The organism is Staphylococcus casei, from assembly GCF_030294405.1.
GTDB lineage: Bacteria > Bacillota > Bacilli > Staphylococcales > Staphylococcaceae > Staphylococcus > Staphylococcus succinus.
In genome coordinates this window covers 692,057-807,399 of sequence record NZ_CP125718.1, presented here as the reverse complement: position 1 = coordinate 807,399, position 115,343 = coordinate 692,057, and the positions used below count along the sequence as shown (strand labels likewise).

Sequence of the window (115,343 nt, the reverse complement as noted above, 5' to 3'; positions counted from 1 at the left end):
TATAGTACAAATGAATTTCATGAAAAATCATTAATATTAACAGATCAAGCACAAACTGTATTTAATAAAGTCTTTTACTCCAGTATCCAAAATCATTTAGGAGAGCTCATTGTAAATGTTGCTAAATCTAGTAGTGCATTAGATTTAGAACAAACAATTTGGTCGCTAATTAGTGATAATTTAAATCAGAAATTAATCGAAATCGCTCAGACTATGGATAATCCTCAGAGGATATCTCAAATACGCTCAATTCTATTTGCACCCAAGATTGATTATAAATGTGTGACAACAATGCGCCTTGAAGATGAAGCGGATTACTATACTTATATACAAGTTACTAACCCTTTGTACCGTAAACAATAATAAACAACAAAAAAACTACCGATAAAGCATAATGCTTTATCGGTAGTTTTTTAAGTTATGAACAGTTTGCTTATTGTAAGCCTTTTTGTTCGCTACTTGATCCTTCGTTTTTTTCATTCTTTTGATTTTTTTGTGACCATTCTTTTTTAGTCATTACATCTTCAACACGCATGTTAACTTCAACTACTTCTAAACCAGTGATATATTTCACTTGTTCTTTAACTAAGTCTGTAACTTTGCGGAAGATTTTAGGTGCTGATTCACCATATTCTAATACTACTTTTAAGTCAACAGCGGCTTGTTTTTCGCCAACTTCAACGCTAACACCTTGAGTTACGTTATTACTGCTACCAAATGAACTTGAGATATTATCTACAAATCCACCTTTCATTTCTAAAATACCATTTACTTCACGAGCAGCGATGCCAGCGATTTTTTCTATTACTTCATCAGAAAAAGTTAATTTATTTGAGAATTCAGGTTCTTGGTTTTGTTGTTGCTGTTGTTGTTGCTCTTGAACTTCTTGTTCTTTAACCCCAGTTTGGTTGTTATATGCTTGTTTTGCTTTGTTATTATCTACTGCCATAATAAATTCTCCTTTTTGTTATAAAATTTATTTTGCCTAAATTACTATTTTTTATTTTAAACTTCTTAACTCCATCGATTTAAGAAGTTTAAAAAGTCTTGCGTACGGTCTTTAGTATACCCAATTCCAATTCCAATCAAACATAATACAATGATTAAAACTGTGCTCCAGAAACCAAGTGTTAAGAATAATATTGCTATAATTAAAAATGCTAAAAAGCCAATGATTCTCCATTTAAACGTCTTGAAAAAATCAATAAGTTGTTGCGTAGAATCTTGTCCATTTTGGTTATTATTGTTAGCCATGATAACCCTCCCTTACAACACGCGTTTGCCTGAACTTTTTTGATCTCTAACATTAATCTCTAATTTGGATACTGGCAATTCCGTAAAATGCTCTACATTTTGTTTAACTTCATTGCGTATTTCTTCTGTCAGTGATTTTACCTGAACATCTCCAGGAACGAAAAAGTCAGCTTTTAAAACAATGTGTGATTTCTTCTTCTTGTTATACAGTTTTGCAATAACATTTGGTTGACGTACCTCGTCATATTGAACAATCGTATCGTAGGCAGATTTTTCAACTGCTTTTCTTGATACATAAATATGACCATCCTCGAAATCTTTATAAAGTCCAGGTTTTCTATACGTAGGTTTAAACAAGCTAAATACTAGTATTAGGCCTATTAAGATGAGTAAAGCTGATAAAGCAATTAATGTTGGTATGAACCAGTTAAATTGTAATAAGTAATCTTGATACTTACTTATTCGTGAATCTTTGATGAACATAAATAATAAAAAACCAACGATTACTACAATTAATAATCCTAAGATAAAATTCTTAAGTCGTTTCACCTCGTATGACACCTCCTATGCTTCTATATTATGTACTTGTCATATCAGACTCATACCCTCAAAAAAAATCTTAGAAACATTTTTATTCAATTTTCTTTTAATTTTCTTTGATAAAATAAATTCATTCATTTTATTTTGTTGTCTTACCTTTAATGTCTTTCTTGTTTATTTGATTTGCGATATTGTAACAATTTATCATCTGACACAAAAAGTTTATTACTCGGTCTTGGCTTTTCGATTGCCAGTGATTTAAATAACGACCAAATCATTAGAATAATTACGATTGAAAATGGCAGCGCCGCAATAATTAATAAATTCTGAATTGATTGCGTCCCTCCTGTATATATCATAATTACTGCAAATAACGCTAAAATAACACCCCAACTTACTTTTACAATACCGGATGGATGTATATTTCCTTTAGAACTTAACATCCCTAAAACATATGTCGCTGAATCTGCAGAAGTAACAAAAAATATCATAATTACGATTAGGGTCAAAATACTGAGCAAGAAGCCTAATGGAAAATGTTCCAGTGTGGCGAAAGTAGCTGTTTCGGTTGCTTCTTTAGCAATATGAGCGATACCATTTTGCTGCAAATAAATGGCTGAAGCACCAAACACTGCAAAAAACATGAAACAAACTAACGCTGGGACAAACAGTACGCCCAAGATAAATTCTTTAATTGTTCTACCGCGTGATACACGCGCAATAAAAATGCCTACAAATGGCGCCCATGAAATCCACCATGCCCAATAGAATATAGTCCATTGTTGTAACCATTGGTACTTTTCTCCGCCTGATTGTGGTATACGCAAACTCATTTTAAAGAAGTTAGCTACATAATCACCAAGTGAATTGGTAAATGTATTTAATATGCTCAGTGTTGGCCCAACACAAAATAATATTATAAGTACGATAAATGCTAAGATCATATTAATATTACTTAAATGTTTAATCCCTTTATCAATACCCGACCAAGCTGACCAAGTAAACAATAACGTGGCAATAACAATAATAATGACCTGTGTGCCAAAATTTGAAGGAATATCAAATAAAAAGTTTAAGCCCTCATTTATTTGTAGTGCTCCAAATCCTAATGTAGCTGCCACACCAGTGACTGTTGCGATGATCGCCAGTACATCAATTGCACCACCCACAGGCCCTTTCATCATTTTGGTGCCTAATATAGGTGTTAAGGTGGCACTTACCAACCCAGGATAGCCTTTGTGGAAACTAAAGTATGCAAATACCAAACCTACGATACCGTAGACAGCCCAAGCGTGAATACCCCAATGAAAGAATGAAAATTGCATTGCCTCATTTATAGCTGTCTGTGTTCCAGCTTTATGTAATGGTGTTAATGTGAAGGCATGACTAATAGGTTCTGCAGTTGTCCAGAAAACTAATCCGATACCCATACCAGCACTAAATAACATTGCAAACCATGATTTTAGTGAAAACTCAGGGTCTTCTCCCTCCTTACCTAAAACAATAGATGAATATCTAGAAAATAATAAGTAAATACATACAATTAAAATAACTAATACTAGAAGGAGATAATACCAGCCAAAATTAACTGCAATAAAATTTGTGATGCTTTGTGTACCTGCTTCCAATTGTTTCGGTGCAATTGCTCCATAAATAACAAATAAGGTACAGATAGACAATGCAAGCCAAAACACCATAGTCATTTTAGTTAAACGCATATCAAAATTCCACTCTCCCTTTACTTTATGTAAAGTACATACCCTCTCTTTTTCAAAGTATTCGTTTCAAGTAAGTGATAGTATTTGTTTTGATTTATCACGTCACAGCTAATTTTCAAAGTCATTATTCCCTCTTATATATAGCTAACTACTTAAATATCTAGTTGGAGTTTCAGTTTCTATACTAAAATATAAAAACCCTTCAATACTATCTTAATAGAGATAGTATTGAAGGGTTTTGAATTATCTTAACTTATAATTGGATCACTAATTTTCCAATCATACTTTGCTTTTCTATCTTTTGATGTGCTTCAAACAAATGGTCAGCTGTTAAACCTTCTATCACTTCATTTAATGTCGTTTGATAGATGCCCGCTTCTATTTTTTCTGTCATATCCGTAAGGTATTGGCGATGCTTGTGCATATCTTCTGTGTTATATAATGGTCTCGAGTACATATATTCGTGTGTAAAAGTAATGCTTTTTTGCTTCAATAAATTTAAATCTTGCTTATATTTAAAAGCTACTATTGTAGCAATGATCCCTCGCGGTTTTACTAATTCAATCATTTTTTCAAAATAAAGATCTGTGTTAAATGTACAAAATATATAATCCACTTCACTAATTTCATATTTTTTAAATTCATCAGCTAAATCATTTTTATGATTAAGTACGATATCTGCACCCATATTTTTTGACCATTCATGCGTTTCGTCTCTAGACGCTGTCGTAATCACATGTAACCCGTGGTGTTTTGCAATTTGTGTCGCTATACTCCCTACACCACCCGCGCCATTGATTATTAATATAGATTGCCCTCTATTTTCATCCGGATTATGTGAAATTTGAAATACATCAAATAGTGTTTCAGAAGCAGTTAGACCTGTTAATGGTATGCTCGCTGCTTCGACAGCGGTAATATTTTGTGGTTTCTTGGCGACTAGCCTTTCATCCACAAGCTGATACGTCTGATTTGACCCTTGATACGAAGGAGAACCAGAATAATAAACCTCATCTCCAACTTTAAAATGCTTTACTTCTTCACCTACAGCTTCAACCACACCTACTGCATCAAATCCTAACACGCGTGGTGCTTGAGTAACCGGAGATTGTCTTATTTTAGTATCTACTGGGTTGACACTTATTGCTTGTACACGAATGAGTAAGTCATATTGTTTCGGTTGCGGTTGATCAATATCGAACTCATAGAATTTGTTCCCATCTTCTAAAGTAAACCCCTCGTCTGCACCAATCGCTTTCATAATACACAGCTCCTTTATTTAATTAGGTATGATCTGAAACTTTAACCACTTGTTTGCCGAAATTATCACCAGTAAATAAATTTCTAAAAGCATTTGGGATATTTTCAAATCCATCCATTACAGATGTTTTTGTTTTAATTTTATCTTCTTGAACCCATTGTGCTAATTGGTTACTTGCGGCTGAAAAATCATCGGCATAATTAGCTACAACAAATCCTTTCATTAGTGCTTGTGCTTTAATCAGAGTTGGTTGTATTCTAGGGCCATAGTCAACTGTTGTATCATTATATCCAGATATGGCACCACACACAGGAATTCTCGCAAATTGATTTAAGTGTTTCATAACTTCATCTGCAATAGTGCCACCAACATTTTCGAAGTAGACATCTACCCCTTTAGGCACCGCGTTAGCAAGTTGTTCAGCAAAATGCTCGTCTTTATAATCAATGCCAACATCAAATCCTAACTCATCAGTTAAGTAAGCTGTTTTTTCAGGACCTCCGGCTATACCAACGACGTATGCACCTTTTAGCTTGGCAATTTGACCTACGACAGATCCAACTGCACCTGAAGCAGCAGAAACTACTACTGTCTCTCCGGCTTCAGGTTGACCAATTTTTAGTAATCCATGATATGCTGTTTGACCAGTCATTCCCAATACACTTAAATACAAATATAAAGGAATATCTTTATTTGACACTTTAATAACATGTTTAGCTGGTATATTAGTTATTTTTTGCCACGGTAATTGTCCTGTGACAATATCACCTTTTTCAAATTGCTCTACATTGGATGCTAATACTTTACCAACCACATGTCCTGACAGTGGTTGATCTATTTGGAATGGTTGAATATAAGAATCACTATCGTCCATACGACCTCTCATGTATGGATCAACTGAAATGTACAGTGCTTCAACTTGAATTTCATCTTTTTTGAGCTCATTTAGTTCAACAGTTTCATATCTAAATACATCATCTGAAGGAACACCTTCTGGTCTTTTGGCTAACACGATTTGTTCTGTTTTCATTATATTGCCTCCATTCTCTCTTTTCTCTTATTTTATAGTTATAGTCATTTGCATTCAAACAAATCGCTTATTCGATTATTTATGAACGTGTTATGATGGTGTTAAATTGGCGCGATGGCTAATCTTAAAGTGATAAGGAGAATTTTTTGTGAAACTAAGTATTTTAGATTATGTCCCTATTTTCGAAGGCCAGAATGCAACTCAAGCCTTAAATCATACAATAGAATTAGCTCAATTAGCAGAAAGCTTAGGTTTCCATCGTTATTGGGTAGCTGAGCATCACCAAGTATTCTCAGTAGCATCAAGTGCCCCAGAAATGGTCATGATGTCACTGTTAGAAAACACCTCCACAATTCATATTGGTAGTGGTGGTGTTATGTTACCGCATTATAGTGCGTATAAGGTAGCTGAACAATTTAAAATAATGGAAGCTAGGCATCCTGGTAGAGTTAATTTAGGTACTGGACATTCCCCCAGCTTTAAAAATGTAAATCATGCATTAAATGAACATAAATCTAAACCAGTAGATTACGATACACAAATCTCTGATTTAGTTCATTATTTCAATGATGACACTAGCGACCAAACACGTTTTACAGATTTGTATGCAACCCCCATCATAGACTCTAAACCTACATTGTATATTCTAGGTATGAGTATAAAGAGTGCTACGTTAGCAGCGCAACAAGGATTACCTTTTGTCATTGCGTTAATGGGTCAAGATAATGACAATGTCTCTAATGTTATCGAACATTACCGTGATTTATTTAAACAACTTCATTATGATAAACAGCCTTATGTCATCATTTCTACATTTGTCATCACCGCTTCAACAAGCGAACAATTATCTAGTTTAGAACGCGCATTTCATTTATGGCTATTGCGTATAAATTATTTAGATCAACCCAAATCTTATCCATCTATTCAATATGCCAAGACTAGGGCGTTTTCAGATAGAGAACTACTAAAAGTAGAAAAAAACAAACGCCGTGTAATTAGCGGTATGCCTGCTGAAGTCATTAAGCAATTAAAAGCTATACGTTCTTCTTATGCGGTAGATGAGATAATGATACAACCACATATATTTGGAGAAACAAACAGAAAAAATATGTTGCATTTAATCGCTAGAGAAATCAATTTAACGATTTAAAAAAGCACTGTAATGTGTCAATCATTGACCCAATTACAGTGCTTCTTTTTTTATTCATTCCATAAGAATGCATTAACTTCATCTGCTACTACATTATAATCATGCAATGCACTATGTTCCCCATGTTCACCTTCAACTTTAAACGTTCTATATGATTTTACATAACCATCTAATAAATACTTTAATGATAATGAAGATTGCGTGGTTACCTTACCATCTGAATGCGTACCATCTAATAGATCGCCATAGATATTTAATACTTCCACTGATTGTTGAGGATAATTATACTTCATCTGTTGTAACTCTTTATATTCATCAGTCATTTTATCTGGCTTGCTATTTTCATCTAATTTAACACGATTCGGCTTATCATCTCTACCTAATATCCCATTTAATGGGGCACCAGTATCTACTTGCTTGTTAAGTTGTGGTAATGAATCATCATCACCGTAATTAAGCATGTAATAACTTAACGTCAAATTACCCATTGAATGTGCCACCATATTAAACTTATTAAATTCAATATGCTTATTTGTTTCAGTTATAACATTTTTTAACCATACAGCGTTTTGTTCGTAATCCCAATTTTTATTATCTTCTAATATAATTTGAACAATCGGGTGTTTCTCATTCGTATTTATATCGCCTTCAAATGTTACATTTCCATTGGCTGAAACATGCGCTTTAATGACATTCTTCGTAACGCCTTTGTTAACAGCAGATTGAATTAAGTATCGCATAGATTTTTCAGAGCCACTGTGACCATGTAAATAAAATGTCGGCACACTTTGCTGTTCAGGATTTTCAGCAGCTTTAATATCGTTATCTGTATCAACAAAAAGTAATAGTGACATTACAGTTAACGTTGCTATCGTAATGATTGTGACCATTCGCGTTAAAATATTTTTGCTATGTAGTTTCAATTGTACTTCACCTCTTATAAAAATATTAAGTTAGTAAGCATATATATAGATGATGCTACATACTATTCTTTGCTTACCCTCGTATATTATGAGTATGCTTTCAAAAAACGTTATTCATACAAACAACATAAAGTTAATACTGAGTTTATAAAAAATTAAAAAAACTTTATTACTAACTGTTGAAAATCTTAGAAGTAATATTAATGTTCAATTCCTATAAAGGTATTTATCATAAAGTACAATTGTACGCTATTAATGGCAACCATCACATTTTCTTTTTAACGAGTATGTTTGGTGCTTGCCCAAACCTTATCAGTGACATTACCTAGTAAAATTTAAATCACTCCCTATATATATCGCTTGTCACCATTCAAATCTTGTGTTTTATTTCCATTAAGTTTTACGGTTGTTTACTCCTAATTATTTTACCACGCAAAAAAAAAAAAAACACCCCTCGAATAAATTCGAGAAGTGCTTTTAAAGTCTCTTAAGGTTAAGTCATATGCTATGCATACTCGTATACGGAAGTTGCAAACACGTTTGCAACAAAGCCAGTAATTCTTAACGTTTTGAGAATTGTGGTGAACGACGTGCTTTTTTAAGACCTGGTTTTTTACGTTCTTTCATACGTGGGTCACGAGTAAGTAATCCAGCGCGTTTTAAAGAACCTCTGTATTCAGGATCAGCTTCTAATAATGCACGAGAAATACCGTGACGGATAGCTTGAGCTTGTCCAGTGAAACCGCCACCTTTAACGTTAACTAATACATCATAGTTACCTTTAGTTTCTGTTACATCGAATGCTTGGTTTATATCTAAAATTAATGATTCAAATGGTAAGTAGCTACGTACGTCACGGTCATTAACTGTGATGTTACCTTCACCTGGTACTAAACGTACACGTGCTACTGAGTTTTTACGACGGCCTGTACCTCTATATTCAACTTGTGCCAATGTAATTTCCTCCTTCTAATTAACCACGTAACTCGTAGTTTTCTGGTTGTTGTGCAGCGTGTGGATGTTCAGCGCCACCATATACAAATAATTTTTTACCTTGTTTTTCGCCTAAACGAGTACTTGGTAACATACCTTTAATTGAGTTTTCAATTAAACGTTCTGGGTTGTTTGCTTTTAACTCACCAGCAGAAATTGATTTAATTCCACCTGGATGGTTTGAGTGACGGTAATACATTTTATCTTGCTCTTTATTACCTGTGAATTGGATGTTTGAAGCATTAATGATGATTACATAATCACCACTATCAACGTGTGGTGTAAAAGTTACTTTATTTTTACCGCGTAAAATAGATGCTACTTCTGATGATAAACGACCAAGTGTTTGACCGTCAGCATCAATAACATACCATTTGCGCTCAATGTTTGATTCATTTGCCATAAATGTTTGACGCATAATAATTGTCCTCCTAGAGTAAATAAATAAATATTTCTTGTTTAATAGTTATTACTTTTAAATCATAAATTTCATTTATTTTTTAATTGTTGTTCTACGTGCTTCTATATCTTGTAACACAATAAGATTCCGGGGCTTATCGCGGGTGATATAAAACAATACCGTTAGTAATCGTATAATTTTTATGTCGTTTTGTCAATGTAATTTAGATATTTTTCGATGAATTTTTTTGATGTATTTCTATATCATGGCCATAATCATTTTTTAGTGCTTCAGAAGTAAAATAAATTTTTTCTAAATATAATCCTTCTGCCGGCGCTGTGAACGGAATTTGATTACGATCTTTCAATTCTAATAAATATGGCACCTCTTCAGGTTCCCGTTTTCCTTTACCCACTTCTATTAGAAAAGCCATTAACACACGTACCATATTATATAGGAAACCAGAGCCAGTTACAATATAATCAAAGCCATCTGTTGTTTTTTTAATTCTACTATTATATAATGTGCGCACTTTACTTTCTATCTCAGTTTTTTGAGAACAAAATCCCGTAAAATCATGTGTACCTACGAATAATTGCGCTGCACGGTCCATTTTCTCAATATCTAATGTGTCTGCTATATATGTTTTTAACCCACTTTGAAATGGATCCTTATGTGGTGATTGATAAACTTTATAGCGATAGGATTTTCCTACGCAATCATATCTACAATGAAAAGCTTCATCAACAAACGTGACGTCTTTCACATATACATCATCTGGCAAAGCACGATTCATAACATATTTCCATTGTTGCTCAGAAATATTTAATTCTGAATCAAAGTGAAAATATTGTTGTATAGCATGTACGCCTCTATCTGTGCGACTTGTGGCCTGTATACGAACATGATGTTTGTGCATTCTTTTTAATATTCTTTCGAATTGTTGTTGTACTGTTCTACCATTTTGCTGTATTTGAAAACCAAGAAACTGACTTCCTTGATACGAAATATTTACCAAAACGCGCATTAACTTACACTCCTATTAATTTCAAACCAAATAATATAATTGCTATAGGTACTAGCAATACCAATAACAAACTATCCGGCCATTGCCATTTTAGCTTTCGATAACTCGTTCTTTGCTTGTTTGCTTCATAGCCTCTTACTTCCATAGCAATAGCTAAATCTTCTGCCCTCTGAAATGCAGAAATAAATAGTGGAATCAATAATGGAATAAAGGCCTTTATACGATTCGCTAAACCACCAGAACTGATTTCTGAGCCACGTGACTTTTGAGCTAAGATAATCTTATCTAACTCATTCATCAATGTAGGGATAAAACGCAAGGCGATTGACATCATCATACTCAACTGATGTACAGGTATTTTAACCAATTTTAACGGTGATAATAAACGTTCAAACGCATCTGTTAAGTCTATAGGACTTGTAGTCAATGTCATAATAGTTGATATCATAATGATAAACATAAGTCTTAAAACAATATAGATACCTTCTAATATCCCTTGTGTGTCAATTGAAATAAAGCTCAATTCAAATAGCCGAGTGCCACCTTTAGTTAAAAACAAGTGCATAAGCAATGTGAACACTAGGAAAATCCAAATGGGTGTTAAGCCTTTAAATAAGAACCAAAGTTTGATATGAGATAACTTCACAAATAAAAGAATTAAAATAAACAACCATAAATAAGTAACAAATGAATGTGCAAAAAAGATTAAAATGATAAAGAAGAACACAAATATTAATTTTGCGCGCGGATCTAAACGATGTACTAATGTGTCTAAGGGTAAGTAACGTCCAATAATAAACTTATCTTTCATCTTGACGCCACTCCTTATACATCGCGATGAACTCTGCCTCGGTTAACGCAATTTCACTGAAATCATACTGGTATTTATCTTCTATATCTCTCTGTAATTTCACAATATCTGGTACATCTAAGTGAAGTTGATTTACATAATTAGTATCACTAAATAACTTGCGTGGTGAGCATGATTCAATCAGTTTCCCACGTTTCATAATTTTAACTTCATCTACATACTTAGCCACGTCATTCATTTCATGTGTCACAAGTATAATTGTTTTATTTTGTTCTATTTGTAACTTTTTAATTAACTCCATAATTTGTTTTCTACTTTTCGGATCTAAACCAGCTGTCGGTTCATCAAGAATAACAACATCAGGATCCATAGCTAAAATCGATGTAATAGCTATTTTTCTCATTTGTCCCCCTGACATTTGAAAAGGAGATTGCTGTAAGATATCTCTATTGAAACCAAAGTCTAGTAGTAAATGAAAGGCTCTATCTTTCACTTCATCTAAAGGCATGCCAAAATTCTTAGGACCAAACATAATTTCTCGTTCTACAGAATCCTCAAATAATTGAGCCTCAGGAAATTGAAACACAACACCTACACGCTTACGTAACTGCTTTAACTGCTTATCCTTTGTCTTATGAGTGATTGTTACATCATCGACTTGCAGCGCGCCTTTAGATGGCTTTAATAAGCCATTAAAGTGCTGTATCAATGTTGATTTACCTGAACCTGTTTGGCCTATAATAGCGTAGTATTTGCCTTGCTCAAAGGATGTTACCACATCTTTTAATGCAAGGTGCTCAAACGGCGTACCTCTTTGATAAACATAACTGACTTCGTTAAAGTTGACTGTCATAGCTTTTTCAACAACCCTTCATAAGTTATGTATTCAGTAGTACCAGATAGGTGTTGGTTCATACGTATTGAAAACGGCAGGTCTAATCCAATATCCGTTAATCTATCTGCATAATTAAAAATACTTTGAGGTGAACCAGCTTGAAATACTGTACCTTCATTCAAAACTACTAAATGATCTGCTTCTGCTGCCTCACTTAAGTCATGCGTGATAGAAATGATAGTTACATCATTATCAGCCTTAAGTTGGTGAATTAATGTCAATAATTCTTTTCTACCCGCAGGATCTAACATTGATGTCGCTTCATCCAAGATTATAATGTCTGTATTTAATGCAAGTACACCCGCTATAGCTACGCGTTGCTTTTGACCACCAGATAAGGATTGTGGTTCATATTCTGCTCTGTCTAACATATCTACATCTAATAAAGCTTTAGGAACAAGTTCCTGCATTTTCTCATAAGTAACTGCATGATTTTCTAGACCAAAAGCCACATCATACTCTACTGTAGAGCCAACAAATTGATTTTCTGGATTTTGAAAAACGATACCGATATGTTTCCTTAAATAATTCAAGTCTTCTTTATTAATACACTTATCATTAAAGTAAATATGACCTTCAGCAGGCGATTCAATACCGATCATCAATTTTGCTATAGTAGATTTACCAGATCCATTGTGACCAACAATGGATGTCCATTTACCTTTTGGAATTTCAAAGGATACATCACTTAACGCAAGTGGTTCATCACTATTATATTTAAATGAAACATGATTAAATTTAATGATATTTTCTTGCGTCTCCATATCAATTGCCTCCAAAAGTTTTTGATTCTCACTTTATATACCTTTTCTATTTTACATGAAATATTGAGGGAATGCATGTTAAAGAAGTACTAATAAACTTTTTTAGCTTTAGTACTTTTTATGCATTTGCTAGTAAATACATTATTCTACGTCACCAATGCCCCTAAGCGCTTAAGCGTCAAGGCTTCATTGGTTCGCCATTGCTTTGCAATTGCATAAGTCCCCCTAAGCGCTTAAACGTCAAGGCTTCATTGGTTCGCTATTGCTTTGCAATTGCATAAGTCCCCCTAAGCGCTTAAGCGTCAAGGCTTCATTGGTTCGCCATTGCTTTGCAATTGCATAAGTCCCCCTAAGCGCTTAAGCGTCAAGGCTTCATTGGTTCGCCATTGCTTTGCAATTGCATAAGTCCCCCTAAGCGCTTAAGCGTCAAGGGGGACTAAAAATAAAAAAGCGCGCACCCCATCATTGTTTTTGAGTTCACGCTTTAAAGTTTATTTAGTTGATGGGGCACTCTGAGCTAGACAATATTTGTATGTGGCAAACATTATCATTGCACTCATTTGCTTTATATATAGTAGTACGCATATTTAAATTAAACTAATTCGATAATAACTGATTCAGCACCGTCGCCGCGACGAGGACCTACTTTAAGAATACGAGTGTAACCGCCTTGACGTTCTGTATAACGTTCAGCAATTTCACCGAATAATTTTTGTAGTGCAGTTTGAATCGTTTCATCTTCATTTAAGATTTCTACATTACGTAAAGTTTTAGCAGCTTGACGACGTGAAGCTAAATCTCCTTTTTTACCTAAAGTGATTAATTTTTCAACAACACTACGTAATTCTTTTGCACGAGCTTCTGTAGTTTCAACACGCTCACTAACGATAAGTGAAGTAGCTAAATCGCGTAACATAGCTTTACGTTGATCAGAAGTACGACCTAATTTTCTGTAACCCATGAGTTAACCTCCTTTATATTAATCTTCTTTTCTTAAGCCTAAACCTAAGTCTTCAAGTTTATATTTAACTTCTTCTAAAGATTTACGACCTAAATTACGCACTTTCATCATATCTGCTTCTGATTTATCAGCTAATTCTTGAACAGAGTTGATACCTGCGCGTTTTAAACAATTGTAAGAACGGACAGATAAGTCTAATTCTTCAATTGACATTTCAAGTACTTTTTCTTTTTGATCTTCTTCTTTTTCAATCATGATTTCAGCATTTTGAGCTTCATCAGTTAATCCAACGAAGATGTTCAAGTGTTCAGTTAAGATTTTTGCAGCTAATGAAACAGATTCTTGTGGCGTAATAGAACCATTAGTCCAAACATCCAAAGTTAATTTATCAAAATCACTACTTTGACCTACGCGCGTGTTTTCTACTGTATAGTTAACACGTTCAACAGGTGAATAAAGTGAATCCACTGGAATTACACCAATTGGTAAATCACTAGTATTATTTTGTTCTGCTAATGCGTAACCTCTACCCTTATTGGCAACTAGACGGATTTTTAAATGTCCACCTTTTGAAACTGTTGCGATTTTAATCTCAGGATTTAAAATCTCTACATCACTATCATGAGTAATGTCACTCGCAGTTACTTCGCCTTCATCTTTAACATCGATTTCTAAAGTTTTGTCTTCTTCAGAATAGATTTTTAATGCTAATTTTTTGATGTTCATAATAATCGTAGAAACATCTTCAACAACATTATCTATAGCTGAGAATTCGTGTAAAACGCCTTCGATTTCAATGTACTTAACGGCTGCACCTGGTAATGAAGATAGTAGGATACGACGTAAGGAGTTTCCTAGTGTAGTACCGTAGCCACGTTCTAGTGGTTCAACAACGAACTTACCGAATTTAGCATCATCACTAATTTCAATTGTTTCAATTCTAGGTTTTTCGATTTCAATCATTTACAAATATCCTCCTTGATTACGTCGACTTGATTTGTACTGTATTTCTCAGTGACCTGCGACAATAACAATAAAATTATACGCGACGACGTTTTGGTGGACGACAACCATTATGTGGAACTGGAGTAACGTCACGAATAGCAGTTACTTCTAATCCAGCTGATTGTAATGCACGGATAGCTGATTCACGACCAGGACCAGGACCTTTTACAGTTACTTCAACAGTTTTCAAGCCATGTTCCATAGCTGTTTTTGAAGCAGTTTCTGCTGCCATTTGTGCTGCAAATGGTGTTGATTTTTTTGATCCTCTAAATCCAAGTGCACCTGCTGATGACCATGATAAAGCATTACCGAATTCATCAGTGATTGTTACGATTGTATTGTTGAATGTTGAACGGATGTGTGCCACACCATTTTCAATATTCTTTTTCACTCTACGTTTACGAGATACTTGTTTACGTGCCATTTAAATTTTGCCTCCTTTACCTATTATTTTTTCTTGTTAGCTACAGTTTTAACTGGGCCTTTACGAGTACGAGCATTGTTTTTAGTCTTTTGTCCGCGTACTGGTAAGCCACGACGGTGACGGATACCACGGTATGATGAGATTTCCATTAAACGTTTAATGTTTAAGTTTTGCTCACGACGTAAGTCACCTTCTACTTTATAGCTGTCCACTACTTCACGGATACGACCTAATTCATCATCTGTTAAATCTTTAACGCGAGTTTCTGGTGATACATTTGCTTCTTCAGCAATTTTGTTTGCTGTAGTTGTACCGATACCATATACATATGTTAATGAAATAACAATACGTTTTTCACGTGGGATATCTACTCCTGCAATACGTGCCATAATTATTTACACCTCTCTTTTTTAGCCTTGTCTTTGTTTATGCTTAGGATTGCTACAAATTACCATTACTTTACCTTTACGTTTAATGACTTTACATTTTTCGCAAATTGGTTTTACTGATGGTCTTACTTTCATTTTAATACCTCCCTATATTATGGAGTGACAACTATTTATAACGATAAGTAATTCTGCCGCGTGTTAAGTCATACGGAGACATTTCTACTGTTACTTTGTCGCCAGGTAGAATACGAATATAATTCATTCTGATTTTACCACTAACGTGAGCTAAAATCTCATGACCATTTTCTAATTCTACTTTAAACATTGCATTTGGTAAAGTATCTAATACAGTACCTTCTAATTCAATTACATCTTGTTTAGCCATTTATTAACTTCCCCCTTCTTGCAATAGTTGGTTATCGTCGACAATCAACTCTAACCATACGAGTCTATAAGTGTTGTTAATAAGTTTAACAAAATTAAAATGAATTACTTAATCGCATTGTCACTCTTATTCAATTATACTTGTTAGCATTACATAGACCGTACAAAGTTGATTTTATTTTAAGTCTTCTAAGATACTAATAACGTCTTCAGTAACGACTTTAATATCTCTAGAACCATCAATGTTATTTAATACTTGTTTATTATCATAGAATTCCAAGATAGGTTTAGATTGTTTAACATTGACGTTTAAACGATTAGCAACTGTTTCTGGATTGTCGTCTTCACGTTGATATAATTTACCACCGTCAAGATCACAAATACCATCAACTTTTGGAGGATTGAATACAAGATGATAAGTAGTTCCGCATTTTTCACAGATTCTACGACCAGTAAGGCGGTTCATTAATTCTTCTTCAGGTACCTCTATATTGATAACAGCATCAATTTTTCTATCTAATTCTTGCATGATTTCACTTAATGCTTCAGCTTGTTCAATAGTACGAGGAAAACCATCTAATAAGAATCCTTTTTTCGCATCGTCTTCAGAAATTCTTTCTTTAACGATACCCACAGTAACTTCATCAGGGACTAATTCTCCACGATCCATGTATGATTTAGCTTCTTTGCCTAAATCAGTTTCATCTTTAATCGCTTTTCTGAACATGTCGCCAGTAGATATGTGTGGAATTGGGAATTTCTTTACAATTTCACTCGCTTGAGTTCCTTTACCTGCTCCAGGTAAACCCATTAAAATGATATTCATAAGTGCCCTCCTACAATTTATCTACCACCAAAGCCTCTATAGTCTTTTTGACTCACTTGAGCCTCAAGACTCTTCATCGTTTCAATTGCAACACCAATTACGATTAGTAAGCTAGTACCACCTACTTGAATCGATTGAGGCAAGCTCATTACTTTAGTTGCAATAATTGGAAGAATCGCAATTACAGCTAAGAATATTGATCCAACAAATGTTAAACGATAGAGTACTCTAGTAATATATTTTTTTGTTTGCTCGCCAGGTCTAATGCCCGGAACATAACTTCCTTGTTTCTTAAGGTTATCTGCCATCTTTTCAGGATTAACTTGCACAAATGCATAGAAATATGCGAAAGCAATAATCAGTACTACGTATACGATCATACCGATATTATTCGATGGATTTGCAACATCTGAAATCTTTTGCGCCCAACTAGCGTCAGGGAAGAACAATGTTAATGTTCTTGGTAACAAGAAGAACGCCATTGAAAAGATAACTGGGATAACCCCTGCAGAGTTAACTTTCAAAGGTAAATACGTTGCTTGTGAACCTAATCGCTGTGTTGATTGTTTCTTGGCATATTGAATTGGAATTTTACGAACAGCTTGTAATACGTAAATTGCTCCAATAGTTAATAATATCATTCCAACAATTAATCCAAGTACTTTCAACCACGCCATAGTGACATCATCTTGCCCTACAAACGCTTGTTGATAGAATTGAATTAAGGATGAAGGTAATGAAGACAAAATGCCTGCAAAGATAATTATTGAAATACCATTACCAACACCAAACTGAGTGATTTGTTCACCTAACCAAATTAAGAATGCTGTTCCAGCTGTTAAAACAACCGCAATTAATAAATAACTGAAAATCGATTGATCCATGATCAACTGCCCTTTCAGATAATTATTAAATTGGAAAGCCATACCAATTGATTGGATAAATGCAAGAATAATTGCAAAATAACGCGTTACGTTATTAAGTTTTTTTCTACCTGCATCACCTTGTTTTGCCCACTCTGTAAACTTCGGAATAATATCCATTTGTAATAACTGCATAACTATGGATGCAGTTATATAAGGCATTATACCCATGGCAAAGATAGAAAAGTTCTTCAAGGCTCCGCCACCAAATGTGTTTAACAAATCAGTGACACCTTGAGAACCTTGTTGACTGTCAAAGGCAGCTGGGTTCACCCCAGGCGCTGGAATATAAGTACCTATCTTAAAAATAACTAACATTGCGAGAGTAAAAAAGATCTTGTTCCGAACTTCTTTAGTTTTAAAGAAGTTCACAAGCGTTTCTACCATTAGATCACCTCGTGTGCTCCACCTTTAGCATCAATAGCTTCTGCTGCAGATGCAGAGAATTTGTGAGCTTTCACTGATAACTTTTTGTCAAGTGAGCCATTACCTAGTACTTTAATACCAGATTTTTCACTCTTCACTACACCAGATTCTACTAATAAAGCAGGAGTTACTTCAGTACCATCCTCAAATTTATTAAGTTGGTCTAAGTTAACAATAGCATATTCTTTACGGTTGATGTTAGTAAAACCTCGTTTTGGCAAGCGACGGAATAATGGTAATTGACCACCTTCGAAGCCTGGTCTTACACTACCACCTGAACGAGCTTTTTGACCTTTTTGTCCACGACCACTAGTTTTACCGTTACCAGTAGCTGCACCACGTCCAACGCGGTTACGAACTTTACGAGAACCTTCTGCCGGTTTTAACTCATGTAATTTCATTTCGGCACCTCCTTATAATTATTTTTCTTCTACTGTCACTAAGTGACTTACTTTGTTGATTTGCCCGCGAATAGCTGGGTTATCTTCAACAACTACTGAAGAATTTGTTTTTTTCAAACCTAAAGCTTCAACAGTTTTACGTTGTGTTTCTGGACGACCTATAACACTACGACTGAGGGTAATTTGTAATTTAGCCATAACTTATTTTCCCTCCTTAATTGTATAATTCTTCTACTGATTTGCCGCGTAATTTAGCAACTTCTTCAGCATTTTTAAGGTTTTTTAATCCATTAAGTGTTGCACGAACCATGTTGATTGGTGTATTTGAACCTAATGATTTACTTAAGATATCTGTGATACCTGCTAATTCTAATACGGCACGAACAGGGCCACCTGCGATAACACCTGTACCAGGTGCAGCTGGTTTCATAAATACGCTACCTGAACTGAAACGTCCAGTGATTGTGTGAGGAGTAGTACCTTCAACACGTGGAACTACGACTAGATCTTTTTTAGCTGCTTCAACAGCTTTTTTGATTGCTTCAGGTACCTCTTGAGCTTTACCAGTACCGAATCCAACGCGACCATTTCTATCTCCAACTACTACTAAAGCAGTGAAACGGAAACGACGACCACCTTTTACAACTTTTGCGACACGGTTAATTGTAACAACGCGTTCTTCAAATTCTTTCGCTTCTTCTTCTCTACGAGCCATGTAAATGTCCCTCCTTTAAATTAAAATTCTAAACCATTTTCACGAGCTGCATCTGCCAAGGCTTTAACACGGCCATGGTATAAATATCCTCCACGGTCAAATACGATTGCTTTAACGCCTTTTTCGTTAGCTCTTTTAGCTACTGTTTCGCCGACTTTTGCTGACAATTCAACTTTTGAACCTGTTTCACTAGCTAATTCAGTTTCTTGTGTAGAAGCTTGAGCTAATGTTTTGCCATTAATATCATCGATAACTTGTGCATAGATATGCTTGTTTGAACGATAGATGTTTAAGCGTGGTTTTTCAGCTGTGCCAGATAACTTAGTACGGACACGTGCATGTCTTTTTAAACGCACTTTATTTTTATCAATTTTGCTGATCATTTTATTACTCCTTTCTTCTGAAAGTTATTTATTATTTACCAGTTTTACCTTCTTTACGGCGAACGTGTTCACCTTGGTAACGAATTCCTTTACCTTTATAAGGTTCTGGAGGTCTTACTGAACGGATGTTAGAAGCGATTCCTCCAACTTGTTCTTTAGAAATACCAGCTACTGTTACTGTTGTGTTTTTCTCAACTGAGAAAGTGATACCGTCATCAGCTTTAATTTCAACTGGATGAGAGTAACCAACGTTTAAGATTAAGTCATTACCTTGCATTTGAGCACGGTAACCAACACCAACAAGTTCAAGCGTTTTTTGGTATCCTTTTGAAACACCTTGTATCATATTGTTGAGTAAAGCACGAGTTGTACCATGTACTGTTCTATCATCTTTAGAATCAGTTGGTCTTACAACTTCAATAGTACTTTCATCTTGTTTATATGTCATTCTTTCATTAAATGTTCTAGATAATTCACCTTTAGGACCTTTAACAGTTATTGTATGTTTGTCTACACTTACTGTTACGTCACTAGGAATGTCAATAATTTTTTTACCAACACGACTCATGTTATCGCACCTCCTTATTTATTATTACCAAACGTATCCTAAAATTTCTCCACCGACATTACGTTTTCTAGCTTCTTTATCAGTGATAACACCTTCTGAAGTAGATACTAATGCAATTCCTAAACCGTTAAGTACTTTAGGTACTTCGTTAGCTTTTGCATAAACACGTAAACCTGGTTTAGAGATACGTTTTAATCCAGTGATAACACGTTCATTGTTTTGACCATATTTAAGGAATAAACGGATTACCCCTTGTTTATCGTCTTCAACAAATTCTACGTTTTTAATGAAACCTTCACTTTTTAAAATTTCAGCAATTTCTTTTTTAATGTTTGAAGCAGGTAATTCTAATTTATCGTGACGCACCATGTTTGCGTTTCTTACACGAGTTAGCATATCTGCAATTGGATCGTTGATTGTCATTGATTGTTGCCTCCTTTCAGACTTTTTTGTATTACCAGCTAGCTTTACGTACGCCAGGGATTTGGCCTTTATAAGCTAATTCACGGAAACAAATACGGCATAATTTAAATTTACGATATACAGAATGTGGACGACCACAGCGTTCACAACGAGTGTATTCACGTACTTGGAACTTTTGTTTTTTTTGTTGCTTAGCAACCATTGAAGTTTTAGCCACTTAATTAGCCTCCTTTAGAGATTATTTTTGAAATGGCATACCGAATTGTGTTAACAATTCACGAGCTTCCTCGTCAGTGTTAGCAGTTGTTACGATAACGATATCCATTCCTCGTATTTTACTTACTCGGTCATAATCGATTTCTGGGAAAATTAATTGTTCTTTAACACCTAAAGTGTAGTTACCTCTACCGTCGAATGCAGATTTTGATACACCGCGGAAATCACGTACACGTGGTAGTGAAACTGAGATTAATTTATCGATGAAGTCATACATTCTTTCTCCGCGAAGTGTTACTTTCGCACCAATTGGCATACCTTCACGTAAACGGAATGTAGCTACTGATTTTTTAGCTTTTGTTACTAATGGTTTTTGTCCAGTGATAGCTTGTAATTCTTCAACAGCATCATCTAATACTTTAGTGTTTTGAACAGCGTCACCAACACCCATATTCACAACTATTTTTTCTATTTTTGGTACTTCCATTACTGAATTATAGTCAAATTGTTTAACTAAGTTTTGAGTAACTTCAGTGTTGTATTTTTCTTTTAAACGGTTCACAGTGGATCCTCCTTTCAATTAGTTATTAATTATTAGATTTGATTTCTTCGCCTGATTTTTTAGCGATACGAACTTTTTTACCATCTTCGAATTTATATCCAACACGAGTTGGTTCATTCGTTTTAGGGTCTAATAATTGTACGTTAGAAACATGGATTGCTGCCTCTGTTTCTAAGATTCCACCTTCAGGATTAAATTGAGTTGGTTTTTGGTGCTTTTTAATAAAATTGACACCTTCCACAACGACACGGTCTTTTTTAGGTTCAGTTGAAACAACTTTACCTTCTTTACCTTTGTCTTTACCTGCGATAACTTTTACGTTGTCACCTTTTTTGATATGCATGTGTGGCACCTCCTTAAATTTATATATTTATAAATGATTATTAAAGTACTTCTGGAGCTAATGATACAATTTTCATGAAGTTGCCTTCACGTAATTCACGAGCAACTGGTCCAAAGATACGAGTACCGCGTGGGCCTTTGTCGTCACGAATAATGACACATGCATTTTCATCAAATTTGATGTATGAACCATCGTTACGACGTACGCCTGATTTAGTACGTACGACAACAGCTTTAACTACTTCACCTTTTTTGACAACGCCACCTGGTGTAGCATTTTTAACACTTACTACGATAACGTCACCAATATTAGCTGTTTTACGACCAGATCCACCTAATACTTTGATTGTAAGAACTTCACGTGCACCAGAGTTATCTGCTACTTTCAAACGTGTTTCTTGTTGGATCATGAGTTAAACCTCCTTTATCTTCACTATTTATTAAATAATTACTGATTCTTCAACAATTTCTACCAAACGGAAACGTTTAGTTGCTGATAAAGGACGTGTTTCTTGAATCTTAACTGTGTCCCCTAATTTAGCTGAGTTGTTTTCATCATGAGTTTTGTATTTTTTAGAGTATTTTACTCGTTTACCATATAATTTGTGCGTTTTGTATGTTTCAACAAGTACAGTTACAGTTTTGTCCATTTTATCGGAAACGACTCTACCTACATAAACTTTACGATCATTTCTTTCGCTCACTTTTGTAACCTCCTCTTTCAATTAATTATTGATTAGCTTTACCTTGTTCAATTTCTCTTTCACGAGCAACAGTTTTTAGACGTGCAATCGTTTTTCTTACTGTGCGAATACGTGCAGTCTCTTCTAATTGACCTGTAGCTAACTGAAAGCGTAGGTTAAAAAGCTCTTCTTTAGAAGATTTAATTTGTTCTTCTATCTCTGAAGTGGTTAAGTCTCTAATTTCCTTAGCTTTCATTTGTTTCACCACCCAATTCTTCACGTTTTACAAACTTAGTTTTCACTGGAAGTTTGTGGCTTGCTAAACGTAATGCTTCGCGCGCTGTTTCTTCATCAACGCCTGCGATTTCAAATAAAATTCTACCTGGTTTTGCTACAGCAATCCAGCCTTCAACGGCACCTTTACCAGCACCCATACGTACTTCTAGAGGTTTTTTAGTGTAAGGTGTATGTGGGAAGATTTTAATCCAAACTTTCCCGCCACGCTTCATGAAACGTGTCATTGCAATACGAGCTGATTCGATTTGACGAGATGTGATCCAAGATGTTGTAGTAGCTTGTAAACCATACTCACCAAATGTTACATAGTTACCGCCTTTAGAACGACCAGTTGTTTTAGGACGATGTTGACGACGATATTTTACACGTTTTGGTAGTAACATTATTATTTTCCTCCTTCACTAGTGTTCTTAGTAGGAAGAACTTCTCCACGATAGATCCATACTTTGACACCTAATTTACCATAAGTTGTGTCAGCTTCTGCATGTGCATAACTAATGTCAGCACGTAGTGTATGAAGTGGAACAGTTCCTTCTGAATATTGCTCAGCACGAGCGATGTCAGCTCCGCCTAAACGACCTGAAACTTGAGTTTTGATACCTTTAGCACCAATCTTCATAGCTCTTGTAATAGCTTGTTTTTGTACACGACGGAATGATGCACGGTTTTCTAATTGACGTGCAATATTTTCTGCAACAAGTTTAGCATCTAAATCAACTTTTTTGATTTCAATTACATTGATGTGTACTTTTTTACTTGTTAATGTATTTAATTTGTTACGTAATTTTTCAATTTCTGAACCGCCTTTACCAATTACCATACCTGGCTTACCAGTATGAATAGCGATGTTGATACGATTAGCAGCACGTTCAATGTCAACGTGAGAAACTGATGCTTCATTTAATGCGTTATCAATAAACTTACGGATTTTTAAATCTTCGTGTAATAGTGATGCGAAGTCTTTTTCTGCATACCATTTAGCTTCCCAATCACGGATTACACCAACACGAAGTCCGATTGGATTAATTTTTTGACCCACAGTGTTCCCTCCTTAAAAAATGATTAAGCTTCTTTAGCTTCTTCTTTACCGTCACTTACGACGATTGTAATGTGGCTTGTACGTTTGTTTATCGCACTTGCACGACCTTGTGCACGTGGACGGAAACGTTTTAATGTTGGTCCTTCATTTGCATAAGCTTCTTTAACTATTAATTCATCAGTGTTCATGTCATAGTTATGTTCAGCATTTGCTAGAGCGGACATTAGTAATTTTTCAACTACTGGTGATGAAGCTTTGTTTTTTAATTTTAAAATCGCAATCGCTTCACCAGCGCTTTTGCCTCTAATTAGATCTAATACTAATCTAACTTTACGAGGTGCGATTCTTATTGTTTTAGCAACCGCTTTTGCTTCCATTCAGAGTTCCTCCTCTACCTGTTAGAATTATCTTCTAGTTTTTTTGTCATCTGCTACGTGACCTTTAAATGTACGTGTCGGAGCAAATTCTCCTAATTTATGACCAACCATATCTTCAGTAACGAATACTGGAACATGTTTACGACCATCATATACAGCGAATGTATGTCCGATGAAATCAGGGAAAATAGTTGAACGACGTGACCAAGTTTTGATTACTTGTTTTTTCTCGCTTCCGCTTTGCGCTTCAACTTTTTTCTTTAGATGATCGTCAGCGAAAGGTCCTTTTTTAATACTACGAGCCATAGTGGCGCCTCCCTTCTTATTGTGTGCGTGCAGCAATTATGCCGCACACGCAAATAAGTTATTTTTATTTTTTCTTACGACCACGAACGATAAGTTTGTCTGATGATTTTTTACCACGACGTGTTTTCTTACCAAGCGTAGGTTTACCCCAAGGTGACATTGGAGATGGTCTACCGATAGGTGCACGACCTTCACCACCACCGTGTGGGTGATCGTTAGGGTTCATTACAGAACCACGAACTGTAGGGCGAATGCCTTTCCATCTTGAACGTCCTGCTTTACCAACGTTTACAAGTTCATGTTGGATGTTACCAACTTGACCAATAGTAGCACGGCAAGTTGAAAGAATCATGCGTACTTCACCAGATCTTAATCTGATTAATACATATTTTCCTTCTTTACCAAGTACTTGTGCACTAGCACCAGCTGAACGAGCGATTTGTCCACCTTTACCAGGTTTCAACTCGATGTTGTGAACTACTGTACCTACTGGAATGAATTGTAATGGTAATGCATTACCTAATTTGATATCTGCTTCTTCACCACTCTCAAGTACTTGACCTACTTTAAGGTTTTTTGGAGCGATGATATAGCGTTTTTCTCCATCAGCGTAAACTAATAAAGCTATGTTTGCTGAACGGTTTGGATCATATTGAATTGAATCAACTTTAGCGTTGATGCCATCTTTATTACGTTTGAAATCAATAACACGGTATTGACGTTTATGTCCTCCACCATGATGGCGAACTGTCAATTTACCTTGGTTATTTCGTCCCGCTTTTTTCGGTAGCGGTTGTAATAATGACTTTTCTGGCGTAGTTTTCGTAATTTCTGCGAAATCTAACGAAGTCATATTACGACGACCATTAGTAATTGGCTTATATTTTTTTAGAGCCATTGTCGTTTACCTCCTTATTGGTAATATTTTAGTTGAATAGATCGATTGATCCTTCTTTTAATTTAACAATTGCTACGCGTCTTTTGTTTGTATAGCCTTGGTAACGGCCCATACGTTTTTTCTTTGGTTTGTAGTTGATGATGTTTACTTTATCAACTTTTACGTCAAAGATTTCTTCAACAGCGATTTTAACTTGTGTTTTGTTAGCACGAGTATCAACGTCGAATGTATATTTGTCTTCAGCCATAGCGACTGAAGATTTTTCAGTGATTACGGGGCGCTTAAGAACGTCTCTTGCTTCCATTATCCTAGCACCTCCTCAACTTTTTTAGCAGCTGATTCTGTGATTATTACACTGTCAGCGCTTGTGATATCTAGAACATTTAAACCTTGAGCTGTAGTAACTTGTACACCAGGAATGTTACGTGCTGATAAAGCAACGTTCACATCTTCTGATTCTGTAACTACTAATACTTTTTTAGGTTGTTCTAAATTAGAAAGTACAGATTTGAACTCTTTAGTTTTTGGAGCTTCTAAGTTTAATGTATCAACAACAGTTAAACCTTTTTCTTGTACTTTGAATGATAATGCTGAGCGTAATGCTAAACGGCGCATTTTCTTAGGCATTTTGTATGAGTAGCTTCTTGGTGTTGGTCCGAATACGACACCACCACCACGCCATTGTGGAGCACGGATTGTACCTTGACGCGCACGTCCTGTACCTTTTTGTCTCCATGGTTTACGTCCACCACCACGTACTGCTGAGCGATTCTTAACAGCATGTGTACCTTGGCGTAATGAAGCACGTTGTAAAGTGATTGCTTCAAAAAGAACGTTGTTGTTTGGTTCGATTGCAAATACTGCATCGCTTAATTCAACTGAACCTGATTTAGATCCGTCTACTTTAAATACATCATAATTAGCCATTATGCATTTCCTCCTTTCGTTATATATTATTTATTACCTTTGATTGATGATGAGATTTCTAAAAATCCTTTTTTAGGTCCAGGTACATTACCTTTTACTAAAATAACATTGTTTTCTACGTCAGTTTGAACTACTTCTAAGTTTTGAACTGTAACAGTGTTACCACCCATACGTCCAGGCATTTTTTGTCCTTTAAAGACTTTTGAAGCATCTGATGCCATACCGATTGAACCTGGTGCTCTATGGAAATGAGAACCATGTGACATTGGACCACGTGCTTGATTATGACGTTTAATGGCACCTTGGAAACCTTTACCTTTAGATACGCCAGTTACATCAATTACGTCGCCGGCTTCAAATGTATCAACTGAGACTTCTTGACCTACTTCGTATTCATCAACATTAACGTTTCTGAATTCACGAATGAAGCGCTTAGGTGCTGTGCCAGCTTTTTTAGCATGTCCTTCAGCTGGTTTGTTAGCGTATTTGTTTGTTTTGCTATCTTTTTTGTAAGCTTTTTTATCTTCGTAGCCTACTTGAATAGCGTTGTATCCGTCAACTTCTTCAGTTTTCTTTTGTAATACAACGTTTTGGCTTGCTTCTACTACTGTTACTGGAATTAAATCACCGTTTTCTCCGAAAACTTGTGTCATCCCGATTTTTCTTCCTAAGATTCCTTTGGTCATCGAAAGTCCACCTCCTAAATTTTTCTATTATAATTTGATTTCGATGTCTACGCCTGATGGTAAGTTTAAGCCCATAAGAGCATCAACTGTTTTTGGTGTAGGGTTAACAATATCGATTAAGCGTTTATGTGTACGTTGTTCGAATTGTTCACGTGAATCTTTGTACTTATGCACGGCACGGATAATCGTGTAAATTGATTTTTCAGTCGGTAACGGAATTGGTCCAGATACATCTGCACCAGAACGTTTCGCTGTTTCAACAATTTTTTCTGCTGATTGATCAATTACTCTGTGATCATAAGCTTTTAATCTGATTCTGATTTTTTGTTTTGCCATAATTTTCCCTCCTTATTCGTCTACATTTAAGTGATAGACTTCTCCACGAAAACTATCTCACACAGCGCCATGGCAAAGCGGCCGGGTGTGTCAGTAACCTTTCGCTTCATCGCGTGTTCTTAAAGTCCAACATTAGATATGTTACATGAAAAGACGTGATTTATCAAGCTTTTCTTTAAAAGTTTTTTAACTTTTGTCTAACACATACTTTGTTATTGTACTTGAATTCACTTTATAGTTCAACCTATTTTAAGATATTCCTCAAATTTCTTTGTGATATTGCTATTTTTTTATTATAGAATTTCTTTTCGATGTACTATAATAGATAAATAAGGTGGTGATATGGTATGAAAAGTGGTATTCGTACTACACTCATTATATTAAGTATAGTTTTGCTAATCGGTGAATTTGTTTATGGTATTCCTTTCTTAGGTGGAAGTATAATTCTTAGTTTTGGATGGCAACCACTATTAATTAATGCACTACTGTACTTAATTACGATGATTATATTAATAGTAGATAAACAAAATTCCATTAAACCAATGATGATTATTCCTCTATTAGGAATCATTGGATCCTTCATTGCGTTTATTCCTGTTATTGGGATGATAGTCCATTGGGTTTTATTCTTTTTAATGTTGTTCTTTATTCTTATTTTGTTTTCTACGCCTTTATATGTTCCGAACAAACATGCTAAAGTTGTTTATACAGAAGACAGACGTAAAGATCATATATAATATAACAAGTTGATAATGCAGAACTTATTATAGCCTCAGTTTCAATTGTTACATCACAAACTTACTATAGCTCTGTAATTACATTTGAATTAAAAGTATTTAATGAGTTCATTCTAGCCAATTCATTTCAGGTTATATTATATCGCCTTTTAATTTCACTATATAATGAAGAAACTGGTTTTGTTATGTTTTAACTATATTCAACTTTCATGAATTCATGGTTGTTTTTATTTTTCATTATAATATATCTAGACTAATAAAAAAACACTGATCCGAGTCATCGCGACTTCGATCAGTGTTTTTTATTTTTATCCGTGAACAAACACGAAGTAAAGTATAAATAATACCATAAGTCCGTACATGATTGGATGTACTTCTTTATGTCTTTTGGAAATCAGCATCGTAATTGGATAGAATATAAAGCCACATGCGATACCCGTTGCAATAGAGTATGATAAAGGCATCATAATGATTGTAACAAATGCTGGTACTGCTACTTCAAATTTCTTCCAATCAATTTCTGCAAAATTAGCAGCCATTAATACACCGACTACTACTAATGCAGGTGTAGTGACTGCACTCGTTACGATTTCCATCAATGGGCTAAAGAATATTGCTAACAAGAAACAGAACCCAGTGACGACACTGGCAAAACCTGTTCTTGCTCCTACTGCCACACCTGACGTTGATTCAATATATGATGTTGTCGTCGTTGTACCAAAGATTGCACCAACAATTGTTGCTAATGAATCTGAAAATAACGCTCGACCTGCTCTTGGTAATTTGTTGTCTTTCATGATTCCCGCTTGTGATGCAACAGCTACCAGTGTACCTGCAGTATCGAAGAAATCAATAAATAAAAATGTTAGTATTACGATTAAAAATTGTACTGTAAATAGTTGACTAGGGTCTTTAAAAGCATCAAACGCTGCACCAAATGTTGGTTCAATGCTTGGCACCTTCCCTACGATGCCACTAGGCGTATGTATAAGCCCCGTTATCATTCCGAGTATTGATGTTAACACCATACCTATAAATATAGCACCTGGTACTCTTCTAGCATAAAGTATTACAGTAACTAGAATACCGAAAATTGTTAGTAATACAGGACCATCTGTTATATGGCCTAATGTAACAAGTGTTGAGTCATTTTTAACAATAATACCTGAGCTTTGCAACCCTACAAATGTTATAAAGAGTCCTATACCTGCTGAAACTGCCATTTTCATTTGATAGGGAATAGCATTTATAATGGTTTCCCTCAATCCGGTCATTGTTAGTATCGCAAAGACTACCCCTGAAAATAGTACCCCTGTTAATCCAACCTGCCATGGTATACCCATAGTTAATACGACTGTAAATGCAAAGAATGCATTTAAGCCCATTCCAGGCGCCAATGCGATTGGATATCTAGCAATCAGCCCCATAAATAAAGATCCTACAAATGCTGCAAGTGCTGTAGCGACAAATATAGCGCCTTGGTCCATCTTCATGTCGTCAGATACACCATCTACGCCTGCTAAACTGAGTACTTGTGGATTAACAGCTAAAATATATGCCATAGACAAGAAAGTTGTAAGTCCACCAAGTATCTCTTTCTTATAGTTTGTTCCATGTTTATCAAACTTGAAATACTTTTTCACGGTTAGTTCTCCTTTTTTTAAAATACCTTAATATTCTAATACCAATCACACTATTTTACAATAGCAAACACGAACTTTGTGATATTTCAAGAATTCTTTGTTCGATAAAATTAGAATTTAAGGCCTTTTAAAGCATCTTGGAATGGATTGTTTTCTAACCCTTCATCGTTATTCATATATTTCTTCATATCTTTTTTATTCACTTTTCCTGTTTTTTTACTTTGATGACGCTTATCCATTTGTGCTTGTGTTTCTGTGTGGCCACATACACAGCGATATACTGCATCTTTCCCTCTGCCGAAAAGCGTCATTTTTTTATGACAGTTTGGACAACGTGCATTCGTTTTTCGTTGGACATTTTTTTTAGTTTTACATGTAGGATCTTGGCAAACCAACATTTGACCATTTTTAGTTTTCACTTTAATCATAAATTTCCCACATGTTGGGCATTCAGTGGTCGTTAAATTATCATGTTTATAATTTTGTTCACTTTCTTTAATTTCATTAACTACATTGTTTGTAAACTGCTTCATTTCAGCAATAAACTGCTTGGGATTATATTGTCCCTTTTCAATTAACGATAATTTTTCTTCCCATTCTGCTGTCAATAATGGAGAAGTTAGTTTTTGCGGTGCCAATTCTAGTATTTGTTTTCCTTTTGATGTTACTTTGATTTTACCATCACGAGCCTCAATTGCATTCATATTAAATAATTTTTCGATGATATCTGCTCTTGTCGCAACAGTACCGATGCCGCCGGTTTCTTTTAACGTTTCATTATGTTTTTTATCATCTAATTTAAAGAATTTTTGTGGGCTTTCCATCGCTTTCAGTAAAGTTCCTTCATTAAAGTATGCGGGTGGCGTTGTTTCATGTTGTTCAATGTTTACACGACTAACTTTGAGTTTGGTTTCTTTTTCCAAATGTGCAATATGTTCATTTGCTTTATCTTGATGATCAAATATTGCTTTATATCCTAATTTAGTAGTTACTTTATCTTTAAACGCAAATATATTATCCCCCACTTTTAAATCTATTGATATCGCTTCATATTCATGGGGAGGCATAAGATTTTCAAGATATCTTTGTGCAATCATCATATATACTTTTGTTTCACGTTGACTTAGTTGACTCATATCTGGTCGTACTTCTGTTGGAATAATAGCATGATGATCCGAAACTTTACTGTTGTTTATGAATCTTTGCTTCACAGAAAATGATTGGTTTATTTGTGTTTTGGCAATGTCTTTTAATGAAGTAGCCATTATCGCACGCAGTCTATCTTTTAGCGTGTCGACCATATCGTCAGTTAAGTAATTTGAATCTGTACGTGGATAGGTTACAATTTTATGCCTCTCATATAGCGCCTGTAATGTATTTAATGTTTCCTTTGGACCAAGGTGATAACGTTTATATGCTTCTTGCTGTAAATCAGTTAAATTAAACAATTGCTGTGGGTATGATTTCTTGTGACTCTTATTAATAGATTGGATCACACCCTCTTGCCCTTCAATCGCCTTTTTAATATCTTCAAAAACTTTTCTCTCGTGAGTTGATTGCGGCTTGATACTTTGGAATGTTAATCCTCCAGCAGTTAAGTTCATCGTATAATAAGTTTGAGGTTGAAACTGATTTATTTCATTTTGTCTCAATTGTACTAGTTGAATGGTTGGTGTTTGAACACGTCCCAGCGAAAGTTGTGCATCATATTTAGTCGTCAGTGCACGTGTCGCATTAATACCTACAATCCAATCTGCTTCACTACGCGCTAATGCTGCATAATATAAATTATTGAATTGCTTACCATCTTTAAGTTTATTAAAGCCGTCTTTTATTGCTTTATTAGTTACTGAACTAATCCATAAGCGCTGAATAGGTTTCTTATTATGTGCTTTGTCTAAAATTAAGCGTGCAACAAGCTCTCCCTCTCTCCCAGCATCCGTTGCAATAATAATATCCTTTACTTTATTGTTATTTATTAATGCTTGTACTGTTGAAAATTGTTTTTTAGTCTTACTAATAACAACTGTTTTCATTTTGTTTGGTATAATAGGTAAATCATTAAGTTTCCATTCTTTATAATTATTATCATATTGTTCCGGAGTCGCATTCGTAACCAAATGCCCTAACGCCCATGTAACAATGTATTTATTATTTTCAAAATAGCCATTGCGCTTTTCATTGATATTCAACGTATTTGCAATATCACGACCTACTGAAGGTTTTTCTGCTATAATCAGTGATTTCATAATTTCGTCCTTTCAAATTCAATATGGTATTTATTGTAACATGTATATAGCACATCAAAACTTCCATTTATTGCAAAAAGTTCATATAATTAAGTTAATAGTTCATCAGACGGAGGTATGTTATGAAAACTATCAAATTAAATGACTATAATCAAATTGTGGATTTTATAAGTAATGCGGATTATCACTCTGCTTCTTATTTATACAAATTACCACAAGCACATGAAGAGGTTGAAGACAAAATTCGACAAGCCATCGTTGACCCTGGTGTATTCGCACATGTAGATGATCAAGAGCAAATTATCATGTTGATATTAGCCTTTAAATATGAAGAAGAAAAATACAAAGTTGTTGGTCCATTCCTTAGAACAGATGTAGCTCCAAACGTGACAGCATTTCAATCGCTATTCGAATCACTGGCACAAAGTAAACCTAAAACTACTAATTTCAACTTTTCATTTGAAGAAACAGAGCAAACTTTTTTACAATTTATGAAAGCCATCCAATCATCTTATAGTTTCACTGATTATCATCTAATTACTACTCAGGATGTTGGGCAAATTGAACATGCACAAAATATCACCAATTATCATCCAGCCTATTATCGCTCTTTTTGTAAATTACATGAGAATACATTTAAACATGATGTTATGACTGCTGACGAAATTATAGACTCTCTAGATGATAATAACCATTTATTTGTGTTTATGTCAGAAGGTTTACTTAAAGGTTATGTTTATCTCCAAGTATATGAGCATAAAAAAAATGCAGAAATTAAGTATTTTTCTTCTCATTCAGATTATAGATTGATGGGTATAGCCTTTGATTTACTTACTCATGCGTTACATTTCGCGTTTAGCACATATGATATTAACAAAATATATTTTAAGATACGTAGTAAAAACACGACATTAGTAGAACGTTTTAATGAACTTGGATTTAATATCAATTACGAGTACAAAAAATTCAAATATGTAGCAAGTCACATTTAGCAATTAACAAGTTAATTTTAAAAAAGAATGGAAAATCAATGATTTTCTATTCTTTTTTTATTCAATTAAGCAATTTTTATTATACACAAAAACACTGATATAGTAAGAATTCATGCAACATAATTAAAAAAAAATGTCAAATATTAAACAATTATTTTTACTATCTTCTTATTTTGGTTTAAAATGGTTTATTAAAGGCAATCATTAGGATTGTTTTTTAGGAAGTAAGTAAAAATAAATAGAGAAAGAGTGAGTAATTGTATGGATTTATTAATTGCCCTGTTACCTGCACTATTTTGGGGTAGTGTAGTATTAATTAATGTTCTTGTAGGAGGAGGTCCTTATAACCAAATTAGAGGGACTACTTTTGGTGCATTAATTATTGGTGTGATCTTGTTATTAACTGGTAACGCCAAATTCGATGACTTTACCGTTATCATTGTTGGTTTAATCTCAGGTGCTTTCTGGGCGCTTGGTCAAGGATACCAATTGAAATCAGTAAGTTTAATAGGTGTATCTAAGACAATGCCTATTTCTACAGGATTACAATTAGTAGGAACGACATTATTTAGTGCCGTTTTCTTAGGAGAATGGAGTACTGGTACACAAGTTGCATTAGGCTTAACTGCCATGGTCTTACTTGTTATTGGTATCACTATGACTTCAATGAAAGGTAAGAATGAAGCGAGCGAAAGTTCTAAGAACTTTGGTAAAGCGATGCCTATCTTACTTATTTCTACTGTAGGTTATGTTGTATATGTAGTTATCGCACAAATTTTTGGAGTAGATGGTACAAGCGCCTTATTCTTCCAATCTATTGGTATGGCTATTGGTGGTTTAATCTTATCAGCGAAACACGAAACTTCAGCGAAAAGTACATTATGGAACTTAATTCCAGGTGTTGTTTGGGGTATCGGTAACTTATTTATGTTCTACTCACAACCAAAAGTTGGTGTAGCAACAAGCTTTTCATTTTCACAATTACTAGTAATCGTTTCTACACTTGGTGGTATCTTCCTATTGGGTGAACGTAAAGACAAGCGTCAAATGGTTGGCATTTGGGCAGGTATTGTTTTAATTATCGTTGCTGCCTTCCTTTTAGGTAATATTAAAGGATAGATAAGTGCGATTCTTAATTATAGCTTTCAATTAATGAAAGTGATATTGTATTATGGGACAAATTTTAAGTTTAAGAGATGTTTAATGTGTTTTATATTTAAGGAGGAGTCAAACAATGTTTGCAGATTTAGAAGGAAAAGTAGTAGTAATTACAGGTGCCGGAAGTGGTATTGGTAAGTCATTCGCAGAATCATTTGGTCAAGCAAAAGCAAAAGTAGTCATGAACTATCGTTCTGAAGGTCATGTAGCAGATGTAGATAAATCTATCCAACTTATCGAAGAAGCTGGCGGCCAAGCTATTAAAGTTCAAGCTGACGTTTCAGTAGAAGACGACGTAAATAGATTGGTTCAAACAGCTGTAGATCATTTTGGTACACTTGATATCATGATTAACAATGCTGGATTTGAAAAACCAATCCCTACGCATGAAATGCCTTTAGAAGAATGGAAAAGAGTCATTGATATTAATTTAACTGGTGCTTTTATTGGTTCAAAAGCTGCAGTTAACCAATTTTTCAAAGAAGATAAAAAAGGTGTAATCCTTAATACTTCAAGTGTTCATGACACAATTCCATGGCCTAACTATGCAAACTACGCAGCAAGTAAAGGCGGATTAAAATTAATGATGGAAACAATGTCAATGGAGTACGCTCAATACGGTATCCGCATCAATAACATTTCACCAGGGGCAATTGTTACTGAACATACAAGAGAAAAATTCTCTGATCCAGCTACACGCGCAGAAACAATTGAAATGATTCCATCAAAAGAGATTGGCGAAGCTGATCAAGTTTCAAATGTTGCTTTATTCTTAGCATCAGACTTAGCAAGTTATATTCACGGTACAACAATCTATGTTGATGGTGGTATGACGAACTATCCAGCATTTATGGGTGGAAAAGGATAATAACTATAATATTATTGCTTAATATTATAAAAAGCGTTCCTGTTCTTAAACAGGAACGCTTTTTTATGTTTTATTTAACCATCATGGATTTGCGAAAATTACATTTTAACTATACTTTAATCATTAATATTAAGTCATGCTATACAAACAATGCTTGGTAGATATACAAAATAACAATACTTATCACTATCGTTAAATTTGTGACCATGCCGACAAGTGGTAATGTTTTATATTTAAATTGAATAGAATATGGAATAATTGCTACACCTACCGGTAATAACCATGCAACTTGTAAAGTTGTTTTAATCATTTGATTGTCTACAGGTAAAAAGAAATGAACAAGTAAACCTATCGTAATACCTAGCCCATAATGAATAGCTAAATATTTCATTGCAATAGGTAAAAATCTTTTATCAATACTGAAATTCAACATTAATCCTAGTAGTATCATTGATAATGGCATATTTGCACTAGATAACACAGAGAAGAAATCAATCACTGGTGCTGGAAAATGAATATTAAGCATATTTAAAATAAACATTGTAATATATGTCACTAAAGGTACTGATTTTATTAAATTTTTACCTAAATATTTAAAATCAAAACTATCCCCTGCACTACTAAAATAACTTCCCACAAAATAAGTGACACCAAACATAATAATCGCTCCACCAATATCTGCCATACCAAAATATATCATACCAGTTTTTGGCCAAATTGCTTCAACAAGTGGATACGCAAATAAACCTATGTTCAAAGAAGCCATCATCATACCCGTTGTTCCTCTGATTTGGTTATCATATTTTACAAATAACCAAATTACTATCACCTTTGCTAGAACGCCATATAAAATCATCATAATAGGCAATATAGAAAGGGATACATCTAAATCCGCTTTATTTAAATTCACTATCACAAGAGAAGGAAGTGTGACATTGAGAACTAACGTTGAAAAGACTTGACTATCGTTAGCCTTAAAATAATTAATTCTTTTAAGTGCATAACCTAATGCGATGAGTAAAATAATTATGATAAATTGTTGTGTCACAATAATCCTTCTTTCGTTTTCATTCTATTTTCATATATTAACATATTTCTTCGCTATTTTAGAAGCGTTCAATTTCGTGTTATACTTTATTAAAATAACACAGTTTTTACTGTATCGATAAAGGAGTACGCTATAATGGATTTAAATGAAAAATTAGCTGAACTTAAACATGACTACGTAAGATTACAAGGCGACTTAGAAAAAAGAGAGTCCGTCAATCAGCAAGTTGACCCATTATTACGCCAACTTGAAGATATAGAACAAGAAATTGCTAAAGTACGTTCAGAAATTAGTCAAAAAGAACACTAATAACATCCTAGTCAAGCAAAAACTTACATGCTAAGATTAAGAACGAATATAGAAAGGATGTCATTTAATGCAATTGTATCTTATCTTTTTACCCATATTATATTTAATTGTCAGTTACATAAGTATATTTAAATTGAATACGATTATAACTCGCATTTTACGTATAATCATGGCTCTGCTTTTACTATTTGTTGTAGCTATTACAACGTTATCCTTCCCTGCATTAAATTGGTGGGTATTTGTTATACTCATACTCATAGTTGGGAATGTAGAAATAACAGCTTTTAAATACGGTAAAAAAGATCAAAAAGCTGTGAAAATTTTAAATATAATGAGTGCTATATTATTTGTAATATACGTTATTTTATCTTTAGTGTTATATTAAAATTAAACAGTATATGTATCAGTACAGAAATAGCAATTTATTTCTGTACTTTTTATTTACACAAAAAAGCTTGGGTATTTTATGAATACCCAAGCTTTTCATTATACTTTTACTTATACTTTTTTCCTATTTATCAACTTATCTTTCAAAGTAAACAGTATTTCATAAATCACTGGTACCACAATTAATGTTAGTAATGTAGAGGAAATCAGTCCACCTACAACAGTGGCTGCCATTCCTTTTGATATTATGATTGAACTGCTTTCACCAAATAGCATGGGGGATAAGGCACCAATGGTTGCTAGTGCGGTCATTAAAATCGGTCTAATACGTGTAGCACCAGCTTCTAATAATGCTGCTTGCATATTCATACCTTGTTGTTGCTGATTAATTACTCTGTCTATGAGTACAATTGCATTCGTCACGACAATACCTATTAACATTAGCATACCTATCATACTTGGTACCGAAATCGTTTCACCTGTAAGAATAAGTGCTATAACGACACCTATAATTGTATACGGTAATGAGAATAGAATTGTTAATGGCGCCAATGGTCCTTTAAATGTTAATACGAGTACTAAGTAAACAATGATGATTGCTGCTAACATTGCCACTGCTAACTGAGTAATCGCCTTAGTAATATCTTCATTTGCACCACCAATATTTGTTTTTACATTGCTTGGTTTATCCATGTTGTTCACTTTAGTCATGACTTTTTGTGATGTTCCACCAACATCATCATTTGTTACTTTTGCTGAAACAGTCGCTGCGTAATCACCTGCTTGCGTGTCTATTTTGTTTGGTGTAGTCGACATTTCTAAATGCGCAATATCGTTTAATACGATAGTATTACCTGTCGGCGTGTTTAATTCTGTTTGCTCTAATTTGTTTTGAGTCCAATGTGTTTCTTGATCCTTTTTAATTTTTACATTTATTGATTTACCATGCTCTTTCACAGTAGTTATACTATCTTCTGGTGTATTTTGATTTAAAGTCATAGCTAACTGTGAAGCTGATAATCCATAGTTAGAGGCTTTGTTTTGATCTACTTTAATATTATATTGATCATAAGTTTGTGATAAATCAGATTTAACATTTGCCACCCCTTTTATAGCTTTCATATTATCTTCTATTTTATTTACTGTTCCTTTTATCGCATTTAGTGACGGTCCACTAACTGTCACTTTCAATTCGTTATTATTACCACCCGTTCCCATGTCTTGGTTCGACCATTCACCTGGATGGTTGTAGTGTTTTATATGTTTTAATACTTTATCTGGTTCTTCATCAAAGTGTGGTGTGTCAGATTGATATTCCACCATGAGCGCTAGACTCTTAGAATTACCCGTAGGGTCTGTTGGCGTCGCACCACCAACAGAATACTGCACAGTTTCCACTTTACTTTTATCATTTAAGTAGCCTTGAATTTCTTTCGCATGCTTGAGTACGCTTTGTTTTGTTTCCCCTGGTTCTGGCGTATAGGTCAAAGCCATATATTTATCTGAACCTGTGGAAATAAAGCTCGTTCCTAACTTAGCAGCGCCTAATCCAATACTCAATAATAAAATCAAGGTACTCACAATAATCACAAACCACTTATGGTTTAATGACCATTTCAATATACTTTTATAGTTTCTACCTACTCTTCCTAATGATGTTACTTTACGCTGTTTAATACCGCCCTTAAATAATGTCGCACTCAATGCAGGTACAATCGTAATTGAGACAAGTAGTGAAGCTAACAGACTAAACGCAATCGCTAAAGCAAAAGGCCTAAACATTTCACCAACTGAACCTGTTACAAAAGCTAAAGGTAAAAACACAATGATGGTTACAATTGTTGATGACATGATTGGTTTAAACACTTCATTTGTTGCACTTACTATTAACGCGTCTCCTGTTAATCTTTCGTCTTTTTGTGATAATCGTCTATAAATATTTTCTACTACTACAATTGAGTCGTCAATAACTCGACCTATAGCAATGGTTAAGGCGCCAAGTGTTAAAATATTTAATGATACATTGCACAACTTCAATGCAATCATAGCTATAAGTATCGACATTGGTATAGATACGATTGAAATGGCAGTTGTTCTAATATTTCTTAAAAACAATAAAATTACGATGATTGCAAAAATGGTTCCTAAAACCGCTTTTTCTATCATTGTATAAATTGAATCTTCAATAGGTTTGGCCGTATCCATAACTTTAGTGGCCACCATATTAGGATTATCTTTTACAAACTGTGCTATTTCTTTCTTGGTATCTTTAGCAACTTGTACTGTATTGGCATCTTGTGCTTTAATTACTTGTACATTGACTGCATCTTTTCCATTTGTTTTAGATATTGATGCGCGTTCATCTCCTATAGTTACTGTAGCAATATCGCTTAATTTAACAGTTTTACCACTATTATTAGAAGTTGGCCCTTGAACAGAGGGCGTTTGCGCACCTTGTACTTCACTTTCCCCTTGTGACTGAGCACTTGCAGCTGCTTGAATTGGAATATTTAATTGTTTTAAGGCACTTACAGACGTAAATTGCCCATCCACAACAACAGATTTTTCTGTTTTATCGAATTGGAAAAGCCCTAGTGGTGTCTGGCTCGTAGCACTTTTCAAATATTGTTGAACGCCGTCAGCAGTCATTCCCGTTTGTTCAAGTTTATCTTGATCAAAGTGAATTGATGCTTGCCTTGTTGTTTGGCCATTAAGTTGCGCATTTTGCACACCATTTATCATTTGGAGTTTAGGAAGTAAATGGTTTTCAAGATTACTCGTAGTATCTCTTAAATGATCGCCTTTCATCGTAAATGAATATGCAACAATAGGAAACGCATTCATAGAACTTCTAGTTAACTCGGGATCATCTACTTCTTCTTTAAATTTGATTTTATCAATTTCTTTTTTTAATTCATTTTCAACATTATCTAAATCCGTGCCTTCTTCATATTCTACAGAAACAATAGATGCATTTTGAATAGATTGTGCACTAACGCTTTTAACATTAGCCATAGATCTCACTTGATTATCTATCTTATCACTTATTTCTTCTTTTACTGTTTCTGGCGTCGCTCCCGGAAGCGTTGTTTGCACTTTAATCATAGGGGGTTCTACATCTGGTAATAGTTCAAGTTTCATTTTTGCGCTTGAATATACCCCTCCTAAAATGACAAGCAACACCATTAAGAAAATCGCAAATTTATTTCCCAATGAAAATTGCAATAACTTTTTAATCATTCCCTCATTCCTCTCTCCCACTTTCATATCATATAATCAATTTACCATAAGTTGAATTATTAAAATATCTATATTCTAACAATTCTATAAAAAGTAATAATAAAATAAAGAATATATAATATATTAATAATACTTATTTTTTTCATCAAAAAAACCTATTACGCTTTTTTAGTAACTCATTCTATGTACCAATAAATATGAGTAAGTCTGAATCACTTACCGTCTTGATCATAGGCGTTATACTATTAAAAACTTAATAGGAAAAATGTTGTTTTTTATTTATTAATGTATTATTTACGTTTTAACTTGCGCGAAATTTTAACTTTAGCTTTTGTTAACTTAGGCTTAACGTTTTCAATGATTTGATAGAGGGGTTTGTTTAAAACATAATCAAATTCTCCAATTTTTTCACTTAAGTAAGTGCCCCAAACCTTTTTAAACGTCCATAATCCATAATGATCTGAATCTTTATCAGGATTATTATCTGTGCCACCAAAATCATATGTTGTCGCTCCATGTTCTCTAGCAAACTGCATCATAGCAAATTGCATATGGTGATTCGGTAAAAACTCACGATATTCATTGGATGAAGCACCATATAAATAATATGCTTTATTACCTGCAAAGGTCAGTAACGCTCCAGATAAATAGATGCCTTCAGGATGTTTAGCTTCTAATGCTTCCATTTCTTTTATAAGTTCTGCAGTTTTATTCATTTTTTGTTCAGCATCATTAATTTTATTTAACGTCTTTTTATCTTGCTTTTTATCAGCTAATTTAGCTTTTTCAAGTTCTAAATCTGCTAAATCTTGTCTCAAGTCATTTAAAACTGGCTTAGGTTGAAGCTTAACTAAAAATAGTTCTGCATCACCGTCTGGATGAAGCGCATCATATATATTTTGGAAATAGCTAATATCTCGTGTTAAGAAACCATCTCGTTCACCCGTGATTTGCATCAAGTTTGCAAATGTTTTTAAGCCTTCTCTATTAGAACGCTCTATAGTTGTACCACGTTTTAATGCCAATCTAACTTTAGAACGGTTACGTCTTTCAAAGCTTTGAATCAACGCTTCATCGTCTTTTTCGATTGGTGTAATCATCGTCATTCTTGGCTGAATGTAATCTTTTGATAGTCCTTCTTTAAAGCCTTTATGCTTGAAACCTAGCGCTCGTAGATTTGTTAATGCATCCGCGCCTTTGTCTACTTCAACATCAGGGTCAATTTTGATTGCATAAGCTTTTTCTTCTTTAGCAATTTGCATCGCATATTCTAAAAGTGATTCTAATGCAAGTTTGTTACTATAATCAGTAACAAAACCTCTAGATATATAACATAGCGTATAAGGTAGTTTAGGCACTTTTTTAAATAAAAGTTGTGCCACTCCAACGATTTCTCCCGCTTCCCCAACTGCAATACGCTTTGAATACCATCCAGTTAGTTTTTTAGTTTCCGCCCATTTAGTCAATTGTAATAAATCACCTTGAGGATGAGCTTTAACAAATGCATCATGTTCTTGATTTGTGATATTCATCTTTTCCATAAAACTGATATCTCCTTTATCTTACAGTACATTAATATTATACATTGCTTCACTCATTCTTTCACATATAAACCATTGATTTGCTATACTATAATAAAAGTAAAAAAAGAGGTATTTAATATGCGCATTTTTATTCTTAGTCTACTATTAATTATAAACGTTATCTTTGTGATTCATTCTTTAGGCCAAACCCTTACCATTTCATATCTTAGTTTAAGGATTTTGTTTGCGGCATTAACTTTTATTCTAACAATATACCTATTATTATTGCGCACGAATAAATTCTCAACTTATTTAACTATTTTAACATTAATTATTTCTTTGATACACATTTTTATCATTGCACATAGCGCTTATGTTTATATCTATTAATCAGCTTCAAAACGATAACTTACACCTCTTATGATGAGCGTATAAGGTGAGGTTGTTAACGTATCTTTGATTACAATAGATTTATAGCCAGAATACTCTCCATCCAATATACGATATACTATATCATCAGCTTTTAATTTTAATGTTGTCTCTGTTGCTGATTCGCTAATGATTGTCATATCAAACCATTCTTGCCATTTCTTTACAGTATGTGCACGTTCTGTACTATATAATTCAATGCCTTTCACACTAAATTCTTTTTGTTGGAAAGGCGCTATTTTTTTATTCCTCACTTCTTCACGTTCATTCCACTGTATGAAAAAGGGAGGTTTAACTCTATAATCTGGATCAGCAATATACAATAATTTCCAAGATGTTTTATCGCCCTTTTTATTCTCTCTGTGCATGTGTACTGGCCCAATCACTTCTATATTTCGGTTTTCTAAATCCTTCTTCAACTGTTCCATATCTTGAGTACGAAATGCTAACGTCTTTAACCCTTGTTTATAATGATCTTGTACTATTTTTGACGGAAAAGAAACGCGCCCTTCATCAGACTTTATAACTTTTTGTAATATCTCAGGCTTAAACACATCTAATAGTTCAATATAGGCATTGTTTAGGTAAGCTAATCGATTAAAAGTACCTAATCTTACATGTTGTCCCCCTTGGTGTAAAGTGAATAAATGCCCTGGATATTTAAAGTCATTTAATTGATGAACATAATGGATAATATGATCTAATTTTAAGTTTTGCATAGTAAGTGGCCCCTTAACGTTTGTTTACAGTTCCATATTACCAAACTGCACAATGTATTACCTGTTTCAACCGCTTTTAGAAATAAGGATGAGTCCTTGTTAAATAATCTTATTTAAAAATTTTACGTTGTCTATTATTTACCCATCCCCCTTTCTTCGTAATCGCCTATTGCTTTATTACTGAAAAAGGATTACAATAATATTTGTTACAAATTAAGTTAGCAAAGCTAACTATATTCGGAGGTTCACATGTATACAAAAGACTTCTTTAATCACTTAACTGCTGTTTATAGACCCTATATAAAATTATTACAACCTATCTTTGATGAATTCGAAGTATATCCTGCACAATGGTTAGTATTAAAAGACCTCGCATATAATGGCCCAACAACTTTAGTACAAATTTCAAAACGACGTGCAATAGAGAAACCAACTACACGTAAAATTTTAAAAATTCTTTCTGAAAAATCTTTACTCACAATAGAACAAGGTATAGATAAACGAGAAAAAATATTAACGTTATCTGATGATGGAAAAATATTATTTGATAGTATTACCCAACGTATCGAAACCTTACAAGATGAAATTGTTAAACATACGAATCTATCTTCATCACAATTAGATGAAGCAATTACAACCATTCAATCAATTCATGAACAAATATCAAAAATGGAGGAAGCATGACATGAACCAATCACAAACAGTTAAAGCGCCTATATGGACTAAAAGCTTTAACATTAACTTTATTACAAATTTTTTAGTTTATCTATGTATGTATCTACTCATAGTCATTATTGCTAGTTATACTAAATCCGAATACAATGTTTCAGATAGCGTAGCTGGCTTAGTATCCGGACTCTTTATTATTGGCTCCTTAATTGGTCGTTTCGCAACAGGAAAATATGTCAATAAAGTAGGACCTAAGCGTATATTGCTTATCGGTTTAGCTCTATTAGTCATCACCCAACTATTTTACTTTATAGAAGGGTCCTTGGCTTTACTTATGTTTACTCGATTAATCAATGGTATTGCTACTGGTGTTACGACTACTGCTACTGGTACGATTGCCGCTTATGTTACACCACCTGAAAGAAAAAGTGAGGGCATTAGTTTATTCTCATTAAGTCTAGTTATTGGTGCAGCAATTGGTCCTTTCTTTGGCTTATTACTTATTAATACATTTCCAATAAAACTATTATTTTCTATTTGCCTTATTTGTGGGTTAGTAAGTCTAATCATATCGTTCTTTGTTAACCTTCAATTTGATATCATTTCAAATCATGATGCTATTGAAAAAGCACCAAGTAAAAAATTCAATCTAAGCAACTACATTGCAAAAGAAGCGGTGCCTGTAGCTGTGATTATGTTAATATCTGGGTTAACTTATTCATCCATACTTACATTTTTACAATTTTTTGCCCAAGAAATTAATTTGGTAACGCTTTCTAGTTATTTCTTTATATTTTATGCAATTGCATCACTGATTACGCGTCCAATTGCTGGTCGGCTTATGGACCAAAAAAATGAAAATATTGTTGCTTATCCAGCGTTCATATTCTTATTTTTAACATTTATTGCACTCAGTGTCACAAGTAATGGTTGGACCCTCGTTCTCGCCGGTTTGTTATTAGGCGCTGGTTATGGAAACATTTCATCTTGCATGCAAGCTATCGCCATAAAAGTATCTCCACCAGCTAAATATGGTATTGCTACATCAACCTATTTTATTGGTTTAGATTTAGGTTTAGGCTTTGGTCCATATGTACTTGGATTTGCAACTTCATCCGTTTCATATGCTCAACTCTACGCTATAATGGCAATTATTGTAGCGATTACAATGATTATATACTTCTTTGTACATGGTAGAAAGGTGAAACACATCAATGCATAACAAAAAACGTAACATTCCTCAATGATGAATGTTACGTTTTTTTATATCTTCTTAAAATTGATCTTACGCTATTGAGCGATTTTAATATTTTCTATTTCACTTATAATCTCATCTAGCAATTTGATTTGAGCTGTATTGAAATAGTAAAATACTTGACGTTCATCCGTTTCTGAACGCACTTTTGATATCAACTCTTTCTTATATATTTTTCTAATAATCACATCAATTTTACTTGTGTCCCATAACATCTCAAAATGTAAGGTATCTCGTAATTCTTTTCCACTAATTTTTTGAGCATCATAAACTTTATACAAGACTACGAACTCTTCTATAGATAAACTATGTACTGATTTAAGCCAATGTTTCAATTGACTCAAAGCTCTCTCTGATGTAATAAAATATGATACTTTACTTTCCATAATAGTTGCCTCCTTATTGTCTACTCTAGTTGTATTAAATGGCTTTATATAATGAATAAGCTTTTAAAATATTATATAACACTTTCTTCATTAAATCTATTATTTTTAAATAAACAGATAAATGTTTTCTACTATTGAAAATGATTTATATATCCTACCATACATATCATTTTTTATTTATATTATCTAATACCTTTTTTATAATTAGCGTTTACTTCTTTCACTTTCTTACTAAATCATTTGAAATAATATTTTAAACATATTGCTCATTTGATTTATAATTCGATAATACACGACTTTAGTTTATATCTTATTTTTCATAAAAATGTCCATGAGTTGATTGATATCTTTCGCTTTTTAGACAATATAAAGAACTGAAGTACTTCAACACGTGAGATACTTCAGCCCTTTAATTTTTTATATCACAGCACTTATTATTATCACTAGTTAACATATAAAGCACCTCATTAATGTTGCACTAAATTGATAACGATCATCTTCTTACGCTTACCCACCAATATAATTCATATTTATCTTTTTACGTTTTCTATTAGCCACAGTTTGTTCTGTCCGTTCATCAGAATAACGATCATCTCTTATACGCCACAATGCTTTAAATTGCTCTAACAATGCTTTGTCACTAACGCCCGAACGCATAAAAGTTTTAACATTAAAGCCATCAACTTCACTGAACAGACACCCATAAAACTTACCGTCTGATGAAAGACGTGCACGTGTACACGTTGAACAAAAGGATTGCGACACACTGGTAATCAATCCAAACTGTGCCTCATTATCGTTATGTCGATAATACTTCGCTACTTCTCCATAATACTTAGGTGGTACAGGGGAAATATCAAATCCAGACTCTATCATATTAAGCATGTCCGCTTTGGATACCACTTTACTAAAGTCCCAACCATTATCATTGCCAACATCCATAAATTCAATAAACCTAATTTCAATATGCTTCTCTTTAAAGTATTGAACCATTGGAACGATTTGATTGTCATTTACGCCTTTTTGAACCACCATATTCACTTTCACATGAAAGCCAATAGAAACGGCATAATCAATTTGTTCTAAAATAGTTACAGCCTTGATATTTCGATTATTTATTGCTTGAAATACTTCATCATCAATGGCATCTAAGCTCACATTTATTCGTCTTAATCCAGCATTATATAGGTTTTGGCCGTGCTTTTTCAAAAGTAATCCATTGGTTGTCAAACCTATGTCTTCCACACCATCAATTTCATTGAGTTTATATATTAATTTATATAAATCACGTCTAAGCAATGGTTCACCGCCTGTAATCCGAATTTTTTTTACGCCTAATTGCGTATACACTTTCGCTATACGTGCCATTTCATCAAATGTAAGCAATTCATCTTTAGGTAAAAAAACAAAGTCATCGCCAAAAATTTCTTTTGGCATGCAATAATCACAACGAAAATTGCAACGATCGGTAACTGACAATCTTAAATCGCGAATTGGACGTCCGAGTTTATCAGTTATTTGTTCTACCATAGCAATAGGCCTCCTTATCTATTCATCATAACTTGCTTTAAATCGTTCAAATCTTGTTGATAGTTAATGTTTTTGTACCAATATGCTGTTGATTCAATTGTTTGAACATCTAGCCAATCACTTTCAACTCTTGTATAGACATTCTTTAAACTGTAATCGTCTGAAGCCAAGGCTTCGTCTATATATTGCAAAGCATGCGGACTATAAAAAGCTAGTGTCGGAATAGGTCTTCCATTGTCTTTAAAACCTGCGATATCTAATTGGTCCTCTATAAGGTGTTCAATCATAAATTGGTATAATTTACTAATTGCTTTTTGTGTAATCATTGGTGTATCCACAGATATCACAAAAAATAATTCTTCATCCTTATATTGACGCATCACTGAACGAATACCTGCCAATGGCCCTTTATCTTTATTTTGGTCATCATCTATAACTATATTAGGATAATCAAATTGACTAGCTAATCGTTCATTTGTACTTATAACAATTTGATTAAACATGTTTGTGGCTTCTAACACATCAATAATTCTCTTATAAAACATTTGCGACTCAATCTGTGCAAAAGCCTTGGGTTCACCGAATCTTTCAGATTGTCCTCCGGCAAGTATAATAGCTTTCATCTCTCTTTAACCTCCGCTAACTGGTGGAATCAATGCGACAATGTCATTAGGTCGAACAATATCGTCATTTTTTACAAATTCTTCATTTACTGCGACTTGAAATTTTTTATCACTAATACTAGGATAACGTTTAAATAAATCAATTATAAGATCTTCTACAGAAATATCATAGTTTAAATTTATATCTTCTGTGTCTTTCTCTAATGTTTCTTTAATTTCTGCAAAATAAAGTACTTTCATGATTGACCTCCTTCAATTGCATCTTCATAACTTCCATGTTGATGCCCTTGCCATTGCGCACCATCTTCCCATATTTCTTTTTTCCATATAGGGACGATTTCTTTTATGCGTTCAATCGCATACTCATTAGCTTCATACGCATCTTTTCTATGCGGTGAAGAAACACTGATTAAAACTGCGATATCTGAAATTTTTAATGGACCAATTCTGTGAACAATGGCCACGTCGGTACCTGGCCATTTCATTGAAATCTCATCTCCGATTTGCGCTAACATCTTTTCAGCCATTGGGATATAAGCTTCATATTCTAAATATTCTGTTTTAATCCCTTTGGTCCATTCCCTCACATGACCAGTGAAAATGACTACCGCACCTTGGTGCGCATTAAGCACGTATTCTCTATACTGCTCTGTTTGGATAGGTTCACTTACAATTTCGAATTGTTTCATTTAGTTCATTCCTTCTATATTAAAAAAGATAGTAACCATTGCTCATACTTAGGTAATGCATCCGCTTCGTCCAAATTAATACGATATTGTATATTTGTAAGATGCTCTAATGCATTTAACTCACTTTTATCTCTATAAACTAACACCTTATCAAAATTCGCTTCTTTAAAGCCTTCCACTAATATCAAGTTCGTTTCTATTGTAACAGATTCATCAATGATTTCATCTAGAGATTGTCTGTGTTTTCTTGTAACGGATTGTCGATAACTTGTTCCCTGAACAATACTTTGATCTGCGCCAGCTTGAAAGTGTTTCATATGATCGACATTATCGTCTTGTAGCGTTATATCATCCTTATCATGTCCATGGTGTTTAATTGTGGCTATATTAAAACCTTGTGACTTTAAAAATTGAACTGTGTGCATCATTAGTGTTGTTTTGCCTGTGTTTTTATAACCTACGATTTGTAAAATCATAGTTGCCATTCCATTTCATAACTTTGTGATTCAGTCAATAATACATTAACTGTATAACCTTTTTTATAGCCTCTTGTTCCCCCCGGTAACATAATCATTGCATTGCTGTGTGCTATAGCTACCACCGCGGCTGACTTATTAAATCCTGAAGGCACTACAGTCATTTCTTTACCGTTAAAGGTTGCACGTGCGCGAATAAATCGCGTAAAGGGGTTAGGCTTTTTAAAGTCTTCCATTAATGTAGCTTGTACTACTTGTGGATATATCGCCTTAGCCCCCATCATATGTTGCACTGCTGGCTTGACATATAGCTCGAAACCAGTAAAGCATGCTGAGGGGTTTCCAGATAAACCAAATAAGTATTTTCCATCTGCAACTGCTACTGTAGTGACACTCCCAGGTCTCATTGCAATTTTATTAAATAATACTTCAGCTTCTATTGCTGCATATATCTCAGGCAAATAATCAAAATCACCCACAGATACACCGCCTGTTGTAATAACAATATCATGACAGCGCATAGCTTCTTTGACAGCTTGTATACTACTTTTGAGATCGTCTTGTTGTATTTTATAAGATTCTACCTTTAAATCTAACTTTTGAGCTAACGCAACAATCATAGGACCATTTGAATTTCTAATTTTACCTGCCTGTAAATGATCTGTAACATCTAGCAACTCACTACCTGTTGCGATTACTGCAATAGTAGGCTTTTTAAAAACAGGGACTTCTCCATAACCGTATGTCGCTAGCACTGCAATAGCTCCTGGATTTATTTGTTGACCCTTTTGCAATACAATATCGCCTGCCCGCGTTTCTTCACCTTTCAGGGATATATTTTCATTGGGTTCAAATGGTTTGCGCAATGTAAAACTTTGATTACTTTCAACAGTTTGTTCCAACATTACAACTGCATCTGCACCTTCAGGTATAGCTGCTCCTGTCATAATCCTGACCGCTTCAAATTCACCAACAGTTTGTTCTGAAACAGAACCCGCACCAATGTGGTCAATCACATTAAATTTTATTCTGTGATCACCATTTGCACCTGCCGTATCTTGGCTTCTAATCGCAAAGCCATCATATGGAGATTTATTAAATCGAGGAATATCATAAGTAGCTACAATGTCCTCAGCTAATATATGATTTATACTTTCATGTAATGCGACCGTTGTTTGTGTCATAACAATATTCTGACTAACCACACGTTCAATAGCACTACTAACAGAAATTGGATTTCTCTTTTCAACTGTCATATAATCTACTCCTTACATATATTTATTTCGTGATATACTAGAAAACGATTAGGAGGGATATCTTTGTCCGAATTCACACATATTAATGCCCAAGGAAATGCCAAAATGGTCGATGTTTCAGAAAAAAACATTACCAAACGTATAGCAATTGCTCACTCTAGTATTACGGTAAATCCAGAAATTTATAAACAAATTGTTGATCACACAAATAAAAAAGGAAACGTCTTAAATACTGCACAAATTGCCGGTATTATGGCCGCTAAAAAGACTGCTGACATTATCCCTATGTGTCATCCATTACCGCTCACTGGTGTCGATGTTGATTTTACTTGGCAAACAAATAAAACCACTTATACATTAAACATTCAGGTCACTGTGTCAACAACTGGTAAAACTGGCGTGGAAATGGAAGCTCTTACAGCAGCCTCTGCGACAGCCTTAACTGTTTATGACATGGCCAAAGCCTTAGATAAAGGCATGATTATTGGCGAAACCTATTTGTTATCTAAATCTGGTGGTAAAACTGGTGACTTCCAACGTGACACTCATTTATCTTCAAAAGAGCCTGAATAAATAGCACGAGCCCAATTTTGTTTGGGCTCTATTTATTTTTTAATTTCTGTTACCAAATGATTGAGTTCGGGTTTGATTAATTTGTCTAATGCTAATTTAATTGCTCCTGTTGAGCCTGGCAGGCTAAATATCAATTTATCTTCAACTGCACCTGCGACTGCACGTGACAACAATGCGCGTGTCCCTACATCTTCTGTATAACTTAAGTATCTAAACAACTCTCCAAATCCTTCTATCTCTTTCGTCAATAATGAAGAAACTGCTTCTATTGTCACATCTCTTTTGGCTATGCCTGTACCACCAGTAGTAATAATTACGTCAATATCTTGAGACAACCACATTTTTAATTGCTTTAATATTTCAGATATATCATCTTTAACGATGCAGTAATGCCCCTTTTCTACTGAAGCATTTATTTCTGATAATAACGTTATTATTAAATTACCACCTTTATCTGTTTCATAATCTCTTGTATCTGAAACCGTTAACACAGCACATTGAATATCTCTATCTAATTTAATATTTGTATGCATAAAGCATAAACACACTCCTTTATCCAAAAAGTTGGTTTATTAAGGTTATGGCTTGGTTTGGGTGCTTCATTTTATGAATTAATAATCTACCACCTCTAAAACTCACAATAGGATGCCCATTAAATTCAAAACGTAGCATATATGGATTTCGTTGATAAGCAATGGCTTGCTTAATTAAAAATGATTCTATTATTTCCTGGGAAATTTCTGGGTTTTGGTATTGTATTGTATCTCTTCCGCACAAACTTACATACTGTCGCTTTGTTTCATTTATATATGGATAACTTGGATTTTCACCACATGTAGGACACGTCTTTCTTTGTATTTTACTAAATCCAAATGTGTAATGGTTGCCTTCCCATATATCACCATAGGTTAATTTTGTAGGTATGCTGTGTTGCGTTAGTATTTTAAGTGCATCTCGTGATTGTAAACTCGTAGTCATTGTCACCGCTGGCTGTATCACGCCTACAGTATCGCAAGTCATATTTATCACTGGCAATTGAGGCACTAAACAGTTAAAACAAGGTGTCTTACCTGGAATAAATGCGGCTTCTATATATGTACTTTGAACCACGCCACCATAAATCCAAGGTATATTCTGTTGAAAAGCAAAGTCATTAATTAATTGGCGAGTTTCAAAATTATCAGTGGCATCTAAAATTAAGCTTACCTTTGTGCCATAATGCTCTAAAAATTGTCTGTCGACATGTGCAATATGCGCATGAACTTTTAAATCTGATCGAATTTCAGTCAGCTTATTTTCTGCGGCAATCACTTTAGGCAATGCTACTTCGGCATCTATTTCTGTAAATAATGTTTGCCTTTGCAGATTACTGAATTCAATATAATCTCTATCAACAATCGTTATTTCACTCACTCCCGCTCTTACCAAACTTTCTGCAAGATGCGTGCCTAAAGCACCCATACCAATTATGAGTACATGAGAATGCATAATTTTATATTGTCCATTGTCACCAATAGCTTTAAATAATGTTTGTCTAGAATAACGGTCTATAGTCACCACAATAATCCTCTCTTTACGTCATTGCTTCCATTATAAATCTTGCATCAGAATGTCACAATGGTTTGGTATCGATAATGTATAAACGGGTGTATTCCCTAATTCGATCACTTATTATCACTTAAAATTTTTAATACAATAATTTAGATGCGTGCATTTCTTATTTGAAATGCTCTCTTAATCTATAATTGTGGCCTGAATCATGTATATTACTTAAATACAGGTATCCATTTATGAAAATAGTAAAATATTAAATTGCTCACTATAAATAATATCCATTGAATATGCGTTCGTGGTACAATAAATTGAATATAATATGGAGGTGAATGAATGGCACGTTCAAAAGGCTACGAAGAACAGCTTGAACAAGCTAAAGATATAGTCATAAACTCTATCGGAGAAACAATGGACCTTTATGGTGTTAACCGTAGTGTCGGTAACTTATATGGCACGATGGTGTTCGAACAAAAAAGTATGACTTTAGATGAAATGCGTTATGAATTACAAATGAGTAAACCAAGCATGAGTGCAGGTGTTAAAAAACTTCAAGAGTTCGATGGTGTTAAGCAACAATTTATCAGAGGCAGTAGGAAACAACATTTCACTGCTGAAAAAGATTTCTTCACATTCTTTGGCAATTTCTTTTCTTTAAAATGGAAACGTGAAATTAAGTTAAATATAGAGGCGATACATAAAGCGGAAAATATACTTAATCCCATTGTACATTCAAACACAGCAGCTCCAGAAATCATAGAGGAAGCACAAGAAGTATTAACTCAAATTGAACATTCTAAAGTCTACTATGCTTGGCTTTCAACACTAAGCGATGCTTTAGCTAGTGGCAAGATCTTCGACTATTTTCCTATACCAGAAGATAAATAATAAAAGGCATGAAGCACATCACGGTGACTTCACGCCTTTTTATTATGTCGTAGTTTTCAACTCGCACATGTTTTTCAAATCGAGATAATACCAGATTTCCACACCTCTATTGTAGTCAACCGATTTCAACTACCTCTTGTGCTAATAATTCAGCTTCATAATTAGAATGCGTTACAAAAATCAACGGAATTTGCCATTCGTCAAATATACGCTGAACTAAACGAATACTTTCTTCTTTCGTCGCATCATCAAGACTAGAGAATGGCTCATCTAATAGTATTAAGTCCGGTTTAGTACTTAAAGTTCTAGCAAGTGCTACGCGTTGTGCTTCCCCACCTGATAACCGTGCTGGAAACTGTTGCTTTAAATGTCCTATATTTAATTGGTGCATTACTTTTTCAATATGTTCAGACGGTTCAGCCATAAATGTGATATTTTGATACACGTTCTTATTAGGAAATAATTGATAGTCTTGGAATAAGTATCCTATATTTCTATGCTGAATTTTAACTTCAATATGCTGCGTTGTATCTGTTAGAACATGATCTTTTAATTCAATATATGCCTGATCTGCAGGTTTTAAACCAGAGATAATATTTAATAATGTTGTTTTACCAATACCAGACGGTCCTTTAATTGCACATATTTTAGGTTTTTTATGATGTAGATGAATATCTAAGTGTGTATGTTCTAGCCTATGATTAATTTTTATATTTAACAATTAATCTACCTCCCAAAAACGGTCTTTGTTTAACACATTAATTGTCCCAATCACTGTGATCGCAAATGCAACAAGCACAATCACCCAAAGCCAAGCTTGATTTTCTTTACCTTGTTCTACTAAAAAATAAATTTCTAAAGGTAACGTATTCGTTTTATTTGGAATATATCCGGCAACCATTAGCGTTGCTCCAAACTCTCCAATGGCACGTGCAAAACTCATCATAACTCCAGATAATATGGATCGTTTTGACAAAGGTAAAATTAATTCAAAAAATATTTTACTCTCGCTTGCCCCCATTGTTCTTGCAGTATTGAGCATCTTATTATCAATACTACGAAACCCTTGGACTGTATGTTGGTACATCAAAGGTAAACTTACAATTACCGATGCTATAACGGCCCCTGTCATTGTAAATACGACAGGTAAATGTAATACATTATCGAAAAATGAACCGATTATATTTCGCGGTGAAAATACAATTAGCAAAATAAACCCCATTACTGTTGGAGGTAATACAATAGGTAAAACAATGATACTCTCTAAAACTCTAGCAAAAAAGCCATGCCTTTTATACAACCATCTCGAGATAAAAATACCGACAAAAGTAACGATAATCGTACTGATCATTGCTACTTTAAGCGATATCCAAAACGGTGTAATATCTGGCATTATCAGGACCTCCTAAATTTCAAATTGGTATTTTTTCAATATATTTTTAGCTTTATCAGTTTTAAGGAAATCTATCCAAGCTTTAGCTGCTTTTTTATCTGACGTTGCAGCCGCCTTATAAATAATTGAGTTATTCAAATTTGCAGTATTTAGCGCTTTAACTTTACTATTTCCATTTTCCTGATTTTGATACAAGTCTGTTTTATAAACATAGCCTAATTGGGCATTACCTTTTTCTACGTAATTAAGAACTTGACGCACATCTTTAGCAAAAACCAAATTACTTTTTACTTGGTCATACAGATGATGCGCTTTCAAATATTGTTCAGCATATTTACCCGCAGGCACAGATTTAGCTTCTCCAATCGCTAATTTATCATTTGCTTTTAAATCTTTTACCGATGTATATGTACTATCTTTTGTTCCAATAAGCACTAGCTTATTTTTAGCATATTTATATGTATAGCTTGCTTTCTTTTGTTCTTTCAATGCATCAACGTCTTTCGTATTAGCTGACATGAGCACATCTACAGGTGCTCCTTTTTCAATTTGTTGTCTTAAGGCACCAGAACCACCATAATTAAAAGTAACATTAATTGATTTATGTTTTGTTTCAAATGCTTGTTCTAAATCTTTTGTAACATCCGTTAAACTTGCTGCTGCTGATACTTGCAATTCTTGCTTTTCATTATCTTTATGCTTAGCATTGTGGTCGGTCGAACTTGAACAGCCTGCTAAGACAAGACAACATGCAACTATCACTAATATGATGTGTCTATATTTAACTTTCATTTTAGCAACTCCTTTTGGTCATTATTATATGCTTAATTATAAAAAAACAAAAGAGCTGGCCAAAATGAAATATATTTTGGCCCATCTCTTTTGTAAATTAAATTGATATTATAAGCTATTAATAAAACGACGAAAAGCTTGCTGTCCTTGGTCTGTATTTTTAAATACGCCTGCATCTTCCAATACACGTTTGAACTTGTAACCCACTTCATTATCCACGATTTGGTCGACATTTGAACTACTAATATCATAGTTCTGCAACATCTTTTCTGCCCATTGTTGGTGAACGCCTATATCTAATTGCGACTCACCTAACAAGTATCTTTTCACTTGTCTTAATTCTTGCTTCAAGCGACCAGGTAATATGGCAGTGCCCATTACTTCTATAAGACCAATGTTTTCTTTTTTTATATGTTGTACGTCTTCATGTGGATGGAAGATACCATCAGGATATTGCTCTGAGGTTTGATTGTCACGCAAGACAATGTCTAACTCATATCGTTGGTGTCTGTATCTTGCAATAGGTGTAACTGTGTGATGACGTTCTCCATTGTTGCTATATGCTCTAATTGTAACTGCTTCGTCTGTATATTGATTCCACTGATTCATGACGTATGTTGCTGCTTCAATCAGTTCATTTTTCTTTGTACTTTTTAAACGAATAACACTCATCGGCCACTTTAGTGTACTCGCTTGGATTGAAGGGTATTCAGCTATATGAAAATTTTCAACTTCGGCAGCGTTATCCATAGGAAAGACATATTTCCCAGCTTGATAATGATTATGAGATAAAATAGACCCCCCCACAACTGGTATATCTGCATTTGAACCTATAAAATAATGTGGAAATTGATCAATAAAATCCAACAAATTAATGAAAGTTTGTTGGTTGATTTTCATAGGTACATGGCTTTCTGATAATACAATACTGTGTTCATTAAAATAGGCATATGGAGAATATTGAAATGCCCATCGCTGATCGCCTAGCATTAAATGAACGATTCGATGATTTGATCGAGCAGCTTGTAATACTGAACCTACGTATCCTTCATTTTCAACACATAATGCACATTGAGGATAATCTGAACTTGGTGCTTCTTTTGCTTGTGCAATTTGTTGCGCATCTTTTTCTGGTTTTGAAAGGTTGATCGTAATTTCAATATCACCATACTCTGTCTCTACATCATAATTAATATTATGAGCAATCGCATCTTCTTTCACATAATGATTACGTTTTGATAATGTATAAAAATAATCTGTGGCCGCTTCAGGTGATACCTTGTAAGCTTTATTAAATTCACGATTAATAACAGAAGGGCGCGGCGTAATTAAATCTAAAATTTGTGCTTCAACAATTTCTCTTTGATACAATACATCATCAATACAATGTTGATCAACTGCCTTCTGTATCCAATATTGTGTTATCTCGTTTGCTGTCGCATTTTCATTTAGTGTTGCTATTGAGGTATTATCTATACCACTTGCATTTAAAATACGTATCAATTGATTTTGAATATATATGGCATCTTCTACTTCATAATCTCCATACATGACGGCTTGAGATACAAATTGTTGAACTAATTGTTGATTTAATAACATGCCTTACCCCTCCATATCTTCTTGATAACCATTTGGATGTTGGTAATGCCATTGCCAAGCTGATCCAATGATGTCATTGATATTATCATGTTTTGGTTGCCAACCTAATAATTGTCGTGCTTTATCACTTGATGCCACTAATTTACTTGGATCACCTGCTCTTCGTTCACCTACACTAGCTTTAATCTCTTTTTGAGTCACAATGCGAGCGGCTTCTAATATTTCAAATACAGAATATCCTTGACTACTACCCAAGTTAAATGCGCCTGACTCCCCATCATTTTGTAAGTATTCATATGCTAAAATATGAGCCTCTATTAAATCTTCAACATGTAAGTAATCGCGTATACAAGAACCATCTTCCGTATCATAATCATCTCCAAATACAGTTATTTGATCTCTTTGACCTAGTGCAGTTTGTAATACAATGGGAATAAGATGCGTTTCTGGACGGTGATCCTCACCAATTGTGCCGCCTTCTTTGGCACCAGCTACATTGAAATAGCGTAATGCAGCATATTTTACCCCGTAGGCTTCGTGACTCCAACGCATCATTTTTTCCATCATTAACTTACTTTCACCATACGGACTTGTCGGTGTTTTAGAATCTTCTTCTGTAATTGGTACTGAATCTGGTTCTCCATATACTGCTGCGGTTGATGAAAAAATAATGTACTCAACTTGATGTGCATACATGACTTCAAGTAGAACTTGCAAACCGTGTACATTATTATTAAAATACGCTAACGGCTTTTGTACAGATTCTCCTACTAAAGAATACGCGCAAAAATGAAAGACACCTTCTATAGATTCATTAGTAAATATGTGCGTTAAAAACGCTTGGTCTCGGATATCTCCTTCATAAAATTTCGCGTCTTTATGAACGGATGGTCTATGACCTGTACCTAAATTATCTACGACTATGACGTCATATCCTCTAGAAATAAGTTGATCTACCGCGTGACTACCTATATATCCTGCGCCACCTAAAACTAAAACAGCCATATTAAAAATCCTCTCGATTTATAGTATCGTTTTTACAATATTTTCACGCCATCACTAATCCCTACATGATAAAATGATGGTAAATACCCAATTTTTTCTTTATATGCTTGAGATACCTCGTCTTCCAACTGTTTGATGCTATCTTTATGTACTAATGCAATCGCACACCCTGCAAATCCGGCGCCTGTCATCCTCGCGCCTAGTACACCTTCAACGCGTTGTGCTGTTTCAGCTAGCGTATCTAATTCAATTCCAGTAACTTCATAATCATCTTTCAGGGAAGCATGTGATGCATTTAATAACTGGCCAAAACTACTAAAATCATTTGCTTTTAAATATTGATGTGCTTTTAGTGTACGTTCATTTTCAGTTACAGCATGTCTCGCACGACGTAATTTAACCTCATCTTTAATTAACTTTTGATGTTGCTCAAATTGCTCAAAAGATAACTCCCCTAAAGCATCAATATCAAGTTGTTGTTGTAATGCAGCTAATGCATCCTCACACTCAGCACGACGTTCATTATATTTACTCTCTGTTAATGACCGACGCTTATTTGTATTCATAATTGAAATGACATAATCACCGAACTTCGCAGGCACATATTCATATGCTAAGGTTGCTGTATCAAGTAATATTGCATGTTCAGATTTACCCATGCCAATTATGAATTGATCCATGATACCTGAATTAACACCCATAAAGTTATTTTCTACAGCTTGACCTACCTTAATCAGTTGCAATCGCTCTAAATCTAATCCAAATAATGCTTTCATTAACCAACCTGTTAATAACTCAATTGAAGCTGACGAAGAAAGACTGGCACCATTAGGAATATTACCTTCTATTAACACATCAAATCCTGAATCAATATGCTCAAATTCTTGAGCTAAATATTTAATTACGCCTTTAGGATAATTTGCCCAATCATGCTTAGAATCAAAACGCAATTCCTCCAAAGTAAATGTAATGATGCCGATATCTTCAAAATTATTTGAATAAAGTTGTATAATTTGATCATCTCTTTTGCTTGCTAGACCATAAGTCCCTAGCTCTATGGCCGCTGGAAAAACATAGCCACCATTATAATCTGTATGTTCCCCAATCAGGTTGATTCGTCCAGGTGAAAAAGCACTCACTTCTGCCTTTACTCCATATAACGACTCAAACTTTTGATGCATTGCTTGTAACATAACAATCCCACTCCTTTAATCTTTCAATAATTCAATTAAGTTAACAGACCCCTCAAACAAGTAAACACAAATAAAGTTTACTTGTTTACTAATTGTTTTGTCAATCAAGATTATGTGTTTGATTTAAATGTATTTCGTTCAATAAGTTGTGCTTCTACCACAACATGTATTGCAATACGTCGTGTCTTATTGATACGTTCTTCAGCCATTCTAACTGCTATCCTACCAAATTCATCAACTGGTATATGCACACTACTAATGGAAGGTACAGTATACTTAATAACTTCCAAATCATTAAAGCTAATCAATTTAATTTCTTCTGGAATTGTAACTTTTTCATATTGCAGCTGTTGTAAAATGCCAATAGCCACCATGTCATTACCTGCTATAAACACTTCTGGCAATGATTGTTGCTTTGCTAATACTTTTACCGCTCGTTCACCATCTTCTTTTTCCCAACCATCAAGCATTGAAATCTCTTCAATTTGTTGTTGTTTGCACCATTTTTTATATGCTTCATATCTGACATCTGTATTATTATAAAATGGCTCACCTGACAAATTTCGTATAGTATGATAGCCGCCGACATAGGCAATTTTAGATAACTCCAATTGACCTAACTGGTTAAGTAAATGCGTCATTGAATGATTAAGATCAGAATACACTGCATCTATTGATTTAGGTGTGTTCGGATTATTAATAACAATAATATTTTTATTGCATTTTTTAAGGATTTCTATTGCATCTTGAGAAAAATTCCCGACAACAATAATTGCACCAGCCTTATCAATTTTTGCTAGATCTACTTCTGATTGATTACCATCTATCCTAATAGTACGCTTAAGTGACAAGTTTAATCTTTTAACTTCTGCTTCAATTGCTAAACGAATCTCCCGATAGTATGGATCCGACATTTCTTTAGCCCTTGAAGCATATGTAATGATTTGTATGCTTTTATTCTTTCTAGATGATTTTTGATATTGTAATTTATCAGCGATGTCATGTATTCTCTGCCTTGTAGTTTTAGATACTGAAAGTGTTGGATCATTATTTAATACGCGCGAAACTGTACCCGGACTCACCTCTGCCGCTCGTGCGATATCTCTAATACTTGCCATTCGACTCACCTCTAACTATTGTTTACCTTAAGTTTACCTTTATATAATTTTTATAGCAACAATGACAGTTAATTCCATTTACCAAGCTTTTCTGTTCATACTTATAATTTCAGTTCATCATTAACTATAAAATCAAATCTGATTCTTTTTTTTACGGATAAAAATGCGCTAAAATGAATAGTGAATTATAAAGTGAGGTGGCTATATGAACGAGGATATATTAACAAATCAATCGATTGTGAGATACGAGCAAGGAAAGCTATTTAATACTACAGATCATTATGTAACTGAATTTCCACTAACTATAATGGTCAATGGAGAAGAATTTGCAACAGTTATTTGTAGTCCAAATCATCTAGAAGAATTAGTGCTAGGTTTTCTAGCTTCTGAAGGTGTCATTCTGAAAAACGCTGATTTAAAATCTATTCAAATTGATGATAGTAAAGGCTTTGCACATGTGGAGTTAACACACACATTAGACGATCGATTCACATACTCTACAAAACGTATGATTGCTTCATGTTGTGGCAAAAGTAGAGAATTTTATTTTCACAATGATGCTGCGATTGCCAAAACCTCTATGTCTAAAGTAACTTTAAATCCACTTCAAGTCGTAAACATGATGACAAGATTACAAAGTGCTAGTACGATATTCAAACAAACTGGTGGTCTCCATAATGCGGCAATCAGTGATGGAGATACTTTCTTTGAACATCGACAAGATATCGGACGCCATAACGCTTTAGATAAATTATATGGTTTTTGCATTCAAAGACATATCCCAATACGTGATAAAGTACTCATTTTTAGTGGCCGAATATCGTCAGAAATATTAATTAAAGCTGCAAAAATCGGCGTCGGTATCATCCTTTCAAAATCTGCGCCAACAACATTAGCTATTACCCTCGCAGAAGACTTAAATATAACTGCAATTGGTTTCATTAGAGATGGTAATTTCAATATCTATAGCCACGCAGAACGTATTAAAGCTGTGGAAGCAACAGAAGATTAACTATCCTTCGGTGGCCTTCACAGCTTTAAATTATTTTAAGTCTATGTGTTATTTAATCTACATTTTCTTTTAAAATTTGATAACAGAAACTAATAAAAATATAACCTTGCTTTATGTACATCTGCTTAGCGCTATCTTCACCATCTGCAATAAGTATGACAGGTCTAGTACCAGCAACATTTGCAACAAAAGATTGCATAATGCTACCGATACCTTTATTTTGATAAGGTTCTAACACGCCAAAACCATCTATTTCTACTGTTTTATCGGTAAGAATCAAGTCTAAAATACCTACTGGTATCCCTCTATCATATGCTATCAAGCGTGACTTTTGATCATCATTAAATTGACTTCGTATCATCTTAATACTTTCTTCCGCATATGCTTTCCCATAAGGTTCTGCAAATTGCTTATAAATTTCAATATAATCTTCTAATATATCTGAATGCACAAATGTCACTTCTATGTGTTGATGATGCCTTTGTTTGATATTCGTACTTTCAATTGCATATAGCTCCATTATGCCTAATTCAAAATGTTCCGACTTTAATTCATCCATCCATTTCTGTTCTAAACTTTCATTTTCTGGAAAAGTAAATGCCAAATGATTTGAACCTTGTTGTTTATGTAATTGAAATTGTTGAAGCATATCCTTTTTCCAAGTTTTAATCGTAGGCATCTGTTTATAAGCCCATTTATTCACATCAAATACAAGCGGTTCTTCCGGTGTTAAATAGATTGTTTTTTGAGCATCGTAACTATAAACAGTACCTTGTTGATATATGTCTTCCATTGATATCACCATTAGCAAATCACCTACGCTTATACTTATGAATTTTATTTTAATAATTGTTGAAAACGACTATGATTAAGTAAAACATTCCCAACTAAGCTTGCTATAATTGCCTTTACAATATCTCCTGGTATAAAAACCAGTGACAAAGTGATTGACTTAGATATTGGTAAATTAGTAATAAGCCCCATGATTATTGTACCCACAACATCAAGCAAGATTGCCCCAATCACAATTGTTGTAATTAATAATACAATAAAGTTAATCTTTTTAAAATACAAATCTCTAACTAAACCAATGAGATATGCAACAACTGGATACATGAATAAAAAACCAGCTGAAGGTCCTGCAAATACACCGATACCACCACGTCCACCAGATAATAATGGCAATCCAGTAGCAACAAGCATTAATAAGATAATCACACTTAATGTCCCATATTTACGTCCTAGCAAAATAGCTGCCAAGAAAATACCTATATTTTGTAAGACAATAGGTACTGGCATAATTGGTAATGGAATCGCAGGTACAAAACCTAATACAGCTATAATCGCTGTCATTAAACCTGTATATACTAAATATTTTGTAGTCATGTTCACTCCTCCTCAATGTAAAAATTATACCATTAATGTAAACATTTAAAAATAAAAAGTTTACATACAGATACATATTTTTAACATTAAAAAAGCTATCAACATTCAAGTTGATAGCTTTTTTCCCTAATAAGTCACTGATAAATCATTTTAAATTCATTTAATTATTCGTTTAAAAATTTCTCTTTTAAATCTTTTCTCATATATTCTAAAGTATAAGGATCATTGTACCAATATGTTTCGGCTTGAACTTGTATAACATTGTCTTTCTGGACGGCAGGTAAGTTGTTCCATAAGTTAGTTTTTTCATAAGCAGGTTTAGATTTTCCTTCACTAGTAGAAACAATATAATCACCTGCATAATCAGCAATCTTCTCTTGTTTCACTTCTGCCCAGCCTTCTTTTTTAACTAACTTATCTAGTTTATCTGGCATATTCAGACCAAATGCTTGATATAAAACTTCGCCACCGCGTCCCCAGTTTGGTCCATAGCTATATAGTTTTTTATCGAATTCATCAAAGATTGACACTGTTGCATCTGCACCAATTTTCTCTTTAATTTTTTTCCCATCTTTTTTAGTTTGGGATTTCCATTTATCTTCCCAAGCTTTTGCTTTTTCTTCTTTGCCTAATAACTTAGCTAATTCTTTTTGTTGATCTAAGTATTTATGTTTTCCATAATCAAAGACAACAGTTGGCGCTATTTTCTTATACTTTTTAATATTTTTATCTGTAGAGTAAACGATAATTAAATCTGGTTTTGTTTTCGCTACTTTTTCTACATCATTTTCCCCAATCTTTTCAACGCCTTTGAATTTATCTTTCAGAAGTTTACTACTATCGACTTGTTTATTGACAGCAACAATTTTTCCATCAAGATATTTAATCCCACCTGCATATGTTGGCGCTACAACAGCTATGCGTTTTGGATTTTTCGGTACATCTATACTTTTCCCACTGTCTTGTTTGTATGATTTTGTCTCTTCCTTACTAGAATCACTATCAGATTTATTACCGCATGCTGCTAGAATTAAGACTAAAGCAATTAACGGAAACAATAATTTTTTCATCATTCTTCCTCCATTGAAAATCATTATCAGTTAAATTTGATTATATAATCTTTCAAGTAAATTTACAACACTTAGTTTATTAAATATATCTCATTTGAGATTACAAAAATATAATTACTGTATTAATGAAGAAACTATAATCAATGGTTTACTTTATATATTGAAATAGTCTAGATAATTAATGATTAATACACTAGCTATCATGATCTACAAGGCACAACTCTCTCTACATAGTTACCAAAAGATAAATAAAATAATTAAATTAAAAATCTAAACATAAAATGTTGTAAAAAGTGGTATGAGTATCCAAAGAGGATGATTTACTTATTATTAAAGCATGTCATAACGACCAAATAAATTAACATAATCCTATTTACATTTAATATACCGCTTATCTACTCATCAGAAGGAGGATATGATGAAAAAGTTCATGTTACTTTCAACATTCATAGTCGCATTCATTTGTAGTCTGTTATTGATTATGAATTTATCCATTTTACTATTATCTGTTACTAACAATAGTAAAAAAACAGATTTTGTCGCTGTCGGTGATAACCTCATACATCCTGTTGTCTATAATAATGCCAAAACTGCTGCTCATAGCTATGACTTTAAACCTATGTATGCACCTATTAAATCATACATAAAAGACAAGGATGTAGCCTTTGTAAACCAAGAATCTCCTATGGGTGGCGATGACATACCATATTCTGGTTTCAAAAGGTTTAATACACCCAGCTCTGTCGCTAAAGATTTAGTCAATACAGGCTTTAATTTAATCAATGGATCAAATAATCATTCTTTAGATCAAGGCACTCATGGAGTTGAACAAAGAATTCAAACTTGGAATAAATATAAAAAAGAAGCCCTTTTCACTGGAACATTTAACTCAAAAGAATCACGCGATAAAATTCATGTATTCAAATCTAAAGGCATTAAAATTTCATTATTAAGTTATACCTTTGGTACAAATGGGTTAAAAACAGATAAGCCGTATCAAATTAATTATTTTAATAAAACACAAATGAAAAAAGATATCCATAAGGCAAAAAAACAAAGTGACCTTGTCATGGTCTCAGCTCACTGGGGAAATGAAGGTAAGCATAAGCCCAATAAAATGCAAACACGTTATGCTCAATTTTTAGCTAATCAAAATGTTGATGTTGTATTAGGCACACATCCTCATGTCATTCAACCAGTAAAATGGGTCCAAGGTAAAAATAATCATAAAACATTAGTTGCCTATTCACTTGGTAACTTCTTGAATGGTCAAGAAACAGGGACAGAGCGTAATCATTTAGGAGGTAGTATTCAATTTGACATCAAAAAACAACTTGGTCAAACTTACATAGACAATGTAAAATGGCGTTCTATCGTTAACCATTATGAAACACAGAATCAGCGTCTCGGTAGTCTTAAAAAAAATTTCGAATTGTATATGTTAGACGATTACACAAATGATTTAGCTAAAAAACACGGCGTAAAATATCAAGAGGATAGTCACATGTCTAAAGCGCATTTAAATGAAATCACTAAGAATGTAATAGATGACGAATTTTTGGATAAAGCGAGTTATTAATCTAAGACCACATCTAACAGTTTGGTATAAGTTAGTAGTAGCCAAAGCAATCATTTATTAATACTACCATTAAAAGAGCAAAATAGTAGGCTTTAACGACATAATACGTATCTAGCATATTTCAATCACCAGATAACGCTTCAGATACAAAGTCGTTAAAGCCTTATTTTTACATGCACATTAACTATACATCAATAAAAAAGTTGCCTAGTAAACTTAATGATAAACCTTATTTTTTATCAAAAAGACCTAATACCGATGCAGCTATGTTGCTGTATGCCATATCTTCCATTGGAGGATTATGTAATCCTGCACGCATATCTCTGTAATAACGTTGCAGCGGTCTGTCCATTTCAAGACTCTTAGCCCCTACGATTCGCATTGCAATATCAATCACTTCGAGTCCTTGATTCATCACTAAGATTTTGCTTGCCGCTGTTTCATTCCATAATTGCGCGTCCCCATGATTGGTTGTATACAAAGCAGCTGTGCTCCATAAAAAGTGACGCGCCGATAGTAAAAGTGATTCCATCTTTCCTATATTTTGTTGAACAGTAGATAAATCACCAATCGTCCCTTCTATACTACTTGGACTATGTACTTTAGCAAAATCAATAGCATAATCTCTTGCTGCTTGTGCGATACCTAAGTACACACTCGGAATATGTAAAATCCATCCGTTTGGTTTCTTTCCAGCAGCACTTCTGAGTTCAACAAAATTTTCCTTAGAGACATGTACATCATTTAACACTAAGTCATGACTTTCTGTAGCACGCATGCCCATCATATTCCAATTATCAGCTATTTCTACACCCTCGGTCTCTTTGGGAATTAGAAAATAGCCTACTTGCTCTCTTGCATTATCATATGCGCTTACAATGAAATGCGTTAATCCTTTACTCATAGACGTAAAGGTCTTCACACCATTAATTACAAACCCATCATCTACTTCAACCGCATTTGTAGATGGTCTAGCACCACGGGTTGGACTACCCGTTTCTGCTTCACTGATAGCTCTATTAACTAGTGCCCCGTTTTTCATTTCATCTGAAAACATCTTGAGCATAGATGGCTCCCACATTTGTTGTTCGTACAGTTGACCAACCACGCTTAAATGCCATCCTATAGAAAGCGCCGTTGGGCCATCAATCATTCCTAAATAACTTTGTATGATTACCATATCTTCTATGGTTGCCCCTTCTCCACCATAAACCTTAGGTAACGTTAATAAGGTATAACCTTCATTGACTAACCATTCAATATTTTCATAAGGAAATCGCGAATGTATGTCATTATAATCTGACTTCTCTTTAAATTGTTCTTTTACTTTATCTAATTTTTTAATCCATTTTTTTTGGATATCCGAATGTATTAACGCGGAATAATTCACTTTCATCACCTCATAGTTAGCTTCTACCCTAGATATTCCTAGTTTAACACTCGACTTTATTGAAAGAAAGTTTTTCAGTGTCAAACAAACCTTACTACAGCTATTAGATATCATACAGTTTCTTTTTAACGTTTATCTAATTTATAATAATGAAAAATTAACAACTCAATAGAATCCTACTATGTTTAACAGAATTGATTATGCTCTAGACAAGGAACTATTATGGCGATAATTAAACTAAACAGTTTGTGGAAAAATTACACATTATCTACTCGTAATTTTTAATATAAAAAACAAACTATTATTAAAACAATAATAGTTTGTTTTTTTGTTTATTGATTAGCTTGTCGTTTTTATTCGCCACTACATTTATCTAACTTGCTCATTTAGTTTTTTGTCTTATCTTAAAGCTGTTTTTGTAAATTTTCTATAGTATGCTTTATTTTTTCACGTTGTTGCGCATCTACGTATACAACAACTGTACGTTCATCAATATCGCTTCTTTTTTTATTCAGATATTCCATTTTTATTAATTTTTGAAGTGCTTTTGTTAGGTAATACGGCTTCAACTGTGAATATTGTGCGATGTCCTTAGCGGTAATTTCGTTATCATTACTATTGTATATATAGTTTAAAATAAACACTTCTTCATAATTTAATTGGTATTGGTGCTTTGATCGTTTAAAGAAATTTTTACCTTGTTGGTATTTCTCGATAAGTTCATTTAATGATTTAAAATGTTGTAGTTTCATATAACCACTCCTTATGTTATTTCTAGTTGTTAATATAATAATTTTATCCTATTTAACACTTTTGATTCAATATGACTAACTATGAAAAATATTAAGATTTCCTACTCTTTTTTTAATATTTTGTTTTAATTTTCAAATTTTAGTGGTCTATAGATACTTTTTATTACTAAAAATTGAATAGCTAAATAATTCACTTTGCAATACTATAGCCTCATTTTTTCCAAGAACTTCCTATTGTAATGTTAAACAAAAAAGAACTGACGCACACAATGATGATGTGTGCGTCAGTTCTTTTTTTAATATTTAAACCCTTTATTATTTTTTCTTACAATCGATTGTATCTAATAAACTGAGTGCTGCTAAACCAGTTAAGTCTAATGCGTGTTTAGCACCAGCTTTACCGTGTCCAGCTTCAAAATGTTTATAAGCTGCAACGCCTAAGACAGAAATTGATAAAAGTGAACCTAGACGTGATAATTTTTTACTTGCAAAACTTAATACGAAAAATACTGCACTTAAAGCTTCAACTGCTCCAGCTAAAGGCACCGCACTTGAAGGTAAGTTAAATACCTCTACAAAAGTATCTTTCATTGATTGATCACCTTTTAATTTAGGTTTTGCTGCATCGTACAATTCTTTAGCTAATTTTAAATTTGTTAAATAACGTAATATCATTACAAACGCTCCTTCTATTTGTTTTCAAAATATTTATCTACAATAGGTTTCACACGTTCAGCTAACAATTTGATAGTAGTCAGTGTTCTAGTATGAGGTATAGAACCCACTGGGGTGTGTAGCATAAAACGTGTAAGACCTAGTGTTTCAACCGTTTCGATTATCTTTTGTGCGACAGTCTCTGGACTCCCTACGTACATTGCACCATTTGGACCAGCCTCTCGTTCAAAACTATTTTCATCATAAGGTACCCAACCTCTTTCTTTGGCTAGCACATCGTGACTGAATTTGACAGAGGGGAAGAACTCGCGCTTAGCTTGTTCATCTGTTTCCGCAATATATCCCCATGAATGTGTCGCAATAGATAATTCATTTACATTGTGTCCATAAGATTCTGCTATAGATTTGTACATATCTATATTGCGTTTAAATCTTTTTGGGTCTCCACCGATTATAGCATAAGTTATAGGTAATCCTAATGCTCCTGCTTTTAACGAAGATTCTGGAGTCCCTCCTGTTGCTATCGCAATCGGTAATGGGCCATTTTCAGGTCTTGGATACACACCTAAATTTTGTATAGATGGTCTTAGTTCACCTTCCCAATTTACGATGGGATTATGATTAATGTTCATCAATAAATCAATTTTTTCATTAAAAAGTTGTTCATAATCATTTAAATTGTATCCAAATAATGGAAATGATTCAATAAACGACCCCCGACCAACCATAATTTCAGCACGCCCATTTGAAACAGCATCTAATGTAGAAAAGCGCTCAAACACACGCACAGGATCATCTGACGAAAGCACTGTTACTGCACTACTCAATTTAATGTGCGAGGTATTTCTCGCTGCTGCCGCTAAGACAGTAACGGGATCAGAAACTGCATAATCTGGTCGGTGATGCTCTCCTAAACCATAAACATCTAATCCATAGTAATCTGCCGTTTCAATCTCTTCAATAATATTTCGTATTCTTTGTGCATTACTCACCGCACTTTGTTGTCCATCCTCTACATAGATATCAGTATTATCAGCAAAAGATGTTAAGCCGAGTTCAACTTTCATTGCTTCACCTCACTTAACTAGTATATTTTTTATACCATTATATTAAGCCTTCAGTAAGTAAGTGTCAATATCTATGCTTATAATTTAGTTTCTTTTATTCAACCTCTTATTCAGACCATTATATTAATTATTGAATATATATTTTTTATATAATATCTTCAATTAGTAAATTTTAGTTCATTTTAATAACTATTTTCTCTCATTTATTATTGTTTGAAATTTTCTGTTATTTTACAGCGTTGTAATAAAGCATAGTGCAATTATACACCAAACATTCAAGAAACATTGATATAACAGCCTTTCCCAACTATTTTAACGACACTAATTTATTACATACCTGAATAAATTATTAGAACTAAATTACAAAACGATAACATTGCCCACAAAGGTATGTTTTTCTGATAAAGTAATTCTTGTCGTTGAAACAGCGAATAAAAATTATAAATTTGTCGTTAGAGACTGGGATAGCATTACGAAACAATTTTTAGGAGGATATTTTACAATGAAGAAAATCGCTACAGCTACAATCGCAACTGCAGGAATCGCTACTTTTGCTTTTGCACAACATGATGCAGACGCAGCAGAAAATAACAATGGTGGGTATAATCCTAATGATCCTACATCATTCGAATATTCATATACAATAGATCAACAAGGTAACTACAATTATGACTGGAAAGGTAATTGGAGCCCTAAACAAACACAACAAGAAAACAATAACAGTGGTTATAGCTACAATACACAAGCTAGCTCTACTCAATCATATACAGCAAGTAATCATACAACTGGTGGAAGAGGCGCAGTTTCACACTCTACTTCAACAAGCAACGTTAAAGTAAGTACAACTAGTGCACCATCAAGTTCATCAAATTCATCAAGCTCATTTGCAAGTAATTCAGGTTCTTCAAGTAACCTTTATACTGCTGGTCAATGTACATATTATGTATTCGACAGAGTTGGTGGAAAAATCAGTTCAACTTGGGGTAACGCTAATAACTGGGCAAGCGCAGCAGCTGGTTCAGGATATACAGTAAATAACTCACCTTCACAAGGTTCTATTTTACAATCTTCAGCTGGTGCTTACGGTCACGTTGCATACGTTGAAAATGTAAACAGTGACGGTTCAATCGAAGTTTCAGAAATGAACTACGGCGCTGGTCCTGGTGTGGTTACTTCACGTACAATTTCAGCTGGTGAAGCTTCAAGCTACAACTATATCCACTAATAAGTGAATATAAATGACAAAGCAAACGCTATTTTTAGCGTTTGCTTTGTTTTTTTATATTCACTTAACTTTAAATTTCTAATTATCCTCACCATTTTTAGGTTCATCATGTGAGTCTTTCAGACCATGCATGTAGTATGCACTAGTCTAAAATCAAAACTGATACGCTACATGAGAAAATGCGAAAAACTGTCGATTAAACAGTACTCATAGATTATCTTTCTTATATAAACGAACTAACAGTAGCAGTCTAGTATTAAGTGATTAATTAAGCATGTTGGCTTATAACCTTTAACCATCGCCTATTAAATAATTATAGTATTATAAAAATGACGCTTATCTAAATACTAAATTCATAATTAACCGGTTCTATATTGCACCATCGCTACAATATACAATACAAAACCGATTACAAAATAGATAAAAGAAGGATATCTTAAACTTTATCTTCATTAGAAGTATCGATGAATACCATGACTCATAGCAATATCGCTACAATTATCACTATAAGTGAGATGGAATCACCTCATCTATACTTATGTTTATCCGAATTATATATTTTTAAACTTATCAGTGAAAATTCATCTCTAAAAATCAAATTATGTCTAACGCTTTATCTCCATTTTTATTGCTAATACTTACAATCATGCTTTTGCTTTCTTTATAGTAATACCTGTAAATCCATAAAATAATGCAAAACAAATACATAAATAACATGGAACCGTCCAAATAAAGAATTGATCTACAGTTACGCCTAATTGTTGTGTATAGTAAATACCTGAGGTTCCCCAAGGTATAAGCGGAATAATCATTGTCCCTGAATCTTCTAGCGTTCTAGATAAATTTGTCCGATCCAAATCCATCTTATTATACATATCCATCATTAATACACCCACCATAATGATAACTACAGAAGCTACACCTGCCGCTAATACCATTATTAAACTACCTATGATTGTAGTTAATATCAATTGACCTACTGTATTTATATTTTTCGATATTTTGTGTAATATAACATCTAAACATCCTGCTTTTTCTACGATCCCCGCAAACGCATAACCACAAAAGATAGTCACAACGATTTCAGTCATGCTCATCATACCACCTTGTTCAATCAAGGTTATTGATCTTTCTGACAGTGATCCACTACTAGCAGGAACCATACTCTTGGTGAATCCATCAAACGTTGCTTTGAAACCGTCTATAATATTAAAACCATTATTTAATGCACCCACACATATGGCGCTTAAGCTTGATAATAACATCGCTGGTACTGTAGCAGTCTTACATGCTAAACAAACTACAATAACGATAACAGGTATCCAAACAAACATATTAATGTGATAAATTTGAGATAGCTCTGTTAACATTTGATTAACTTGTCTTGTATTTGTATTTCCACTATATTGTCTTCCAGCAATATACCACACAATCAAACCAATGATTGAGGCTGGTACAGTTGTCCATATCATCGCCCTAATATGCGCAAAAATATTCACTTTAGTAACCAGTGCAGCTAGATTTGTCGTATCAGATAGTGGAGACATTTTATCACCGAATACTGCGCCCGCGATAATTGCACCTGCTGCCATACCCGAACTGATATTTAACTCACTCCCAACCGCCATCAGTGCAATGCCCGCTGTAGATGCAGAACCCCAAGCAGTACCTGTTGCAACAGAAGTAATTGCACAAATAATAAAAGCAGATACTAAAAATAAATGAGGATTAAGAAATTCTAAACCATAGTAAATCAAAGATGGGACAGTCCCTGAGTACATCCAAGTACCCACGATGATGCCTACTGCTAAAATAATAAATAGAGCTGGCATTGCTGTCGCTAAACGATGCGTTATCCCTTCTTCTAAATCTCTCCATTTCAACCCCACTCGTCTTGCAATCCAAGCTGCATATGCTGAAGCCAAAATTAATAACGGCTGAATAGGAATTTCAAAAACGACAAAACCTGTAATCACGATGATAATCATGATTATGATTGTTGAAATAGATTCTAAAAATGTGGGTTGCCTTGTCATACACATGCCTCCCTTTTATAATTTTATTCAAATAATCTTTCGTATCTATTCCAATCCTAATTTAGCTTTTCCTAATTCATCTATTGTAAGGCCTTCTTCAAACAAATCACGCTCTAAGATTGTAGATGCTATTGTAATAATTGCATCTATATTTGGCGTTGCAACACCAATATGATGTCCAAGACTGGACCATAAGACCAAACCATATGTAATGTCTTCAGTTAAATATCGATTTTTCACATGGTTTGGTCCTTTGATTTGTGAAAAAACTGGACTAGTATTAAATAATCTATTGAGTGGTTCATCCTCATCCTTTTTATCTAAATATCCCCGTTCAATACGCGCTTCTTTTGCAGTTGACAGTTCAAAACCTAATTTACGTCCCAATGTTAAGCGCTCCAATTCCACGGCATGTAACAACCGCACAGTATGCTTTGTGATTCCTTCACCATATAGAGCAAAGTCATTTGCATAATCGATACGCCCTACATTTAACAATGTTGGTCCTGGATGTACTTCAGGGTTCCCATTTTCAAGATTGGTCTTCCATAAACTTTCTTCTTTAATCATGTAGGGATATAGCATTGCTATTTTATCAAAACTCTCACTCAAATATGTTTTATCATAAGTTGAAAAGTAAACTTTTCTTACATTTAAAGATAAATCAACGCGCGCTAACTCAAAATTGACCCTTGTGCCATAAGTTAATGTATTTACTTCTGCGAATTGTGGTAATACATCTATATGCATTTCTTCTAAAACGTTTATAAAACGTATGGATGCCATCGCAGCTGCCATATTAAATAGAATGATTTGATCATTTTTCAAAAAAGGCGCCATTGTATGGGCATACTGTTCAATAAAAGAAGATGGCATAATCACTTGAATAACTTCTGCATCATCAAGCACATATTCCATATCATCACTAATATCGCTAAATGCAACGAAACTTTCTTTACCTTCATTATTAAAAGTAAAACCGTTTTGCTCTATAGCTTTATCAAATTTATCAATAGATTGATTTCTACAGTATAATTTAACCTCGTGCCCTTTCTCCACCATATCTAATGCTGCAGTTACAGCTCCATTACCTGAACCAACAATTGCAATTTTCATTATTTCCCTTCTTTCTTTAATAAATAATATTATTTTAACTTTAAGCTTTACTACATTGTATAACCTATTAATAATTTCAATAAACCCAGATTGCTCCCCTTTCATTTATGATTAAATTTTTTGAATATTACGTCATTAAGTAACTTTTTATTCAAATTTCTTTAAAAATAACATTTACTTAATTGAAATATCAATAATCAAAAAACTTTGTTATAGTTATTACATCCAGAGGAGGCACATATGATGAATGAACAATATAATGCACACACATCTGAAGCAAGACAACAATTAGCTCCTACTCGTGATGAACGCGTGATGGCTACATTGATTTATGTATTAAGCTTCTTTACTTCACTTATTGCACCACTTATTATTTGGCTAATTAACCGAGAAGATTCACCTTTTGTGGACAAAGTAAGTAAAAATTACTTCAACTTTTTACTTTCATATTTTATTTGGTCTGTACTAGCGTTAATTTCTCTCTTTATTTTAATAGGCATTATTTTAGTTCCTGTTATTGCACTTTTAAATTTTATATTTACTATCGTAGCTGCTGTAAAATCATATAATGGAGAAGATTATTTACCTCCGTTAACTATCAAATTTTTTAAATGATACTAATCACAATATTGAGATTATTTACAAGTAGTGTAATATTAAAAAGTGATTTTTACTGATAATTTTCCGTAAAAACTGTTGAATAGCTCTTGAGGTCCTGACTTCATCCTGTAACCTCACATATCGTTTATTACAATGATATGTGAGGTCTTTTTAATTGGTTTACAAAAACGTAACAAACCACACAAACCTTGATTCATCTGTTAAAGTATTGTTTGTCGTGAAAAGCAAAGAAGAAATCAAACATTCAATTAACAAATAAACGATTGAATTATTATATAAGCTTTAAAAATTTGGGAGGATTTATTAATTATGAAAAAATTATTAACAGCAACAACTTTAACAGCAGGTATTGGCGCAGCAATGGTAGGATTAGATCATGGACATGATGCAAATGCAGCAGAACAAACACAAACAACTAACGAATCTACTACACAATCAACTTCAGGTTCAAGTGCTAACTTATATACTTCAGGTCAATGTACTTGGTACGTATTTGATAAAGTAAATGGCAGCATCGGTTCTACTTGGGGAAATGCAAATAACTGGGCATCAGCTGCATCATCTGCGGGTTATACAGTTAACAACTCTCCAGAAGAAGGATCAATTTTACAATCAACTTCAGGACCTTATGGCCACGTGGCATATGTTGAAGATGTCAATAGTGATGGTTCAGTACATGTTTCTGAAATGAACTATAATGGTGGACCATACTCTGTAAGTGAACGTACTATTCCTGCTGGTGAAGCTGGATCATATAACTATATCCACGTTGACTAATCAATGAAAATACCCCTTTATAACCAGTAAAGTCATATACTTTACTGGTTTTTTTATGTCTTAAAAGACACTATTGCAGTTGCTTAGGATATTTGAGAAAATAGATACGTTTCGTAAAAAAGGAGGCACAAACCATGCAATGGTTGAAAGTTATATTAGCTGGACTCATCGAAATATTATGGGTAACCGGTTTAAACGTTGCCGATTCTTTTCTAAGTTGGATTGGCGTCTTAATTATTATTATTATCAGTTTCTTCCTAGTCATATCAGCATGTAAATCCTTACCTGTTGGTACAGTATATGCCGTATTTGTTGGTATTGGTGCGGTTGGTACAGTACTCGTAGATATGATTATTTTTGGAGATCCTTTTAGTTTTATTAAAATAGCACTAATCGCATTATTAATTATCGGTATTATTGGATTAAAACTTACTACTGAGGAGGCTGAAGCATAATGACTTGGTTTATATTACTCATTGCAGGACTACTAGAAGTACTAGGCGTAGTCATCTTAAATGAGATTTCGCGCACTAAAAAGAAATGGCTAGTTGCGCTATTAGCTGTTGCATTTATTTGTAGCTTTAGTACGCTTAAAGTAGCAATGAACGATATACCTATGGGCACAGCCTATGCGATATGGAGCGGTATTGGTACAGGTGGTGGCACACTCGCTGGCATGATTGTTTATAAAGAATCTAAAAATGCTAAACGTATCTTCTTTATTACGCTAATCATCTTATCAATTGTAGGATTAAGACTAGTAAGTTAACTAACAATCATCTACAATACCATCTCACATGACCAACTTATAGCACTGCTAATTCAAAATCACCAAATCCAATATACAGACTCTAAAGATGGTACTGCAAATAATTTAATTAGGCGCAGTGCCATCTTTATGTATAGATATATCATCATACTATTAATGTCTTTTAAACCAATGAAGATGATTATGAACAATCAATTTCAAATACTATTCATCTCTTTTACTTTATAGTAATGAAATAATCTTTCACTGAATTTCCTTCTGTTTTTGTAAGCGCTTAAATTTTATGGTCAATTACTATTCAAAAATTTGTTTCGCACTTTATTATTTACTATACTTTAAGTAAAGGAAGTGATTACATATGGTAAAAGTTTTTATCGCTGGTCCAATACCTGAAGTAGGACTTAATTTGTTAAAAGAACAAGGTTTTGATGTAGATGTTTATGAAGGTCAAGGTATTATAGATCAAGATAGTCTAAAGAAAGGTGTGAAAGATGCAGATGCGTTAATCAGTCTACTGTCTACAAATGTCGATCAAGCAATCATTGACGCAGGTAAACATTTAAAAATTATTGCTAATTATGGTGCTGGTTTTAATAATATAGACATTACTTATGCACGCCAAAAACAAATCGACGTTACAAATACACCTAAAGCTTCTACTAACTCTACCGCAGAGTTAACGTTTGGCCTTGTACTTGCCGTTGCAAGACGTATCCCAGAAGGTGATACATTGTGTCGTACTACTGGCTTTGATGGCTGGGCCCCACTGTTCTTTCGAGGAAGAGAAGTATCAGGGAAAACCATTGGTATTATCGGTTTAGGTGAAATTGGTGGCGCGGTCGCTAAAAGAGCCAAAGCATTTGATATGACTGTATTATATACAGGTCCACATCAAAAGAAAGATAAAGAACGTGAAATTGGTGAAAAGTACGTAGACTTAGATACGTTATTGAAACATTCTGATTTTGTAACAATTAACGCTGCTTATACACCTGATTTACATCACCAAATTGACACTGAGAAATTCAAATTGATGAAAGCAACAAGTTATCTTATCAATGCCTCACGAGGGCCTATTGTGCATGAACAAGCCTTAGTACAAGCGTTGAAGGATAAAGAAATTGAAGGTGCAGCTTTAGATGTTTTTGAATACGAACCTGAAATTACTGATGCATTAAAATCTTTAGATAATGTGGTACTTACACCACACATTGGTAATGCCACATATGAATCTCGCGATATGATGTCTAAAATCGTGGCTCATGATACCATAAGTAAATTGAATCATAAACAGCCAAAATTCTTAGTGAATTAACTCGCCAAATGATTATTGAGTACTTATTTTAATTATATCCGCATACAATAAAAAACCTAGCTGCACATATATTGAATATGATGTGTGGCTAGGTTTTGCTTTATATTTATTCATTATTTTTGTTTAGATTTATATAAAAATTTCGTCTGATTACTTATTAATTTGTTGGGTATCATTTTCGCAATAGCATTTCTAACTGCAACCACAAAACCATTGCGTCGTTGCGCAATTTTTCCTATTTTTCTAGAACGTAGCGTTACTTTTTTAGTATGTTTTACTCTTAGTTTATCATAACGTTGAAGTGCTTCGTCAAAGTCATAATTGGCAATACAATTTGCTAAAACAATCGCATCTTCCATCGCCTGTCCCGCGCCTTGTCCCATATTTGGTGTCGTTGCATGCGCTGCATCACCTAATAAAACAATGCGTTGATAAATAAATGTCTTCAAAGGATTAAGATCATAAATATCGTGTAATAATATATCTGTTTCACTTTGTTTATCCAGTATTTTTCTCACTTCATTAGGAAAATGATTAAATCTAGCCTGCAAGTGCGGTTTACCATATGATTGCATCTTTGTATCTTTTTCTTTTGCATTGATAGAAATAAACCAATAAGCTTGATTATTGAGTAGTGATACAATACCTACTCTGCCTTTTTTAGACCAATATTCTTTGGCTATGTTTGTATGTTTAATATCTACATCTTCCACTAAGCCTCTAAATACTGTATAGCCTTGATATATAGGTTTACTATTGGGTACTGTAACCTCACGTGTTTTTGCATGAACACCATCTGCGCCAATACATAGATCAAATGACTCCTGTTCCTGCGTTTCAAAATGTAATGTCACTTTTAATGCGCCATTATCGATATCTGTAACGTAATGATTGGTAAATATAATTTGATTAGGTACATATGACTTAATAATATCTATCAATGACTGACGTGTCATTGTTAAATTAACTGTGTTTTTTTTCAATTTCATTCTAGATAACATATTATTTTTGTCGTCTAACACTTCCATCGTGTCAATCACTTGGCCAACATTTTTAATGCCTTTTGCTAAATCATGTTTCCCTAATTTTTCAATGACATTACCACCAATCCCGATACCTGCACCTACTTCAGAGACTTGACTGTTTTTTTCAAAAATTTTAACCTCATGACCTTGTTCATTTAATAAAGCTGCTGCCGTTAAACCACCGATGCCTGCGCCTACTATTGCTATTTTCATTTTTCATTCACTCCACATTTCCCTAGTCTTTTCCATGTTACTCATAAATATTAACGCTAATTTTAAATTCCTTATCTTCACATATGGACGTTATGCCTTATACAGATAAAAAAGATAACATTAAAACCTTATGTTATCTTTGCCATAATACTAGTATAACTCAATCGTTATAAATAATAGTCATCATGAATATGATCTTTTCTAATACCTAATTGTTTATAATAATGCTTCATAAAACTAGCTATGTTTTCATCCCACTCTACGTCACTAGCATATTGATGATTACCAGGATTTTCAGGATTCCAACGCATTTGGTACAACGTTAATTGCTCCTTATTAAGATAATTTTTACGTACAAACTTTGCTCCGCCCATAATTGCTTTTTCTGGAGATGTCCATGATTGTTCTTTAGCAAAACTACTGCCCGTGTGAACAGCATTTACATCAAACGCACCAATACCATAAAAATTATAATATTTTTTCCCATCATCTTCGATACCATTTGCAAGCTCTGATTTACCGTGACCAGTTTCTACAAGTGCATGACTCACTAAATATAATACATTCACTTCATATTTATCTTGTGCTTTTAAAAATGCCGCACCTTGATTTTTTAATATGCCTTTATCTTTTAAAATGTGATTTAATTCATCTTCTGACATCGGTACTGCCTCAGAAATATCCATATGATTCAAATTTGCTTTATCACTGTTTACGTCCATAGCTTTTTTTACATCTGCCTTCGAAGCATTTATAAATTGTCCGTTTTTTTCTTTCATATTCAAAGTGCCTTCACCAAGTTGTCTATCAACCGCTTCGTCAAATGTATATGACTTTTGGTTATCAAATAAATGTGTTTCATTAATGATAAGCAGAATTGCGAAAATAGCGCCTATGATTATCAATAATATTAACGGTAACCTCTGCTTTATATTTTCATTCATTTTGAGAAAAACTCCCTAACTTACATTTATTTAGTCAATGTAACATAAGCAAAAATAATAGCAATTAAGACAATTATAAAAGAAATATTAATTGTTATCCTCATGCCTTTTCGATCTCTAAATAAAGTATTAAATATCGTTAAACTAATCACTAGTGACAACACAAACATTGTAATCGCCATAACCATATTTAAAGTAATTAAAAAAATTATCCCAATGACTAATAAAATATTTGAAAATATAGCCATTACTTTTATCATTTTCGGATTGATAAGCTTCCACTCCTCATCATAAAACATATGTAATATTTAAATTCTAATAATAGAAATTGTATCATATTTATTACTGTTGCAAATATGTCATTTTAGAGACAACAAAAGATAACACTCGATTTGTGCCGTAGCTTAAATCGAGTGCTAACTTTATAATTATGTGATTATATCGATATTATCTTGACATTCCTCTTAACATATTAAGCATATACGTTAAGCTACGATTCATTTCGTCATCTTTTAATATGCCCATCAATCCTGTTATTGATGTTTTTTGATTTGGATTAGCTTGATTAGCCACATGCAAACCTTTATTTACTTTGTTTAGCATCTCAGATAAATCATTTACGTTTAAATCACCTAGTAAAAATACAAGTGAGGCCATATTAGAAATCAAACCAGAATAAGTGTCCTTATTTAATTCAACTGCAAATTTGTTAGCAATAACCCCTCTACTTTTAACTGCACCAGATAAAGCATCTAGTATTTTCGCATCGTCTAAAGTACTAATAATGTTGATTGCTTTCAAAATACTATCCTTATTCTCAACAATTGCATCTGTCACTTCTTCTAAACTTTCTTGTTTGATCTGCGCTTCTGACTTTTCCATACGTTTAATTTTAGATATTCTTTCAGCCATTATCTATCCACCTGATTTCCTGGGAAAGTATAGTCTTCACGTTTCCACTTATCTTCAACTCGTACACTATATTGCGGTTGACGTTGTTTATTCACACGGAAGTTTGTTGGGTTTAACGGTGACTTACCTCTACGTGTCTTCACTTCCATACGACAACTTGTACGTTTATACGATGGCGTATCTGTATCTTTATCTACATCACTATTTGTCAATAAGTTAATCGCACCATGATCACCATTAACCATTGCATTGTTATTCAGTGGTATATAGATTTCTTTACCTTTCACTCTATCGGTAACATGAGCGATTAACTCAGCTTCCCCCGTATCAGAAATCAATTTAATTTCTGCACCTTCGTGAATACCGCGCTCTTTTGCTAATTCCGGTGAAACTTCGACAAACGTGTTCGGCATTTTATATTCAAGGCCAGGTACTTTATAAGTCATATTGCCCTCATGAAAATGCTCTAATAATCGTCCATTGTTCACATGTAAATCATATTCTTCATTTACTTTAAAGAAATTATCAAATGTTAATGGATAGAATTGGGCTTTGCCATCCTCAAAGTTAAATCCTTCTAGATAAAGTGTTGGTTCGTCTGTGCCATCTTCAGCTACAGGCCATTGTAAACTACTATATCCTTCTAGTCGATCATAATTCACACCTGAATATAATGGCGTTACTCTAGCGATTTCATCCATGATTTCACTCGGGTGTTGATAATTCCAATCATAGCCTAAAGACTGTGCAACTGATTGTATGATTTGCCAATCTGGCTTAGAATCTCCTTTGGGTTCCAATGCTTGATATAAGCGTTGGATACGACGTTCAGTATTTGTAAATGTTCCTGTTTTTTCTAATGAAGGACTTGCTGGTAATACTACATCTGCATACGATGCAGTAAATGTGAAGAACTCATCTTGTACAACTAAGAAACCTACTTTTTCAAGCGCAGCTTGTACAAAATTAATATTAGAATCTACTATCCCTGTATCTTCACCATATAGATAAAGTGCATCTATTTCACCTTCATGAATACCTTCCATCATTTGGTGATTATCTCGACCGACTTTATCAGGTAACGCTTCACCGTATTCACGTTCAAATTTCGCTCTAATTTCATCATCCACTACTTTTTGATAGCCAGGAAATTGATCAGGCATACTTCCCATATCACTACAGCCTTGAACATTATTATGTCCTCGTAAAGGATATGCGCCTGTGCCTGGTTTTCTATAGTTTCCAGTAGCTAATAATAGATTTGAAATTGCAGTTGATGTATCACTACCGATATCCTGTTGTGTGACTCCCATAGCCCAACAAATAGATACTGATTCAGCGTTAACAACTTGTTTTGCGAAATCAATTAACGCTTCTTGAGAAATACCAGTCGTTTCTTCTGCAAATTCCATTGTGAATGGTGCTAAAGATTTATAGTATTCTTCAAAATGATTTACCCATGTGGTAACAAATGATTCATCGTGAAGCCCATGATCAATAATGTATTTTGTAACAGCTGACAACCACACTAAATCAGTACCTGGTTTAGGCTGATAAAAATTGTCGGCACGTTCTGCCATTTCATGCTTACGTATATCAAAAACATTTAAAGTATTATTATATAGTTTATGACCACGTTTAATACGTGAGGCAATAACCGGGTGTGCTTCAGCTGTGTTCGTACCTATGAGTACAACCATATCTGCGATTTCAAGATCATCGATAGAACCCGAATCTCCACCGTGTCCTACTGTTCTAAATAAACCTTTAGTTGCAGGTGCTTGGCAGTAACGCGAACAATTATCAACGTTATTTGTACCAATTACTTGGCGTGCTAACTTTTGCATTAAATATGATTCTTCATTCGTTGCTTTAGAAGAAGAAATGAATGCTAAACCGTCTGGTCCGTGCGTAGCTTTTACTTTCAAAAAGTTTTCAGATACGACTTTCAACGCTTCTTCCCATTCTACTTCTTCAAACTGCCCGTTTTTACGTACTAACGGTTTAGTTAATCGTTCTTCAGAATCGACATAATCCCAACCAAATTTTCCTTTAACGCAAGATGAAATTTTATTTGCTGGAGATTCATGTTGTGGTTGTACTTTTATTACTTCTCTATCTTTTGTCCACACATCGAACGAACATCCGACACCGCAATAGGTACATACTGTCTTTGTTTTTTCGATACGTTCTTCTCGCATAGCTGCTTCTGAGTCTGAAACTGCAAATAATGGTCCGTATCCAGGTTCAGCTTTTTTAGTTAAATCAATCATGGCTGCTAATGAACCTGGTTCTAAATCTGTCATATAACCAGCATTACCTTCCATATTGACTTCCATCATGGCATTACATGGACAAACTGTTGCGCATTGTCCACACCCAACACATGAAGAATCATTAATAGTAGTATCATTGTCCCAAATTACACGTGGTTGCTGGCGTTCCCAATCAATTGTAAGTGTTTCATTGACTTGAACGTCTTGACATACTTCTACACAACGCCCGCATAAAATACATTGATTTGGGTCATAACGATAAAATGGGCCGTAATCTTTTTCGTAGGGTTTTTCTTTATATTCATATGTTTGATGTTCTAGCCCCCACTGATCCATTGTATTATGGATCTCGCAGTCACCATTGTTATAATCACAAACTGTACAATAAAGCATATGCTTTTCTAATATTCTATCTAAAGCTTCTTTTTGACTTGTCTGTACGTTATTATTTTGTGTATGAACGACCATAGGCTTATCAATTGTTGTGCTACAGGCACGTGCCATTTGACCATCTATCTCAACAGTACACGTATCACACGTTTGAATCGGTCCTAGCGATTCATTGTAACAAATTGACGGAACAAAAGTATCTTGAGATTTAATAAACTCAAGTAAATTTGTCCCCGGTTCAACAAGATAATCTTTACCATCCAACGAGACAATTAAATGTTCTTGCATAATCTTCACCCCTATTAGTTTCATGTACTATACCCGTAAGTGCATTACAAATTCACAACTAACATTTAATCTAAAAAGCCCCACACTTTTTAATTTAATGTTAGTTATATTGTATACGTATTTCTTCAGAATGTTAAGGCTTTCCCTTTCTATTTTAATTTTCATCAATAACAAAGTTAGGTCCATATAATAGAAAAGCAACATTTACTTTAGAATTTTATTTTGCCTAAAAAAATATGAGTTTTAAGCAATTGCTTAAAACTCATAGAATTTATAATTATTAAATCCCTAAATTATCTTTAATACTGGACTCTATTTCACTTAGCGAACTATCACTCGGTACAAAATAGTACAAGCCATCGTCTTGAATGCCACCTTGGCCCTGTAATTGATGTCTATTCACATTATCATTAGCATCATTATATTTACTTCTAATTTTGTTTAATTCACCAATCGATAAATCTGTCTTCACATTATCTTTAATGTGATTCATTATTGCATTAAAATGTGGAATAGAGCTTACACTTGTAAGTTTGTTTGCTAGTCCTTCTATAACAATCTGTTGGCGTTCTTGACGTCCAAAATCTCCGCCTGCGCCTTCCTCTTTACGACTTCTTATAAAAGCCATCGCTTGTTGGCCATCCATATGTGTTTTTTCGCCTTCATTAAATTGTTGGCCATCATATGAGAATGTAGCATTACTTGTTACGTCAATACCACCCACTGTATCAATCATATCTTGCATGCCATCCATATCAATTGTGGCATAATGATCGATTGGCACATTTAATAATTTCTCTACCGATTTCACTGCCATGTCTGGCCCGCCATAGGCATAAGCATGGTTAATTTTTTCTGTTGTCCCTTGACCAACAATTTCTGCTTGCGTGTCTCTCGGAATACTTACAATTTCAGTTGTTTTTTTCTGAGGATTAATAGATAACACCATGATTGTATCACTACGTTGACCACCACCATCAGCAGCTCTTTTGGCATCAGAATCTACACCAAATAATGCAATGGTAAACGGATCACCATGATTTAAATTTACATCTTTATCTCGTAGTGAGGATTTATTTCTATCTAAAGGATTGTGTATCGAACCACCAACAGAAAATATTTTAAATCCTAAATATATGACTGCTATTAGCGCTAATAAAACTAATATGCCAAAAAACCATAATACGATTTTTTTGGATAATCCCATTTTCTTTTGTTTGTAATAATTAGAGCGACTCACTCTTATCATTCCCCATTCTGTATTCAATTTTCATTTAATACATTCATTATATAGTAATTAGCTTGATTTGACATAGTGCTTGAGACCTATAGTCCGCCTCAACTTGAATAACTTCGTTATGCCATTTTATTTTTCGTAACCTTGTCCAGAATTTAATATTTGTAAAATTTGTTCATGACATCCACGATTACTAATTATAAAATTGCCACCTTTGGAAAAATCTACTGGTTGGTTATTTAAAGAAGTCATCTTCAGTCCTAATTCACGCGCAAATAAGAATTGTGCTGCTATATCCCAAGGTTTTGGATTTGTATTTATATGTGCACCAAATTGTCCATTAATTACTCGAATTGAGTCTAGGCCACATGAGCCAATGAAACGATAGCTAAATGATGCATCATGCAAGTCATGCATCGTTTCATCATTCATTACTAAAGAATTAAATGAAATGACCGCATCTTTTAATTCAATATTTTCTGGTTGTGTTAATGGCTCTCCATTTACATATGCACCAAATCCTTTTACAGCTTTATAAAGCTTACCATGAGGATAATCATATATGTATGACAATACCGGTTCTCCATCAACAAAATATCCTAATATAATACAATAATCTTCTTGTTGTTTAACTAAATTTGTCGTTCCATCAATTGGATCCATAACCCACACATGACCTTGTTTGGCATGTACTTCATCGTTCGATTTTTCTTCTGCTAACAACTGATGCTCTGGAAAATGCTTATTTAAAAATAATTCGAATTTGTCTTGAATTGATTTATCCACGTTAGTCACTAAATCAAACCTATTTTGTTTTGTGCTTGTAACCATATCTTGTATGAGTTGTGGAATAATATCATCTAGTGTAGCGAGCCACTCTCTGACAGCATCATCGATAAAAGTTAATTGTTCTTTCTCCATTTCTACACCTCTTTTGAATAATTGAATGTAAGCATTACTATCAATAGCTTACTATGTATAATTTGTTATATCTTATCATAATATTATTAGTGAAATATATGATAAACATAATTAGATTCAAGAAAATTTTTCCTTTTTATTCAACGTCTCACCTTTATGACATAAAAATAAAACCGACTAGATACTCTAGCCGGTTAAATAGAAAGGAAAGTAAGTAATAAATATTGAAGATGTTTGCTTTAGTAACTCGTACGAATAGGTGTAACCAAAACTATATGTAATAGCCTACCCCTTTGTCATCTATTCGATACCCCCTTGTTACTAACTACATATTATCACAACTCTCTAAATAATGTAAGCGTTTTCTCAAAAGTTTTTAAAAAAAGTTTTATAAATGTCGTCATTGTCACTTTTATGATATAATAAATGTAATATGTAATCATTTGGGAGGTGACTTTCTTAGTGAATAAACGCGAGCGACAAAACAAACTTGTTCAAGCTATTCAAGAGAATAGACAAATTACAGCATCAGAATTAGCAACAACGTTAAATGTATCGAAAAGAACAATATTAAGAGATATTCAAGATTTAGAAGACCAAGGTGTAAAAATTCTAGCAAAGCATGGGAAACTTGGGGGCTATCAACTACAGGAAACACCAAATAGTTATGAAATTGAATTAACTGAGAACCAACTATCCGCTTTATTCTTAGTCCTTAATGAAAGTCAATCTATCTCAACGCTTCCTTATAAAGAGGAAATCAATGCAATTATTAAAAAGTGTTTAAACTTACCCTATACTAAAATGCGACGTACACTCAAAAAGTTAGATCGCTATATTAAATTTGACGATCAACAATATACTAACTTACCGGCAATTTTCTCTAATGTTCTTATTTATTGTACCGAAAGAAACGTTATGGCAATGGAGTATGATAATCATAGTCGTGTCATTACAGAAAATGTTATATTCATTGGCTTATTATGTGAAGGTGGCTTGTGGAAAGCAGTCGTTTTTGAAATTGGTCTTGGTAAAACCAATGAAATTCCAATCGTAGATATACAAGATATTTCTTATTCTTTTGAGAAAACGATTAAAACACAAGATATTACTATAAATAATTACCAACAATTTTTAAACCCAACTGAGCCATAACCAATCAGTTGGGTTTTTATATTATATGCTTAATTTAGTGTGTAAATTGTTAATATAAAAGAGATCAAATTATTTAACATATGTAAACTTAAACTTGAAATCAATTTCCTTCCTGATTTCAAATATGCATACACTAAGCCTATCGCTAAAATAAAGTAACTTCCAAATTCTAAAGGTGACTCAGCACCAGTCACATGCATCAGTGAGAATAATACCGCTGAAATGACTCCCATCACTTTAAAATTAAATTTCTTCCCTAACTCACCGATAAGTAAGTGTCTAAAGACCATTTCTTCTACAAATGCTGCTGCAACCACGACAAGTAAGAAAGTAAATGGTAAAAATTCTGGATTTTGAAATAAAATGTTTAATTCTCTTTCATTTTGAGTTTCATCAAATCCTAAATCTCCAGGTAAATATTGAACACCTACATTATATCCATATGAGCAGACAAACATAGTAATAAATATCATTAATAAAAGAAGACATGACGCTTTAAATAATAGACATTCGCTTTAAATCGCGTCTCAAAATCATGCCAATGTAGAAAATAAAAACAAAATATAGTAACAACGTATGCTAATAATTGAGCAAGTGAACTTAATAACATGTCACTACTTTCACTTCGTTCTTCTAAATAAAAAGTACTATAGACGATACTAGCATTAGAAAATATAAACATACTCACTATAAGTATCACAATAAGAGAAAAATCTTTCCATACAATATCTTTAAATTGAAACTTTTCTTGTTTCATTTGATGTCTACCTCTTTCAACTTTATAATCCTTCACTTTTCATTTTAGCTAAAATGCCTATTATGCCATTAATTATTTTTAGTATGTCAAAAAATAATTAGCCACAGTATACCACTTTTATTACATCATAATAAATTAAAGCCCTAGTAAACCATGAAGAAAGGAAATCTATATGTATAATCAAGCATTTCACCAATTAGAACAACGTATTTCTAAATTACTCAATCTTATAGAAATCTATAAATATAGCATAGTTACGAATAATAAAAAGAAAGAACAATATAAACAAGATATACATGATTTTATTGATAAAGAATATCTCTCTATGAAACAAGATTCACTTCTCCATCATTCTTTGATCCATTATAATTATTTCAAATTCCTCACTGATCAACAGAACCAACCTATCGATGAACTTACTATGGGTCATACAATCAAGTATATCAACTGTGTTCAACAGCGCTTATATCAAATTCATCAATTGCTATCATTATTTTTGTAACAAAATTTCAAATTAAAAGATATTATAACCAAAAATTGTAATACTATTTCATTTATCGTATAATGAAAGCGATTACTTATATGTGAGGAGTGTTTTAAATGCATGGATTTTCTGTTTATCTAAGCCATCCTATAGACAAGTCGTATATAGACAGCATGATTGATTTAGGTTATACAACTATTTTTACATCAGTACAAATTCCAGAAGAAGATGATGACAAGAAATATCGCTATTTAATTGAACTGCTAGATTATTTATCAACAAAACAAGTTACGTATATGATTGATATTAACCCTTCATTACTCAACCATTCTTTTTACCAATTTTTACAACAGTATGAGCAAGCTCATTTTATTATCCGTATTGATCATAGCACCTCTATTGATATTGTCACCGAAATCATCAACCACGGTTTTCATTGTTGTCTCAATGCTAGTATTATCTCAGAACTTTTACTACAACAGCTTTCCTATCAATTAGAAGATTTCTCTCATCTATGCTATTGCCATAATTATTATCCGCGTCCAGACACTGGCTTAGAATCACAATTTGTAAAAGCACAAAATGAAATGATTCTTAAATATAATGCACATGCAAATATTTATGGGTTTATCGCTGGTTCAACACTTCGTGGTCCAATATATAAAGGTTTACCAACGATTGAAGATACTAGATACAAACACCCCATTGAGAGTGCTCAGATATTAAGAGATCATCTCGTTGCACATATTATGATAGGAGATACACAGCTCCATCTAGAATATGCCAAACGACTTATGAATTTCTTACGTCACAGACATTTCACACTAACGATTGAAGTTTTAGATCAACAAGCACAATATATTTTAGAAAAATCACATACTGTACGTCCAGATAATCCAGGTAAAGTCATCAGATCACAAGAGGCTCGACACTACTGTACAACAGAAATCCAACCCTTCTTAACAAATGAGCGCTACTACGGCGCCATTACTATAGACAATATACGTAACGGGCGCTACCAAGGCGAATTACAACTTATCAAACAACATTTACCATCACATGAACATATCAATATAGTAGGAAAAGTCTTGGCAGAAGATCAGTCATTATTACATTGTATGCGTCCAAACGACAAGTTTAATTTTATAAATCAATCTACGGAGTTGAGATAATGAATAATTTAATTACAGAATCTAGAAATGAAAATACGATGCAACTAGATGAAATGACGATTTATCAAGCATTAGAAACTATGAATAATGAAGATCAAAAAGTTCCACAACAAATAAAACAAGTCCTCCCTGAGTTAACTAGAGTAATCGAAATCACCACACATCAGTTTAAAAATGGTGGCCGTGTCATCTATATGGGCGCAGGTACAAGCGGTAGATTAGGGGTACTTGATGCTGCAGAGTGTGTGCCAACTTTCAATACGACACCGAATGATTTTATCGGTTTAATCGCAGGTGGACAACGTGCTATGACCGTTGCAGTTGAAGGTGCTGAAGATAGTCAAACACTTGCAGAAACAGACTTATCACATATCAATCTCACAGATAAAGATGTCGTCATAGGGTTAGCAGCAAGCGGCAGTACACCTTACGTTAAAGCAGGATTAACATATGCAAATGAGCTAGGCGCACATACCGTTGCTATTTCCTGCAATGTAGACAGTGAAATAGGTAAGATTGCACAAATTCCCATAGAGGTCAATGTTGGTCCTGAAGTCTTAACTGGTTCGACTAGACTTAAATCTGGTACAGCACAAAAACTTATTCTCAATATGATTTCAACAATTACTATGGTAGGCGCTGGTAAAGTATATGGCAATCTCATGGTTGATGTAAAAGCGTCGAATGACAAGTTAATTGATCGATCTATAAGAATCGTTCAAGACATTTGCGATATGTCTTATGAAGCAGCTCAAGAACTCTATACTGATGCAGACAAAAATATCAAAACCGCTGTCGTTATGTATTTATGTGATATTTCAAAAATAGAAGCAGAAACGAAGTTACGTCAAAATGACTATATTATTAAGCAAGCTATTAAAGAGTAGTACTCAATAACGCTTTCGATTTAGACATTAAACTGATGAAGCTTTGCCATATAAGGAGGTAAACAGATTATGACCAAAGAACAAATATTAGCAGAACGTATTATAGATGCTGTCGGGGGCATGAATAATATAGATAATGTTATTAATTGTATGACCCGTGTAAGAATTAAAGTCATAGATGAAACTAAAATTGACTATGACACACTAAAAGCCATTGACGGTGTCATGGGCGTAGTCAAGGATGATCGCATACAAGTAGTAGTTGGACCTGGTATAGTAAATAAAGTAGCCGACCATATATCAGAACTAAGTGGTGTAAAATTAGGTGAAACTATCCCCCACGACACTAAAAATTATAAAGCTGAAGCACAAGCTAAAGCACAAGAAAATAAGACTGCATTTCAAAGTAATCAAAAAAGAGGCAAGTTTAATAAATTATTAAAGACAATAGCTAATATCTTCATCCCCTTGATTCCAGCTTTCATTGGAGCTGGATTAATCGGTGGTATCGCAGCTGTCTTAAGTAACTTATTAGCTGCTGGTCAGATTTCTGGAGATTGGGTCACACAACTTGTAACAGTATTTAATGTTATTAAAGATGGAATGTTAGCTTATTTAGCGATATTCACTGGTATCAACGCAGCTAAAGAATTTGGAGCAACACCAGGACTAGGTGGTGTCATTGGAGGTACAACACTATTAACTGGCTTAACAGATAAAAATATGATTACTAACATATTTACAGGTGAGCCACTTCAACCAGGCCAAGGTGGTATTATAGGCGTTATCTTCGCAGTATGGCTTTTAAGCATTGTAGAGAAAAGATTGCACAAAATCGTTCCAAATGCCATAGATATTATCGTTACTCCAACTATCACTTTATTTATTATTGGCTTATTAACAATATTTATCTTTATGCCGTTAGCTGGCTTTGTATCTGATGGTCTCGTATCAGTAATTAACGCTATTATTAGTATTGGCGGCATTTTCAGTGGTTTTATTATTGGTGCGTTTTTCTTACCATTAGTCATGTTAGGGCTGCACCATATTTTTACACCTATTCATATTGAAATGATTAATCAAACAGGTGCAACCTATTTATTACCTATTGCAGCAATGGCAGGTGCTGGACAAGTAGGCGCTGCGTTGGCATTATGGGTAAGATGCAAAAGAAATACTACATTGAGAAACACTTTAAAAGGTGCGTTACCTGTTGGTTTCTTAGGTATAGGTGAACCATTAATATATGGTGTCACATTACCACTTGGAAAACCATTCTTTACAGCTTGTATTGGTGGCGGCATTGGTGGCGCTGTTATTGGCGGTATTGGCCATATTGGGTCAACTGCTATAGGCCCTAGTGGTATTTCTTTACTCCCACTTATTTCAGACCATATGTATATAGGCTATATTGCAGGGCTACTCTCAGCATATGCAGGCGGCTTCATTTTCACATATTTCTTTGGTACTACTAAGTCCATGAGAGAAACAGATAGTTTAGGTGGCTAATAATGACCAATATACTTTATAAAATTAATAAACAATATGATCAATTAACTAAAAGCGAGAGAAAAATTGCAGATTTTATTTTGTCTTCACCTCACGAAATCATAAATATGTCAGTTCAAGACTTATCTGAAACAATCGATACAAGTACAGCCTCTATCGTTAGGTTTAGTAAAAAAATTACCGAAAAGGGATTTCAAGAACTAAAAATTTCGATATCCCGTTACTTACCTGAAGATACCAAGCAACTTACTCACTTTGAACTAGCTGATAATGAAAGTGTAACTACACTTAAATCAAATATGTTAGCGCGTGTGACAGACACCATGAATTGCGCATCCGTACAAATCAATGATCATGATGTAGATGCTATTTGTAAAACAATTAAACATGCACGTACAGTATTTCTATTTGGTTATGGTGCATCAATGATCATTGTTACTGATCTTTTCCAAAAATTTTCACGCATCGGTATCAATGTGCGTTTACTGCAAGAGACGCACTTATTAATGTCAACATTAGCTTCACATGATGAACATGATTGTATCATCTTTGTAACTAATAAAGGTATTCATAGTGAAATGCTATCGATGGCTAAAATCGCATCTAATCGTCATGTAAATATTATTACTATCTCTAGTAATAATATTAATCCTATCGCTAAAATTGCTGATTACACTTTAATCTATGGAGAAACTGATGAGAATGAATTGCGCATGGCTGCGACAACTTCTCTTTTCGCGCAATTATTCACAGTAGATATACTTTACTATCGTTATATTGCATTAAATTATCAAAGTTCACTCAATTTGATTACACAATCTAAAATAGCTCTAGATGAGTATCATAGGTACTTAACCACTATCCCATCCAAACATTGATACCAAAATATATTTAAATAATCATCTGTCTTACACGTTCTGAGAAGATAGATATTCATATTTACAGTAAAAAGAGACAAGCAGCAAGGGTTTGCACTGCTTGTCTCTATCTATTAATATTCAATATATAGTCTAATTACTGTTGCACATCATTTTTGAAAAAATCAAATATATTTTTAGCACTGTCTGTATTATCAATGTTACCTTCAAACTTATCACTGCCTGGTCCATACGCATATGTGTTTACATCTTCACCCGTATGACCATTTGTAGTCCAACCTGTATGTGATGCATCATTAATTGGTTTTTGAACTGCATCTTGTAATTTTTGGAATTGATCTTCATACTTCTTGTCTGCTTCATCTAATTTTTTCAGCTTTTTAGCTTCATTGTCTATTTTTTTGATTTGATTAGCTGATACTTCAAAACCATAACCTTCTTTTATAACTTTTTCAGAATCTTTACCATCTGCAATGGCTTTTGTCATATATGAACCTGAATGTTTCATTTCTCGTATAGCTTTAGGATTCCATAAGTAGTCTTTGCCTTTAGCAATTGTCATACCACCTGTTGAATGATCGGCAGTAGCGACAACTAAAGTATCTGGATTTTGTTTTGCGTAATCCATAGCGTAATCAAATGATTTCTCAAAACCTGCCATTTCTGACATAACTCCAGTAACATCATTTGGATGGCCCGATTTATCAATGGACGCGCCTTCTACCATTAAAAAGAAACCTTTATCATTTTGTTGCAAGCGTTTAACTGCACTATCAGTCATGTCTACAAGTTTTGGATTTTTATCAGGTGCATCTACTTGTAAAGGCATATCGTTATCTGCGAATAAACCTAACACTTTTTTATTTGTTGAATTTTGTAAATCTGTTTTATTGTCTACTACATCATAACCATCTGCCTTGAATTTATCAGCAATATTTCCATTCTTTTCACCAAAATATTCAGCACCTCCACCAAGTAAAACATCTACTTTGTGTTCGCCGTTGATTTTGTCATTATAAAATTGCTTTGCAATTGTTTCCTTTTTATCTCGACTATCTACGTGTGAAGCATAAGCAGCTGGCGTCGCATCAGTAAGTTCAGCAGTTGAAACTAATCCTGTAGATTTACCATTCTCTTTTGCTTGTTCTAAAACAGTTTTAACACTTTGTTTGTTTTCATCTACACCAATAGCACCATTATATGTTTTATGTCCAGAACTAAAGGCAGTTGCCCCGGCTGCTGAATCAGTTACATTCTCTTTAGGATCATTAGGATTTGTACGCTGCGTACCTGTTAAATGCTTATCAAATGCTGTTTTTTCCATTTCTTTTGTTTCTGGTTTATCAGCAAAATAACGATAAGCAGAATTGTATGAAGGTCCCATACCGTCTCCAACTAAGAAAATAACATTTTTGGGATTTTTAGTATTTCCCATATATGATACATCCTCTTTATTTGTCGGCGCTTGTCCTCCACTTGAAGCATATGTAGTTGGTGTATTTCCCCATGCACTACCAACAAAAATTGCACTAGCTATAGAAACAGTTGCTAACTTATTATGAAATTTCATAAATTAATAACTCCTTTAATATGTATTATCTTACCTTTACATTTAGTCTACTGGAAGTTTTTTGAGTGATCATTTTCATTTTGTTAAGTTTATGTAAACTAAATATTGTTTAAATGTGAAAATGCTAACTATAATTTCAAAATATTATACTCTAAAAGAAGATACTTAAACTAAATGTCACCCACTTCTCAAAAAAAATAGTTACACATCGATTGTTTTACTATCGACATGCAACTATGGATTTATGTTTTATATTTAAAATGATTAATGTTCTATAATATCAAACTGCTCAAATATGCTTAAATTTAAATTTGTTCATCTTTACTTAATTTGTGATAACCCTTAATGAAATAGAACACAGTCATAAATGCCAGGAAGATAATACCTATAACAATAGATACTACTGTTTCTTTATTAAACAACATTCCGATTAATACCATAATAAAGAATGCCATTGTTATATAATTAGTAAATGCGCCGCCAGGCATCTTAAATGGATGACCTTCAACCTTTTCAGGGTATTGCTTTCTAAATCTCAAGTGACTAATTAAAATCATAAACCAAGGCACCATACCCGGTAAAATAGAAGCACTATATACATAAACAAAGATACTATCTGCCCCTTTAATAAATAAAGGTAAAATGACATTTAATAAAGCACCCACTAAAATGCCAAGTGAAATTGCACTCACAGTCCATACTGGAACACCATTTTTCATTACTTTTGTAAAGAATTTAGGCATTTGCCCATTTTTAGCTAATGTAAGTGTCATACGACTAGCACTGAATATACCTGAATTACATCCGGACATAGCAGCAGTCAATACAACAAAGTTAATTAAACCAGCTGCAAACGTGATACCAACTTTAGAGAATGTAGCAACAAATGGGCTACCTATGTTGCCTAATTCATCCCAAGGATAAACTGTTACGATAACAAAGATTGCACCTAGATAGAAGATTAATATACGCCAAATTACGCCATTAACTGCGCTTTTAATATTTTTTTGTGGGTCTTTTGTTTCACCGGCTGTAATACCAATCAATTCAACACCTTGATAAGATCCAATAACGATTGAAAGGGCAAAGAAGAATCCAAGCCAGCCGTTAGGCATAAAGCCACCATGTGACCATAAGTTTGAAATACCAATAGCTTCTCCACCGTTACCTAAACCAAAGAATATAAGTCCAAAGCCAGCAACAATCATTAATACAATCGTCACTACTTTTATCATTGCAAACCAGAATTCAAATTCACCAAACGCTTTTACTGATACGAGATTAGCACTTGCTAATAAAGCAACTACGATGACCCCAGGTATCCATTGTGGTAAATCCGGGAACCAATAGTTCATATATTCACCGACCGCAATAACTTCACTCATCCCTACGACAATCCACTGGAATATATTGCTCCATGCAGTTAGATAGCCTGCCACAGGATGTATGTAATCACTCGCAAAGTTAGCAAAAGAGCCTGATGTTGGATCTAAGTACACCATTTCTCCCATTGCTCTCATAACTAAAAATAAAAATATACCTGCAATCAAATATGCAAATATAACAGAAGGACCCGTCCACTTTATAGTGCTTGTTGCACCCATAAATAGTCCTACCCCAATTGTTCCGCCAAGTGCAATCATACGCATTTGACGTGCACCTAATCCCCTTTGCAGTTCATTATTCTCTTTCATTATTCAAACCCCATCTCTTTCAAATATAAGTATAAAAAATCACTTATCATGTCGCTATTATACTATAAATTCTAAAAATTAAAACAATTATCTTTAAAAATGTAAGCCCTTACATTTACCGTTATCCATTGTAGGCGATTTTACAATAAAAAGCAAAGTATATTAGAATTTTCTATTATTATCTCGCTGCTTTCAACATATAGTTTTGCTACTCAATGCCTTTATACCAATATAATGTGTATTTATTGTGAAAATATTCACAATAAATACTTTCCATTGTATACTTAATCTGTAGAAAGTGAGGAGAAATAAATTGAACGAAAAAAATGTTAAATGGGATAAAATATTTTATGGTAAAGTCTGGGTTACCCATGTAGTTGAAACAATTAGAACGAAAGATATACTTCAAAGTTTTTATTTCAAGCGCTATCTATTACGCGCTATTATGGCTGGCTTTATATTGGGTACAATAACGATATTTGTATTGTTGCTAAAAGCATCACTCCATCATGATATACCTCCGAGTGTTGTTAATATTATTGCTTCTATAGCGTTTAGCTTTGCTTTAGTTTTAATCTTATTTACTAACTCTGAACTATTAACTAGTAATTTTATGTATTTTACAGTTGGTCTGTATTATCGTGTAATTAAGCCTTTACGTGTATTAAATATTTTTATTTTATGTTTTATAGGTAATGCACTTGGCGGTCTTATATTTTTCTTATTATTAAGATGTTCAGATGTGATGTCTCCGGAAATGTTTAATCAATTAGAATCAACTATCACACATAAAACATTAACAGCAAGTTTTATCGCAATCATTACAAAAGGCATCTTTGCTAATTTTTTTATAAATATATCTCTAGTCATCGCTATGCAAATAGAAGATATTTTAGCTAAAATGTTTGTCATGATGTTTGGAGTTTCAATATTTGCTTTTATGGGTTATGAGCATGTCGTATATAATTCCGTATTATTTGCTGGCGGCATTGTCTATCAAAGTCATGTTCTATCATTTATACCTGCTGCAATAAATTTAATTGGCGCTGCAATAGGTAACTATATTGGCGGCGGGCTTATCATTGGCTTGTTCTATGCCTATTTAAATGACCATCATCAATATGATGCGAACCACAAATCGTGATTTCTAAAACTCTATATTACATTCTTAATATGTTATAATTTTGTTTAGATTTGATCACAAAGGAGTTCGCTATGAATAAACACTTAATCAAACGAACGATTACCATTTCAATTGTATTTGGCGTGTTATTTTTCTTATTAAATTATTTTAGTAGCTCACACCATAATGCAGTGGGCCAATTAATTTTAAAATCTTTACTTGCTATGATCGTCTTAGGCATTTTATATTATGTTTTATTTTCTATAGTCAATTCTCCAGAACGCAAATATAAATTCGGTATCACTATCCCTATTGCTCTATTAGTTGCAATTATAATCTGCTCGATAGTAGCCACTATCAAAATAGGTATTATTGTTGGTTTAATTATCGGTGTGATTGCAGGATATATGTGGGAATTTATAGAGAAAAATAAAAACGGTGGTGATCACAGATGAGTATAATTCTAGGTGTTATTATCATTATTTTATTGGTTGTTAGCTTAATTCCTAACTTTAAAGCAGTTAAAAATTCTAAAGCAAACGGCGAAAAGAATCCTCGTTTTGCTATTATGGTTGGTATCGATGCGATACTCCTTGTATTAGTTGTAGTCACACTGCTTTTTCAATTTTTAAAATAAACAACAGCCTGATTACTTCTTTTAAGAAAGAGGCTAAATCAGGCTGTTTTATTTGTTTATTCCTTTTAAAATCGGTCTTGTAACACTAAGTAATATAAAACAACAGCACACAATAAATAAATTACTGTTCCAACCATAAATGACCTAAATTGTATGGTAAATGGTATTTTTTTATTAAATATAGGTCCCAAGACTAGATTACTGAGCGCCAAAACTACAGGGCCAGCTAAAAAAAATAAAATTAAGTATCCATTCATGTATCTAAACTCCTACTTTTTCTCAAAATAACTCACAATCATTTCATTTACTGTTAAATCTCTACCTGAATATGCAACTTTACTAAAATCTTGTTGCTTCGTCATTTCATTAGTATTAACAATAACATCTAATCCTGCAGTAACAGCTGCTGTGGCTCCATTCACTGAATCTTCTATCGCTAAACAATTACCCGGAGCGTAGTTAAGTTGCTGTACTGCAGTTAAATATAACTCCGGATCAGGTTTTACAGATTCAACATCTTCTCTAGCCACGATAACCTCAATGTATGCATCTAGTCCTAAGTTCTTAAAAGTTGGTAGAATATCTTTTCTATAACTACTTGTAGCTATCGCCATAGGTATATGGCGTTTTTTACAATAATCCATCAACTGTTTAACATCTGCAATAATAGGTAGTTCAACGCTAGTAAGATTATGTTCTTCATAAATTTTTTGCTTGTTATCTATACCTAGTTGATTTTCTAAATAGTTGTGTAATTCTGTTGCAGCACCACCAATAGATTGTCGATAATAATCTAGCGAGATTTCCGTTAAACCATTTTGCTTTAAATGTTTATTAATAATTTGAAATAAGTGCTTTTCCGTATCAATAATAGTGCCATCAAAATCAAATATTACTGCTCTATACATAATGATTCTCCCTTTTAAATTTATCGTTTGGTTTTAAACAAATTATAAATACTTGTATATCAATCATACTTAAGTATCTATTTATCTTTTCTATTCAATGAGTTCCATATCATTTTAATGAATTTACTAAAAGCTTATCACAATATGACTGATAATTATGTATTCCCCCCTTATTTTTAGTTCTTACTTCATAAAAAAACTCACTCAATTAGAGTGAGTTGACTTATAACGATAATTCTTAGATAAAGTAATAAATACAATTATTTTTTATGCCAGTATTTTGCTAATATAGGTCCAGTTATATTATGAACCAAACTAAAGACTGCCCCAGGTACTGCCGCCAATGGGCTAAAATGCACAGTCGCTAACGAAACTGCTAAACCAGAGTTTTGCATACCTACTTCAATTGAGACAGCTTTTTTATCCGCTCTTTCAAGTTTAAATATTTTTGCTAATGTATAGCCTAATGTATAACCTATGACATTGTGTAATATGACTACTGCAAAAATCAATAACCCTGTTTGTAATATTTGCGATTTACTGCCCCCCACAACTGAAGCCAATATTAATGAAATTGCGACAACAGATACGATAGGTAAAGCAGTGGCTGATTTTTCAGCAAATTTCTTAAACACTTTCTGTAAAATAAATCCTATAATGATGGGGATAAGTATAACTTGAATGACTGACCAAAACATACTCATAAACGAAACTTGCAACCATTGATGTGCAAATAAGTAAATAAGCGCTGGTGTTAATATTGGGGCTAACAATGTAGAAACACTTGTAATAGCCACAGATAATGCAACATTTGCATTCGCTAAATAACTCATTACATTACTCGATGTACCACCTGGGCAACAACCTACTAAGATTACTCCAATCGCAACTTCTGGTGGTAAATGAAATAACTTAGCAATTAAATATGCTGTAACTGGCATAATTGTATATTGTAATATCACACCAATAACAACTGATTTAGGTGATTGAAATACGATCTTAAAATCTTTAGGATCAATTGTTAAACCCATACCAAGCATGACAATACCTAATAAATACGGGACCCATCCACTCAATGTAGCGAGTTGATTTGGGAAAAAGAATCCAATTACTGCTGCGATTAACATCCATATCAAGAATGTGTTTGTTGCAAATCTACTTACTTTGGATAACATCTTTAAACACTTCCTCTATGTATTAATAAAGAAAAATGTATCACATTTTATACAAGTTAACAATATAATTTTCTAAATATTCAAAATATTTTAGAGTGATGCAAACACTGTATTGTCGTATAATTTCAACTTCGTTCTAAAGACCTAGTGCTAAGGTTAAAAAAGAGTGGTACAATTTAATAGAAATTAAAACAGGTAAAATTTAAGTACAAAAGAATATTATGCATAATATCCTAAATGTGACTTTATATAGAGGTGGAGGTATAATATGTTTTTAGATAGAACAGAAACATTTGTATTAAATATAGGCGGACTCAACCAACGCGCCACACGGAAACAATTAACTAAACTATGTAATCAAATTAATTTTTGTGATACATTCAAATTTACAATTTTCAAAGAAAAAAACTTGTATGCTTTAAAGATTAATTTACCTAAGCAGCAACTGCCATATATAATTAGTTTCCTTAGCTTCCATAATTATACGATTTATCAAATTTTAGAAAATCATCAGCTTGAGGAATTATTAGATTCAACTCATTTACTATCATCATCCAAACGTTTTGAACTATCTATTGACGGATTACGTGATGCTTTTATTAAAGATAAAATGATAGATATCATGAATTTGATTAATAATACAGAACAAGTCATGTATACCTTCAACCGAGATAAGATTAATGTCTCATGTTCGCCTGCAACATTTGCTAAACTAATCTATCAAATTGCTACACACAACATAGATATACACGGTGCGATTTATCAACCTCGTTTAATCACTAAAGCTAGAATTTCTTAGAATTTATATATCATTTTAATGAAAAGCACAAACTCTCAGTAGTTTCTTTACTGTAGTCTGTGCTTTTTTTAGTATATTTTATTTAAGTCAATAACGTCTATCGTCAACTAATTTTCTTCATTTTCAACAAGATGTTCAAATGCTTCTCTAACTTGAGGTACAGACATACCAACAATGACTTGAACATTTTTTCCACTTTTAACTAATCCATGGGCCATTTGATTATGGATAAAGTAATCATTATGTTCTACTTGTTCCATGTCATTGACTGTCAATCTTAAGCGTGTTGCACAATTGGTGACATCTTTGATATTCTCTTTGCCACCTAATCCTTCTAAATAATATATTGCTTTATCTTCAAACTCATTATCAACATTTCCTTGAGGTGACTGGTTAGAATTTTTCCCTTTATAGTCTTGCTTACTATAAAGCTTAACACCTTCTTCGTCTTTTTTACGCCCTGGAAGTGGTATATTAAATTTTAAAATTAAGAAGCGGAACACAACGAAATATATACCTATAAATGCGAGACCTATAATCAGTTGTATTACATAAGTTAACCAATGATTCTGTGCAAGCGGTATCCAATTTGTTGCAAAGAAATCGATTAATCCACCACCAAAATTACCTACAAGACCAAATCCATACATTAATGTATCCATTGTCGCTGAAAGTATTGCATGTAGTACGAATAGATATGGAGCAATAAATAAGAACGTAAATTCTAAAGGCTCTGTAATCCCTACCACTACAGCAGTTAATGTTGCAGGTATAAGTAATGCTGCAATTTTCTTTCTATTTTCTTTAGGCGTCGTCGAATACATTGCTAGTGCAATACCTATTGCACCAAAAACTTTACCATTACCTTGTAACATAAAGCCGTATGGAAATTGCTCTTTTAATGGTTTGGTACTCTTCGCAAAGTCATTAACATGTTCAAACCATTCAGCTTTTAATCCTTGGTTTACAACGACTGGACCTACTTCAATAGGCGCATAAATAAAGTGATGTAGTCCTGTTGGAATAAGTACTCTTTCTAAAAAATGGAATAGCCACACACCAATATAACCCGAAGCAATAATAAAGCCTTGTAATGATGAAATACCATCTTGAATTGTAGGCCATACAATACAAGTGATGACCGCTAATGGTAACATAATAAAAAATGAAATTGTAACAACAAATGTTAGTCCTTGGAAAACACCTAACATTTCTGGTAATTTTTTACTGTAAAATCTATTATGTACCCATGTCACAATACTAGAAATAACAATACCGCCTAAAATATTTGTGTCTAACGTTTCAATACCTGCAATAGCTTTAAGACCAGTAACGTTTTCAACGCCTTTTTCTAAGTTAGCTCCAAACGTGTGTGGCCATTGTGTAAGTATTGCATTGATAAATGTATTGAACATTAAATATCCCATTAAAGCTGCGAGTGCCGCATGGCCTGGCGCTTTTTTCGCTAGTGACAGCGGCAGTCCTACGACAAATACCATTTCCATATGATCAAATATTGTCCAACCGCCCGCTTCGATGACGGACCAAATCTTAAACCACGTGGTGCCATCATTGGCGATACTTCCCATTATTGAAGGGTTTTTAAATAAAGTAGCAAACCCTAATACAATACCAAAGAATGCAAACATAAGTACTGGTACAATCATTGCACTACCAAATCTCTTAATTGTGTTCATAGAACTACCCCCATTTATGACAAATTAAATCACTTACATTGTAATTTATTGATACAGGTACGGTATTTCAAAAATAATATTTAACTCTGCAATCAATGTTTTTAATTCTTATTTTAATCATAAAGGTAACGCTTACATTTAAACAATAGTTTGACGCCATTCCGAATAATTTTGTATAATCAGATTATATTTTCAATACGTGAAAATATTTTCAGGAAGCGCGGGGTGATCTAATGTTTTTAGACAGTCGTATTAATAATAATTTTAATAAATTAAACGAAAATGACTTACATATTGCTCATTTTATCAACACACATATAAAGGCTTGTAAGACAATGAAAATACAAGACTTGGCTGAGCATACGCATGCTTCCAATGCTACAATTCATCGTTTCACACGCAAATTAGGCTTTGATGGATATAGTGATTTTAAATCTTATTTAAAATTCGAAACTGAACAATCTCATCAACTTCCTTCTGATTCTATTGAAGGATTCAAACAAGAAATTGAAAATACATTTTCATATTTAGATCGTATCGACTTTGAACTGGTCACTAATAAAATTAATCAATCAGAAACCATTTATCTATATGGTACAGGTTTGGCACAAATGAATGTCGCACAAGAAGCACAAAGAATCTTACTCACTATACATAAAAACATTATCGTATTACATGACATACATGAATTTAAAATGATTTTAAATAAAGCAACATCTAAAGATATTTTTTTCATCATCTCACTGTCAGGAGAATCCCATCAACTGTCAGATATTACGAATTTATTGCAACTACGCCAAAATTACTTTATTTCAGTGACTACTTTAAAAGATAATATGCTTGCTCAACGAGCGAATTATAATATTTATGTTTCTAGTAATACATTTTATTTAGAAGATGGAACGGACTATTCTAGTTTTATAAGCTATCATATATTTTTTGAAACCCTACTTCGTAAATTTAATGAACGTAAAGAAAACGGGGATATCATTTAACATTACCTCATAGATTTATTTGCTATATTTGAATAAAAAAGGCTTATCGCATCCACTAAAAGTATGCAATAAGCCTTTTATGTATCATAATTAATCTTCAGCGCCATATATACAGTTATATATTTCAACCTAGGTATTATAGTCCCGCTTCAAACTCTTCTAACGTAAGTTGTAACTTATCAAACATAGTTTCAAAGCCATGAGCCGTAGAATCATGATATTCTTTTTTCTTTTGTTTATATTCTAAAGTTGTATATCGTCTTTCTCTTGGTACTAAAGCAATATAATTAAAAATCATTTGAGTAATACCTGGTTCTCTTTCAAATATTTCCACTTCAATCGTATCTTCCGAATCACTTAATTCTGGCATACCAATTGTCATAACAATATATTCATACGGTGTTAATGTCATAAAAGCACCTTTTATAACATTTTCTTTTCCATTACGAGCATCAATAATTTCATAACTGCCATTTTGCTCTGTATTCACTTGTATAGATTTATTCGTTCTTGCAGTTGTCATAAACCATTGCTTAAGAAATCGTTGATCTGTCCATGCTTGATACAATAATTCAGGTTCGACTTTAAATAATCGCTCAAGTCTTATTTCAACGTTTTCATTTTCTACATTATATTTAGCCACGCTTGTTCACCTACTTTCACTCTTAAGACTATTCTAACTTATTACACGAGACTTCTAAACTATAATCATGATATTTACAAAATGTTCATTGTATTTATACTAAAACAGGCGATTTACATATTTTGTTTTCTAGAAAAGTGAATGAACTTATTAAAAACAATGCTATTTTATATCTATATATTACACTATAATCACTCTAATTTTTTAAAATTAAGCTTATATATAAAGTAGGAAGGCGTGTTTAACAAAATTTTGTTTAGATAGGCCTTCCCACAATGCATTCATATTTATTTTTTATCTAATCTAGGCAATCCAAATACTATTGCAATTAATCCACATACACCCAAAATCATTGGATAAATAGAATACGGGACTAACTCAAACGGTGATATAGACGCAACGCCCGCAGCCGCTATAAGTTGAGGGCTATAAGGTAATAACCCTTGGAAACAGCTTGCAAACATATCTAAAATACTCGCCGATTTTCTCGGGTCTACATCATACGCTTCTGATATATTTTTAGCTAAAGGTCCTGCCATCAATATTGAAATCGTATTATTCGCTGTTGCTATATCAGCAGTACTCACTAGCCCTGCAATACCTAACTCTGCGCCACGTTTAGATTTAACTCTTCTACGAACGAAATTGAGCAGCCATGTGATGCCACCGTTATGCTGAATCAGAGCTACGAGGCCACCAATAAGTAACGCTATAATAGCAATGTCCTCCATACCAATGATACCTTTAGAAATAGAGGTTAATAACCCTGACCATCCAAATGATCCATCAATTAAACCAATTATTGATGATAATACAATCCCGCCAATCAGCACAATAATTACGTTGATTCCAATGAGTGCTAATATTAATACTAATAAATAAGGTACAACTTTAATAAAATTGTAGTCGTAATCTTTAGTTGCATCGATGTGTGCACCCTTTGTTAAAAACCACAAAACAATAATCGTAAAGATTGCCCCTGGTAATACAATTTTAATGTTCACTTTAAATTTGTCGCCCATCTTAGTTTTTTGTGTACGTACGGCTGCAATCGTTGTATCTGAAATCATTGATAAGTTATCCCCAAACATCGCTCCACCAACAACTGTTGCCATTGTTATTGCTGCTGAAACATCTGTCGCTTGACTTAATCCAAATCCTACAGGAGCAATAGCAGCAACTGTACCTACAGAAGTACCCATCGAAACAGAAACAAACATACATATAATAAATAATCCTACAATAATTAGGTTTTCAGGTATTAATGATAAGCCTAAATTAACAGTCGATTTCACGCCTCCCATGTCCTCTGTAGTTTGTGAAAAAGCACCTGCTAATAAGAAGATAAGCATCATCAATATAATATTAGAGTGCCCTGCACCTTTCGTGAAAATTTCTACTTTTTGAGCGAATGTTTCTTTACGATTTAATACTAAACCTACAATTGATGCTACTATAATAGCAACATTTAGTGGCATTGTTGAAAAGTCGCCTGTGCCAATACCAACACCTAAAAACAAACCTACAAATACAATTAAAGGAATTAATGCCCATACATTGCCTTTCTTTGTTTCCTCCATACCTAACCAACTTTCTCCAAAGATAATATCACAATACTTTCATCGCACTAACATGTATACATATAAAAATTAAAAACTCTTTCCTACTACATCGAAGAAAAGAGTATACGTTTATAATTGATCCCTATCTTCTAGCATTTATCCAAACTACTGGAATTAGCACATGCATCACCATGTTGTCGAAGTATCGACAGACCTGCCTACACTTCTCTTGATAAGTATTTCCAATGATTTTCTTACAGTACTTAATAGCTCATCATACGTCAAATACTGCTAAATGTTAATATGGTATATACTTTTTGTCAATATGATATTAGAAGTGAAAATGACAAATACAAGAATTTATAGTAAAGCATTACCTTTACTTTGACATAATAAAAAGCCAGAAAACCCGTGGTATGATTTTCTAGCTTCTAAATTCAATCTATAAATTTAGTCTAACTGCGTGCCTCCAGTTACACCGTATACTTGACCTGTAGTATAACTTGATTCTTCAGCAGCTAAATGTACATAAACACCTGAAAGTTCTACAGGTTGCCCTGCTCGACCAAGCACTTCTTTCTGCCCAAAGGTTGGTATTTTTGATTGTGGTTGACCACCCGATATTTGTAGCGGAGACCAAAATGGTCCTGGTGCTACACAGTTTACTCGGATACCCTCAGCTCCCAATTCTTCTGATAAACTCTTTGTTAATGAGATGATAGCAGCTTTTGTAGCGGCATAATCATGTAAAATCGGACTAGGATTATAGCCCTGTACTGATGAAGTTAACGTAATTGTTGCTCCTGCCTGTAAATAATCTAATGCTTTTTGAACTGTCCAAAATATTGGATAGACATTGGTTTCAAAAGTTTCTGAAAATGATGCGGTATCAAAATCTTTTATACTATTTTTATATTGTTGATGACCTGCAACAAGCGTGACATTATCTAAACCCCCCAGTTTATGATAAGCTTCTTCGACCAAATCATAATTGAATTGTTCATTACGTAGGTCACCTGGTATTAAAATAGCACGTCGGCCTTCATTCTCTATGATTTCTTTTACCTCTATTGCATCTTCTTCTTCTGCTGGTAAATAGTTGATTGCTACGTCTGCCCCTTCTCTTGCATAAGCAATTGCGGCAGCACGACCAATAGCTGAATCGCCACCTGTGACTAACATCTTATAGTCTTTCAAGCGCCCATACCCCTTATAAGAGGTTTCACCACAATCAGGTTTAGGATCTAATTGTTGTTGTAGTCCTGGCGCCTATTGCTCTTGTTGAGGAAAATCTGCATTTGAAAATTTTGTTCTAGGATCTTGAGATGCCATTATTAACACTCCTTCAATTCATGTCGTCTTTCATCCTTACCCCATTTTCATTTCATTTAATACATAGATACATCTATTTTCTAATTAGTTTTCATTCAAAAGCTTTAGTACAAATGTAATAAAGTAGTCTGGCACTTTTTCTAAAATACGTTCATCTGGATCATACTTAGGGTGATGTAAATCATATTCACTATTTGAACCTATAAAAACAAACACACTAGGATATTTTTGTGAAAAACCAGAAAAATCCTCTCCTATTGTTAATGGTTTGTCCATAACCTCAACGTTATAACCTACTTGTTTTGCAACTTCAATCGCATCATTCGTTAGCTTTTCATCATTTTCAACAGCTCCAGGTAAGCGATGATAAATCGTTTCAATATCAACACCAAAAGCCTCTGCTAACCCTTTACCTATCGATTTCAAACGTGCTTCTATATAATCTCGTTTTTCTGCATCAAACGTTCTTACAGTCCCTTGAACATAGGCTTGATCCGCAATCACATTCCATGTATTACCACTTGAAACTTCGCCGATTGTGACCACTGCACTATCGAAAGCTGATAAATTTCTGCTAACTATAGATTGAATGCTATTTATTAATTGACCTAGTACGATTGTGGGATCATTTCCTTGTTCAGGTTTAGCTGCATGAGCACCTTTGCCTTTGATTTTAAATTCGAAACGATCTACGGATGATGTGATAACACCAGATTTTACTGCAAATTGTCCAATGTCTAATGTTGGATAGTTATGATAACCTAAAACAGCTTTAGCGCCATCAATAGCACCAGTATCTGTAATGTGAAACGCTCCATAGCCTAGTTCTTCGGCTGGTTGAAAAATAAGACGCACACGTCCATTGAGTTGATCTTCAATCGCTTTTAACCTCGTGGCTACAGCTAACACACTAGCCATATGTATGTCATGACCACATGCATGCATCACACCTTCATTTGTTGAAGTAAATTCATGAATCACCTGTTCGTCAATAGGTAAGGCATCGATATCAGTCCTTACAGCTACAAATTGCTCCCCTTGTCCAACTTCGGCGACTAATCCAGTGTCTAAAGGTAAATCTAATACTTTTATGTCATATGATTCTAAAATACGTTTTAATCTTTTTGTTGTTTCATATTCAGCATCCGACAATTCTGGAAATTGATGAAATGTTCTTCTCCAATTAACGTAATCTTCATATTGCGGCATTATGCGTCACTACCTTTCTTTTTTAAATTATTAACTATATAATAACCAATTGTTACCAAAACGACACCAACTGCAAGGTTATTCGTAATTAATATAATAACGAATGTTAGTAATACGGTACTACCATTAAGTATTGGAGCGTGTTTTATAAATGGTATGGTACGACGATCAAAAGTATTCAGTGAAATGGTTATTAATACCGTAGATAAAACAGCCATTGGTATTTGCCCAATGATTGCTCCAAAAATAAATATACTCACTAGTAAGAAACTACCTGTTATAAGTGTAGACAATCTAGAACTTGCACCCATTGACACATTGAATCGGGATTGTCCTACAAGTGCACTGCCACCATAACCGCCAAAGATACCAACAATAAAATTTGCTATACCTTGTCCAATAGTCTCTTTGTTTTTATCACTTTTTGAAGCTGTCACATCATCCATCATACGCGCTGTTAATGTTGTCTGTACGATAGCTACGATAGCCATTGTCACGCCATATACAAATGCAATCACTAAAAAATGCCAATCCCATATATCTTTTGGAATAGATGGCTGAGGTATTTTTACATGAATGGGTGACATATCACTAACAACTTTAATATTCGGTTTGAAGACCCAGGCAAACACAGTTAATATAACGATTGCTATTAAAGGTGCTGGTATTATTTTTATAAACTTAGGCACAATCCAAATAAAGCAAAATGAAACAATCGTAATCATATAAGTTTCTTTTGAAATATTGAAGATATTTTTCAACTGAGATGTAAATAATAGTATACCTAAAGCATTCATAAATCCAATTACAACACCTAAAGGGATCAAATCTAACAATTTGTTTATATTGCAATATCCTAAGATGATTTGTATCGTCCCCATAAAAATTGTTGCCATAATTAATGCCTGCAAACCATGACTCGCTGCAAGTGGTGCAACTACAAGTGACACCCCACTGCTTGGTGCAGATACCATCAATGTCCTATTGCCTGTCACACTAATCACAAGCATCATCAGCCCTGTACTTATCAATCCAATCGTCGGGCTAACACCCGCAATGAGGGAAAAAGCTATCGCTCCAGGAAGTAAAGCCAATGCAAGTAATATACCGGATAATATATTGTTACTTATATTTCCTTGCCACTGTTTAACATAAGTGGTCTCGCTCACATCAAACGTCACCTCCCCATCCCTTTAGTACTTATGTTATCATAATTGTCGGAATATTTAATCAATTCTCGTTTATTCTCACTTTAACAAAAAAATGCAGTTAAGCTTTATATTGCTTAACTGCACTTATCTTTTATAAACTCAATTGATTATCAACAATAACTGCACCATCTTTAATCACTTTTTCAGCGTGATTGATGCCATAATGATATGGAATATATTCATGATTAGGCGCATCCCAAATAACGATATTTGCCTTATCACCTTCGTTAATTGTACCTGCATCTACATCTATTGCTTTGGCAGCATTAACTGTAACTGCATTCCAAATTTCATTAGGTGATAATTTTAATTTTAATGCTGCAATTGACATAATCAGTTGCAGATTATTCGTTACACAACTTCCTGGATTGAAGTCTGTCGCAATTGCTATTGCACCGTTATTAGCTATCATACCTCTTGCATCGGCATATTGCTCTTTGCCTAAATAAAATGTCGTACCTGGTAATAATACAGCTACGGTATCACTATCTTTCAATTTCATTTTACCTTCTGTACTTGAAGCCACTAAATGATCTGCAGAAATAGCCGCTTCATCAATAGCAAGTTCTAAGCCACCAAGAGGATCAATCTCATCTGCATGTATTTTAACTTTGAAGCCTAATGCTTTCGCAGCTTCCATATATTGTTTAGACTCTTCAACTGTAAACACTCCAGTTTCACAGAAAATATCTGCAAAATCCGCATATGCTTTAACTTCTGGTAATAAATCTATCATTTCTTGCAAGAACGCTTGATTTGATTTTGCATCTTTCGGCACAGCATGCGGACCTAAGAAGGTGTGTCTCATATCTAAGTTATATTTTTCAGCTAAGCGATTAGATACACGTAATTGTTTTAATTCGTTATCCTTATCTAATCCGTAACCACTTTTACTTTCGACAGCCAGCACACCATGTTGAATCATCGTTAATAAATTTTTCTCTGCTTTGTTAAACAGTTCCTCCTCTGTCGCATTGCGTGTAGCTTCAACAGTAGATAAAATACCTCCACCTTGCTCAAGTATTTCTAAATAAGAAACACCTTGTCTTTTAAGCGACATTTCGTGTTCTCGAGAACCACCATGCACTAAATGCGTGTGTGCTTCTACAAGTGCTGGTGACACCACTTTACCTGTTGCATCTATTGTTGCTTTGGCTTCATAGTTATCAGTATGTGCCCCCGAATATAAAACTTTGCCTTCATGAATGACTACTGTTCCATTCTCAACAATCTCTAATTCGTCTAATTCCTTACCTTTTAAAGGACGATTGGTAGATTTAGGTAAAATTAATTGTTTAATATTTTGAATAATTAAATCGTTCATTTTTTATCTCCTTTGCCTGTAATCATTGGAATTTTAATACCTTTTTCTTTTGCTACATCGATAGATGATTGATAACCTGCATCAGCATGTCTTACTACACCCATACCCGGATCTGTGGTCAATACACGCCCTAAGCGACGATCAGCGCGTTCTGTCCCATCTGCTACTACAACCATACCAGCATGTAATGAATAACCCATGCCAACGCCGCCACCGTGATGGAATGAAATCCAAGAGCCACCTGCTGCTGTATTAATCAAAGCGTTTAAGATCGCCCAGTCTCCTACAGCATCAGAACCATCTTTCATACCTTCTGTTTCTCGATTTGGACTCGCAACTGAACCAGAATCTAAGTGATCACGACCTATAACAATCGGTGCCGAAATTTCCCCGTCTCTCACTAATTTATTTAATGCCAATCCCATTTGGGCACGTTCTTCATAACCTAACCAAGCAATACGAGAAGGCAAACCTTGGAAGGCAATTTTTTCTTCTGCTAAATCTAACCAACGTATTAATTTTTCATTATCAGGGAATAATTTCCTCATTTCTTTATCAGCACGTGCTATATCTTTCGGGTCTCCACTTAATGCTGCAAAGCGAAATGGTCCTTTACCTTCACAGAATAATGGTCGAATATAAGCTGGAACAAAACCTGGAAAGTCAAAAGCATTCTCTAATCCATTATTAAATGCAACTTGGCGAATATTGTTTCCATAATCAAATGTAACTGCACCTTTTTCTTGAAATTCGAGCATCAATTGGACATGCGCTTTCATTGAATCTTCTGATTTTTTAACATATTCTTTCGGATCTTTATTGCGCAATGCTTTTGCTTCTTCTAAAGTATAGCCTTGTGGAATATAGCCATTTAAAGGATCATGTGCACTTGTTTGGTCAGTAACTATATCAATTTTAAAATTTTTATCCAAAATTGCTCTATGTGTATCTACAGCATTACCAACTAAACCAATAGAAAGTGGCTTACCTTGTTGACGCGCCTCTTCAGCTAAGCGCAAAGCTTCATCTAAATCACGTGTTTTTACATCGCAATAACGTGTTTCAATACGTTTATCTATTCTTGTTTCATCTACGTCAACACCAATGACTACACCGCCATTCATTGTAACCGCAAGTGGTTGTGCACCACCCATGCCTCCTAATCCCGCAGTTAAAGTCACCGTACCATTGAGTTTTCCATCGTAGTGTTGGTTTGCTAGCTCACCAAATGTTTCATATGTGCCTTGAACAATACCTTGTGAGCCAATGTAAATCCAACTTCCAGCGGTCATTTGTCCATACATCATAAGCCCTTTTTTATCTAACTCATTAAAATGATCCCAGTTTGCCCATTCTGGTACAAGGACTGAATTTGATAGCAATACGCGTGGCGCCTCTTCATGTGTTTTAAATACTGCAACAGGTTTACCCGATTGGACTAACATTGTTTCATCAGCTTCTAAAGAACGTAATGTTTCTTCGATTGCTTCAAATGCTTCCCAATTTCGAGCTGCTTTCCCTATACCTCCATAAACGACTAAATCTTCTGGACGTTCAGCAACTTCAGGATCTAAATTGTTATACAACATTCTCAGTACTGCTTCTTGTTCCCAACCTTTACATTCAATATCTAAACCTTTTTTCGCTACTATTTTTCTCATGAATCATCACTCCTTGTGTTTAATAAAATACCTTATTCCGGTAAAAATTATTTTTAAATACGTACGCATGTTAACTAAGGACGTCATTTTAATGATTACGAATGTGATGGTACAAAGTATGTACTTAATATTTGTAAGTCGTTCAATGAATCATTGCTTTATTTCTTGATTTAATACTTTCAACAAACAAGCACTTAACTATTTCATATCAGCTCATACATCTCATTCGAAAGCATGTTTCCTTCTATATTTCTTAGTATAATATGTTAATATATAGACTACCAATATAAATAAACTAAATATTTATAACTTAAAACTATAACTCAACTAATCATTATTAGGAGGATGCACATGAAGATTATTCAATTAGAATATTTTGTCGCTGTGGTAAAATATAATAATTTCACAAAAGCAGCTAACTTTTTGCACATTAGCCAACCATCATTAACCGCTACTATTAAAAAACTAGAGAACGAACTCGGTTATGAACTTTTCATACGCACGACCAAAGATATTAAGATTACTGAAAAAGGAATACAATTTTACAATTATGCAGAGGAACTCATACAAACGTATCATCAAACTGTTGAAAAAATGCATGATCTCAATACTAGCCAAGAACCTAAAATCAAGTTATCCATATTAGAATCGTCTAACCAATGGGTGTCACAAGTTATTGCTGCCCACCATAAGCACCACATGAACCAAACCTATCTCATTTCAGAGATTCATGATCAAACTAAAATTCTTGAGCAGTTAATAAACTTCGAAAATCATATTGCTTTTACTAACGAACAGATTACACATGAAGCTATTGAATCTATACCATTATATGAAGAATCCTATGTCTTGATTGCACCTAAAGATACATTTCCAAAAACGAAAGCACTATCTATCCAATCATTACCACTCATATTACCAACTCAAGGTTCTCAAGTACGTAAACATCTGGATGATTACTTTAAACGGATGAATATACATCCTGAAATCATCATGGAAGTTGATCGTTTTGAAGCGGCTACAAATTTTGTCCATAGAAGATTAGGCTATGCTGTAATTCCTCGCGTATACTATCAATCATTTAATGCCCGTGATTTAGATGCCATAGATATACGCCCACAAATTGGCCGTACCATCTATATTAATTATTTAAAAAAAAGAAAGCACTCTGAGCGAGTACTTTCGTTAATTGAACATTGCATTTCTTATTGGAATATTAAAGAATAAAATGATGGAAAAAATGAGCTGTCAATTTTGCAGTACGATTATCAACATCATACTTAGGATTGGTTTCAGCAATACTAATTGTTGAAACTTTTTCATTTGGAATAATACGTTTAGCTAGTTCTAATACAACATGAGGGAATAAACCCAAAACCGCATTGGCACTCACACCAGGCGCAAATGCACTATCAATTACATCCATACAAATTGTAAACATAATAACATCATGATCATGTATAAAACGTTCAATTTTATCTTTTATCGGCGGAGATATTTGATGTAAGAGTTCATCAGAATATACATAGCCAATATTTTTGTCTTCTGCATAATCAAAAAGCCCTTGTGTATTGCCGCCTTGCTGGATACCTAATACTAGATAGTCAGCGTTATCATCTTCTTCTAAAATTTGTCTAAAGCTAGTACCAGATGTAGATTTTTCTTCTTCTCTTGTATCAAAGTGGGCATCAATATTGATTACGCCAATCGATGCATCTGGATATGCTTCTCGTGTCCCGAGATATTGCGCATATGCAATATCATGTCCTCCGCCAAGTAAAAAAGTTTGGTTATGCCTTTGAATTGAAGTTGCTACATAATGTCCAAATTCTTGTTGTGTTTCTTCTAATGTTTCATGATCATGTTCAACATTTCCATAATCATACACGGCACATTTACGCACAACAGGAAGATTAGCAAAGTTTTTTTTAATGGCATTGGGCCCTTCATTAGCCCCTAACCTTCCTTTATTCAATTCAACACCTTTATCAACTGCATAACCTAATATCCCTACACCATGTCGCGATTCATTGGATTCTTCCTTTATATTTTGGAATTGGATTGTTTGAAAATGTCTAAACTGTTTTTCATCTGTTTCACTGTCAATTCTACCTGTCCATAATTCACGTTGTGCTAACTTATACATAGTCTTCCTCCTTTGAAATGCTACAACACATTTAAGTATACGCTTACATTTTTGTCAATTCAATTTATACTTACCTTTACCCGATAGTCCCAAAAATAATATTTAAAATACACTTTAAATATTTCATTTACATGTTAGTTTACGTAAAACTATTACATTTCAATGATAAATACTTTAATTTAATTTATTTCTGTTTAATAAGTATGTATAATTAAAAACAAATGATTTTTCTGAAACCCAAATGGAGGTTACATAATGAATAAAAAGCGTATACCCGGTTTTCAATGGGCAATGATGATATTTATTTTCTTTATCATCTCTTATGCATTGCCAATTATACTAAAAGATTTTCAAAATACAGTGCCGTTTAAAACTTTTGTTTTTGACATGAGTTTCTTAGCACCGTTCATCGCTACAATTCTATGTATTATCGTTTTCAAACATAGAACGACTCAATTAGGTAGTTTGAAATTCACAATCAGCTTAAAGGTGATTGAGCGCATCTTATTAGCACTTATTTTGCCATTAGTTATTTTTATTATAGCAATGGCAAGTTTTAATGTTTTTGCTGATAGTTATGTTTTATTACAGTCTGAAGATTTATCAGTATCTATTTTCTCAATTATACTCGGACAGTTAATAATGGCTTTCTTAGTAGAGTTAGGTTTCCGTTCTTACTTACAACATATCGTTGAAACTAAGATGAACACCTTATTCGCTTCTATTTTAGTGGGTATCATGTATGCAATATGGAGTATCAATATATCATTCAGTTTTGAATATACGTTATATAATTTCTTATACTATTTCGCATTTTCTATGATTATCGGTGAGCTAATTAGAGCTACCAAAGGTCGTACAATTTATATTGCTACAATATTTCATGCAGCAATGTCATTTGGCCTTGTATTCTTGTTCAATGAAGAATTAGGTTATGTATTTTCTATGAAAGTCATCGCACTTTCTACAACAGTAGTAGCAGTTATCTATATTGTATTAAGTTTCATTATTCGCGGAATTTTTTACTTCTTTACTAAACGTAACTTAGATGAAGTAGATGAAAATAATTACTTAGACCACGTTAACGAAGACTCTGAAAATGATAATACAGCGGCACAACCTTATACAAAAGCTGATGATAAATCACAAAAAAGTGAGCCTGCTACAACCCAACATGATAAACAAGATGATGACGCGCCAGTAGACCATGACAGTCCGCAGCAACATGATTCACAACATACAAAGGAGTCACATGTGAATCAACAATCTGATCACAACAACACGTCATCTGTTGATGAACAAGACCTTGAACATCGTCATGATGAAACAAAAGCTCATGCCAATGATCATCAAGACATACAGGATGATTCAATCAATGATGATAGTCGTGCAAATATTACTTCACAGCCTACATCTGACGATACAGAAGATTCAAACCAAACAGCGGAAGTAGACAGCAAACCAAAACGCTATAGTCCTGTTGAAGCTTCAACGGAAAAAGCACACACTGATGCTTCAAAAGATACACAAGATGAAACGATTACGAAAAAAAAACGCTACGGTTCAAACCGTAAATCTTCTGCGGTGAAAAACGCTAAAGCATCTATCACGGAAGATCATGAACAAGGTTCAACTGAATCACAGCAACCAACTCAAAATGAAAAATCAAATGATGATAAAAATGAATCGGCATCGCGTTCTCCTTTTAAACTAAAAAGTAAACGTGGCCATCGTCGATAGAGCAGCGATACTTCACTCATAGTTAAAATATCAAAAAAAGACAAAGCAAGTGCTAAAAAGTAGCATTTGCTTTGTCTTTTTATTTATCAACTATAATGTTGCATAATGATCTTAGACTCTCAGTCACTTTTACAAGCCAAGTTATCATTTTAAGCTTCATAGCAAGGGTTTCAGGCTCATTCTTGAAGGAAAAGTCATAGCCGAACACTACAACATAAAACAGTACTCAGAGAAAGTATCCACCAAAAAACTGCCACAAAGTCAGAGCGCTTGTCGCAGTTTTAAACTTACATTGTTTTAATATGTAGATCTTTATATCATTAAATGAGTAACATATTGCTAAAGATAATTTATTTTTGAACCACTTTCACGCCTGCTGGTGTACCAATAATCACTTGGTCAGTTACATCTAAGAAATATCCTGTTTCTAATACGCCTACAAGATGAATAAGATATTCATGCATAGCGTATGGATCTATATTTTTATGCAATACAATATCAAGTATGTAATTCCCATT

At 33.8% G+C, this 115,343-nt stretch carries 126 protein-coding genes, 3 pseudogenes and 1 riboswitch (2 of these 130 running past the window's edge); of the genes and pseudogenes, 33 read left to right on the top strand and 96 right to left on the bottom strand.

All coding sequences use genetic code 11. The features are described from left to right. On the top strand, window positions 1-363 hold the 3' end of the coding sequence (locus tag QMO72_RS03695) for an IucA/IucC family protein (protein ID WP_103266475.1). Its footprint begins 1,590 nt before the window's first position; only the last 363 of its 1,953 coding nucleotides appear in the window; the start codon falls outside the window, past its left edge; its stop codon occupies window positions 361-363. A gap of 70 nt (window positions 364-433) precedes the next feature. Here the strand turns inward: QMO72_RS03695 and QMO72_RS03690 are convergent, their stop codons facing one another. The 6 genes from QMO72_RS03690 to QMO72_RS03665 form a co-directional block, all read right to left on the bottom strand. After that, entirely contained in the window at window positions 434-949 is a 516-nt protein-coding gene (locus QMO72_RS03690) for an Asp23/Gls24 family envelope stress response protein (RefSeq protein ID WP_046835639.1), read from the bottom strand. A 65-nt stretch (window positions 950-1,014) separates the two neighbouring features. Beyond that, the gene (locus QMO72_RS03685) at window positions 1,015-1,254 is read right to left on the bottom strand and encodes a DUF2273 domain-containing protein (protein WP_069822776.1); all 240 of its coding nucleotides are present in this window, start codon (window positions 1,252-1,254) and stop codon (window positions 1,015-1,017) included. Window positions 1,255-1,266: 12 nt separating this feature from the next. Then, window positions 1,267-1,803 carry an alkaline shock response membrane anchor protein AmaP gene (gene amaP / locus QMO72_RS03680; protein ID WP_103266474.1) on the bottom strand — a complete coding sequence of 179 codons (537 nt, stop codon included), beginning with the start codon at window positions 1,801-1,803 and terminating at the stop codon, window positions 1,267-1,269. A gap of 149 nt (window positions 1,804-1,952) precedes the next feature. Beyond that, window positions 1,953-3,512 carry a BCCT family transporter gene (locus tag QMO72_RS03675; protein WP_103266473.1) on the bottom strand — a complete coding sequence of 520 codons (1,560 nt, stop codon included), beginning with the start codon at window positions 3,510-3,512 and terminating at the stop codon, window positions 1,953-1,955. 253 nt (window positions 3,513-3,765) lie between these two features. Next, a complete protein-coding gene (locus QMO72_RS03670; RefSeq protein WP_103266472.1) occupies window positions 3,766-4,773 on the bottom strand; it encodes a zinc-binding alcohol dehydrogenase family protein in 1,008 nt (335 codons plus the stop codon). A gap of 22 nt (window positions 4,774-4,795) precedes the next feature. Continuing rightward, window positions 4,796-5,803 (bottom strand): NADP-dependent oxidoreductase, encoded by a 1,008-nt coding sequence (locus QMO72_RS03665; RefSeq protein ID WP_103266471.1) that lies wholly within the window; start codon window positions 5,801-5,803, stop codon window positions 4,796-4,798. A 148-nt stretch (window positions 5,804-5,951) separates the two neighbouring features. Here QMO72_RS03665 and QMO72_RS03660 point away from each other — a divergent pair, with 148 nt between their 5' ends. Then, entirely contained in the window at window positions 5,952-6,953 is a 1,002-nt protein-coding gene (locus tag QMO72_RS03660) for an LLM class flavin-dependent oxidoreductase (protein WP_103266470.1), read from the top strand. Between the two features lie 50 nt (window positions 6,954-7,003). Here the strand turns inward: QMO72_RS03660 and QMO72_RS03655 are convergent, their stop codons facing one another. The 36 genes from QMO72_RS03655 to rpsJ all read right to left on the bottom strand — a co-directional run bounded on the left by QMO72_RS03655 (window position 7,004) and on the right by rpsJ (window position 27,263). Then, window positions 7,004-7,876, bottom strand: a complete 873-nt coding sequence (locus tag QMO72_RS03655; protein ID WP_103266469.1) for an alpha/beta hydrolase — start codon at window positions 7,874-7,876, stop codon at window positions 7,004-7,006. 561 nt (window positions 7,877-8,437) lie between these two features. Beyond that, window positions 8,438-8,830, bottom strand: a complete 393-nt coding sequence (rpsI, locus tag QMO72_RS03650) for a 30S ribosomal protein S9 (RefSeq protein ID WP_046835646.1) — start codon at window positions 8,828-8,830, stop codon at window positions 8,438-8,440. Window positions 8,831-8,849: 19 nt separating this feature from the next. Further along, on the bottom strand, window positions 8,850-9,287 hold the full coding sequence (gene rplM, locus QMO72_RS03645) for a 50S ribosomal protein L13 (RefSeq protein ID WP_069822781.1): 438 nt from the start codon (window positions 9,285-9,287) through the stop codon (window positions 8,850-8,852). A gap of 205 nt (window positions 9,288-9,492) precedes the next feature. After that, window positions 9,493-10,296: a tRNA pseudouridine(38-40) synthase TruA gene (truA, locus tag QMO72_RS03640; protein WP_103266468.1), complete on the bottom strand. Its 804-nt coding sequence runs from the start codon at window positions 10,294-10,296 to the stop codon at window positions 9,493-9,495. Window positions 10,297-10,300: 4 nt separating this feature from the next. Then, complete coding sequence (locus QMO72_RS03635) at window positions 10,301-11,107, bottom strand: energy-coupling factor transporter transmembrane component T family protein (RefSeq protein WP_103266467.1); 807 nt, start codon at window positions 11,105-11,107, stop codon at window positions 10,301-10,303. Further along, the gene (locus tag QMO72_RS03630; RefSeq protein ID WP_103266466.1) at window positions 11,097-11,960 is read right to left on the bottom strand and encodes an energy-coupling factor transporter ATPase; all 864 of its coding nucleotides are present in this window, start codon (window positions 11,958-11,960) and stop codon (window positions 11,097-11,099) included. The genes QMO72_RS03635 and QMO72_RS03630 overlap by 11 nt, the downstream gene beginning before the upstream one ends. Continuing rightward, window positions 11,957-12,766, bottom strand: a complete 810-nt coding sequence (locus tag QMO72_RS03625) for an energy-coupling factor transporter ATPase (protein ID WP_103266465.1) — start codon at window positions 12,764-12,766, stop codon at window positions 11,957-11,959. The genes QMO72_RS03630 and QMO72_RS03625 overlap by 4 nt, the downstream gene beginning before the upstream one ends. A 592-nt stretch (window positions 12,767-13,358) precedes the next feature. Further along, window positions 13,359-13,727: a 50S ribosomal protein L17 gene (gene rplQ / locus QMO72_RS03620; protein ID WP_046835652.1), complete on the bottom strand. Its 369-nt coding sequence runs from the start codon at window positions 13,725-13,727 to the stop codon at window positions 13,359-13,361. Between the two features lie 18 nt (window positions 13,728-13,745). After that, the gene (locus QMO72_RS03615; RefSeq protein ID WP_046835653.1) at window positions 13,746-14,690 is read right to left on the bottom strand and encodes a DNA-directed RNA polymerase subunit alpha; all 945 of its coding nucleotides are present in this window, start codon (window positions 14,688-14,690) and stop codon (window positions 13,746-13,748) included. A 76-nt stretch (window positions 14,691-14,766) separates the two neighbouring features. Further along, window positions 14,767-15,156, bottom strand: coding sequence for a 30S ribosomal protein S11 (gene rpsK, locus QMO72_RS03610; protein WP_046835654.1), 390 nt, complete (start codon window positions 15,154-15,156; stop codon window positions 14,767-14,769). 23 nt (window positions 15,157-15,179) lie between these two features. Next, a complete protein-coding gene (gene rpsM, locus QMO72_RS03605) occupies window positions 15,180-15,545 on the bottom strand; it encodes a 30S ribosomal protein S13 (RefSeq protein ID WP_029378523.1) in 366 nt (121 codons plus the stop codon). A 21-nt stretch (window positions 15,546-15,566) separates the two neighbouring features. Beyond that, complete coding sequence (rpmJ, locus tag QMO72_RS03600; RefSeq protein WP_002482634.1) at window positions 15,567-15,680, bottom strand: 50S ribosomal protein L36; 114 nt, start codon at window positions 15,678-15,680, stop codon at window positions 15,567-15,569. Window positions 15,681-15,711: 31 nt separating this feature from the next. Then, entirely contained in the window at window positions 15,712-15,930 is a 219-nt protein-coding gene (gene infA, locus QMO72_RS03595; protein WP_001118443.1) for a translation initiation factor IF-1, read from the bottom strand. Window positions 15,931-16,104: 174 nt separating this feature from the next. Next, the gene (locus tag QMO72_RS03590; RefSeq protein WP_046835655.1) at window positions 16,105-16,755 is read right to left on the bottom strand and encodes an adenylate kinase; all 651 of its coding nucleotides are present in this window, start codon (window positions 16,753-16,755) and stop codon (window positions 16,105-16,107) included. Between the two features lie 17 nt (window positions 16,756-16,772). After that, a complete protein-coding gene (gene secY, locus QMO72_RS03585) occupies window positions 16,773-18,065 on the bottom strand; it encodes a preprotein translocase subunit SecY (protein ID WP_103266464.1) in 1,293 nt (430 codons plus the stop codon). Further along, entirely contained in the window at window positions 18,065-18,505 is a 441-nt protein-coding gene (rplO, locus tag QMO72_RS03580; RefSeq protein ID WP_046835657.1) for a 50S ribosomal protein L15, read from the bottom strand. Before rplO ends, secY begins: the two co-directional genes overlap by 1 nt. Window positions 18,506-18,523: 18 nt before the next feature. Beyond that, entirely contained in the window at window positions 18,524-18,703 is a 180-nt protein-coding gene (gene rpmD, locus QMO72_RS03575) for a 50S ribosomal protein L30 (RefSeq protein WP_046835658.1), read from the bottom strand. A 16-nt stretch (window positions 18,704-18,719) separates the two neighbouring features. Then, window positions 18,720-19,220 carry a 30S ribosomal protein S5 gene (rpsE, locus tag QMO72_RS03570; RefSeq protein WP_069822788.1) on the bottom strand — a complete coding sequence of 167 codons (501 nt, stop codon included), beginning with the start codon at window positions 19,218-19,220 and terminating at the stop codon, window positions 18,720-18,722. A gap of 20 nt (window positions 19,221-19,240) precedes the next feature. Then, on the bottom strand, window positions 19,241-19,603 hold the full coding sequence (gene rplR, locus QMO72_RS03565) for a 50S ribosomal protein L18 (protein ID WP_103266463.1): 363 nt from the start codon (window positions 19,601-19,603) through the stop codon (window positions 19,241-19,243). Between the two features lie 31 nt (window positions 19,604-19,634). Beyond that, window positions 19,635-20,171 carry a 50S ribosomal protein L6 gene (gene rplF / locus QMO72_RS03560; protein WP_069822790.1) on the bottom strand — a complete coding sequence of 179 codons (537 nt, stop codon included), beginning with the start codon at window positions 20,169-20,171 and terminating at the stop codon, window positions 19,635-19,637. Between the two features lie 24 nt (window positions 20,172-20,195). Then, on the bottom strand, window positions 20,196-20,594 hold the full coding sequence (gene rpsH / locus QMO72_RS03555) for a 30S ribosomal protein S8 (protein WP_046835662.1): 399 nt from the start codon (window positions 20,592-20,594) through the stop codon (window positions 20,196-20,198). Between the two features lie 31 nt (window positions 20,595-20,625). Continuing rightward, window positions 20,626-20,811, bottom strand: coding sequence for a type Z 30S ribosomal protein S14 (locus QMO72_RS03550; protein WP_002482625.1), 186 nt, complete (start codon window positions 20,809-20,811; stop codon window positions 20,626-20,628). A gap of 21 nt (window positions 20,812-20,832) precedes the next feature. Beyond that, a complete protein-coding gene (gene rplE, locus QMO72_RS03545; protein WP_069822791.1) occupies window positions 20,833-21,372 on the bottom strand; it encodes a 50S ribosomal protein L5 in 540 nt (179 codons plus the stop codon). 25 nt (window positions 21,373-21,397) lie between these two features. Continuing rightward, entirely contained in the window at window positions 21,398-21,715 is a 318-nt protein-coding gene (gene rplX, locus QMO72_RS03540) for a 50S ribosomal protein L24 (protein ID WP_046835664.1), read from the bottom strand. A gap of 40 nt (window positions 21,716-21,755) precedes the next feature. Further along, window positions 21,756-22,124 (bottom strand): 50S ribosomal protein L14, encoded by a 369-nt coding sequence (rplN, locus tag QMO72_RS03535; RefSeq protein ID WP_002482622.1) that lies wholly within the window; start codon window positions 22,122-22,124, stop codon window positions 21,756-21,758. 30 nt (window positions 22,125-22,154) lie between these two features. Further along, entirely contained in the window at window positions 22,155-22,418 is a 264-nt protein-coding gene (gene rpsQ / locus QMO72_RS03530; protein ID WP_046835665.1) for a 30S ribosomal protein S17, read from the bottom strand. Window positions 22,419-22,443: 25 nt separating this feature from the next. Further along, on the bottom strand, window positions 22,444-22,653 hold the full coding sequence (rpmC, locus tag QMO72_RS03525; protein ID WP_002482620.1) for a 50S ribosomal protein L29: 210 nt from the start codon (window positions 22,651-22,653) through the stop codon (window positions 22,444-22,446). Then, the gene (rplP, locus tag QMO72_RS03520) at window positions 22,643-23,077 is read right to left on the bottom strand and encodes a 50S ribosomal protein L16 (RefSeq protein ID WP_046835666.1); all 435 of its coding nucleotides are present in this window, start codon (window positions 23,075-23,077) and stop codon (window positions 22,643-22,645) included. The genes rpmC and rplP overlap by 11 nt, the downstream gene beginning before the upstream one ends. 2 nt (window positions 23,078-23,079) lie before the next feature. Beyond that, on the bottom strand, window positions 23,080-23,733 hold the full coding sequence (gene rpsC / locus QMO72_RS03515; RefSeq protein ID WP_046835667.1) for a 30S ribosomal protein S3: 654 nt from the start codon (window positions 23,731-23,733) through the stop codon (window positions 23,080-23,082). 23 nt (window positions 23,734-23,756) lie between these two features. Further along, the gene (gene rplV / locus QMO72_RS03510; RefSeq protein WP_002482617.1) at window positions 23,757-24,110 is read right to left on the bottom strand and encodes a 50S ribosomal protein L22; all 354 of its coding nucleotides are present in this window, start codon (window positions 24,108-24,110) and stop codon (window positions 23,757-23,759) included. Between the two features lie 27 nt (window positions 24,111-24,137). Next, on the bottom strand, window positions 24,138-24,416 hold the full coding sequence (rpsS, locus tag QMO72_RS03505; RefSeq protein WP_046835668.1) for a 30S ribosomal protein S19: 279 nt from the start codon (window positions 24,414-24,416) through the stop codon (window positions 24,138-24,140). Between the two features lie 64 nt (window positions 24,417-24,480). Next, the gene (gene rplB, locus QMO72_RS03500) at window positions 24,481-25,314 is read right to left on the bottom strand and encodes a 50S ribosomal protein L2 (protein WP_046835669.1); all 834 of its coding nucleotides are present in this window, start codon (window positions 25,312-25,314) and stop codon (window positions 24,481-24,483) included. Between the two features lie 28 nt (window positions 25,315-25,342). Then, complete coding sequence (gene rplW, locus QMO72_RS03495; protein ID WP_042739083.1) at window positions 25,343-25,618, bottom strand: 50S ribosomal protein L23; 276 nt, start codon at window positions 25,616-25,618, stop codon at window positions 25,343-25,345. Then, complete coding sequence (gene rplD, locus QMO72_RS03490; protein WP_046835670.1) at window positions 25,618-26,241, bottom strand: 50S ribosomal protein L4; 624 nt, start codon at window positions 26,239-26,241, stop codon at window positions 25,618-25,620. Before rplD ends, rplW begins: the two co-directional genes overlap by 1 nt. Window positions 26,242-26,267: 26 nt before the next feature. Beyond that, complete coding sequence (gene rplC, locus QMO72_RS03485) at window positions 26,268-26,927, bottom strand: 50S ribosomal protein L3 (protein ID WP_069822792.1); 660 nt, start codon at window positions 26,925-26,927, stop codon at window positions 26,268-26,270. Window positions 26,928-26,954: 27 nt separating this feature from the next. After that, window positions 26,955-27,263, bottom strand: a complete 309-nt coding sequence (gene rpsJ, locus QMO72_RS03480) for a 30S ribosomal protein S10 (protein ID WP_069822793.1) — start codon at window positions 27,261-27,263, stop codon at window positions 26,955-26,957. Window positions 27,264-27,610: 347 nt separating this feature from the next. Here rpsJ and QMO72_RS03475 point away from each other — a divergent pair, with 347 nt between their 5' ends. Beyond that, a complete protein-coding gene (locus QMO72_RS03475; RefSeq protein WP_103266462.1) occupies window positions 27,611-28,000 on the top strand; it encodes a hypothetical protein in 390 nt (129 codons plus the stop codon). 308 nt (window positions 28,001-28,308) lie between these two features. Here the strand turns inward: QMO72_RS03475 and QMO72_RS03470 are convergent, their stop codons facing one another. Then, window positions 28,309-29,643, bottom strand: a complete 1,335-nt coding sequence (locus QMO72_RS03470) for an NCS2 family permease (protein ID WP_103266461.1) — start codon at window positions 29,641-29,643, stop codon at window positions 28,309-28,311. A gap of 110 nt (window positions 29,644-29,753) precedes the next feature. Then, complete coding sequence (locus QMO72_RS03465; protein WP_103266460.1) at window positions 29,754-31,892, bottom strand: DNA topoisomerase III; 2,139 nt, start codon at window positions 31,890-31,892, stop codon at window positions 29,754-29,756. A 122-nt stretch (window positions 31,893-32,014) separates the two neighbouring features. Between QMO72_RS03465 and QMO72_RS03460 the strand changes: the two genes are divergently transcribed. The 3 genes from QMO72_RS03460 (at window position 32,015) to QMO72_RS03450 (ending at window position 34,910) form a co-directional block, all read left to right on the top strand. Beyond that, entirely contained in the window at window positions 32,015-32,884 is an 870-nt protein-coding gene (locus tag QMO72_RS03460; protein ID WP_103266459.1) for a GNAT family N-acetyltransferase, read from the top strand. Window positions 32,885-33,145: 261 nt separating this feature from the next. Beyond that, entirely contained in the window at window positions 33,146-34,003 is an 858-nt protein-coding gene (locus QMO72_RS03455) for a RhaT/GlcU family sugar-proton symporter (protein WP_069822798.1), read from the top strand. A gap of 115 nt (window positions 34,004-34,118) precedes the next feature. Next, window positions 34,119-34,910, top strand: a complete 792-nt coding sequence (locus QMO72_RS03450; protein WP_069822799.1) for a glucose 1-dehydrogenase — start codon at window positions 34,119-34,121, stop codon at window positions 34,908-34,910. Between the two features lie 139 nt (window positions 34,911-35,049). Here QMO72_RS03450 and QMO72_RS03445 read toward each other — a convergent pair whose 3' ends face one another. Continuing rightward, window positions 35,050-35,958: an AEC family transporter gene (locus QMO72_RS03445; RefSeq protein ID WP_103266458.1), complete on the bottom strand. Its 909-nt coding sequence runs from the start codon at window positions 35,956-35,958 to the stop codon at window positions 35,050-35,052. A gap of 135 nt (window positions 35,959-36,093) precedes the next feature. Between QMO72_RS03445 and QMO72_RS03440 the strand changes: the two genes are divergently transcribed. Together QMO72_RS03440 and mspA are read left to right on the top strand one after the other, a co-directional pair. Next, a complete protein-coding gene (locus tag QMO72_RS03440; protein WP_167693337.1) occupies window positions 36,094-36,267 on the top strand; it encodes an SE1832 family protein in 174 nt (57 codons plus the stop codon). A 67-nt stretch (window positions 36,268-36,334) separates the two neighbouring features. Continuing rightward, the gene (gene mspA / locus QMO72_RS03435; RefSeq protein ID WP_103266457.1) at window positions 36,335-36,652 is read left to right on the top strand and encodes a membrane stabilizing protein MspA; all 318 of its coding nucleotides are present in this window, start codon (window positions 36,335-36,337) and stop codon (window positions 36,650-36,652) included. Window positions 36,653-36,765: 113 nt separating this feature from the next. Here mspA and QMO72_RS03430 read toward each other — a convergent pair whose 3' ends face one another. The 3 genes from QMO72_RS03430 to QMO72_RS03420 form a co-directional block, all read right to left on the bottom strand. Further along, a complete protein-coding gene (locus QMO72_RS03430; RefSeq protein WP_103266456.1) occupies window positions 36,766-39,894 on the bottom strand; it encodes an efflux RND transporter permease subunit in 3,129 nt (1,042 codons plus the stop codon). Between the two features lie 290 nt (window positions 39,895-40,184). Continuing rightward, window positions 40,185-41,435, bottom strand: coding sequence for a lipid II:glycine glycyltransferase FemX (locus QMO72_RS03425; protein ID WP_103266455.1), 1,251 nt, complete (start codon window positions 41,433-41,435; stop codon window positions 40,185-40,187). Window positions 41,436-41,803: 368 nt separating this feature from the next. Further along, window positions 41,804-42,565 carry a VOC family protein gene (locus QMO72_RS03420; RefSeq protein WP_103266454.1) on the bottom strand — a complete coding sequence of 254 codons (762 nt, stop codon included), beginning with the start codon at window positions 42,563-42,565 and terminating at the stop codon, window positions 41,804-41,806. 249 nt (window positions 42,566-42,814) lie between these two features. Between QMO72_RS03420 and QMO72_RS03415 the strand changes: the two genes are divergently transcribed. Further along, window positions 42,815-43,249: a MarR family winged helix-turn-helix transcriptional regulator gene (locus QMO72_RS03415; protein ID WP_103266453.1), complete on the top strand. Its 435-nt coding sequence runs from the start codon at window positions 42,815-42,817 to the stop codon at window positions 43,247-43,249. A 1-nt stretch (window position 43,250) separates the two neighbouring features. Further along, window positions 43,251-44,456, top strand: a complete 1,206-nt coding sequence (locus QMO72_RS03410) for an MFS transporter (protein ID WP_286093239.1) — start codon at window positions 43,251-43,253, stop codon at window positions 44,454-44,456. A gap of 68 nt (window positions 44,457-44,524) precedes the next feature. On the opposite strand, the gene QMO72_RS03405 is transcribed toward QMO72_RS03410, so the two are convergent. The 7 genes from QMO72_RS03405 to QMO72_RS03375 all read right to left on the bottom strand — a co-directional run bounded on the left by QMO72_RS03405 (window position 44,525) and on the right by QMO72_RS03375 (window position 49,449). Then, complete coding sequence (locus QMO72_RS03405) at window positions 44,525-44,875, bottom strand: SarA family transcriptional regulator (RefSeq protein ID WP_069822807.1); 351 nt, start codon at window positions 44,873-44,875, stop codon at window positions 44,525-44,527. Window positions 44,876-45,382: 507 nt separating this feature from the next. After that, a complete protein-coding gene (moaA, locus tag QMO72_RS03400) occupies window positions 45,383-46,405 on the bottom strand; it encodes a GTP 3',8-cyclase MoaA (RefSeq protein ID WP_103266451.1) in 1,023 nt (340 codons plus the stop codon). A 14-nt stretch (window positions 46,406-46,419) separates the two neighbouring features. Next, the gene (gene mobA, locus QMO72_RS03395; protein WP_103266450.1) at window positions 46,420-47,028 is read right to left on the bottom strand and encodes a molybdenum cofactor guanylyltransferase MobA; all 609 of its coding nucleotides are present in this window, start codon (window positions 47,026-47,028) and stop codon (window positions 46,420-46,422) included. Window positions 47,029-47,034: 6 nt separating this feature from the next. Next, window positions 47,035-47,268 (bottom strand): molybdopterin converting factor subunit 1, encoded by a 234-nt coding sequence (gene moaD, locus QMO72_RS03390; RefSeq protein ID WP_103266449.1) that lies wholly within the window; start codon window positions 47,266-47,268, stop codon window positions 47,035-47,037. After that, entirely contained in the window at window positions 47,265-47,717 is a 453-nt protein-coding gene (locus QMO72_RS03385) for a molybdenum cofactor biosynthesis protein MoaE (RefSeq protein WP_103266448.1), read from the bottom strand. Before QMO72_RS03385 ends, moaD begins: the two co-directional genes overlap by 4 nt. A gap of 14 nt (window positions 47,718-47,731) precedes the next feature. After that, window positions 47,732-48,193 (bottom strand): molybdopterin-guanine dinucleotide biosynthesis protein B, encoded by a 462-nt coding sequence (gene mobB, locus QMO72_RS03380; protein ID WP_103266447.1) that lies wholly within the window; start codon window positions 48,191-48,193, stop codon window positions 47,732-47,734. Beyond that, a complete protein-coding gene (locus tag QMO72_RS03375) occupies window positions 48,190-49,449 on the bottom strand; it encodes a molybdopterin molybdotransferase MoeA (RefSeq protein ID WP_103266446.1) in 1,260 nt (419 codons plus the stop codon). Before QMO72_RS03375 ends, mobB begins: the two co-directional genes overlap by 4 nt. 63 nt (window positions 49,450-49,512) lie before the next feature. Here QMO72_RS03375 and moaC point away from each other — a divergent pair, with 63 nt between their 5' ends. Then, entirely contained in the window at window positions 49,513-50,022 is a 510-nt protein-coding gene (moaC, locus tag QMO72_RS03370) for a cyclic pyranopterin monophosphate synthase MoaC (protein WP_103266445.1), read from the top strand. A gap of 32 nt (window positions 50,023-50,054) precedes the next feature. Here the strand turns inward: moaC and QMO72_RS03365 are convergent, their stop codons facing one another. Together QMO72_RS03365 and QMO72_RS03360 are read right to left on the bottom strand one after the other, a co-directional pair. Then, window positions 50,055-50,555: a MogA/MoaB family molybdenum cofactor biosynthesis protein gene (locus QMO72_RS03365; protein ID WP_103266444.1), complete on the bottom strand. Its 501-nt coding sequence runs from the start codon at window positions 50,553-50,555 to the stop codon at window positions 50,055-50,057. A gap of 19 nt (window positions 50,556-50,574) precedes the next feature. After that, the gene (locus QMO72_RS03360) at window positions 50,575-51,579 is read right to left on the bottom strand and encodes a ThiF family adenylyltransferase (RefSeq protein WP_103266485.1); all 1,005 of its coding nucleotides are present in this window, start codon (window positions 51,577-51,579) and stop codon (window positions 50,575-50,577) included. Window positions 51,580-51,909: 330 nt separating this feature from the next. Here QMO72_RS03360 and cudC point away from each other — a divergent pair, with 330 nt between their 5' ends. Further along, window positions 51,910-52,461, top strand: coding sequence for a choline uptake/conversion transcriptional regulator CudC (gene cudC / locus QMO72_RS03355; protein ID WP_069822816.1), 552 nt, complete (start codon window positions 51,910-51,912; stop codon window positions 52,459-52,461). 115 nt (window positions 52,462-52,576) lie between these two features. Here the strand turns inward: cudC and QMO72_RS03350 are convergent, their stop codons facing one another. The 7 genes from QMO72_RS03350 to QMO72_RS03320 form a co-directional block, all read right to left on the bottom strand. Beyond that, complete coding sequence (locus tag QMO72_RS03350; protein WP_103266443.1) at window positions 52,577-53,182, bottom strand: ATP-binding cassette domain-containing protein; 606 nt, start codon at window positions 53,180-53,182, stop codon at window positions 52,577-52,579. Beyond that, a complete protein-coding gene (gene modB / locus QMO72_RS03345; protein WP_103266442.1) occupies window positions 53,183-53,854 on the bottom strand; it encodes a molybdate ABC transporter permease subunit in 672 nt (223 codons plus the stop codon). A gap of 12 nt (window positions 53,855-53,866) precedes the next feature. Continuing rightward, window positions 53,867-54,646 carry a molybdate ABC transporter substrate-binding protein gene (gene modA / locus QMO72_RS03340; protein ID WP_103266441.1) on the bottom strand — a complete coding sequence of 260 codons (780 nt, stop codon included), beginning with the start codon at window positions 54,644-54,646 and terminating at the stop codon, window positions 53,867-53,869. Window positions 54,647-54,754: 108 nt separating this feature from the next. Continuing rightward, window positions 54,755-56,245, bottom strand: a complete 1,491-nt coding sequence (gene galT, locus QMO72_RS03335; protein WP_103266440.1) for a UDP-glucose--hexose-1-phosphate uridylyltransferase — start codon at window positions 56,243-56,245, stop codon at window positions 54,755-54,757. A gap of 3 nt (window positions 56,246-56,248) precedes the next feature. Continuing rightward, window positions 56,249-57,250, bottom strand: a complete 1,002-nt coding sequence (galE, locus tag QMO72_RS03330; protein ID WP_103266439.1) for a UDP-glucose 4-epimerase GalE — start codon at window positions 57,248-57,250, stop codon at window positions 56,249-56,251. A gap of 32 nt (window positions 57,251-57,282) precedes the next feature. Next, window positions 57,283-58,443, bottom strand: a complete 1,161-nt coding sequence (locus tag QMO72_RS03325) for a galactokinase (protein ID WP_103266438.1) — start codon at window positions 58,441-58,443, stop codon at window positions 57,283-57,285. A gap of 110 nt (window positions 58,444-58,553) precedes the next feature. Beyond that, window positions 58,554-59,561, bottom strand: coding sequence for a LacI family DNA-binding transcriptional regulator (locus QMO72_RS03320; RefSeq protein WP_103266437.1), 1,008 nt, complete (start codon window positions 59,559-59,561; stop codon window positions 58,554-58,556). Between the two features lie 205 nt (window positions 59,562-59,766). On the opposite strand from QMO72_RS03320, the gene fdhD reads away from it, so the two are divergent. Continuing rightward, window positions 59,767-60,573 (top strand): formate dehydrogenase accessory sulfurtransferase FdhD, encoded by an 807-nt coding sequence (gene fdhD / locus QMO72_RS03315; RefSeq protein ID WP_103266436.1) that lies wholly within the window; start codon window positions 59,767-59,769, stop codon window positions 60,571-60,573. Window positions 60,574-60,625: 52 nt separating this feature from the next. Here fdhD and QMO72_RS03310 read toward each other — a convergent pair whose 3' ends face one another. From QMO72_RS03310 to QMO72_RS03300, 3 genes are all read right to left on the bottom strand, one after another. Beyond that, window positions 60,626-61,378: a GNAT family N-acetyltransferase gene (locus QMO72_RS03310; RefSeq protein ID WP_286093238.1), complete on the bottom strand. Its 753-nt coding sequence runs from the start codon at window positions 61,376-61,378 to the stop codon at window positions 60,626-60,628. Window positions 61,379-61,410: 32 nt separating this feature from the next. Beyond that, window positions 61,411-61,959 (bottom strand): biotin transporter BioY, encoded by a 549-nt coding sequence (locus QMO72_RS03305; RefSeq protein ID WP_073505723.1) that lies wholly within the window; start codon window positions 61,957-61,959, stop codon window positions 61,411-61,413. Window positions 61,960-62,123: 164 nt separating this feature from the next. Further along, on the bottom strand, window positions 62,124-63,029 hold the full coding sequence (locus tag QMO72_RS03300; RefSeq protein ID WP_103266435.1) for an ABC transporter substrate-binding protein: 906 nt from the start codon (window positions 63,027-63,029) through the stop codon (window positions 62,124-62,126). Between the two features lie 415 nt (window positions 63,030-63,444). Here QMO72_RS03300 and QMO72_RS03295 point away from each other — a divergent pair, with 415 nt between their 5' ends. Continuing rightward, the gene (locus tag QMO72_RS03295) at window positions 63,445-64,608 is read left to right on the top strand and encodes a CapA family protein (protein ID WP_103266434.1); all 1,164 of its coding nucleotides are present in this window, start codon (window positions 63,445-63,447) and stop codon (window positions 64,606-64,608) included. Window positions 64,609-64,837: 229 nt separating this feature from the next. On the opposite strand, the gene QMO72_RS03290 is transcribed toward QMO72_RS03295, so the two are convergent. The 4 genes from QMO72_RS03290 to QMO72_RS03275 all read right to left on the bottom strand — a co-directional run bounded on the left by QMO72_RS03290 (window position 64,838) and on the right by QMO72_RS03275 (window position 68,492). Continuing rightward, on the bottom strand, window positions 64,838-65,998 hold the full coding sequence (locus tag QMO72_RS03290) for an acyl-CoA dehydrogenase family protein (RefSeq protein ID WP_103266433.1): 1,161 nt from the start codon (window positions 65,996-65,998) through the stop codon (window positions 64,838-64,840). 404 nt (window positions 65,999-66,402) lie between these two features. Then, window positions 66,403-66,750, bottom strand: a complete 348-nt coding sequence (locus QMO72_RS03285) for a transcriptional regulator, SarA/Rot family (RefSeq protein ID WP_103266432.1) — start codon at window positions 66,748-66,750, stop codon at window positions 66,403-66,405. Window positions 66,751-67,065: 315 nt separating this feature from the next. Continuing rightward, complete coding sequence (locus tag QMO72_RS03280) at window positions 67,066-67,425, bottom strand: hypothetical protein (RefSeq protein WP_069822830.1); 360 nt, start codon at window positions 67,423-67,425, stop codon at window positions 67,066-67,068. A gap of 14 nt (window positions 67,426-67,439) precedes the next feature. Beyond that, complete coding sequence (locus QMO72_RS03275; RefSeq protein ID WP_103266431.1) at window positions 67,440-68,492, bottom strand: LLM class flavin-dependent oxidoreductase; 1,053 nt, start codon at window positions 68,490-68,492, stop codon at window positions 67,440-67,442. Between the two features lie 502 nt (window positions 68,493-68,994). Between QMO72_RS03275 and QMO72_RS03270 the strand changes: the two genes are divergently transcribed. Next, window positions 68,995-69,717 (top strand): CHAP domain-containing protein, encoded by a 723-nt coding sequence (locus QMO72_RS03270; protein ID WP_103267463.1) that lies wholly within the window; start codon window positions 68,995-68,997, stop codon window positions 69,715-69,717. Window positions 69,718-70,361: 644 nt separating this feature from the next. Here QMO72_RS03270 and nhaC read toward each other — a convergent pair. Beyond that, a complete protein-coding gene (gene nhaC, locus QMO72_RS03265; protein WP_103267462.1) occupies window positions 70,362-71,753 on the bottom strand; it encodes a Na+/H+ antiporter NhaC in 1,392 nt (463 codons plus the stop codon). Between the two features lie 45 nt (window positions 71,754-71,798). Next, entirely contained in the window at window positions 71,799-72,869 is a 1,071-nt protein-coding gene (locus QMO72_RS03260; RefSeq protein ID WP_103267461.1) for an NAD/NADP-dependent octopine/nopaline dehydrogenase family protein, read from the bottom strand. 243 nt (window positions 72,870-73,112) lie between these two features. Between QMO72_RS03260 and QMO72_RS03255 the strand changes: the two genes are divergently transcribed. The 5 genes from QMO72_RS03255 to QMO72_RS03235 all read left to right on the top strand — a co-directional run bounded on the left by QMO72_RS03255 (window position 73,113) and on the right by QMO72_RS03235 (window position 76,351). Continuing rightward, window positions 73,113-73,484, top strand: coding sequence for a DUF4870 domain-containing protein (locus QMO72_RS03255; RefSeq protein ID WP_103267460.1), 372 nt, complete (start codon window positions 73,113-73,115; stop codon window positions 73,482-73,484). Between the two features lie 315 nt (window positions 73,485-73,799). Next, window positions 73,800-74,267 carry a CHAP domain-containing protein gene (locus QMO72_RS03250; protein WP_069822836.1) on the top strand — a complete coding sequence of 156 codons (468 nt, stop codon included), beginning with the start codon at window positions 73,800-73,802 and terminating at the stop codon, window positions 74,265-74,267. 134 nt (window positions 74,268-74,401) lie between these two features. Next, complete coding sequence (locus tag QMO72_RS03245; RefSeq protein WP_069822837.1) at window positions 74,402-74,722, top strand: DMT family transporter; 321 nt, start codon at window positions 74,402-74,404, stop codon at window positions 74,720-74,722. Beyond that, the gene (locus tag QMO72_RS03240; protein ID WP_103267459.1) at window positions 74,722-75,036 is read left to right on the top strand and encodes a DMT family transporter; all 315 of its coding nucleotides are present in this window, start codon (window positions 74,722-74,724) and stop codon (window positions 75,034-75,036) included. Before QMO72_RS03245 ends, QMO72_RS03240 begins: the two co-directional genes overlap by 1 nt. Window positions 75,037-75,394: 358 nt before the next feature. Further along, the gene (locus QMO72_RS03235; RefSeq protein WP_103267458.1) at window positions 75,395-76,351 is read left to right on the top strand and encodes a 2-hydroxyacid dehydrogenase family protein; all 957 of its coding nucleotides are present in this window, start codon (window positions 75,395-75,397) and stop codon (window positions 76,349-76,351) included. Between the two features lie 113 nt (window positions 76,352-76,464). On the opposite strand, the gene QMO72_RS03230 is transcribed toward QMO72_RS03235, so the two are convergent. From QMO72_RS03230 to QMO72_RS03200, 7 genes are all read right to left on the bottom strand, one after another. Continuing rightward, the gene (locus QMO72_RS03230) at window positions 76,465-77,589 is read right to left on the bottom strand and encodes an FAD-dependent monooxygenase (protein ID WP_103267457.1); all 1,125 of its coding nucleotides are present in this window, start codon (window positions 77,587-77,589) and stop codon (window positions 76,465-76,467) included. A gap of 167 nt (window positions 77,590-77,756) precedes the next feature. Continuing rightward, window positions 77,757-78,533: an N-acetylglucosaminidase gene (locus QMO72_RS03225; protein WP_103267456.1), complete on the bottom strand. Its 777-nt coding sequence runs from the start codon at window positions 78,531-78,533 to the stop codon at window positions 77,757-77,759. A gap of 26 nt (window positions 78,534-78,559) precedes the next feature. Then, on the bottom strand, window positions 78,560-78,832 hold the full coding sequence (locus tag QMO72_RS03220) for a hypothetical protein (protein ID WP_046835719.1): 273 nt from the start codon (window positions 78,830-78,832) through the stop codon (window positions 78,560-78,562). Between the two features lie 148 nt (window positions 78,833-78,980). After that, a complete protein-coding gene (locus QMO72_RS03215) occupies window positions 78,981-79,445 on the bottom strand; it encodes a helical membrane plugin domain-containing protein (protein WP_046835720.1) in 465 nt (154 codons plus the stop codon). Further along, window positions 79,445-82,399: a formate dehydrogenase subunit alpha gene (gene fdhF, locus QMO72_RS03210; protein WP_103267455.1), complete on the bottom strand. Its 2,955-nt coding sequence runs from the start codon at window positions 82,397-82,399 to the stop codon at window positions 79,445-79,447. Before fdhF ends, QMO72_RS03215 begins: the two co-directional genes overlap by 1 nt. A gap of 280 nt (window positions 82,400-82,679) precedes the next feature. Further along, window positions 82,680-83,639 (bottom strand): LCP family glycopolymer transferase, encoded by a 960-nt coding sequence (locus tag QMO72_RS03205; protein ID WP_103267454.1) that lies wholly within the window; start codon window positions 83,637-83,639, stop codon window positions 82,680-82,682. 126 nt (window positions 83,640-83,765) lie between these two features. Further along, window positions 83,766-84,557, bottom strand: a complete 792-nt coding sequence (locus QMO72_RS03200) for an inositol monophosphatase family protein (RefSeq protein ID WP_103267453.1) — start codon at window positions 84,555-84,557, stop codon at window positions 83,766-83,768. A 462-nt stretch (window positions 84,558-85,019) separates the two neighbouring features. Here QMO72_RS03200 and QMO72_RS03195 point away from each other — a divergent pair, with 462 nt between their 5' ends. Further along, window positions 85,020-85,712 (top strand): helix-turn-helix transcriptional regulator, encoded by a 693-nt coding sequence (locus tag QMO72_RS03195; protein WP_069822845.1) that lies wholly within the window; start codon window positions 85,020-85,022, stop codon window positions 85,710-85,712. A gap of 29 nt (window positions 85,713-85,741) precedes the next feature. On the opposite strand, the pseudogene QMO72_RS14150 reads toward QMO72_RS03195, so the two are convergent. After that, window positions 85,742-86,469 (bottom strand): annotated as a pseudogene (locus QMO72_RS14150) (CPBP family intramembrane glutamic endopeptidase). 172 nt (window positions 86,470-86,641) lie between these two features. Here QMO72_RS14150 and QMO72_RS03180 point away from each other — a divergent pair. From QMO72_RS03180 to QMO72_RS03160, 5 genes are all read left to right on the top strand, one after another. Beyond that, the gene (locus QMO72_RS03180) at window positions 86,642-86,971 is read left to right on the top strand and encodes a hypothetical protein (protein WP_103267452.1); all 330 of its coding nucleotides are present in this window, start codon (window positions 86,642-86,644) and stop codon (window positions 86,969-86,971) included. 98 nt (window positions 86,972-87,069) lie between these two features. Beyond that, window positions 87,070-88,125: a MupG family TIM beta-alpha barrel fold protein gene (locus QMO72_RS03175; protein ID WP_103267451.1), complete on the top strand. Its 1,056-nt coding sequence runs from the start codon at window positions 87,070-87,072 to the stop codon at window positions 88,123-88,125. Further along, the gene (gene murQ, locus QMO72_RS03170; protein ID WP_103267450.1) at window positions 88,125-89,012 is read left to right on the top strand and encodes an N-acetylmuramic acid 6-phosphate etherase; all 888 of its coding nucleotides are present in this window, start codon (window positions 88,125-88,127) and stop codon (window positions 89,010-89,012) included. Before QMO72_RS03175 ends, murQ begins: the two co-directional genes overlap by 1 nt. Before the next feature lie 69 nt (window positions 89,013-89,081). Continuing rightward, on the top strand, window positions 89,082-90,521 hold the full coding sequence (locus QMO72_RS03165) for a PTS transporter subunit EIIC (protein ID WP_103267449.1): 1,440 nt from the start codon (window positions 89,082-89,084) through the stop codon (window positions 90,519-90,521). Window positions 90,522-90,523: 2 nt separating this feature from the next. Further along, window positions 90,524-91,399 (top strand): MurR/RpiR family transcriptional regulator, encoded by an 876-nt coding sequence (locus QMO72_RS03160; protein WP_103267448.1) that lies wholly within the window; start codon window positions 90,524-90,526, stop codon window positions 91,397-91,399. Between the two features lie 136 nt (window positions 91,400-91,535). Here QMO72_RS03160 and QMO72_RS03155 read toward each other — a convergent pair whose 3' ends face one another. After that, complete coding sequence (locus tag QMO72_RS03155; protein ID WP_103267447.1) at window positions 91,536-92,969, bottom strand: alkaline phosphatase; 1,434 nt, start codon at window positions 92,967-92,969, stop codon at window positions 91,536-91,538. Window positions 92,970-93,274: 305 nt separating this feature from the next. Then, a complete protein-coding gene (locus tag QMO72_RS03150; protein ID WP_103267446.1) occupies window positions 93,275-94,663 on the bottom strand; it encodes an amino acid permease in 1,389 nt (462 codons plus the stop codon). Between the two features lie 313 nt (window positions 94,664-94,976). Between QMO72_RS03150 and QMO72_RS03145 the strand changes: the two genes are divergently transcribed. The 3 genes from QMO72_RS03145 (at window position 94,977) to QMO72_RS03135 (ending at window position 96,423) form a co-directional block, all read left to right on the top strand. Then, complete coding sequence (locus QMO72_RS03145; protein WP_103267445.1) at window positions 94,977-95,807, top strand: formate/nitrite transporter family protein; 831 nt, start codon at window positions 94,977-94,979, stop codon at window positions 95,805-95,807. Between the two features lie 71 nt (window positions 95,808-95,878). Next, on the top strand, window positions 95,879-96,241 hold the full coding sequence (locus QMO72_RS03140; protein ID WP_103267444.1) for a hypothetical protein: 363 nt from the start codon (window positions 95,879-95,881) through the stop codon (window positions 96,239-96,241). Further along, window positions 96,238-96,423, top strand: a complete 186-nt coding sequence (locus QMO72_RS03135; RefSeq protein ID WP_103267443.1) for a hypothetical protein — start codon at window positions 96,238-96,240, stop codon at window positions 96,421-96,423. Before QMO72_RS03140 ends, QMO72_RS03135 begins: the two co-directional genes overlap by 4 nt. A gap of 65 nt (window positions 96,424-96,488) precedes the next feature. Here the strand turns inward: QMO72_RS03135 and QMO72_RS03130 are convergent, their stop codons facing one another. From QMO72_RS03130 to QMO72_RS03120, 3 genes are all read right to left on the bottom strand, one after another. Then, window positions 96,489-96,680 (bottom strand): hypothetical protein, encoded by a 192-nt coding sequence (locus QMO72_RS03130; protein ID WP_046835736.1) that lies wholly within the window; start codon window positions 96,678-96,680, stop codon window positions 96,489-96,491. Window positions 96,681-96,692: 12 nt separating this feature from the next. Beyond that, window positions 96,693-97,331, bottom strand: a complete 639-nt coding sequence (locus tag QMO72_RS03125) for an HAD family hydrolase (RefSeq protein ID WP_103267442.1) — start codon at window positions 97,329-97,331, stop codon at window positions 96,693-96,695. 260 nt (window positions 97,332-97,591) lie between these two features. After that, complete coding sequence (locus QMO72_RS03120) at window positions 97,592-98,506, bottom strand: bile acid:sodium symporter family protein (RefSeq protein ID WP_103267441.1); 915 nt, start codon at window positions 98,504-98,506, stop codon at window positions 97,592-97,594. A gap of 268 nt (window positions 98,507-98,774) precedes the next feature. Between QMO72_RS03120 and QMO72_RS03115 the strand changes: the two genes are divergently transcribed. Further along, window positions 98,775-99,305: a hypothetical protein gene (locus QMO72_RS03115; protein ID WP_069822860.1), complete on the top strand. Its 531-nt coding sequence runs from the start codon at window positions 98,775-98,777 to the stop codon at window positions 99,303-99,305. Between the two features lie 107 nt (window positions 99,306-99,412). Here the strand turns inward: QMO72_RS03115 and QMO72_RS03110 are convergent, their stop codons facing one another. Further along, a complete protein-coding gene (locus QMO72_RS03110; protein ID WP_103267440.1) occupies window positions 99,413-101,002 on the bottom strand; it encodes an alpha-glucoside-specific PTS transporter subunit IIBC in 1,590 nt (529 codons plus the stop codon). A gap of 233 nt (window positions 101,003-101,235) precedes the next feature. Here QMO72_RS03110 and QMO72_RS03105 point away from each other — a divergent pair, with 233 nt between their 5' ends. Continuing rightward, window positions 101,236-101,997, top strand: a complete 762-nt coding sequence (locus tag QMO72_RS03105) for a MurR/RpiR family transcriptional regulator (protein ID WP_073505694.1) — start codon at window positions 101,236-101,238, stop codon at window positions 101,995-101,997. A 136-nt stretch (window positions 101,998-102,133) separates the two neighbouring features. Here the strand turns inward: QMO72_RS03105 and QMO72_RS03100 are convergent, their stop codons facing one another. The 7 genes and pseudogenes from QMO72_RS03100 to hutU form a co-directional block, all read right to left on the bottom strand. Next, window positions 102,134-102,640, bottom strand: a complete 507-nt coding sequence (locus tag QMO72_RS03100; RefSeq protein WP_103267439.1) for an SRPBCC family protein — start codon at window positions 102,638-102,640, stop codon at window positions 102,134-102,136. Between the two features lie 287 nt (window positions 102,641-102,927). After that, complete coding sequence (locus QMO72_RS03095) at window positions 102,928-104,220, bottom strand: Na+/H+ antiporter NhaC family protein (protein WP_103266133.1); 1,293 nt, start codon at window positions 104,218-104,220, stop codon at window positions 102,928-102,930. Window positions 104,221-104,341: 121 nt separating this feature from the next. Further along, a riboswitch (SAM riboswitch) is annotated at window positions 104,342-104,441 on the bottom strand. 211 nt (window positions 104,442-104,652) lie between these two features. Then, window positions 104,653-105,534: pseudogene (locus QMO72_RS03090) on the bottom strand (SDR family oxidoreductase). 84 nt (window positions 105,535-105,618) lie between these two features. Further along, window positions 105,619-106,743: an amidohydrolase gene (locus tag QMO72_RS03085; RefSeq protein ID WP_069822866.1), complete on the bottom strand. Its 1,125-nt coding sequence runs from the start codon at window positions 106,741-106,743 to the stop codon at window positions 105,619-105,621. Beyond that, on the bottom strand, window positions 106,743-107,912 hold the full coding sequence (locus QMO72_RS03080) for a SulP family inorganic anion transporter (RefSeq protein ID WP_103266134.1): 1,170 nt from the start codon (window positions 107,910-107,912) through the stop codon (window positions 106,743-106,745). Before QMO72_RS03080 ends, QMO72_RS03085 begins: the two co-directional genes overlap by 1 nt. A gap of 133 nt (window positions 107,913-108,045) precedes the next feature. After that, the gene (gene hutI, locus QMO72_RS03075; protein WP_103266135.1) at window positions 108,046-109,278 is read right to left on the bottom strand and encodes an imidazolonepropionase; all 1,233 of its coding nucleotides are present in this window, start codon (window positions 109,276-109,278) and stop codon (window positions 108,046-108,048) included. Beyond that, the gene (hutU, locus tag QMO72_RS03070) at window positions 109,275-110,939 is read right to left on the bottom strand and encodes a urocanate hydratase (RefSeq protein ID WP_103266136.1); all 1,665 of its coding nucleotides are present in this window, start codon (window positions 110,937-110,939) and stop codon (window positions 109,275-109,277) included. Before hutU ends, hutI begins: the two co-directional genes overlap by 4 nt. Before the next feature lie 351 nt (window positions 110,940-111,290). Between hutU and QMO72_RS03065 the strand changes: the two genes are divergently transcribed. Beyond that, window positions 111,291-112,166, top strand: coding sequence for a LysR family transcriptional regulator (locus QMO72_RS03065; protein WP_069822870.1), 876 nt, complete (start codon window positions 111,291-111,293; stop codon window positions 112,164-112,166). Here the strand turns inward: QMO72_RS03065 and hutG are convergent. Further along, window positions 112,156-113,085, bottom strand: coding sequence for a formimidoylglutamase (gene hutG, locus QMO72_RS03060; protein WP_103266137.1), 930 nt, complete (start codon window positions 113,083-113,085; stop codon window positions 112,156-112,158). The genes QMO72_RS03065 and hutG overlap by 11 nt on opposite strands. 255 nt (window positions 113,086-113,340) lie before the next feature. On the opposite strand from hutG, the pseudogene sdpC reads away from it, so the two are divergent. Then, window positions 113,341-114,591, top strand: a pseudogene (gene sdpC, locus QMO72_RS03055) (peptidoglycan release complex CPBP-like subunit SdpC); the annotation flags it as partial. Window positions 114,592-115,175: 584 nt separating this feature from the next. Here the strand turns inward: sdpC and QMO72_RS03050 are convergent. Then, window positions 115,176-115,343: the 3' portion of a ribose 5-phosphate isomerase A gene (locus tag QMO72_RS03050; RefSeq protein ID WP_199196654.1), read on the bottom strand. 519 nt of this gene lie beyond the right edge of the window; 168 of the gene's 687 nt are visible here — the last part of the coding sequence; the start codon falls outside the window, past its right edge — the gene reads right to left on this strand; the stop codon is at window positions 115,176-115,178.

What these genes read in the sequence shown, in the direction of transcription:
- QMO72_RS03690 (WP_046835639.1), bottom strand. Translation starts at nt 949, where the DNA reads ATGGCAGTAGATAATAACAAAGCAAAACAAGCATATAACAACCAAACT.
- QMO72_RS03685 (WP_069822776.1), bottom strand. Translation starts at nt 1,254, where the DNA reads ATGGCTAACAATAATAACCAAAATGGACAAGATTCTACGCAACAACTT.
- QMO72_RS03675 (WP_103266473.1), bottom strand. Translation starts at nt 3,512, where the DNA reads ATGCGTTTAACTAAAATGACTATGGTGTTTTGGCTTGCATTGTCTATC.
- QMO72_RS03670 (WP_103266472.1), bottom strand. Translation starts at nt 4,773, where the DNA reads ATGAAAGCGATTGGTGCAGACGAGGGGTTTACTTTAGAAGATGGGAAC.
- QMO72_RS03665 (WP_103266471.1), bottom strand. Translation starts at nt 5,803, where the DNA reads ATGAAAACAGAACAAATCGTGTTAGCCAAAAGACCAGAAGGTGTTCCT.
- rplM (WP_069822781.1), bottom strand. Translation starts at nt 9,287, where the DNA reads ATGCGTCAAACATTTATGGCAAATGAATCAAACATTGAGCGCAAATGG.
- truA (WP_103266468.1), bottom strand. Translation starts at nt 10,296, where the DNA reads ATGCGCGTTTTGGTAAATATTTCGTATCAAGGAAGTCAGTTTCTTGGT.
- QMO72_RS03635 (WP_103266467.1), bottom strand. Translation starts at nt 11,107, where the DNA reads ATGAAAGATAAGTTTATTATTGGACGTTACTTACCCTTAGACACATTA.
- QMO72_RS03630 (WP_103266466.1), bottom strand. Translation starts at nt 11,960, where the DNA reads ATGACAGTCAACTTTAACGAAGTCAGTTATGTTTATCAAAGAGGTACG.
- QMO72_RS03625 (WP_103266465.1), bottom strand. Translation starts at nt 12,766, where the DNA reads ATGGAGACGCAAGAAAATATCATTAAATTTAATCATGTTTCATTTAAA.
- rplQ (WP_046835652.1), bottom strand. Translation starts at nt 13,727, where the DNA reads ATGGGTTACAGAAAATTAGGTCGTACTTCTGATCAACGTAAAGCTATG.
- QMO72_RS03615 (WP_046835653.1), bottom strand. Translation starts at nt 14,690, where the DNA reads ATGATTGAAATCGAAAAACCTAGAATTGAAACAATTGAAATTAGTGAT.
- rpsK (WP_046835654.1), bottom strand. Translation starts at nt 15,156, where the DNA reads ATGGCACGTAAACAAGTATCTCGTAAACGTAGAGTGAAAAAGAATATT.
- rpsM (WP_029378523.1), bottom strand. Translation starts at nt 15,545, where the DNA reads ATGGCACGTATTGCAGGAGTAGATATCCCACGTGAAAAACGTATTGTT.
- rpmJ (WP_002482634.1), bottom strand. Translation starts at nt 15,680, where the DNA reads ATGAAAGTAAGACCATCAGTAAAACCAATTTGCGAAAAATGTAAAGTC.
- infA (WP_001118443.1), bottom strand. Translation starts at nt 15,930, where the DNA reads ATGGCTAAACAAGATGTAATTGAATTAGAAGGTACTGTATTAGATACT.
- QMO72_RS03590 (WP_046835655.1), bottom strand. Translation starts at nt 16,755, where the DNA reads ATGAATATCATTTTAATGGGTTTACCTGGAGCAGGTAAAGGAACTCAA.
- secY (WP_103266464.1), bottom strand. Translation starts at nt 18,065, where the DNA reads ATGGTAGAAACGCTTGTGAACTTCTTTAAAACTAAAGAAGTTCGGAAC.
- rplO (WP_046835657.1), bottom strand. Translation starts at nt 18,505, where the DNA reads ATGAAATTACATGAGTTAAAACCGGCAGAAGGTTCTCGTAAAGTTCGT.
- rpmD (WP_046835658.1), bottom strand. Translation starts at nt 18,703, where the DNA reads ATGGCTAAATTACAAATTACCCTCAGTCGTAGTGTTATAGGTCGTCCA.
- rpsE (WP_069822788.1), bottom strand. Translation starts at nt 19,220, where the DNA reads ATGGCTCGTAGAGAAGAAGAAGCGAAAGAATTTGAAGAACGCGTTGTT.
- rplR (WP_103266463.1), bottom strand. Translation starts at nt 19,603, where the DNA reads ATGATCAGCAAAATTGATAAAAATAAAGTGCGTTTAAAAAGACATGCA.
- rplF (WP_069822790.1), bottom strand. Translation starts at nt 20,171, where the DNA reads ATGAGTCGTGTTGGTAAAAAAATTATTGACATTCCTAGTGACGTAACA.
- rpsH (WP_046835662.1), bottom strand. Translation starts at nt 20,594, where the DNA reads ATGACAATCAACGATCCAATTGCAGATATGCTAACTCGTGTAAGAAAC.
- rplX (WP_046835664.1), bottom strand. Translation starts at nt 21,715, where the DNA reads ATGCATATCAAAAAAGGTGACAACGTAAAAGTTATCGCAGGTAAAGAC.
- rplN (WP_002482622.1), bottom strand. Translation starts at nt 22,124, where the DNA reads ATGATCCAACAAGAAACACGTTTGAAAGTAGCAGATAACTCTGGTGCA.
- rpmC (WP_002482620.1), bottom strand. Translation starts at nt 22,653, where the DNA reads ATGAAAGCTAAGGAAATTAGAGACTTAACCACTTCAGAGATAGAAGAA.
- rplP (WP_046835666.1), bottom strand. Translation starts at nt 23,077, where the DNA reads ATGTTACTACCAAAACGTGTAAAATATCGTCGTCAACATCGTCCTAAA.
- rplV (WP_002482617.1), bottom strand. Translation starts at nt 24,110, where the DNA reads ATGGAAGCAAAAGCGGTTGCTAAAACAATAAGAATCGCACCTCGTAAA.
- rpsS (WP_046835668.1), bottom strand. Translation starts at nt 24,416, where the DNA reads ATGGCTCGTAGTATTAAAAAAGGACCTTTCGCTGACGATCATCTAAAG.
- rplB (WP_046835669.1), bottom strand. Translation starts at nt 25,314, where the DNA reads ATGGCTCTAAAAAAATATAAGCCAATTACTAATGGTCGTCGTAATATG.
- rplW (WP_042739083.1), bottom strand. Translation starts at nt 25,618, where the DNA reads ATGGAAGCAAGAGACGTTCTTAAGCGCCCCGTAATCACTGAAAAATCT.
- rplD (WP_046835670.1), bottom strand. Translation starts at nt 26,241, where the DNA reads ATGGCTAATTATGATGTATTTAAAGTAGACGGATCTAAATCAGGTTCA.
- rplC (WP_069822792.1), bottom strand. Translation starts at nt 26,927, where the DNA reads ATGACCAAAGGAATCTTAGGAAGAAAAATCGGGATGACACAAGTTTTC.
- rpsJ (WP_069822793.1), bottom strand. Translation starts at nt 27,263, where the DNA reads ATGGCAAAACAAAAAATCAGAATCAGATTAAAAGCTTATGATCACAGA.
- QMO72_RS03475 (WP_103266462.1), top strand. Translation starts at nt 27,611, where the DNA reads ATGAAAAGTGGTATTCGTACTACACTCATTATATTAAGTATAGTTTTG.
- QMO72_RS03465 (WP_103266460.1), bottom strand. Translation starts at nt 31,892, where the DNA reads ATGAAATCACTGATTATAGCAGAAAAACCTTCAGTAGGTCGTGATATT.
- QMO72_RS03460 (WP_103266459.1), top strand. Translation starts at nt 32,015, where the DNA reads ATGAAAACTATCAAATTAAATGACTATAATCAAATTGTGGATTTTATA.
- QMO72_RS03455 (WP_069822798.1), top strand. Translation starts at nt 33,146, where the DNA reads ATGGATTTATTAATTGCCCTGTTACCTGCACTATTTTGGGGTAGTGTA.
- QMO72_RS03450 (WP_069822799.1), top strand. Translation starts at nt 34,119, where the DNA reads ATGTTTGCAGATTTAGAAGGAAAAGTAGTAGTAATTACAGGTGCCGGA.
- QMO72_RS03440 (WP_167693337.1), top strand. Translation starts at nt 36,094, where the DNA reads ATGGATTTAAATGAAAAATTAGCTGAACTTAAACATGACTACGTAAGA.
- mspA (WP_103266457.1), top strand. Translation starts at nt 36,335, where the DNA reads ATGCAATTGTATCTTATCTTTTTACCCATATTATATTTAATTGTCAGT.
- QMO72_RS03430 (WP_103266456.1), bottom strand. Translation starts at nt 39,894, where the DNA reads ATGATTAAAAAGTTATTGCAATTTTCATTGGGAAATAAATTTGCGATT.
- QMO72_RS03425 (WP_103266455.1), bottom strand. Translation starts at nt 41,435, where the DNA reads ATGGAAAAGATGAATATCACAAATCAAGAACATGATGCATTTGTTAAA.
- QMO72_RS03420 (WP_103266454.1), bottom strand. Translation starts at nt 42,565, where the DNA reads ATGCAAAACTTAAAATTAGATCATATTATCCATTATGTTCATCAATTA.
- QMO72_RS03415 (WP_103266453.1), top strand. Translation starts at nt 42,815, where the DNA reads ATGTATACAAAAGACTTCTTTAATCACTTAACTGCTGTTTATAGACCC.
- QMO72_RS03410 (WP_286093239.1), top strand. Translation starts at nt 43,251, where the DNA reads ATGAACCAATCACAAACAGTTAAAGCGCCTATATGGACTAAAAGCTTT.
- QMO72_RS03405 (WP_069822807.1), bottom strand. Translation starts at nt 44,875, where the DNA reads ATGGAAAGTAAAGTATCATATTTTATTACATCAGAGAGAGCTTTGAGT.
- moaA (WP_103266451.1), bottom strand. Translation starts at nt 46,405, where the DNA reads ATGGTAGAACAAATAACTGATAAACTCGGACGTCCAATTCGCGATTTA.
- mobA (WP_103266450.1), bottom strand. Translation starts at nt 47,028, where the DNA reads ATGAAAGCTATTATACTTGCCGGAGGACAATCTGAAAGATTCGGTGAA.
- moaD (WP_103266449.1), bottom strand. Translation starts at nt 47,268, where the DNA reads ATGAAAGTACTTTATTTTGCAGAAATTAAAGAAACATTAGAGAAAGAC.
- QMO72_RS03385 (WP_103266448.1), bottom strand. Translation starts at nt 47,717, where the DNA reads ATGAAACAATTCGAAATTGTAAGTGAACCTATCCAAACAGAGCAGTAT.
- mobB (WP_103266447.1), bottom strand. Translation starts at nt 48,193, where the DNA reads ATGATTTTACAAATCGTAGGTTATAAAAACACAGGCAAAACAACACTA.
- QMO72_RS03375 (WP_103266446.1), bottom strand. Translation starts at nt 49,449, where the DNA reads ATGACAGTTGAAAAGAGAAATCCAATTTCTGTTAGTAGTGCTATTGAA.
- QMO72_RS03365 (WP_103266444.1), bottom strand. Translation starts at nt 50,555, where the DNA reads ATGCATACAAATATTAAATTAGATAGAGATATTCAATGTGCTGTGTTA.
- cudC (WP_069822816.1), top strand. Translation starts at nt 51,910, where the DNA reads ATGGCACGTTCAAAAGGCTACGAAGAACAGCTTGAACAAGCTAAAGAT.
- modB (WP_103266442.1), bottom strand. Translation starts at nt 53,854, where the DNA reads ATGCCAGATATTACACCGTTTTGGATATCGCTTAAAGTAGCAATGATC.
- modA (WP_103266441.1), bottom strand. Translation starts at nt 54,646, where the DNA reads ATGAAAGTTAAATATAGACACATCATATTAGTGATAGTTGCATGTTGT.
- galT (WP_103266440.1), bottom strand. Translation starts at nt 56,245, where the DNA reads ATGTTATTAAATCAACAATTAGTTCAACAATTTGTATCTCAAGCCGTC.
- galE (WP_103266439.1), bottom strand. Translation starts at nt 57,250, where the DNA reads ATGGCTGTTTTAGTTTTAGGTGGCGCAGGATATATAGGTAGTCACGCG.
- QMO72_RS03325 (WP_103266438.1), bottom strand. Translation starts at nt 58,443, where the DNA reads ATGTTACAAGCAATGCATCAAAAGTTTGAGTCGTTATATGGAGTAAAG.
- QMO72_RS03320 (WP_103266437.1), bottom strand. Translation starts at nt 59,561, where the DNA reads ATGGCAAGTATTAGAGATATCGCACGAGCGGCAGAGGTGAGTCCGGGT.
- fdhD (WP_103266436.1), top strand. Translation starts at nt 59,767, where the DNA reads ATGAACGAGGATATATTAACAAATCAATCGATTGTGAGATACGAGCAA.
- QMO72_RS03310 (WP_286093238.1), bottom strand. Translation starts at nt 61,378, where the DNA reads ATGGTGATATCAATGGAAGACATATATCAACAAGGTACTGTTTATAGT.
- QMO72_RS03305 (WP_073505723.1), bottom strand. Translation starts at nt 61,959, where the DNA reads ATGACTACAAAATATTTAGTATATACAGGTTTAATGACAGCGATTATA.
- QMO72_RS03300 (WP_103266435.1), bottom strand. Translation starts at nt 63,029, where the DNA reads ATGAAAAAATTATTGTTTCCGTTAATTGCTTTAGTCTTAATTCTAGCA.
- QMO72_RS03295 (WP_103266434.1), top strand. Translation starts at nt 63,445, where the DNA reads ATGATGAAAAAGTTCATGTTACTTTCAACATTCATAGTCGCATTCATT.
- QMO72_RS03285 (WP_103266432.1), bottom strand. Translation starts at nt 66,750, where the DNA reads ATGAAACTACAACATTTTAAATCATTAAATGAACTTATCGAGAAATAC.
- QMO72_RS03280 (WP_069822830.1), bottom strand. Translation starts at nt 67,425, where the DNA reads ATGATATTACGTTATTTAACAAATTTAAAATTAGCTAAAGAATTGTAC.
- QMO72_RS03275 (WP_103266431.1), bottom strand. Translation starts at nt 68,492, where the DNA reads ATGAAAGTTGAACTCGGCTTAACATCTTTTGCTGATAATACTGATATC.
- QMO72_RS03270 (WP_103267463.1), top strand. Translation starts at nt 68,995, where the DNA reads ATGAAGAAAATCGCTACAGCTACAATCGCAACTGCAGGAATCGCTACT.
- nhaC (WP_103267462.1), bottom strand. Translation starts at nt 71,753, where the DNA reads ATGACAAGGCAACCCACATTTTTAGAATCTATTTCAACAATCATAATC.
- QMO72_RS03260 (WP_103267461.1), bottom strand. Translation starts at nt 72,869, where the DNA reads ATGAAAATTGCAATTGTTGGTTCAGGTAATGGAGCTGTAACTGCAGCA.
- QMO72_RS03255 (WP_103267460.1), top strand. Translation starts at nt 73,113, where the DNA reads ATGAATGAACAATATAATGCACACACATCTGAAGCAAGACAACAATTA.
- QMO72_RS03250 (WP_069822836.1), top strand. Translation starts at nt 73,800, where the DNA reads ATGAAAAAATTATTAACAGCAACAACTTTAACAGCAGGTATTGGCGCA.
- QMO72_RS03245 (WP_069822837.1), top strand. Translation starts at nt 74,402, where the DNA reads ATGCAATGGTTGAAAGTTATATTAGCTGGACTCATCGAAATATTATGG.
- QMO72_RS03240 (WP_103267459.1), top strand. Translation starts at nt 74,722, where the DNA reads ATGACTTGGTTTATATTACTCATTGCAGGACTACTAGAAGTACTAGGC.
- QMO72_RS03235 (WP_103267458.1), top strand. Translation starts at nt 75,395, where the DNA reads ATGGTAAAAGTTTTTATCGCTGGTCCAATACCTGAAGTAGGACTTAAT.
- QMO72_RS03230 (WP_103267457.1), bottom strand. Translation starts at nt 77,589, where the DNA reads ATGAAAATAGCAATAGTAGGCGCAGGCATCGGTGGTTTAACGGCAGCA.
- QMO72_RS03225 (WP_103267456.1), bottom strand. Translation starts at nt 78,533, where the DNA reads ATGAATGAAAATATAAAGCAGAGGTTACCGTTAATATTATTGATAATC.
- QMO72_RS03220 (WP_046835719.1), bottom strand. Translation starts at nt 78,832, where the DNA reads ATGTTTTATGATGAGGAGTGGAAGCTTATCAATCCGAAAATGATAAAA.
- QMO72_RS03215 (WP_046835720.1), bottom strand. Translation starts at nt 79,445, where the DNA reads ATGGCTGAAAGAATATCTAAAATTAAACGTATGGAAAAGTCAGAAGCG.
- fdhF (WP_103267455.1), bottom strand. Translation starts at nt 82,399, where the DNA reads ATGCAAGAACATTTAATTGTCTCGTTGGATGGTAAAGATTATCTTGTT.
- QMO72_RS03200 (WP_103267453.1), bottom strand. Translation starts at nt 84,557, where the DNA reads ATGGAGAAAGAACAATTAACTTTTATCGATGATGCTGTCAGAGAGTGG.
- QMO72_RS03180 (WP_103267452.1), top strand. Translation starts at nt 86,642, where the DNA reads ATGTATAATCAAGCATTTCACCAATTAGAACAACGTATTTCTAAATTA.
- QMO72_RS03175 (WP_103267451.1), top strand. Translation starts at nt 87,070, where the DNA reads ATGCATGGATTTTCTGTTTATCTAAGCCATCCTATAGACAAGTCGTAT.
- murQ (WP_103267450.1), top strand. Translation starts at nt 88,125, where the DNA reads ATGAATAATTTAATTACAGAATCTAGAAATGAAAATACGATGCAACTA.
- QMO72_RS03165 (WP_103267449.1), top strand. Translation starts at nt 89,082, where the DNA reads ATGACCAAAGAACAAATATTAGCAGAACGTATTATAGATGCTGTCGGG.
- QMO72_RS03160 (WP_103267448.1), top strand. Translation starts at nt 90,524, where the DNA reads ATGACCAATATACTTTATAAAATTAATAAACAATATGATCAATTAACT.
- QMO72_RS03155 (WP_103267447.1), bottom strand. Translation starts at nt 92,969, where the DNA reads ATGAAATTTCATAATAAGTTAGCAACTGTTTCTATAGCTAGTGCAATT.
- QMO72_RS03150 (WP_103267446.1), bottom strand. Translation starts at nt 94,663, where the DNA reads ATGAAAGAGAATAATGAACTGCAAAGGGGATTAGGTGCACGTCAAATG.
- QMO72_RS03140 (WP_103267444.1), top strand. Translation starts at nt 95,879, where the DNA reads ATGAATAAACACTTAATCAAACGAACGATTACCATTTCAATTGTATTT.
- QMO72_RS03135 (WP_103267443.1), top strand. Translation starts at nt 96,238, where the DNA reads ATGAGTATAATTCTAGGTGTTATTATCATTATTTTATTGGTTGTTAGC.
- QMO72_RS03130 (WP_046835736.1), bottom strand. Translation starts at nt 96,680, where the DNA reads ATGAATGGATACTTAATTTTATTTTTTTTAGCTGGCCCTGTAGTTTTG.
- QMO72_RS03125 (WP_103267442.1), bottom strand. Translation starts at nt 97,331, where the DNA reads ATGTATAGAGCAGTAATATTTGATTTTGATGGCACTATTATTGATACG.
- QMO72_RS03120 (WP_103267441.1), bottom strand. Translation starts at nt 98,506, where the DNA reads ATGTTATCCAAAGTAAGTAGATTTGCAACAAACACATTCTTGATATGG.
- QMO72_RS03115 (WP_069822860.1), top strand. Translation starts at nt 98,775, where the DNA reads ATGTTTTTAGATAGAACAGAAACATTTGTATTAAATATAGGCGGACTC.
- QMO72_RS03110 (WP_103267440.1), bottom strand. Translation starts at nt 101,002, where the DNA reads ATGAACACAATTAAGAGATTTGGTAGTGCAATGATTGTACCAGTACTT.
- QMO72_RS03105 (WP_073505694.1), top strand. Translation starts at nt 101,236, where the DNA reads ATGTTTTTAGACAGTCGTATTAATAATAATTTTAATAAATTAAACGAA.
- QMO72_RS03095 (WP_103266133.1), bottom strand. Translation starts at nt 104,220, where the DNA reads ATGGAGGAAACAAAGAAAGGCAATGTATGGGCATTAATTCCTTTAATT.
- QMO72_RS03085 (WP_069822866.1), bottom strand. Translation starts at nt 106,743, where the DNA reads ATGCCGCAATATGAAGATTACGTTAATTGGAGAAGAACATTTCATCAA.
- hutI (WP_103266135.1), bottom strand. Translation starts at nt 109,278, where the DNA reads ATGAACGATTTAATTATTCAAAATATTAAACAATTAATTTTACCTAAA.
- hutU (WP_103266136.1), bottom strand. Translation starts at nt 110,939, where the DNA reads ATGAGAAAAATAGTAGCGAAAAAAGGTTTAGATATTGAATGTAAAGGT.
- QMO72_RS03065 (WP_069822870.1), top strand. Translation starts at nt 111,291, where the DNA reads ATGAAGATTATTCAATTAGAATATTTTGTCGCTGTGGTAAAATATAAT.
- hutG (WP_103266137.1), bottom strand. Translation starts at nt 113,085, where the DNA reads ATGTATAAGTTAGCACAACGTGAATTATGGACAGGTAGAATTGACAGT.